Below are 109,148 nucleotides of genomic sequence, written 5' to 3'. Positions count from 1 at the left end.
CGAGCAACTCGGCATCCACGGCACCCACGTCGCGGTCGACTTCGACCTCTGTATCGCCGACGGCGCGTGTCTGGAGGACTGCCCGGTCGACGTGTTCGAGTGGGTCGACACGCCCGACCACCCCGAGAGCGAGAAGAAGGCCGACCCCGCCAACGAGGCCCAGTGTATCGACTGCATGCTTTGCGTGGACGTGTGTCCAGTCGACGCCATCGACGTCGACGCTGGTCGGGCCTGAGACGAGACTGGCGGCGCTGAGACGCCCAGAACCGATCGTTTTTCGACGCGCTACTCCGGGCGATCGACGTCGAGCTCCTGGCGGAGCGACGCCAGCGCGTCGGTGTCCGCGAGATACTCGAACTGCTCGCGGAAGTGCTCCTCGCAGAGGCCGACCCGGACGCCGCCCTTCTCGGGCGCGAACGACGCTTCCCGGTCGCAGTAGTGACACCGCATGACCCACTGTAGGGGCCCCACCCGGTTTAACTCTACGCCTGCGGGTCCACCGCCGACCGGAAGTGTCGGTACTCGGGCTTCGAGAGCCCCGCCAGCCCGAGACGCCGCTCGTGGGCGTCGCTCCCGCCGGTCGGGACGAGGTCGTGCTCGGCGATCGCGCGCTCGACCGGTCGGGGGTCGACCTCTCGGCCGTAGGGGTAGTAGCGCTCGACCGCGTCGAGGTGGCGTGTCAGCCCGAGCGCCGCCTCGGGATCGTCGTACCGGTACGGGTGGGCGAGTCCGACGAGCCCGCAGGCCGCCTCCAGCAGTTCGACGCCGCGCTCGAAGTCGGTCACCTCGCGGGGGACGAAACAAGGGCCGTCGTCGCCGATGAGCTCGTCGAACGCCCCCTCGTAGCCGTACCCGGTGTTGGGGTGGTCGTCGATCGCGCGAGCGACGTGCGGGCGGCCGAGCCCCGCCCGCGGTTCGAGGTCGAGTTCGATCCCGAGCCGGTCCTCGACGCGCTCGATGAGCTCGCGGCCGCGCTCGATCCGGTCGGCCTGTATCCGATCGAGCTCCTCGCCGAGCGCGTCGGTCGGGCTGACGCCGTAGCCGAGCAGGTCGACCCGCTCGCCGTGGGGCGCCTCGACCCTGAGTTCGATGCCGTGGACGACGGTCACGCCGTCGATCGTGCCGACCGGCGCCGCGAGGTCCGGGTTGAGTCGGTCGTGGTCGGTCACGGCGACGACCGAGACGTCGGCCTCGCGGGCGGCCGCCGAAATCTGATCGAGCTGTAACTCGCCGTCCGAGTTGGTCGTGTGGACGTGGAGGTCCGCGAAGACGCTCATACCCTCCGAACGAAGCCCACCGACGAAAGGGCTTCGCAACCGACAACACGCCATTAAACTCCTTAAGGACGATCATACTGTCCGACGACAAGCTTTATCATTAACATCCATGTAGATTCTGTCGATGTCACTGAAACAGGCGACGACCGCGCTGGACCGCCACGACTACCCCGCGACCTCCGACCAGCTCGCCGACTCGTACGACGACTACGAACTCGACCTCCCCAACGGCACCGAGTCCCTCGGTGAAGTGTTCGCGCGCGGCGCCTCGGAGACGTTCGCCGACGCCCGCGAGGCACAGGCCACCATGTACTCGGCGGTCAGTAGCAAGGCAATCGGCCGCGAGGGGTACAGCGACCGGGACCCGACGGTGCTCGGCACCGACGGGCCGGGTCAGGTTTCCTTCTAACCGACCTTTTCCTGCGGGCGGCGCACAAACGCGCCGCCCTTGCAAAAGCTCGATCAAAACCACTGCGGGCCTCCCGATGGTCGGCCCTTGGGCCGCTCGCTCGGGCTTCGCCCTCGCTCGCGGTAGAATTACTGGGACGCCACAGCACCGCGACCGCACCGCATCTGCACCGCCCCGCGTCCGCACAGCACCGCGACCGCCCCGCATCTGCACCGCCCCGCGTCCGCACCGCACCGCGACCGCCCCGCGTCCGCACGGCACCGCCTCGCGACCGCTTTCTACTGCGTCGGGACTGTTACACCCACTCGACGGCGCCGTCGAGGTCCAGCGGGACAGATCCCTTGCTGTACGCTTCGATCCGGCCGGAGGGCCGCGGTCGGAACACGACCGCGGGTCGGTGGCGCACGCCGGGCTGTTCGCCCCTGACGGCGGCCCACTCGTCGTCGCGGAACCCCGAGCAGTCGACGAACAGGACCGCGCCGCCGCCGTGTTTCTGGAGCTGGCCGGAGGTCTTGGTCTCGGCGGTCTCGCGGACCGCGGCGACCGGAGTCGACGCCCGCCGGCGGGTCGGCGGTCGCGGTCGGGTGACCTCGACCAGCGGCGACTCGCCGTCGGGCGTCTCGGCCCGGAAGTCGAGCGAGTGGCCGGTCGTGACCTCGATCTCGGGCGTGAGGCCGTAGTCGGCGTCGGTCAACAGCTTGGCGACGCTGAACTCGCTCATCGCCGACGCCATCCTGACGGGGTCGACCTGCGGGCTCGTTCCGAGCTTGCTCGCCATCGTATACCGGTAGTCGTCGAGCACGCCCGTCGAGAGGAACTCCTCGTAAAACGACAGCACCGCCTCGCGGGTCGTGTCGGGAAAGCCCGCGGCGTGTTCCCGGAAGAACTCCCGGGTGGAGTGGCGACCGTCCTTCGAGAACAGCACGGGCAGGAAGAACCACGAGAGGTGGTCGTACTCGGCCAGCCACGGCGCCTCGACCTGCAGGTCGCCGAGCAGTTCGCGCTGGGCCCACCGCGCGACGGGGTAGGGAACCTCCTCGAAAGTATGTTTGTCGGTGCGCCAGAGCGCCGAGGGGGTCTCGGTGTTGCCGAGCCAGAACGCCTCCTCGTCGTCGAACGCGAAGAGCGCGAGGTCGCCGTTGTCCATCTCGATCCGGAGCGCCTCGTAGCCGTTCGGTCCGGCGTAGTGGGGCGTCCGGCGGGTCGCGCCGAATTTCCGGTCGAGGGGTTCGCGCAGGTCGCGTTCGACCCTGTCGTCTGTCCACCGCTCCAGAGAGCGGCGAAAGCGGAGCGGGCTTGCCACGGGCGACAGTTGTCCCGCGGGGAATTTACGTGTTGTGACGCTCGCGGCCCGTCGTTCGCCGAGCGATCCCGCGTCCGCCCGCGATTCCGACCTGCTTTCGAGGCGATAAATCGGTGTTATTATCCGTTACATTCATTACGGCGGCTTTCCAATCATGAGTGTGGTTGTCATGTCAATGGGTGCCTATGACGAAGACGAACACGAGCGCCGGGAGCGCAAGAACAACACGGTCGACGTGAGCGAGGACGACGACCGGACGACCTACCACGGGACCGTGGAGTACGACTCCGGCGACTCGACCGAGGATCTCCTCGATCAGTTCGAAGCCATCAAGGCCGAGCAGTAGCCCGTCGTCTGTTCTGCGCTCGCGTCTACTCGGTCCAGCCGGGGGTCTGGGGTGCGCCCCGTTCGCCCTCCACGCGATCGGCGACGCCCGGGTCGGGCGCCGGCGCGCCGGCGTCGTCGGCCCGGTCCTCCCAGTCCGGGACGGCCCGTCCGACCCACGAGTCGGCCTCGCGGGCCCGATCGAGCGCGCGCTCGAACCGCTCGCGGTTCACCGTCGCGGTGCCGGGTGCGGCCGCGACCGCCGCCGCGACGAACAGCGTCCGGTCGTCGGCGGTCAGTTCGCCGCGTTCGGCGCGTCCGACCACGCCCGAGAGGCGGTCGGAATCGGGGAACGCGAACACCTTCTGGCCGAGCGCCTGCGGGCCGAGCAACAGCGCCGAGAGGTCCGCGGGCGGGTCGTCGTCGAGCAGTCGGTCACCGCCGAACGCCGCCTCGACGCGCTCGCATTCGGTCTCGCTCCCCAGTTCGAGGTTGTGGCCGGGGTACTCGGCGCACTCCTCGGGGTAGACGTCGGCGTCGTGGATCCGACACTGGAGGGTCGTCGGATCGAGGAACGCACAGGTGGGGAGCCACGTCGGATCGGCGCCGAACGGCGCGACCGGCTTGGGCGCCTTCCGGAGCCCGAGGAAAAACACCGGTCGGTCGTCGACCGCCGCGACCGGGACGCCGTCGATCTCGACGCCGTCCCCGTCGCGCCAGAGCCGCGGGGTCAGCGCGTCGGCCAGCCCCGCGTCGAGGAACGCCCGCGCGTCGTCGCGGGTCAGCGGCACGAGGTTGTACGCGTCGTCCAGCGGCGTCCGGGGCCCCCGGCGCTCGTGGTCGCTCGGCTCGGGGGAGAGCGCCCGCCAGTCGATGCAACAGCCGGCGCAGTCCTCGCAGTTCACCTCCATGACTACTCCGTGGGTTCGTCTCGGAGTCGCATAAGGCTCCGGGCGAGCGTCTAACTGTCGCGGGTCCCAAACGTCCGACATGAACCGAGAGCACGCCGACGGCGACTCGACCGACGCGAGCCGGTCGGCGGCAGGGCTATGGCGCTGGGACCGCTCTCCAGACACATGGCAAGCGAGACCTGCGAGGGGTGTGGCGACCGAGTCACGATCGCGGGCGGCATCGCCAACATCTGGACGCTCGAACACGACGCGACCGGCGGGATGACCCTCGAACTCGACAGCGACGGGAGCGAGCACTTTCTCTGTTTCGACTGCATCGACCGTCTGCCCGACGACCCCTCGGGGGCGGACGTGGCCGCGCTCGATCGGGAGTGACGGCCGGCCCGGGGCGAGCCGGGGCGGCCGACCGGCGGTTCCGGTGGCTTTAGGCTCCCGGCTCCCGTCCCCTCCGACAGTGAACCCCGAGCGGATTTTCGAAGCCTTTCCGGCGCCTTCCTATCGCGGCACGCAGCGCGCCGCGCTCGAAGACATCCGGGACGCGTTCGCCGACGGCAACGACGTGGTGCTGGTCCGGGCGCCGACCGGCAGCGGCAAATCCCTGCTCGCCCGGGCAATCGCGGGCTGTGCCCGCCGGCCCGACGACGCCGCGCCGAGCGACGCGACCGGCGCGTACTACACCACCCCGCAGGTGTCCCAGCTCGACGACGTCGCCGAAGACGACCTCCTGACCGACCTCAAGATCATCCGGGGCAAGCGCAACTACTCCTGTATCCTGCCCGACGAGACCGACACACCCGTCGATCGGGCCCCCTGCGCCCGCGAGACGGGGTACGATTGCTCGGTCAAACACCGGTGTCCGTACTTCTCGGACCGGGCCATCGCCAGCAACCGGGACATCGCGGCGATGACCCTCGCGTACTTCATGCGGACCGCGGGCTCGGAGGTGTTTCGCAAACGCGACGTGGTCGTCGTCGACGAGGCCCACGGGCTCGCCGAGTGGGCCGAGATGTACGCGACCATCGACCTGAACCCCCGGACCGTGCCGATCTGGGAGGACCTGAAGGTGCCCGAGATCACCGGGCTCGACCGCGCGGTAGCGTACGCCGACCGGCTCGCCAACGTCTGTCGGCGGCGCAAGGACGAACTCCTCGCCCAGCAGGCGCTCGAGCCGAGCGAGGCCGCCGAGCGCGACCGCTTGCAAGAGCTGATCGGCGAACTCGACTGGTTCGTCGAGGACTACCGCGACGCCGAGAGCGCGACGACGTGGGTCGTCGACCAGCCCGACGGCGCGGGCACGGCAATCACGATCAAGCCGATGAACCCCGAGCGATACCTCACCCACACCGTCTGGGAGCGCGGGAACAAGTTCGCCCTCCTGTCGGCCACGATGCTCAACAAAGACGCCTTCTGCCGGCAGGTGGGGCTGGCCCCCGACGACGTCGCGCTGGTCGACGTGGACCACACTTTCCCGGTCGAGAACCGCCCGCTGTACGACGTGACCCAGGGGAAGATGACCTACGACCACCGCGACGACACGTTACCGGATATCGCCCGCGCGCTCGTCCGAATCATGCAGGCCCACCGCGGCGAGAAGGGGATCGTCCACGCCCACTCGTACGCGATTCAGGAGCGACTCGCCGACCTGCTCGGGGAGTTCGGCGTCGACGACCGGCTACGGCTCCACGACAAGGACGACCGCGACGCCCAACTGGAGGCGTGGAAGGCGACCGACGGCGAGGAGGTGTTCCTCTCGGTCAAGATGGAGGAGGCCCTCGACCTGAAAGGCGACCTCGCGCGGTGGCAGGTCATCTGCAAGGCGCCGTTTCTCAACACCAGCGACTCCCGGGTCGCCCACCGGCTCGAAGCCGGCCAGTGGGCGTGGTACTACCGCGCCGCGCTCCGGACGGTGATCCAGGCCTGCGGGCGGGTGGTCCGGTCGCCCGACGACTACGGCGCGACCTACCTCGCGGATTCGAGTCTCCTGCAGGTGTTCGATCGGGCCGAGAGCGACACGCCGCCGTGGTTCGCCGACCAGATCGACCGGATGACGGCGCCCGACCTGCCCGCCTTCGATCCGGCGAGCGCGAGCCGGTCGGTCGCGGGGTCGGGACGCCGGTCGGGCGGCCGGTCGTCGTCGGCCGGCACGTCGTCGCGGGACGCCGGGTCCTCACGGAACGCCGGGGCGGCCGACGAGTCCGAATCCGGCGGCCGGTCCCGGTCGCGCTCGGCGGGCGGCTCGGACCGAAAGAGCCCGATGGCCGACGTGTGGGACGACAGCGTGTAGCCGCCGGAGGAAGCGCCGACGAGGCGACGACCGCCGCGAGCGCGTCGCGGTCTCAGAAGAACGACGCCGCGTAGGCCACGCCCGAGGTGATCATCAGCAACACGAGGAACAGCGAGATGAGCTTCTGACGCGTGTCATCGTCCATGTCGGGCCGAAGCGGGCCGAGCGAAATAACGGTTTGGGTCGCGTCCGCGGGCCCCCTCCGCGGTCGGGCCGACCGCGGTGTCCGGACGACGGAGGGCGCGGCGAGACTACTCGTAGGCGGCGATGCCGGTGAGGTCCTCGCCGAGGATCAGGGTGTGGATGTCGTGGGTGCCCTCGTAGGTGTACACCGTCTCCAAGTTCGCCATGTGGCGCATCGGCGAGTAGTCGCCGGTGATGCCGTTGCCCCCGAGCATCTCGCGGGCGACCCGCGACTGGTCGCGGGCCATCCGGACGTTGTTGCGCTTGGCCATCGAGACGTGCTGGGGGCGCAGATCGCCCCGCTCTTTGAGGTCGGCCAGCCGGTGGGCGAGCAGTTGGCTCGTCGTGATCTGGGTCGCCATCTCGGCGAGCTTCTGTTGTTGCATCTGGAAACGGGCGATCGGACCGCCGAACTGGTCGCGCTCGGTGGCGTACTCGCGGGCGGTCTCGAAGCTATCGCGGGCCGCGCCGACCGCGCCCCAGGCGATGCCGTACCGCGCCTGGGTCAGACACGACAGCGGGCCCTTCATCCCCTCGACGCCGGGCAGGACGGCGTCCTCGGGGACGTAGACGTTGCTGAGTCCGATCTCGCCGGTGACGGAGGCCCGCATCGAGAGCTTGTCGTCGATCTTGTTGGTCGAGACGCCGTCGCGGTCGGTCTCCACGAGGAAGCCCCGGACCGGGTCGTCGTCGGCCGACCGGTCGCGGGCCCACACGATCGCCACGTCGGCGATCGGGGAGTTGGTGATCCACGTCTTCGAGCCGTTGAGGACGTACTCGTCGCCTTCCTTCTCGGCGTAGGTCTCCATCCCGGAGGGGTTCGAGCCGTGCTCGGGCTCGGTCAGCCCGAAACAGCCCACGAGCTCGCCCTCCCCGAGGCCGGGGAGCCACCGCTCTTTCTGTTCTTCGCTCCCGAAGGCGTGGATCGGGTACATCACGAGCGCGCCCTGCACGCTCGCCATCGACCGGATGCCGGAGTCGCCGGCCTCGAGCTCTTGCATCAGCAGGCCGTAGGCCTTCTCGCTGACGTTCGGCGAGCCGTACCCCTCCAGATTGGGCGCGTAGAACCCGAGCTCGCCCATCTCGGGGATGAGATCGGTCGGGAAGGTGCCGTTCTCGAAGTGGTCGGCGATGTCGGGCTTGACCTGTTCGTCGACGAAGCGTCGGGCGGTGTCCCGGATCATTCGCTCTTCTTCGCCGAGGTCCTCCTCCAGCGAGACGTAATCGAGCATACAAGAGGGTGTGGCCCCGACCGTGAAAAACGCTCCTACTCCACGGGCGGGTTGCCGGTAGGTCGCTTACAGATCGACGTTGCCGTCGCGCTCGATCGCGACGTCGAGGTACGCGTCGGCCTGCTCGGCGTGTGGCCCCCGCCGAACCACGCCCTCGCGCTCGTCGTACTCCACCATCCCCATCATCGACAGCTTCGGCAGTTGGGTGTGTGTCAGCGAGGTGGCGACGCGCTCGCGGTGCTCCTCGGAGACCAGATCGATCGGCTTGCCGGTCTCCCAGGTCGCGACGCACTCGACGACGTCTTCGATGTCGACGGCCGCCTCGGCCTCGCGCACGCAGGCGAGTACGTACCTCCCCCGGCGAGACGCGAGCGCGTCGAAGACGTTGTCCTGTGACACCGGGGGCGTGTCGGCGTCCGGCCGTCGGGTCGTCGCCGTCGGGTCGCCGTCCGCGATCGGGCTACCGCCGGCTAATTTGTCTCTCATTCCCCACTGATACGATCTCGACGGGCGTGTGTCTGGTGGTTCACTGATAACGGTGTTTAAAAGCGTCTCGTCGAGAATCGCCCGACTGCGATCCTCGACGACGTCGGCTCGCGGCGGGCGCGGAGTCGCCGTCGGTCCCGCGCCGGACGAGCCGGCGTCAGGCCGCGGCCGCGTCGGTCTCGGCGTCCGCGTCCCGGACCTCGCGGGCGTACTCGCAGAAGTTCTCGAAGACGATCTTCGCCTCGCAGGCGGCGTCGTAGTTCTCCTCGTGGATGCCGTCGAGGACCCGCTGGAGCCGCTCGTCCGGGAGGTCCTTGCCCTTGGTGACCTCCTCGGCGGTCGCCATGTCGTACTCCGGGTGGAACTGGACGCCGAAGGCGTGGCCCTTCCGGAAGCCGTGGTTCGAGTAGTCGTTGACCGCGAGCTCCTCGGCGCCGGGCGGGAGCTCGGCGACCGCGTCCGAGTGGGTGGTAAAGGCGGTAAAGCGGTCGTCGACGCCCTCGAACAGGACCGACTCGCCCGTCCGCTCGACCTCCCGATAGCCGATCTCGTACTCGCCCATGTCCCGGACCTCGCCGCCGAGCACGTCGGCCAGAAGCTGGTGGCCCCAACAGACGCCCAGACACGGCAGACCCGCCTCGATCGCCTCGCCGACCCACTCGCGGGTCGGCTCGATCCACTCCTCGTCCCAGTAGACCGACGAGCGAGACCCCGAGATGACGACCCCGTCGAAGTCGAGGCTCTCGGGTAGCTCGCCGCCCGTCGCGTCGAACTCCACGAGGTCGGCGTCGAGTTCCCGCCGGAAGTTCCGCCGGGTCGCGTCGCCCTCGTGGGCGGCGTTTACGAATGCGATGCGAAGTCGACTCATCGTGTTGTTCCAAACACCTCTCGGACAAAAGAGGTTCCCCTACGGGCAGTTCTGCCGGTATTCCGGATCGGGACCGCTACTCGGTGTCGAAACGCTCCTCGCCGCCGAGTTCGCGCCGGAGCTTCGCGCGGTCGGGCTCGCCGGTCGATCGGCGCGCGAGCGACTCGACGACGGTGACCTCGCGGGGCACCGCCGCGTCGGGGAGCCGGTCGGCGACGAACGCCCGGAGCTCGCCGGGCTCGGCGTCGCCGACCACCGCCGCCAGCGACTCGCCGCCCCCGACGACCGCGCCGGCCTCTCGGACCTCCTCGTGAGCCTCCAGCTCGCGCTCGACCTCCCGGGGGTGGACCCGGCGCTCGTCGCCGACCGCGGCCTCGGCGGCCCGCCCGAGCACGAAGTAGTCGCCGCCCTCTCGGTAGGCGTGGTCGCCGCTCGGGACCCACTCGGGGAACGTCTCGGCGTCGCCGACGTACCCTCGGGCGGTGACGGGGCCCCGGATCTGTAGCTCGCCGACCTCGCTCTCGGCGACCGGCTCGCCCTCCCAGACGATCCGGGCCTCGCAATCGGGGAACGGCCGACCCACGCAGTCGGGGTCGGGCGGGTCGGCGTCCTCGCGGTCGACCGGCCGGTAGAGGTCGTTGGGCCCGGTCTCGGCCCGGCCGTAGGCTCGCACGACGGGGGCCCGCTCGGCCAGCGCCGCGCGAGCGTCGGTCGGGAGCGCCGACCGCGCGCCGATCCACTCGACGCTCCCGAAGTCGGTCGATTCGAACGCGTCGTCGGCGATCAGTTCGCGGTACTCGGTCGCGCCCGCGAACAGCGCGGTCGCGCCCCGCTCGATCGCCGCCAGCGCGCGCTCGGGAGCGAACGCCCGGAGGAGGTCGACCCGGCCGCCGACGTACAACAGCGGCAACACCAGCCGGTGGAGGCCGTCGGTGTCCGACACCGGCAACAGGGTCGGCGCGCGGTCGCTCCGACCGAGCCCCCACGCCGCCGCGGCGGTGATGCAGTTCCACTCGACGGCGCGCGCGGGCAGGTCGACGACGCGCCCGGCGGCCGGCGGGTCGGCGTTCAGCGACTCGCCCGGCCGATCCGGTTCGGAATCGGTCTCGCCGACCGCCGGCCGGTCGGCCTCCTCGCGGGTGTGGAGGTAGAGCAACGACCGGTCCGGGTCGGGGTCGGCGGCCTCGTAGTCGGCCCCCTCGCCGTCGCGCAGGTCGTCGAACGACCGGCTCCGATCGTCGGCCACCTCCCGGACGAGGTCGCGCTGGGCCGGTTCGTGGACCACGACCGCCGGGTCGATCGCGTCGAGGGGCGCCCGGACCGTCGCGGGCGTGAGCCGGTGGGAGATCGGCGCGAGCACCGCGCCGAGCCGCCGGGCCGCGAACACTAACGCGATCGTCTCGATCCGGTTGCGCGAGACGACCGCGACCGCGTCGCCGGCGCCGATCCCGCGGGCGGCGAGCCCCCTCGCGAACGCGTCGGCCCGCGAGTCGAGGTCGGCGTAGCTCGCGTCCCGGCCGTCGGTCGCGTCGGCGACGGCGGTTCGGTCCCCCCACAGCGCCGCCCGGCGTTCGAGCGAGAGCGTCATGCACGCGGGTTCGACGCCGGCCACCGTAGGCGTTGTTGCGGAACGGGCGCGATTCGGGCGGCGCCCGGTCGCTCTACCGCCCGAGCTACTCGTCTTCGCGACGCTCGTCCAGAAAGCCGACCAGCGCGTCGTTGACCGCCTTCGAGCGCTCGACGAAGAAGAATCGCTCGCCGGGGAACCCCCGGAACTCCCCGTTCGGCAGGCCGTCGGCCAGCCGCCGGCCGTCCTCGATCGGGACCACCCGGTCGCCCTCGCCGTGCAGGACGAGCGCCGGCAGGGTGATCTCGTAGAGCCGGTCGCTCGCGTCGAACGCCGCCATCGCGTCGAGGTGGCCCCGCGCGGCGTCGCGGTCGGCGTCCTCCTCGCGGCGCCACGCCACGACGTCTTCGACCAGTTCGTCGGTGTCCAGCAGTTCCTCGCCGGCCACCGGGTCGAGCGACCGTCGGAGCGCCGCGGGGTCGTCGGCGTCCGCGAGCAGTCGGTCGCGCACGCCGTCCGGGAACATTTCTGTGCGCGGGCCGCCGGCCGAGGTCCCGAGCAGGCTCAGGCTCCGGCCCCGCGAGTACTCGAGGGCGTACTGGAGCGCGACCATCCCGCCCAGTCCCGCGCCGACGAGGTGGGCCTTGCGCGCGCCGTGGTCGGCGAGCACGGCGTCGAGGTCCGCCGCCATCGCCGCGACCGAGTACTCGCCCGGATCGTCCGAGCGCCCCGTCCCGCGCGCGTTCGGGACCACGATCTCGCGACCGCCGGCGAGCCCGGGGTACTGCCAGCTCCACTGCCAGGCGCCGTACCCCGCGTCGGCGAGCAGTACGACGGTCTGGTCGCCGTCGCCGTCGGCCTCGTAGTAGAGCGAGACGCCGCCGTTGTCCGCGTATGGCATGGCCGGCGGTTCGGCGCGCCGGCGCTTGAGTGGTTCGCTCTCCGGCCGCTTTCGGCTCCCCGCCGGGAGACGGACGCTTTTTGTCCCGCGTGGGGCAACTCCCGGACCATGGAAGCGATCAAGGACAGCGTCCACGACCACATCCCCGTCTGCGACCTCGCGGCCGACCTGCTCGACACCCCCGAGCTCCAGCGGCTCCGCCACATCAAGCAGCTCAGCACGGTCCGGCTGGTCTACCCCTCCGCGAACCACACCCGGTTCGAGCACAGCCTCGGGGTCTATCACCTCGCCAGCGAGGCGCTCGACCTGCTCGGGGTCGAGGACCGATCCGCGCTGGCGGTCCGGGCCGCCGCGCTCCTCCACGACGTCGGCCACGGTCCGTACGGCCACCAGACCGAGGGGATACTCGAACGCCGGCTCGGGCGCCACCACGACGAGGTCGCCGACCTGCTCGCGGACGGCGACCTCGCGGCGGTGCTCGAAGCCCACGGGCTCGACCCCGGCGAGGTCGCCGCGCTCGTCGCCGGCGAGGGGGCGCTCGGCCAGCTGGTCGCCGGGGAGCTCGACGTCGACCGGATGGACTACCTCGTCCGGGACGCCCACCACACCGGCGTCCCCTACGGCACCATCGACCACTCGCGGCTACTGGCGGCGTTGCGGTTGCGCGGCGAGGACCTCGTCCTCGCCGAGGGCAACGTCCACGCCGCCGAGAGCACGCTTGTCGCCCGCACGCTGATGAACGCGACGGTGTATCGCCACCACGTCTCGCGCATCGCGGGCGCGATGCTCGAACGCGCGGGCGAGCGCCTGCTCGACTCGACCGACCTCCGGACCGAGGCGTTCGCCCGGATGACCGACGACCGACTGCTGGGGGCGCTCCGGGACTGTCCGGCGACCGAAGACGCCGCCCGCCGGCTCGAAGAGCGGGACCTCTACAAGCGGGCGGTGTGGGCAGAACTCGACGACGTTCCCGAGTCGGTTGTCACCGCCGACCACGAGACCGTCCGGGCGTTCGAGCGCGAGATCGCCTCGACCGCCGGAGTCGATCCCGAGTCGGTGCTGGTCGACACCCCCGGCGAGCCCGGGGTGCCCGAGTCGTCCACCCGGGTGGTCGTCGACGGCGAGATCCGTCGGCTGAGCGAGGAGTCGCCGCTGGTCGAGGGACTGCGGGCCGCGGGCCGGGCCCAGTGGCGGTTCGGCGTCTACGCGCCCGCCGAGTCGGTCCCCGAGGTCGGCGCGGCGGCCGAGCGCGCGCTCGGGATCGAGACCTGAATCCGGCGGCCGGCCGCCACGGGCAGAGGCGTTTTGGTCCGCGCGCCCGTGTGTGTGTCCGTGGGGGTTCCGGAGGAGGTGGGCCGCGTCGCCGTCGAGACGTGGCGCGAGGCTCGCGACCGGCACGTCACGTTCATGGCGGGGAGCATCGCGTACCACGCGTTCGTCTCGTTGCTCCCGCTGTTGCTGTTCTTGCTGTTCGCGCTCTCGACGGTCGGTAACGCGGCGCTCACGCGCCGGCTCACGTCGATCGCGGGGACGTTTCTCACGCCGTACGCCCGGCGACTGCTGTTCGACTCGCTCGACGCCGGGTCGGCGCTGGCCGGCATCTCGGTTCTCGGTGCGCTCACCCTCCTGTGGGGGATGTCGAAGATCTTCCGCGGGCTCGACGTGGCGTTCTCTCAGATCTACGGGATCCGCGAGCGCAAGTCGCTACTCGAGCAGTTCGAGAACGCCGCCGTCGTCTTCCTCGCGCTCGGGTTCGCGGTCGGGCTCCTGGCTCTCGCCGGCGCGATCGGCTCGCTGACGCCCGATCTGCCCTACCGGACGGTTCTCAATCCGCTACTGCTGGTGGTCGGGCTCTCGGTCGCGTTCTTCCCGATCTACTACGTGTTCCCGGACGTGCCCGTCACCGCCCGCGAAGTCCTCCCGGGCGTGGTGCTGGCGGCGATCGGATGGGCGACCCTGGAGGGGATCTTTCACGCGTACGTGACGGTCGCCGGCCGGTACGAGGCGGCCTACGGGACCCTCGGGAGCGTCTTTCTGGTGCTCGTCTGGCTCTACTTCGGCGGGGTGATCCTCCTGTTCGGCGCGGTGCTCAACGCGGTGTTGGCGGGCCGGACGCGCGACGAGCACGCGCTCGGGATCACCGACGAAGCGAGCGCCGCGGGACCGATCGAAGAGCGCGGCCCCGACGCCGGCGTCCGGTCGACCGACGGCACCGACGACCGGCCGCGCGTCGTCGCCCGCGACGGCCGGGGAGCCGACCTCGAACCGACCGTCGAAGCCGAGGACGCCGACCTCGGCGCGGAGGTCGCGCGACTCGCGGCCGAAAACGAGCGCCTCAAGCGGCGCAACGAGGCACTCACTCGGCATCTGGAGCGCCAGCGCGACTCGGAGTCGGTGTGGGAACGGGCCAGACGACGACTGTTCGGCGAGTAGCGCGGCCCCACAACATATACGGCTATGTCTCGACTATCGCACATATGCCGACGTGGGAGTACCGGACGCTCCGACCGCCTCGCTCGAAGACGATGGACGAGGCGGTCGATCCGGAAGCCGAACTGAACGAACTGGGCGCCGAGGGATGGGAACTCGTCGAGACGGTCGACTACATCGGGGGCGGAACCAAGTACCTGATCCTCAAACGGCCGGCGTCGGGAAGCGAGGACGCGCATGCGTGAGGGCGACGGCGACGACCACCCCCTGACCGGAGACGACGTCGAGACGGGCGACACCGTCCGCGCCCGCGCCGACGAGAGCAGTCTCAAACTCCGACTGTTGCTCCAGACGAACCGCCTCGTGGTGACCGCGGGGCTGGCCGGCGTCGTCTTCGTCGCGTTCGCCGGCGCGGGCGCGGTCCTCACCGCCTCGTTTCGAACCGTCGCCGCGAACACCAGCGTCCTCGATTACCTGTTCTCGTCGATGCTCGGGGCGCTCATCACCGGCGTGACGCTCGTCGTGACGATCAATCAACTGGTGCTCTCTCAGGAGACCGGCCCGCTCGGCGACCAGCACCAGCGGATGAGCAACGCGATGGACGTCCGCAAGTACGTCGCGGACCTGATCGGCGGGACGCCGCCGGCGGACCCGTCGTCGTTTCTCGCCGCGCTGGTCCGCCAGAGTCGGGACCGCGCCGAGGCGTTCCGGGACGCGGTCGCCGACGCCACCTCCGAGGACCTCCGCGAGGAGACCGCGGTGCTCACCGGCGACGTCATCGAGAACGCCGCGGTCGTCGACGCCCGCCTCGACGGCGCGCAGTTCGGCACGTTCGACGTACTGTCGGCGGCGCTCAGCTTCAACTACTCGTGGAAGGTGTTTCACGCCGAGCGGATCGACGAGGAGTACGATCTCACCGACGACCAGCGGGCGGTGCTGGACGAGCTTCGGACCGCGCTGGTGATGTTCGCGCCGGCCCGCGAGCACGTCAAGACGCTGTACTTCCAGTGGGCGCTCGTGGACCTCTCGCGGCTGATCATGTACACCGCCATCCCCGCCATCGTCGTCGCGGGGGTCGGGATCACGTTCGTCGGCCCCGACTCGTTCCCCGGCGCGACGCTCGGGGTCAGCAACCTCCTCTGGGCCGTTTCGGTGGGGTTCACCGCGACGGTCGTCCCGTTCTTGTTACTCGTCTCGTACATCCTGCGCATCGCCACGGTGGCAAAGCGCACCCTCGCTATCGGCCCGCTGATCCTCCGAGAATCCGAGCGCTGACCGTCGATCGCGGGCTCTCGCCCGACGGGCCTCCTCGCGAGGGACCAACTCGCTACGCGTTCCGGACCGTCTTGAGCACGTCCGGCGCGTCTTCGAGCGCCTCGTCGAGCTTCTCGGCGTCGGGGCCCCCGCCCTGCGCGAAGTCCGCGGGACCGCCGCCGCCCCCGCCGACCTTGGCGGCGAGTTCGCCGACGACCTCGCCGGCGTTGACGCCGACGCCGTCGGGGACCGCGACCACGAACGTCGCGCCGTCGGCGCCGCTGGCGATGACCGCGATCTTCCCCTCGTCTGCGAGCGCGTTCGCGGTCGCCCGGAGCTCGTCCATGTCGGCGTCGATGCGCTGGACCACCGCGGTCGCGTCGCCGACGTCGACCTCCTCGCCGCCGCCCGAACCGCTCGCGCGGGCGGCCGCGAGCTCCTCTTTGAGGTCCTCGATCTGCTTGCCCCGCGCCTTCCACTCCTCGAAGAACCGCTCGGCGGTCTCGGGGACCTCCTCGGGGGTCACGTCGAGGATCTCGGCGGCGTCGGCGAGCGCGGCGTCGGTGCGCTGGGTCGCCTCGACGGCGGCCTCGCCGGCCGCGAACGTGAGGCGCTCGACGCCGTCCTGAACGCGCTCGGTGTTCAGGATCTTGATCGTCCCCACGTCGCCGGTGCGCTGGACGTGGGTCCCGCCACAGGCCTGAACGTCCTCGGCGACGTGGATGAGCCGGATGTTCATCCCCGCCGGGATGCCGCCCTGATAGAGGTCGAAGCCGTACTCCTCTTCGGCCTCGTGGCGGTTTGGCCACTCCTGCTGGACCGAGGTGTTCTCCATCACCAGCTCGTTGGCGACCCGTTCGATCTCCTCGCGGGTCTCGCGGTCGATGCGCTCGTAGTGGCGCACGTCGATGCGCGAGCTGTCGACGCCCTTCTGGGCGCCGGCCTGCCGGACGTGCTCGCCAAGCACCTCGCGGGCGGCGTGGACCACGATGTGGGTCGCGGTGTGGTGGCGCATCAGCCGGCGGCGGCGCTCGGCGTCGATCTGCCCGCGGACGATGTCGCCCTTCGAGACCGCCTCGTCGGTCCGGTGGAGGACGACCCCGTCCTCGATCTGGACGTCGGTGACCTGCACGCTGGCGTCGTCGGTCGAGAGGGTCCCGCGGTCGGCGGGCTGGCCGCCGCCCTCGGGGTAGAACATCGTCTGGTCGAGCACCACGTCGAAGCCGTCCTCGCGATCGAACACGTCGAGGACGACCGCCTCGAAGTTGGTGCCGTACTGGTCCTCGTAGTACTGGCGTTCGGTCTTGGGGAGTTCGGCCAGCGTGTCGTCGTCTCCCTCCTCCTCGTCGAACGCCTGCTCGCCGTCGTGGCGCGAGGCGACGAGGCTGTAGAAGTCGTCGGGCACCGAGACCTCGGTGCCGAACTCGGCCGCGATCTCCTCGACCATGTCGGGCTGGATGCCGTGCGAATCGTACAGCTCGACCAGCTCGTCGGTCGGGATCGGCTCGCCCTCCTCGGCGTAGCGCTTGGCGAGGCGCTCGACCCGGCGCCCGCCCTGTTCGAGGGTCTCGCGGTACTTCTCGACCTCGGTCCGGACGATGTCCCGGACCGTGTCGCGGTTCTGGTAGCCCAGCCGGTCGGCCTGCATGTCGACGAGCTCGTCGAGGGGCGCGTCGACGCCGACGTTGTCACAGAGCCGCTTGGTCCGCCGGAGCACCATCCGGACGAGATACCCCGTCCCGACGTTGCTCGGGACGATGCCGTCCCCGAGCATGTACGCTAGCGTCCGGCAGTGGTCGGCGACGGCGTAGATGTCTTCGAGGGGTTCGAGTAGCGCCTCGAGTTCGCTCGTGGCGACGCCGAGCTGGTCGGCGATGTTGTCCCGGGCGGCCTCCATGTCCTCGGCCTCGTCGATGTCCATGTGGCCCGCGAGCTTCGAGGCGCGGTGGACCAGCTCGGCCTCCGCCTCGGAGTGGTCGATGCCCGCGTTCTCCTTGAGGAACGAGATCATCTCGGGGTAGACCGCCTCGTACACCGTCGGCGTGCCCTGCGAGACCCACGTCCACCGCTCCAGCCCGTAGCCGGTGTCGACGATGTACGTGTCCATCTTCGAGTAGCGGTTGCCGTCTTTCATCTCGTAGTCGCCGTCGGCGTCCTGCTCCATCGACATGAAGACGAGGGTGGCGAGTTCGGCGCCCCGGTAGATGACCTCGATCGCGGGGCCGGCGTTGCCCCCGCCGACCCACGGGTCCTCGATGTAGGTGATCTCGTCGAGGTTCGCGCCCATCGACTCGAAGAACTCGTCGCAGTACTCGACGGTCTCGTCCTTCCAGTACACCTCGCCCTGATAGGCGTACTTGTCGGGGTCTTCGAGGTCCTCGCGGGCGTTGAACGCGTGGTGGGCCATCATCTCGAACGCCATCGTGTGGCGACCGGTCTTGCCCACGTTGTCGATGTCCTGCATCCGGATGCAGGGCTGGCTGATCGTCAGCGGGTTGGCCGGCGGCGGCGTCTCGCCCGACGTGACCAGCGGCTGGAAGTCGTAGATCGACGCTTGGGTGAGCAACACGTCGTCGCGCCATCGGTTGGCCGCGACCGGGTAGGGGTCGATGCGCTCGTGGTCGTGGTCCTCGAAGAACGAGAGGAACGCCTCGCGCATCTCCTCGAGGCTGTGCTCGTCGTCGAATCCCGGGTTGTCGATGAAGCCGTACTCCTCGCACGGGGGCTCCCCGCAGGTGGTGCGGTCGGCGTCGCGCGTCCAGAAGTGGGCGCCACACTCCGAACACTCCTTTCGAACGAAGCCCTCGTCCTCGAAATACTCGAGGCGATACTCCGCTTCGAGTTCGCTCATTATTGTGCGTATTTCGCCAACGAACGGGTAAAACAGTTCCGCAAGCCCACCGGCGCGCGTCGGCGAGCGGACGCCTCGCCGACGCGTCCTCACACGGTCGCGCACCCGGCCCGCACCCAGTCGGCCGGAGAGCCGACCGATCAGTCGTCGGCGGCCGGGCGCGGTCCCGCCTCGCCGGTCCGCGTTCGAACCGGCTCGGCCCCGCAGTCGACGCAGGCGTAGTTGCCCTCGACCGTCTCGACGACGGGCGCGTTACACTCGATACACTTCAGGCGCGCGTCCCGTACTTGTCTCGGATAGCGTCCCATGATGTCCGCTCCCCGATACGCCGGACCCCGGCATAAGCGGGCCGGCCGTTCGGGATCGTTCGGCTCCGAAACGCGCGATTTCCGCGTCGGGCGCGACCCCCCGTCGCGATCTCGCGCCGAAAACGCGCGATTGGGCGTCGGTCAGTCCCGGGCTACTCGTCTTCGAGCGACAGCGACGCCAACAGCGCCTCCAACTGGACGCGCTCGTTGGCGCCCTCGGTGATGCGGTAGTCGACCTCGCCCACCCGGTCCATGAGTCGGACGGCGGCCTCGTCGTCGAGGTCGAACTCCCACACCGATCGGTGGAGCTGGTCGATGATGTCCCCGCCCGCCATCCCCTTGTTCGACAGCAGGTCGTCGAGGATCGAGCGGGCCTTCGCGAAGTCGCCGTCGAGCGCTCGCCGGACCATCTCCTCGATCTCCTCGGGGCGGGCGGTGCTGGTGATCGAAAACACCGCGTCCTCGTCGACGGTCTCGCCCATCACGGCGGCGGCCTGCAACGCGTTGATCGCCTTGCGCATGTCGCCGTCGGCGGCGTAGACCAGCGCGTCGACGCCCTCCTCGGTCGTCTCGATCCCCTCGGCCTCGGCCACGATCCGGACCTGCTCGGCGATCGCCGCCTCGTCCAGCGGCCCGAACCGGAACGTCGCACACCGCGACTGGATCGGGTCGATGATCTTACTGGAGTAGTTACACGACAGGATGAATCGGGTGTTCGAGGAGAACTGCTCCATCGTCCGCCGGAGCGCCGACTGGGCGTCGGACGTGAGGGAGTCGGCCTCGTCGAGGAAGATGATGCGGTAGTCGTAGCCGCCGAACGACGACCGCGCGAAGTTCTTGATCCGGTCTCGGACCACGTCGATGCCCCGCTGGTCGGAGGCGTTGAGTTCGAGGAAGTTCTGCTCCCAGTCGTCGCCGTACAGCTCCTTGGCGATCGCGGTCGCCGACGTGGTCTTCCCGACGCCGGCCGGCCCGGAGAACAGGAGGTTCGGCAGGTCGTTGCGCTCGATGTAGCTCCGGAGGCGCGCGGTGATGTCCTCGTGGCCCGCCACCTCGTCGAGCGTCTGGGGTCGGTACTTCTCGATCCAGATCTCCTGGCGACCCGGCCTCTGCTCGCCGTCGCCCTCGCTCTCGGCCTCGCTCATGTGTGTCCCGAGGGGCTTGCCGGTCTTAAAGCCCGCGAGGTGCCCCGCACGCGGCCCCGACGGCGGCTCGGGGCCGTCGGGCGCCGAAACGACCGTTACGCCCCGGGGCGGGACGGGCCGGCGCGGCGTAAGTCGTGCTTAACCGTGTGGCTCGTTCACAACGGGGAAATTACTATTTACCTGACGGGTGAGTGCTCCGACATGGAACGACGGTTCGCGCTCGCGATCGCGCTCGCGGTGGTGGTGACGCTGGCGGCCGTGCCCGCGCCGGTCGCGGCCGAGGAGACGCGGTCGGGGGGCACCGTCGTCGTCGACGCCGACGAGACGGTCGACGAGGATCTGACGGCGTTCGCCGGCACGGTCGTGGTCCGGGGGACGGTCGACGGCGACCTCACGGCGTTCGCGGGCAACGTGTTCGTCGACGGCACCGTGACCGGCGATCTGGAGGCGTTCGCCGGCAACGTCCGGATCAACGGCACCGTCGAGGGCGACGCCAGCGCGGCCGGCGGCAACGTCTTTCTCGCCCAGAGCGGCCGGGTCGGGGGCCAGCTCGACGCCGGGGCGGGCAACGTCGTGCTCGAAGGCGAGGTCGGCTCGGACGCCCGACTCGGCGGCGGGACCGTGACCGTCCGGCCGAGCGCGGCGATCGGCGGCGACCTAGAGTACAGCGGCCAGCTCGATCTCGCCGACGGCGCGACCGTCGACGGGCAGGTCCGCCAGACCGACGACCTCGACGTCGGCATCACCGGTCCGAGCTTCCCCGGCTGGCTCGGCTGGGCGTACGGCCTGCTGGTCAACCTCCTGCTCGGGGCGGTGTTGCTGTTGGTGTTCCCGCGGTTCTCGGGCGCGGTCGCCGGCCGGGCGATCGAGCGCCCGCTCCGGTCGGCCGGGGTCGGGCTCGCGCTGTTCGTCGGGGTGCCGGTCTTGCTGGTGGTGTTCGCGATCACGCTGGTCGGGATCCCGCTGTCGCTGTTCGGCGCGGTCGTCTACGGCCTCGCGATCTGGACCGGGCTGGTGTACGGCTCGTTCTCGATCGGGACGTGGCTACTCGCGATCGCCGACGTCGACAACCGATGGCTCGCGCTCGCGGTCGGGGTGCTCGTCGTCTCGATCGCGGACTTCGTGCCGGTCGTCAGCGGGCTGGTGCAGTTCGTCGTCGTCCTGCTCGGACTCGGGGCGCTCGCGCTCGCGATCTGGGACCGGTACCAGAACCGGAACCGGCCGGCCGGTCGCGGCTCGGCCGTCGGGACGGGCGCCTCGTAGTCCGACGCCCTCCCGCGAGCGCGTAGCCCGACACGCTTACCACCCGCCGCGAGCAATCCTGTGGCATGCACGTCACCGTCGAGGTCGTCGGCGAGGACAGCCACGACCTCGAAGTTCAGGACGCGACCTACGCCGACCTGCTCGACGCGGTGGGCCTGAGCCCCCACGAGGTGTCGGTGATGGTCGACGGCCGCCCGGTGCCCGAAGACCAGCCGGTCGAGACCGACCACGTCAGAGTCCTGCGACTCATCAAGGGCGGGAGCGCCGGCGCCGACGCCGACGGAGTCGGGACCGTCGACGCCGAGGCTGACGGCTCGGCCCCCGACGGCGCCCCGAACCGGACCGACCTCGACGCGCGCGAAGGCCCGGACGGACTCTCGGCGTTCGGGGTCTCGGCCCTCGACTTCGAACTCCCGAACGCCGGGGTCGGCCCCGACCCGCTCGCGCTCTCGACGCTGGCGGCCGACCCGACCAACGGCGTCGGCCGGCCGATCCCCCGGCGCCCGACGACGCCGCACAACGACGCCGTCGTCCTGTTCTTCCAGCGGGACTACCACAGCCGAACGTGTCGCGAACAGCTCCGGGCGGTCGCGGACCGCTACGGCGAGTTCCGGGCTCGTCGGGCCGCGGCGGTGGCGGTGGTCCCCGAGCCGAAAGCCCGCGCCGAGGCGTGGCAACGCCGGCTCCACCTCCCGTTCGCGCTCGTCGCCGACGCCGACAAGCGGGTGGCCGAGCAGTACGGCCAGCCGACCCGGTTCGGCCGGCTCGGCGGGCTCCACGATCTCCTCGGTCGGCTCCCGCAGGTCGTGATTCTGGACACGCGCGCCGACCCGGAGCTGTACGCGATCCACCGGGGTGACGGGCCGAGCGACCGTCCCGCCGTCGAGGACGTGCTGGCGATGGTCGACCGCCTGCTCGCCGACGCCGAATGAGCGTCGCGGTCCGGGCGGCGACGCCCGACGACGGACTCGGGGTGCGTCGGGTCCTCGACGCCGCGATGCTCGACGTTCGGGCGGATCTCCCCGAGCGGATCGAGGCGGGCGACGTACTGGTCGCGGTCGGGTCGGGCCCCGACCCCGGCGACTCGTCGGCCGACTCGCGAGACGCCGACGGCCCCGTGGTCGGGGCGCTGGTCGCGGTTCCGATCGAGTGGGGCGCGCGCATCGACGCGGTCGCGGTCCGGCGTGCTCGTCGGGCGCGGGGCGTCGGCACCGCGCTCGTTCGGGCGGCGGCCGCGGACCGCTCGCGGCTCGTCGCGGCGTTCGATCCCGACGTGCGCCCCTTCTACGAGTCGCTCGGATTCGACATCTTGCCCGCCGGAGACGGGCGGCTCCGGGGAGTGTGGCCGCCCGACTGCGGGAGCCATCCCAAACGTTAACGTTCGGCGAGGAGAGTTCGACCCATGAGCGGTCCGACCGTCTGTCTCGGGTTCGACTTCGACGCGGTCTCGATCTGGATCCACGCCTACGACGCGGCCGACAGCCCGACCACGCTCTCGCGGGGCGAGTACGGCGCGGAGGTCGCGGTCCCTCGACTCCTCGACTGTCTCGACCGGCTCGGGGTCCCGGCGACGTTCTTTACCCCCGGCCACACGGTCGACAGCTTCCCCGAGCGCGTCAAAGAGGTCCACGAGCGCGGCCACGACGTCCAGCACCACGGCTGGAGCCACAGGCACCCCGGCTCGTTCGAGAGCCGGGCGGCCGAGCGCGCCGACGTCGTCCGGGGCATCGAGAGCATCGAGGACGCGATCGGCGAGACCCCGACCGGCTACCGCTCGCCCGCGTGGGACTTCTCGGCCCACACTCTCGACGTGCTCCGGGAACTGGGCTTCGAGTGGGATTCGAGCCAGATGGGCCACGACTTCCGGCCGTACTACCTCCGGACGGGCCGGGAGGCCCCGACCGACGGCGCGTACGATCCCGGCATCGAGACCGAGATCCTCGAACTCCCGGTGTCGTGGCACCGCGACGACTGGCCCGCCCTCCAGTACGTCCCCGACGCCTCCGGGCGGACGGCGCCCGACGAGCCCGGCGTGTTCGATGCGTGGCGCGAGCAGTTCGAGTGGATGTGCGAGCGCGTCGACGACGGGGTGTTCTCGCTCACGTTCCACCCGCAGGTCGTCGGCCAGCCTCCGCGGCTCCGATACCTCGAATCGCTGGTCGCCGAACTACGAGCGACGCCGAGCGTCGAGTTCGAGACGTTCGATCGAGTCGCGGCGCGGTTCTGAGGGCGTCGACTGTCCGCGAACGCGCGGGCCGACCGTGAGGACGGGGGCGACCACACCGCAGTCTGGCGATTCGGCGCCGCCACCCGAACGCTTTTGGCTCTCTCTGGCGTCCACCGACCATGAGTTCTGCCGACCCCGGCGGCCTGCAGGTACTGCCCGAGGAGCTCGAATCACGCGAGGCGTGGCTCGAGCCGTTCGACTGGTACCGAACGATGCGCGAGGACGCGCCGGTCCGGTACGACTCCGACCGTCGCACTTGGGACGTCTTTCGGTACGAGGACGTCAAGCGGATCCTCGACGACGACGAGACGTTCTCGGTCAACCCGAGGATGGCCGACGGGTTCCGAGAGCCCGACCGCCCCGAGGAGGGGCTGATATTCGAGACGATGCTGTTTCAGGACCCGCCGCGCCACGACGAACTCCGGGGCATCGTCGACGACGCGTTCGAACCGCGAGCCCTCACGGACCTCGAACCGAAGATCCGCGAGTTCGCGATCGACCTCCTCGGGGAGGCGTTCGCGGGCGAGGACGGGACGACGGAGCTGGTCGACGCGTTCGCGTACCCGCTCCCGGTCACCGTCATCGCCGAACTCCTCGGGGTGCCGGCCGAGGACCGCGATCGGTTCAAGCGTTGGTCGGACACCCTCGTCGAGGCCACGAGCGCCGACGAGGACACCGAGGAGTACAACGAGCGCCAGCGGGCCGCCCAGATGGAGATGGCGAGCTACTTCTTCGAGATGATCGAGGACCGCCGCGAGTCGCCGCGCGACGACCTCATGACACAAATCGTCACCCGAGAGCTCGACGACGGCTCCCGGCTCTCCGAGCAGGAGGCGCTCGGGACGTGTATCCTGTTGCTCGTCGCCGGCAACATCACCACGACGAACCTCATCACGAACGCTGTCCGGTGTTTCAGCGATCACGACCTGTTCGAGGAACTCCGCGGCGAGGCGAGCGTCCAGACCGCGATCGAGGAGGTGTTGCGGTACCGATCGCCGGTGCAGGCGATGAGCCGGGTCGCGACCGAGGACGCGACGATCCAGGGCTCGACCATCGAGGCGGGCGATCGCCTCATCGTGTGGCTCGGGTCGGCGAACCGCGACGAACGCCAGTTCGACGACGCCGACGCGTTCGTCCCGGACCGGACGCCGAACCAGCACCTCGGCTTCGGCCACGGGACCCACTACTGTCTGGGCGCGCCGCTCGCCCGCCTCGAGGCGAAGGTCGCGATCGAAGAACTCCTCGACCGCACGTCGACCGTCGGGGTCGCCGACACCGAACTCCAGCCGACCCGGAGCTCGCTGGTCTACGGCGTCGAGTCGCTCCCGGTCACGTACGAGACCTCCGAGTGAGTCCGTGATCGGCACCTTTCGAGATCCCGGCCGGGCCGGGTCGCCCTACACCAGCGGTTCGACCAGTTCCCGGCCGGCCTCCAGCAGGGCGTCGACCCGGGCCTCGCTTGTGGCCTCGGCGTACACCCGCATCTTGGGCTCGGTGCCGCTCGGCCGGACGAGTAGCCACGAGCCGTCTTCGAGCAGGATCTTGAAGCCGTCGGTGGCGTTGACGTCGTCGACGCGCTCGCCCGCGACCTCCTCGGGGAGGGCGGCTTCGAGATCGACGAGCACGTCGGCCTTCCGGTCGTCCGGGCAGTCGACGCTCACCTTGTGCTGGTGGACCTCGCCGAACTGATCGAGCAGGGCGTCGACCCGGTCGTCGTACGAGCGCTCGGACTCGACCTGCGCGGCGAGCACCGCCATCAACACGCCGTCTTTCTCGCGGTTGTGGCCCCGGATCGAGAACCCGCCCGACTCCTCGCCGCCGATCAGCGCGTCGTGGTCGCCCATCGCCTCGGCGACCCACTTGTAGCCGACCGCGGTCTCGATCACGTCCTCGCCGTGGGCCTCGGCGATCCGGTCGATCAGGAAGGTGGTCGATACCGTCCGGACGGCCGGCCCCGAGTCACCGTCGGACTCGCTTCGCTCGCCCGACGAGCTTTCGCTCGCGGAAGCGTCTTCGAGCAGGTAGTCGTACGTCGCCGCGAAAAAGAGGTTCTCGTCCAGAAACCCCCGCTCGGGGGTCACGAGCGCGATGCGGTCGGCGTCGCCGTCGTTGGCGATGCCCAGATCGGCGTCGCCTTCCTCGACGGCCTCGACGAGCCCCCGGAGGTTCTCCGCGCTTGGCTCGGGGTTGGTGCCGCCGAACTCGGGGTCCCGGTCGCACCGCAGGCGCTCGACGTCGGCGCCGGCGCGTTCGAGGAGTTCGTCGGTGTAGCCTCGCCCCGAGCCGTGCATCGCGTCGTAGACTACGGTGAGCCCGTCGAGGTCGGGGTCGACGAGGTCGAAGACGTGTTCGGCGTACGGTTCGAGGAAGTCGACCTCCTCGACCGAGCCGTGGTCGGCCTCCTCGAGCGCGCGGGGCTCGCCGATCCGGGCCATGATCTCGTCGGTGACCTCGGGGAGGGCGGGCGCCGCGTCGTGGGGGAAGAACTTCACGCCGTTGTAGTTCGGGGGGTTGTGGCTCGCCGAGACCACCAGCGCGCCCGCCAGATCCCGGTCGGCGATCGCCCAGACCGCAAGCGGCGTCGGGCAGTCGCGCTCGGGCACCAGCGCGTCGAAGCCGTTGGCCGCCAGCACCCGACACAGCTCCTCGGCGAACCCTCGGGAGGTCTCGCGGGCGTCGTAGCCGACCGCGACCGTCCCGCCCTCCCGGTCCTCGACCTCCCGGAGGTAGTCGGCGACCGCCTGCCCGACCATCCGGACGCGGGGCGCGGTGAACTCGTCCAGCGTGGCTCGCCAGCCGTCGGTTCCGAACGAAATCGGCGTCTCCATACCCCGACTCTCTGTGCGCGCGCCGAAAAAACCACCGCGAGGGTCGATCGCACACCGTCCGGCCGGGGGTCCCCGCCCCGCCGAAACGTCTCACGGACCGTACAAAAACCGAGTTCCGGAAAGCGCTTTACCGATCGCTCCCGTAATTCCGACCAGTATGACCGCCACGCCGACCGTCGTCGCGCTCGCCGGAAGCATGCGCGACGGCAGTTACACCCGCGTCGCCCTCCGTCACGCGCTCGCGGTCGCCGCCGACCGAGGGGCCGAGACCGAACTCCTCGACGTCCGGGAGTACGACCTGCCGGTGTTCGATCCCGACGCCGACGAACCGTCCGCGGCGACCGACCTCAAGCGCGCCATCCGAGGCGCCGACACGGTCCTGTGGGGGAGCCCGGTGTACCACGGCTCGTACTCGGCGGCGTTCAGGAACGTCCACGACTACTGCGGGTGGGACGAGTACGAGGACACCACCGTCGGCCTGCTGGTGGCGGCCGGCGGGGGCTCGTTCGGGAGCACGCTCGATCACATGCGGGTGACCGCCCGCGGCGTCCACGCGTGGGTCTTGCCCCATCAGGTCGGGATCCGGAACGCCGGCGACAAGATTCGGGACGGCGAGATCGTCGACGAGGACATCGCCGACCGGGTCCGGACGCTCGGCGAGCAGGCGGTCGAGTACGCCTTCATCGACCCCGTCGTGACCGCCGAACAGGCCGACGCCGAGGGCGCGGCCGGCGACGACTGACGGGCCCCGCTCACTCGCTCGGCCCCTCGATCAGCCGTTCTTTTCGGGGTCGCGAGAGCTGTTTGATCTCGTACTCGCGGGACATCGCCGCCGACTTCGTCTCGAACGCCTCGGTGTGGACGAGTTCGACGGGCGTGCGCCCGCGGGTGTACTTCGCGCCCTCGCCCCGGTCGTGTTCGCGGACCCGACGCTCGACGTCGGTGGTGTAGCCAGTATAGAAACTTCCGTCGTCGCACTCGATAACGTAGACCCAGTGGACCGTCACGCCCGACAGGCTTCGCGTGGTGGTTCTTTTGCCCTTCGGTTCCCGCCCGATTTGATGGGCTATACTCGAGCCTCTCTGGCGCGTTCGCGCGCGACCTCCGCGATTCCGGCGTTCGCCGAGCAGTCGGGGCAGGCTCTGACCTGACCGTCGGCGTCGGCGAACACACGAACGAATCGTTCGGAGACGTGCGCACTGCAGTGGTCACACTTAGGCATGTTCACAGCTGACAGGGTAACTGCCAGCGTTCGATCGTTTGTCCCCCATCGTAAAAAGTGCTTCCCAATATCTGTCCCAAATTTCTTGAACCACAAGAATATTTTCCGTATACTCGGAGTCGCCCTACCTGTCGACGGCGCGAGCGATCAGACCGGCCTGCGCGCCGGCGACGAACCCCGCGTCGACGTTCACGGTCGACAGGACGGTGCAGGACTGCAACATCCCCGAGAGCGCGGCCTCCCCCTCGCCGCCGTGGCCGTAGCCCGTCGAGACCGGCAGGCCGATCACCGGGGTGTCGACCAGCCCGGCGACCACGGTCGGGAGCGCGCCCTCGCGGCCCGCCGCGACCACGAGCGCGTCGGTCGCCCGGAGGGCTTCGAGCTGGTCGACGATCCGAGTGAGCGCCGCCACGCCCACGTCGTCGATCCGATCGACGGTCGCGCCCATCTCGGCGGCGATCGCCGCCGCCTCGCCCGCCGGTACCGCGTCGCTCGTCCCCGCGGTGACGACCCCAACCGTCGCGTCCAGCGACGGCGGCTCGAAGGTCGGGCCGTGGGCGACCACCACGCCCGATCGGTCGCGGACCGTCACGTCGGCGTCGGGGTGGGCCTCGCCGAGTCGGTCGCGGATCGCCCGTCGCTGGTCGGGGTCGGTCCGAGTCACGATCGCTCGCCCGGCGGTTTCGACCGCCGTCGCGGCCAGTGACGCCGCCTCGGCGGGGGTCTTGCCGTCGCCCAAGATGGCCTCGGGCACGCCGCGGCGGCGCTCGCGGGCCGCGTCGAAGCGCCCGGCTTCGTCGGTCGCGTAGCCGGCGAGTCGGGCCTCGGCGTCCGCCGGGCTGACCTCGCCGGCCGCCACCGCCTCCAGGAGTTCGCGCATACCCCACGCTGGGGGCTCCACGTACTCTTACCCTGCGACTTCGCGGTCGGCGCAAAACAACCGTATACTATTTATAAGTTTTGGCTATCGCCGGAGATATCCGCGAACCGAGCCACTTGGCGGCGTTCATGCGAATATTTGGGAAGCTTTATTACTGGCGGGCGGAAAACCAAGGTCGTATGGCAGACCTCATCGTCAAAGCCGCTGTCAAGGACGCACTGGACGACAAGAACGTGGCGTCGGACTTCTACGACGCGCTCGACGAGCGCGTCGAGGAACTCCTCGACGAGTCGGCCCGTCGCGCCGAGGCGAACGACCGAAAGACCGTCCAGCCGCGCGACCTGTAACTCGGGCGATTCCGTTCCCTTTTATCGAACGCCCGACTTCTGAGCCGCCGGCTTCTCGTCTCGAACGCGACTGCCGACCGAAACCACGGCTCAGAAGCGTCTGACGTCGACGCCGTCCTCGCGACCGACGTGGACCTCGTCGGCCATCCCCACGAACAGGCCGTGTTCGACCGCGCCGGGGATCGCCGCGAGGTCGGCCGCGAGCTCCGCCGGCCGCGCCACGCCGCCGAACTCGCAGTCGAGCACGAGGTTGCCGTTGTCGGTCACGACCGGCCCGTCCTTGCGCTCGGCGCGCCGGAGCGCGGGCGCACCCCCGAGCGCCCGCACCGCCGCGGTCGCGGTCGTGCGAGCGTCCGGGAGCACTTCGAGCGGGATCGGGTGATCGAGTCGATCGGCGGCCTTGCTCGGGTCCGCGACCACCACCAGACGGTCGGCCGCCGCGTCGACGATCTTCTCGCGAGCGTGGGCGGCGCCCCCGCCCTTCACGAGGTGGGGCCCCGAGAACTGGTCGGCGCCGTCGATCGCGAGGTCCACGCCGTCGACCGCGTCGAGCGACGCCAGCGGGATCCCGACCTCCCGGGCCAGTTCGCGCGACTGGAACGACGTCGGGACTCCCCGCACGTCGAGTCCGCTGTCGACCGCTCGCCCGATCGCCCGGATCGCGTGGGCCGCGGTCGAGCCGGTTCCGAGCCCGACCACCATCCCGTCTTCGACCGCCTCGGCGGCGCTCTCGCCCGCCGCGCGCTTCTCCTCGTCGCTACCGCCGGTCGCCTTCATGGCGCCACCTCCGGTTTCCGCCCCCAAAAGTGTGGCCGACCTCGCAACGATCCGTTTGGGCGTCCAACGGGCGCCACCGTTTTGCCAGTCGGCCCCGTACCTCGTGTGAAATGGCCGCCAGTCACTCGGACTCCGCGCCCGACGCGGGGCCCGACCGCGAGGACGCGGTGTCGCTTCGCGACGTGCGAAAGACCTACTACCTCGGCGAACCGGTCCACGCGCTCGACGGGGTGACTCTCTCGATACCCCGCGGTTCGTACACCGCGGTCATGGGACCGAGCGGATCGGGCAAGAGCACGCTCCTCAACCTTATCGGCTGTCTCGACACCGCGAGCGAGGGCGAGGTGTTCGTCAACGGCACCGAGGTCTCGGAGCTCTCCAATCGGGACCGCACGCGGGTCCGGGGCGACGAGATCGGGTTCGTGTTCCAGACGTTCAACCTCATGCCGAAGCTCACCGCGGCCGAGAACGTCGCGCTCCCGCTTGTGTTTCAGGGCGTCTCGCGGAGCGATCGGCGCGACCGCGCCGAGGCGGTGCTTGCGGAGGTCGGGCTCGGCGACCGAACCGACCACCGGCCCAACGAGCTGTCGGGCGGTCAGCGCCAGCGGGTCGCGATCGCGCGGGCGCTCGTGACCGACCCCGCCATCATCCTCGCCGACGAGCCGACCGGCAACCTCGATCAGGAGACCGGCGAGCAGATCATGGGCCTGTTCCAGCGGCTCCACGACGAGGGCCACACCGTCCTGATGGTGACCCACGAGCGGCCCATCGCCGAGCACGCCGAGCGCGTGATCCACGTCCTCGACGGCACGATCGAGCGCGTCGAGGAGATCGAATCGCCCCGCCGCGTCGAGACCGACGTCTGATGGACGCCGCCGAGAGCTTCCGGCTCAGCTGGCGGGCGATCCGGAGCCACAAGCTCCGGTCGGCGCTGACCGTCCTCGGGGTCGTGATCGGCGTGGGCGCGGTCATCACCTTCGTCACCCTCGGGGCGAGCCTGCAGGCCGACATCCTCGGGCAGGTCGGCGGCGAGCGCACCCCGAACGTCTACGTCTGGGCCGGCCCGGAGGGTCAGAACGGCGGGCCGGGCGCGGGCGCCCAGCCCGTGTTCACCGAGCGCGACCTCGACGAACTCCGGGCGCTCTCGGGCGTCTCGGCGGTCGTTCCGCGCGGGATCGTCCCGACGGCGGCGGTCTCGTCGGGCGGGGACACGGTCGCCCAGCGGCAGGTGATCGCCACCTCGCCGGCGTCGTTCGACTCGGCGTCGTTTGCCGCCGGCCGGCCCTTCCGGCAGGGCGAGCGCGAGGTCGTGTTGAACGAGCGGGCCGCCCGGCTGTTCGAGACGCAGGCGGTCGTCGGCGACGAGGTGACCCTGCGGCTCGCGTCGGGCGAGTCGGTCGGCGCCGAGGTGGTCGGACTGCTCAACGCCTCGGCGGGCGGCGGCCCCTTCGCGGGGCTGGACTCCCAGCCGCTGGTGTTCGTGCCGACCGACCCCTTCTACGGGACGACCATCGAGAGCCCCGAGACCGGCGAGACCCAGCGCGTCTATCCGACGGTGACGGTGATCGCCGAGGACTTCGGCGCGGTCGCCGGCGCCAAGACCGACGTCCGGGCGTACCTCGACGACCGCTCGGACGCCGCGGCGCTCGTGCCCGACGACTACGCCTTCTCGGTCCGGACCGATCAGGACCTCGTCGACCAGATCGAGGAGCTGTTGAGCACGCTCACCGACTTCGTGACCGGGATCGCGGTCATCTCGCTGATCGTCGGCTCGATCGGGATCGCCAACATGATGCTCGTGAGCGTGACCGAACGGACCCGCGAGATCGGGATCATGAAGGCGGTCGGCGCCCAGAAGCGCGACGTGCTCCAGCTGTTCTTGCTGGAGGCGGTGATGCTCGGCGTGTTCGGCGCGGTCGCGGGCGTTCCGGTCGGAATCCTGGGCGCGTACGCCGCCGCCGAGTACGTCGGGCTGTCGCTGGTGTTTCCCCTCGAGTGGTTCGCCATCGCGGTCGGGGTCGGCCTGCTCGTCGGCGTCGTCGCGGGGCTGTATCCGGCGTGGAACGCCGCCCGGACCGACCCCATCGACGCGCTCCGTTACGAGTGACCGGTCGACGGACCGCTACTCTTCCAATCGGTTCAACACCGCCTCGGGGTCGTAGCGAAGCGAGAGCTGTCGGGACCGGCCCCGGCCCTCGACGTTGGTGTAGGTCGCGTCGATGATGTCGAGTTGATCGAGCTTGTTGATGATCTCGGAGTAGCGGGTGTAGCCCAGATCGGTCCGGTCGTGGAAGGCGTCGTACACGTCACCGGCCTGCTCGCCGTCGTGCTCGGCGATGACCTCTAGCAGTTCGAGCTCGCTCTCGTTGAGCGCCCGGAGGCTGTGACTGAGATGGACGTACTTGGACTTCTCGTAGGCCTCCTCGACGTCGTCGACGCTGACGGTCTTGCTCGCGCGCATCTCGGCGTTCAGCCCCGCCCGCCGCAGGAGGTCGATCCCGACCCGGAGGTCGCCGCTCTCGGCGGTGAGTTTGGCCACCTCGTCGAGGACCGCCGGCGGGACGACGTCGTCGTGGAACCCCCGGTCGATGCGCGCGCCGAGGATGTCGACGATCTCCTCGGGGTCGTACACCGGAAAGTACACCTCCTCGGGCCGGAAGACGCTCTGGACCCGGCCGTCGAGCTCCTCGATCACGTCGAGGTTGAGGTCCGACGAGACCACCACGACCCCGATCTTCGCGCCCGAGTGTGCCTCGTGGGCTCGCAACAGCGAGTAGAGCGTATCCGAGGCCTCGCCCTCGTAGAAGAGATAGTTCACGTCGTCGAGCGCGACCACCAGTACCTCGTCGTCCTCGACCAGCTTCTCGGTGATCTGGCGGAACAGCTTCTTGAACGAGATGCCCGACGACGGGGGCTCGTACTCGAAGATCCCCTCGAAGATGCGGGAGAACACCGAGTAGCGCGTCGAGTCGACCTGACAGTTCACCCGCACCGTGCGGACGTCGGTCTGGGACGACAGCTCGCCGAACAGCTTCTGGACCGCCGTGGTCTTGCCCGTGCCCGGCGGCCCGCGGGAGATGACGTTCAGCGGCCGCGACCCGCGTGCGGCGGGACGGAGCGCGTACTTGAGACTCTCCATCTGGCTCTCCCGGTGAGCGAAGGTCTCGGGCACGTAGTCGATCTCGAAGACGTGTTCGTCCCGGAACACGGTCTCGTCCCACGAGAGCATTCCCTCGTCGGGGTCCTCTGCCATCACTTTCACCACGCTCTTCCAACTACTTAATCTTTCGGCGCCCGGAAATTCCGGCGCGTAGAGGCGTCCTCCCGACCGATTCGGGGGTCGGGATCGAGACTGGTGGCCGTTGCGCTCGAACGATGTAGGATGTATTATCTGTCACTAGATCTACCTTCCGGGCCGACTCGGATCTCCGCACGAGTCGGGCCCCACCCGCGGCGCCGACCCGGCCGTCGCCGTCCCGTCGGTCCAACGAACCCACGCTCGGCGCCCAGACGCGACCGGAAACGGCTCTCAGAACTTCTCCAGCAGTCGGTCGTAGAACCCGCCGTCGTCGCCGTCCGAGAGCTTCTCGACGATGAGTTCGGGCGTCGAGCGCGCGAGGTGATTTTTCACCGGCGAGCGGTTCACCACCAGTTCGCCGTCTTCGAGCCCCTCGGCCTCGATGCCGTCGACCGGCACGTCGTAGTCGGCCATCTCGCGGATCTCGGCCGCGAGGTGCGAGACGAACACGCCGGTCACGTCCTCGCCGCGGAGCGCTTCGAGGATGCCCGCGATGATCTTGGCGGACGCGCCCGGCTCGGTGATGCTCTCTAACTCGTCGACCAGCACCAGCCGGTCGGCGCTCCCGTCGGTCAGCCCCGCGAACTCCCGGAGCGTCGACTCGAACGCGCCCGCGTCGAGCGTCCCCTGGGTCTTGGCGTGGTAGTGGAGCTCCGAGACGCGCTCGATCCGGACCGACTCGGCGGGCACCGGGAGCCCCATGTGGGCCAGAATCGCCACGAGCGCGACCAGATCGAGCGTCGAGGTCTTCCCGCCGCTGTTGACCCCCGAGAGCAACGCCACGTCCGAGACCGCGTAGTCGACCGGCTCGACGGCATCGAACCCGACGTCCAAAAGCGGCGAGCGCCCGGCCTCGATGTCGAAGCCGGACTCGCCGTCGCGCTCGCCGACGAACTCCGGCATCGCACAGTCGAAGTCGGCGGCGAACCGCGCGACCGCGAGCTCGACGTCGAGTTCGAGCGCGGTCCGGACGAGCGCCGCGGCGTCCTCGCGGCGGTCGGCGAGGTCGGCCGCGAGCTCGCGCTTGCGGCGGGCCGCCCGGCGGTCTCTGGCGGCGACGAGGTCCTCGCGGAGCCGCGAGACCGTCTCCTCGTCGTGCTCGACCGGGAAGGCGGGTTCTTCGGGGAACGCCCGGCGGGCGAGTTCGGCTTCCCCGCTGTCGAGGTCAAGCGCCTCCGCGAGGTGGTCGCGGGCCGCCGCGACCGCGGCGGCGTACTCGTCGCTGAGCTCCCGGGACAGAAGCGAGTCGACGCCCGCGCCCTGTTCGACCAGCGAGAGCAGGTCCGACCCCTCGACGGTCACGTCCCGCTCCTCGATCGCGTCCCGGAGGTGGTCGTTGGCGACGCTCTCGGCGGTCGCGACCGCGGCGTCCAGATCGTCGATCGCCCGACTCAGCCGGTCGAGTTCGTCGTCGCCGACGACGGTGCCGTCGGCGTCGACCCGGTCGAGGGCGTCCTCCAGCGCGTCGAGGTCCAGCGGCGGGTCGATGCCGGCCGCCCGGTGGACCGCGGCGGCGGCCCGGAGGCTGTCGCGGTTCGCCGCGAAGAACGCGAGCGAGCGCTCGGGCACCACGTCGGCCGGCCGCTCCAGGGCGTCGGGCTCGACTCGCACGTCGCCGTCGACGCTCACGCCCGCGAACGCCTCGTCGAGCGCGACGACCGTCGAGTACCCGCGCGCGAGGTCCGCGAGGTCCCGGGCGTCTTCGACCACCTCGACGCTGAGCTCGGGGATCGCCTGCTGGGCCTCGCTGTAGCGCTCGGCGTCGGCGGTCGCCAGACACCGGTCTCGAACCACCACGTCGCGGGGCTCGGCGAGCGGTTCGACGTCGGCGAGCGCCCCCAGTACGTCCTCGTCGGGGTCGCGGTCGAGCGCCCGCTCGGCGAACGCCCTGACCTCCTCGATCCGCGAGCGCACGCCGCTCGGGTAGAGCGTTTCGAGGCGCTTCTCGCCGTAGCTCGTGACGGTGCGCTCCCGAAGCAGGCCGAGCACCGCCCGGTAGAGCTCGGTCGCTCGATCGGTCGCCAGGAAGCCGCCGGGGTCGTCGTGGCGCTCTCGGATCGCCGCCCGCGCGATACTGGCGGCCCGGCCCTCCGAGATGCCCGGCGCGCTCGCGAGCGCGGCCACGTCGCCCGATTCGAGCGCGCCCTCGGGGTCGTCGAGCTCCGCGAGCGCCGCGGCGGTCTTCGAGCCGACGCCGGATATGGCCTCCAGCTCCATCGGGGCGTAGTTCTGACCGCTGGTTTAAAAACGTTCGCGGGTCGGCGGGGCGTCGACGCCCGGGACGGGCCGCGTTCGCCGACCCCGCCGACGTGGCGTCCAACGCGCTTTTCTCTCGTCCGTCCCAAAGCTCGGAACATGGCTTCAGTCGAGGCGAAAGCGCAGGCGATCAGAGACGACCTCGCCGACCGGGAGGGCGTCGTGGTCGCGTTCTCGGGCGGCGTCGATTCGAGCGTGGTCGCGGCGCTGGCCCGCGACGCGCTGGGCGAGGACGCCGTGGCGTGTACCGCCAAGAGCGAGACCCTGCCGGCCGCCGAACTGGACGACGCCACCCGGGTCGCCGACGAGATCGGCATCCGCCACGAGATCGTCTCCTTCTCGGAGCTCGAGGACCCCGACTTCGTCGAGAACGACGGCGACCGGTGTTACCACTGCCGGACGATGCGGCTCGGCAAGATGTTCGAGACCGCCGAGCGACTCGACATCCCGGTGGTCTGTGACGGCACCAACGCCAGCGACGCCGACGGCGGCCACCGCCCGGGACTCCAGGCGGTCGAGGAGCTCGACGCCTACTCGCCGTTGCTCGCCCACGGAGTCACCAAAGACGAGGTCCGCGAGCTCGCCGACAAGTACGATCTCTCGGTCGCGGACAAGCCCTCGATGGCGTGTCTCTCCTCGCGGATCCCCACCGGCCTCGAGGTCACCGAGGAGAAACTCACCCGGGTCGAGCGCGCCGAGGCGGTGCTCCGGGACTGGGGGTTCGACCAGTTTCGAGTGCGCGACCACGACGGACTCGCCCGCATCGAGGTCGGTCGCGACGAACTCGACGTCGCGCTCGACCCCGACTTCGCGGCGGCGGTCCGCGACCGGCTGACCGAGATCGGCTTCGAACACGTCACCCTCGACCTCCACGGCTACCAGACGGGGAGCGTCAGCCCCGAACGCGAGGCCGACCCCGACGCCGACGGGGCGGACGAGCCGGTGGTCGAGGACGTGTTCGCGGCGGAGTACCCGACCGGCGAGTAGCGCCCGGCGCGGTCGCTGTCGGCTCGGGACCCGAGAAAGTTGTATGGGCGTTCGCACCCAGGGTGGCAGTTTGCTGGCACGCGAACTGCGTATTGTAGCTGCTGGCACGCGAGCTAAGTGGCAGGCACGAACGCTACGAACACCTACGGATTCGCCCGCCTTAGTTATATGCCGATTACGCTCGTGAAATTTGTCGTTGACCGGACGGGACTCCTCACCGACCGGTCCACTTCAGGAGCAACAGCGTGCCCTCGAACAGCAGGATCATCGTCGCGGTGGTGAGGATCGGCGCCATTCCGGTCGGGTCGGGGGTGAACAGGAACGAGACGCCGAGGAACGCGCCCCAAAACAGCAACCGCCGGTCGGCGAGCCACCGTCGGGTGGTCAGCCCCATCATGATGGCGAGCATGATAAACAGCGGGATCTGGAACACCACCGCCAGATACCCCATCAGCATCAGGATGAGGTTGAACGTCTTGGTCAGCCCGAACGCGAGCAGGTCGGTCGGGCCCTCGGTGTAGTAGATGAAGTAGGTAAAGATCGCGGGCAACACGGCAAAGTGGGCGAAGCTGACGCCGACGAACGCCAACACGAGGCTCGTCGGCACCGCCGCGAGGTAGTAGCGCCGCTCGTGGGGGTAGAGGCCGGGTCGCATGAAAAGGTACGTCTGGTAGACGAAGATCGGGAGCGCCACGATGATGCCCGCGAGGCTGGCGACCTTGAGTTCGGTCAACACCAGCGCGAGCGGGTGGTAGATCCGGGGGCGGCCCTGATCGCCGACCTCCGCGATCGAGATGATGTCGTTCCAGAGGAAGTTGATGACCTCCTCGGCGAACGGAAGCGCGATGGCGGTGATCCCGCCGGCGACGACGACGACGACCGCGAGCCGCTTGACCATCTCCTCGATGTGGTCGGCGAGCGGCATCTCCTCGTCTTCGAGGGGCTCTTCGGGCGCTGTCGGGCCGGTAGGGTCGCGGTCCCCCAGCGACTCCGAGCCGTCCTCGGGCGTCGCTGGGGAAATGTTGCTCGCGGTCGCCTCCGGTTCGTCAGCCATTCAGTCGGTCTAAGCGCGGGCTCTATTATAGGCCTTTTGCGAGCGCCCCGAAAACCGGGCGCCACGAGGGGTCCAAGCGCCGGCCGCGCGCGACTCGACCGGGATTGATACCGGCTTCGCGACGAGATCGAACCGACCTCGTCGCCGGGCGAGCGCGGGCGCGTGACGGTCGATTCTCCGGTTTAACAAGAAGATTGATAACCGAGACACGGCTACCACGTCCAAGGAATGTCTGGAACTGGAAGTAGCATCGTCGACGAGGACACCGCCCGCGCGGTCAACAGCGGGCGCGAGACCGTCGGCGCGATGCTCTCGACCGCCCAGGACCACCTCCGGAAGGTGTTCGTGGTGTTCCTGCTGGGCTTTCTGGCGAGCTTCTACGCGATCCGGGGCGCCGGCTGGCCATATCTCAAGGAGGTCACGACCGCCCAGATGTCGCCGGACCTCGCCGAGAGCATCAACGTCGTCGCGGTGACGCCGTTCGACGTCATCCTCCTGCAGGCGAAGATCGGCCTCGTCGTCGGGATCCTGTTTTCGGTGCCGATGTTGCTGTACTACGCCCGCGACGAGTTCCGGGGCAAGTCGTGGTACCCCCAGTCCCCGATCGCCCGGTGGAAGATCGCGACGCTCGCGGTCCTCGCGTTCGCGCTCTTTTTCGGCGGCATCCTCTACGGCTATCTGGTCTTCTTCCCGCTGATGTTCCAGTTTCTCGCGGACAACGCCACGTCCGCGGGGTTCCAGACCAACTACTCGATCGTGAAGTGGACCGAGTTCATCCTCTTTCTCTCGCTGTCGTTCGGCCTCGCGGCCGAGCTCCCGCTCGCGATGAGCGGGCTCGGCTACACGGGGATCGTCCCCTACGAGACGTTCCGGGACAAGTGGCGCTACGCGATCCTCGGCATCTTCCTGTTCGGCGCCCTCGCCTCGCCTCCGGACCCGTTCACCCAGCTGATGTGGGCGACGCCGCTCATCCTGCTGTACGTCTTTAGCCTCTATCTCACCAAGGCCGTGGTGACGCTCAAACGCGGGAGCGAACAGCTCAGCCTCGCCGGCGTGATCCGCGACGACTGGATCCGGATCCTCGGCGCGCCCGTCCTCGTCTTCCTCGGCGTCCGGATGGCGCTGACCGGCGGCGGCCGCGAGACGGTCAACGACTCGCTCCCGGCCGACTACCAGCTCCCGCCGGTCGAGTCGGTCGTCGGGCTCCCGCGGACCCAGTCGGTGCTGGCGGTCGCCGGCGCGCTCGCGGTCGTGACGCTCGCGCTCGCGGTGCTCTACTACTTCTTCCGGGCGCTCGACGAAGTCGACACGGGTCCGAGGCCCGCTCGCGGCGGCTCGCCCGCCGACATCGACCTCGGCCCGCTCGACGCGGGCGCGGTCCGGGCCGCTCCGCCGGAGGTGTTCGAGGAGATGAGCGAGGAGGACGCGGTCGGCTACGCACGGCAGGCGATGGACGAAGACGAGGCCGAGAAGGCCCAGGCGATCCTCGACCGCTACGACGAACTCAACCCCGACGACGAGGAGGCCGACGACGAAGCCGCGGCGGCCGCGACCGGGGACGCCGAGGTCGCCGACGGCGACGCCGGGGAGTCGTCCCCGGACGACCCCGAGGACTCGGCCAATCCGGTCCAGAGCACCGCCGCGGGGATGGCCGACGCGTTCACCGAAGACGAGACCACCGAGGAGGACATCGGCGGATGGTACTACGACATCCGGTTCATCCTCGACAGCCTCACCTCGAAGGTGTTCTGGCTCGTCGGCATCTTCATGGCCGTGCTCGCCGCGGTGTTCACGGCCCTCTACATGGGCGGGATCGGTATCATCCGCCAGGACTTCCTCCAACGGGTCCCGGCGGACGTCCGCCCCGAGCCCGGGTCGAGCGGCGAAATCCTCGACATCGTGGTGCTCCACCCGGTCGAGGCGCTCATCTTCGAGGTGAAGATATCGACGCTGTTGGCGGGGGTCGCGGTCGTGCCCGTCCTGCTGTACTGGGCGTGGCCCGCGATGAAAGAGCGCGGGCTGGCGTCGGGCGACCGCCGGGTGTTCGGCGTCTGGGCGGCCACTATCGGGGTCGGACTGCTCGCGGGGAGCGCGCTTGGCTACCTGTTCGTCGCGCCGAGCGTCATCTCGTGGCTGGTCGCCGACGCGGTTCGGGCCGAGATGGTGATCTCTTACCGGGTCAGCAACTTCTTCTGGCTCGTGTTCTTCACCACCGCCGGCATCGGACTGCTCGCCGACGTGCCCCTGACGATGTGGCTGTTCCACTGGGGGGACATCGTCCCGTTCGACGCGATGCTCGATCGGTGGCGCGAGGTCACCATCGCGGTGTTCGCGGTCGCCGGCCTCGTGACTCCAGACAGCCTCTACACGATGTTCCTGCTCGCGATCCCGATCTCGCTGGCGTACGGCGTCGGACTCGGCGTGCTCTGGCTGGTGACCGTGGGCGGGCGTCGGTAGCCGCTCCGCTTTTCGATCCGCCCGTCGGTCCGTGACTCGTCGGCGCCGGCCCTACCTCTCCGGCGTCGAACAGTTTATACGACCGAGCGATAATACTCGGATATGACCAAGATAAGCGTGGAAGTGCCCGACGAGCTACTCGACGACCTCGACGACCACGTCGGGGAGGAGGGGAAGTTCGTCAATCGGAGCGAGGCGGTGCGGGCGTCGGTCCGCAAGATGCTCGACGTGCTCGACGAGATCGACGAGCGCCACGGGAGGCTGGAGGATGAGTAGCGGGTCGAACCCGTACCGCGGCGAGGTCGACGCGCTCGCGACGGGCCGGATCGCCCTCGTGGCGCTGTTCGTCACCGCGCTGGTGACCGCCCAGCTCACCGCCTCGAAACTGCTCGCGTTCTCGGTGCCGGTCGCGCTCCCGCTCGCCGGCGAGTCGCTCGTGATGCCCGGCGCGGCGCTGGCGTACGCGCTGACGTTTTTCGCCTCGGACTGCTACTCCGAGCTCTACGGCCCAACCGAGGCCCGGAAGGTCGTGCTCGTGGGCTTCGCGATGAACTTCGTGTTGCTCGGACTGGTGTGGTCGACCATCGCCGCGCCCGCCGCGCCGTTCAGCGACGTCGATCCCGCGACCTTCGAGCGGGTGCTCGGCGCGAGCACGAACATCGTGGTCGCGAGCCTGCTCGCGTACGTCGTGAGCCAGAACTGGGACGTAGCGGTCTTCCACCGCGTCCGCGAACTCACCGGCGGAGCCCACCTCTGGGCGCGCAACCTCGTCTCGACCGCGTCGAGCCAGCTTCTCGACACCGTCATCTTCGTCGGCGTCGGGTTCGCGGTTATGCCCGCGCTCCGCGGGGCCGACCCGCAGGGGCTCGGCGCGCTCGTCTCGCTGGCGGTCGGCCAGTACGTCCTGAAGCTGTTGATCGCGCTCGCGGACACGCCGTTCGTCTACGCGGTCGTGGGCTACCTCCGTTCGCGGGGCCACGTCCCGACTCCAGCGAGCGCCGCCGACTGAGCCTCGGCGTCCGCCGTCGGTCGCGCTCCGCACTCGCCCTCGATGGGCCGGGACCGTGCGGACACCGACACCTCTTTTTGGCTCCCGCGACTTCGGGCGGTACATGCGACGCAATGCCCTCCTCCTGTTAGCGGTCGGCTGTCTCGTCGTCCTGGCGGGCTGTTCGGGCGCGCTTCCGGGCGGAGCCGACGAACCGACGACCGCCGACGCGGCGGCCGAGATGAACTACCCCGACGCGGTCTCCGAGAACGGGACCAACGTCTCCGCGCTGGCCGCCGGCCACGCCGAGGCGCTCAACGGCACCGGCTTCTCGCTGTCGCTCGCCACGGCCCAGAACGGCTCGTCGGGCGAGCAGTCGGCCGAACTCGACGCCGCGGTCGGCCCCGACCGCGAGCGGGTCCGCGCGAACGTCTCGGGCGCGGGCCAGCGCACCGAAATCTACGCGACCGCCGAGAAGCGCTACCAGCGGCTCTCGGCCGGCAACGAGACCGCCTACCGCGTCACCAACCGCACGTCTCAGGCCTCACAGGTGGTCCCGTCGTCGCTCTCGGGCGCGGTGTACCTCGAACAGTACGCCGCGGCGACGAACGCGAACCTCACGCCCGACGGCGTCCGGGAGATCGACGGCACGACGGTCGTCGTGCTCCGAGCCGACGGCGCCAACGTCTCGGTCCCCGGCGGGACGAACGTCACCGCCTACGACGCGACCGCGCTGGTCGACGAGCGCGGCATCGTCCACAGCTTCGAGGTCTCGGTCGACACCGCGCAGGCCGACTCCGCGGCCACCCTCTCGGTCTCGATGAACGTCTCGGACGTTGGCGAGACGACCGTCGCCGAGCCGTCGTGGCTCGACGAGGCCAAGAACAGTTCGACCGCGTAGCGGCGTTTCGCCGTCCGACTTTTCAGGACCCGCGGCGTGGCTTGGGCATGGGTAGCGACGGCCTGATCGAACTCGACCAGTCGTGTTGGTCGGCGCTGGCGAAGTACAACCTCGTGCTGGCGACCCTGTTCGGCGTCGTGCTGTTGGTTGTCCGCCAGGCCGATCCCCAGCAGGCCCAGCTGTTCTTACTCGTGGAGAACGGCGTGCTGGCGCTGGTGTTCGGCGCGATCCAGACGTACTGTTGGATCTCCCGTTAGGCGAGCTCGGCGAACCCGAACCGGGGTTTGATCTCGGTGATCCGCACCTCGACGGTCTCGCCCTCGTCGGCGCCCGAGACGAAGAGTGTGAACCCTTCGACCTTCGCGATACCGTCGCCCTCCGAGCCGGTGTCGACGATCTCGACTTCGATCTCCTCGCCCTCGCTCACGGGCGCGGTCGTCCGGCCCTTCGCGACGAGATACACCTCCGAGGAGGAGTCTCTGGAGGCGTCGGGGCTCATCGTCCGGACGTACTGGAACTCCTCGTCGATCTCCGCGCGGAGGTCGTCGAGGTCCGGCCCTTCGAACACCTTCACCGCGAAGTCCCCGCCCGAATCGAGCACGTCGAGGGCGGTCTCGAACGCCTGACGGGCGAGGTGGACCGACCGGGCGTGGTCGACCGAGTACTCGCCGGTCATGTTCGGCGCCATGTCCGAGAGGACGACGTCGACCGACTCGCCGGCGACCGCCCGGACTCGCTCTTTGGTCTCCTCGTCGGTCATGTCCCCCCGGACGGTCTCGACCCCGTCGATCGGGTCGATGCGCTGGAGGTCGACGCCGACGACCGTGCCGCCCTCCCCGACCGTCTCGGCCGCGATCTGGAGCCAGCCGCCCGGGGCGGCTCCGAGGTCGACGACCGTCCGATCGGACCCGAGGAGGTTCTCCTCGCGGTCGAGTTGCTCGAGCTTGTAGGCCGCCCGCGATCGGTAGCCCTCCTGTTTCGACTTGTTGTAGTAGTGGTCCTTGTGACTCATTTACCGCTTGTAGCCGGCCGCGCTCCTTACGCGCTTCGCTTGTCGGACCGCATCGACCGGCGCTCGTCCGGCCCCCGATCTCGACGGATTCGTAACCGGAATGGGTAACTCGACCGATCCCGCCGCGTCTCTGTCGGTGACACGCTCTCGAGCGGGCAACCGCTATCGGTTTCGATTCGAAAGTAAGGTTTAATATCTGCCTTCCCGACCGTTATTCACATGCCGATACAACGGCGGCGGTTCCTGCAGACCGCGGGCGTCGCGGCGACGCTCGGGCTCGCAGGCTGTACCGGGGGCGATTCGACGGCACAGGAGACGACGACCACAGGGCAGTCCGCCGACACCGGCGGCGGGGACATCGGCGACGGCGAACTGGTCCTCGCGACGACCACGAGCACGTACGACACGGGACTGCTCGACGCGCTCCACCCGCCCTTCGAGGAGGCGTTCGGCGTCACGATCAAGACGCTCTCGAAGGGGACCGGCGCGTCGATCCGGACCGCCCGGGACGGCGACGCCGACGTGATCCTCGTCCACGCCCGCGGCGCCGAAGACAAGTTCCTTCAGGACGGCCACGGCGTCAACCGCCGCGACGTGATGTTCAACGACTTCGTCGTCGTCGGGCCGAGCGACGACCCCGCGGGCATCGAGGGGATGGACAGCGCCACCGAGGCGTTCGCGACCATCGCCGACTCCGGGGAGACGTTCGTCTCCCGGGGCGACGACTCGGGCACGAACAAGAAGGAACTCAACATCTGGGGGCAGTCGGACGCCGAGCCGAGCGGCCAGTGGTACCAGCAGGTCGGCAAGGGGATGGGCGACACGCTGGTCCAGACCAACCAGATCGGCGGCTACACGCTCGCCGACCGCGGGACGTACCTCTCGATGCGCGACGAGATCGACCTCACCATCCTCGTCCAGGGGCCGCTTCAGGGCGGGCCGACCATCCTCAAGAACCCCTACGGCGTCATCCCGGTCAACCCCGCGAAACACGACAACGTCAACTACGAGGCCGCGATGGCCTACGCCGGCTACCTGACGAGTCCGCGAGGCCAGTCTATCATCGACAACTACACCGCGAACGGCTCGCAGTTGTTCTTCCCGAACGCGCTGTCGGAGGAGCCCAACTTCGGCCAGTACGTCCCGCAGGGCTACTCCGCCGAGCAGGCCGAGTCCCTCTCGAAGCGCGACCGCCAGTTCCTCTACTGGGTGGACACACAGGTGCCAAACGACTACTGAATGCTCCTCCAGTCCGCCGTGCTTCCGGACGCCGGGTGGAACTACTTTCTCAGCATCGTCGCGGTCTCGCTGTACGTCAGCGGGACCGCGGTGGCGCTGAGCACGCTCGCGAGCCTGCCGGTCGCGCTCGCGGTCGGGTTCGGGGACTTCCCCGGCAAGCGCGCGGTGGCGGCGGTCATCAACACCGGCATGGGGTTCCCGAGCGTGGTGGTGGGACTGCTCGTCCTGTTGCTCGTCTCGAATCAGGGACCGCTCGGGGAGCTCGGGTTGGTGTTCACGCCGAAGGCGATGATCCTCTCGCAGTTCGTGCTCGCGACGCCGGTCATCACCTCGATCAGCCTCTCGGCGGTCGAGAGCGTCGGCGAGGACGTTCGAGACGCCGCGTTCGCGCTCGGGGGCACCGACGCCGACGTGGCGCTCGCGGTGATCAAGGAGGCCCGCTACGGCATCGTCACCGCGGTGCTGGCGGGGTTCGGCCGGGCGATCAGCGAGGTGGGCTCGATCCTCATCGTCGGGGGCAACATCGTCTACAGCGACGGCACCTCCTACACCCGGACGCTGACGACCGCCATCACGGTCGAGGCCCGTCAGGGGCGTTACGAGGCTGGGCTCGTGCTCGGGGCGGCGTTGCTCGCGCTCGTGCTCGGCGTGAACTGGCTCGGCTCGTGGGTCCGGAGTCGCGGCCGCGGGAGGGGGTCTCAGTGAGCCCGCCCGACCGGGACGACGGCGTCGAGCAAGCCGCCCGTCGCCGCGAAGATTCCGCCGACTCGAGACGCGTCGCGCCGGCGCGCTCGACTGACGAGCGGGCCCCGACCCTGACCGCCGACGACATCCGCTACGCCTACGGCGACGAACCCCTGTTCTCGGCGGCGTCGCTGTCGGTCGCGCCCGGCGAGGTGCTCACGGTGGTCGGCCCCTCCGGCGCGGGCAAGACCACGCTTTTGGGCCTGCTCGGGCTGTTTCGGCCGCCCGACGCCGGCACCGTCCGGTGGGAGGGTCGGGACGTCTGGGGCCGGTCCGACGAAGAGCGCCTCGCGATCCGGCGCCGGATCGGGACGGTGTTTCAGGAGCCGGCGCTGTTCAACGAGAGCGTCGCGCGCAACGTCGGCTACGGGCTCCGGGTCAGATCGTCGTGGCGCGACCGACTCCGAGACGCCGCGGCCCGCGCGATCGGACGGACCGACCCGTCCGACCGCGTCCGGGAGGCCCTAGAAACCGTCGGGCTCGCCGAGAAGGCCGACCGGAACGCGCTGTCGCTGTCGGGCGGGGAGGCCCAGCGGGTCGCGTTCGCGCGCGCGCTAGCGGTCGAGCCCGACGTGCTCTTGCTCGACGAGCCCACTTCGAACCTCGACCCGCGAAACACCGCGGTGCTGGAAGCGGTCGTCACCGAGGCCCGCGAGGCGGGGCTGGGCGTCGTCGTGGCCACCCACGACATGCATCAGGCCGAGCGGATCTCCGACCGGGTGGCGGTCCTGCTCGACGGCACCGTCATCGAGACCGGCCCGCCCGAACAGGTGTTCGACGACCCCGACGACCCCAGAACGCGAAAGTTCGTAACCGGGGAGCTGCTGTACTGAGTATGAGCGATTCGCCCACCCGCGAGTTCGAGGCCCGCCTCGCCGCCGACGGCGTGGTGTTCGACGAGCGCGACGCCGACCTCCTCCGGGCGATCCGGGCCGCCGGCTCGCTGAACGCCGCCGCCGGGGAGCTGGGCCGGTCGTACGCCCACGCCCACCGACGGCTCGGCGAGCTCGAGGCGGCGTTCGGATCGCTCGTCGAGCGCACCCGCGGGGGCTCGGACGGCGGCGGAAGCGCGCTCACGGCCGACGCCCGCGCGTTGCTCGCCCGCTTCGACCGGCTCTGTGCGGAGTTCACCGGCCTGACCACCGCCGACGAGAACGTCCTCCGTGGCGAGGTCCGCGACCGCGACGGCGAACTCGCCGCGGTCGAGACCGACGCCGGGCGGGTCCACGCGCTCGCGCCCCCCGACGCCTCGACGGTGCAGGTGACCGTCCGGGCCGACGCGGTGACGCTTCACGAACCGGTCGATGCGCCGGGCGAGACCGCCACCAGCGCCCGGAACCGGCTCTCCGGGGCGGTCGCGGGCGTCTCCGGCGGGGAGACCGTGGGCCGGGTCGCGGTCGACGTGGGCCTCGACGAGCCGCTGGTCGCGGTCGTCACCCTCGACAGCGTCGACCGGCTCGGGCTCGAACCCGGGGTCGCGGTCGTCGCGTCGTTCAAAGCGACCGCCACCCGGGCGACGCCGGCCGCCCGAGACGCCGACCCCTGACCGGCTCCGGTCCCGCGAGCGCTCGACACTCGTCGCTTTCGGCGCCCCGACGGGCCGGGACTGCCCGACGCCGAGACCGTCGGGGCCTCGCGCGTGCGCGCCCGAACGGGTGTTTTTTATGGCGGGGGTTCGTAGCCCTCGGCAAGATGTTTAAGGCTATCGTGAGCGCTGACACGCTCCGGGATGCTATCGATTCCGTGAGCGTGCTGGTGGACGAGTGCAAGATCCACCTCGAAGAGGACGGACTCTCCATCCGGGCCGTCGACCCCGCGAACGTCGGGATGGTGGACCTCGAACTCTCGGCGACCGCGTTCGAATCCTACGAGGCCGACGGCGGTATCATCGGCGTGAACCTCGACCGACTCGACGACATCGCGGGGATGGCGAGCGGCGACCAGCCCATCCACCTCGAACTCGACGAGGAGACCCGTAAGCTCCACATCCAGATCGACGGCCTCGAGTACACCCTCGCGCTCATCGATCCCGACTCTATCCGACAGGAGCCCGACATCCCCGACCTCGACCTCTCCTCGGAGATCGTCGTCGAGGGCGCCGACATCGACCGGTCGGTCACCGCCGCCGACATGGTGAGCGACCACATCGCGCTGGCGGTCGACCCCGACGCCGAGACCTTCGTCGTGGAGGCCGAGGGCGACACCGACGACGTGCGCCTCGAACTCGACCGCGAGGACCTCATCGACCTCGACGCGGGGCCGGCCCGGTCGCTGTTCAGTCTCGACTACCTCAAGGACATGAACAAGGCCGTCCCGGGCGACGCCGAGGTCACCGTCGAACTCGGCGAGGAGTTCCCCGTCAAGCTCCACTTCGCGATCGCAGAAGGGCAGGGCAACGTCACCTTCATGCTCGCGCCCCGGATCCAGAGCGACTGAGCGCTCGCTCGACGCTCCCGGCGATTACAGGCTTCGGTCGATGACAGCCTTCGCGGCCTCGGCCTTCTCCTTCCAGCCGTACCCCGACTCGTAGACGTGGCGTTTGCGGGCCACCAGCTCCTCGGGCGAGGACTCCTCGAACCCGCCCCGGGACCACGTCCCGGTCTCGCGGAGCCAGTCGACGACCCGCTCGCGGGTCTCGTCCCACGAGAGGCCGACCATCTCGTACCACGCGATCATCGCGAACACGGCGTTGTCGTGGGCGCCCGGCACCGACCCCTTCTGGGCGACGGTCTTGATCGGCTCGATGGTCGGGTCGGTGACGTGCTCTTTGTACTCCTCGGCGGTCAGCAACTGGAGGTCGCCGCTCTCGGTCTCCAGCACGCGCTGTTCGTGCTGGAGTCGCTCTACGGCGGCCTGGTGGAGCTTGTCCCACGCCCCGTGGACAGCCTCCCGGAGGTCGTCGGCTCCTCGCGGCCCGCCCGAGAGGACCGCCACGACGTCCGTGTAGGCCTTCTCGATGTCGGCCCACTCCTCGCCCTCGAACCGGCAGTCGGGGCCGTGGAGGTTGGTGGTGGTCCGGCAGTCGGGACACGGGTAGTCGAACCGCGGCACAGATGGGCTGTCTGTTTCGGGGTACAAAACTGGTCTGATTCTCGGCTCGACGGCGGCCGCGCTCGGGGCGTATCGCCCTCCGAGCGACTTTTGACTCGGACGCGCCTACCTCCCGCCAGTGAACCTCCACGTCCGGTACGAGGGCGACGACGACCCAGACAAGTGCACGGCGCGCAAGCTCGCGCGCTTCGACCTCGCCGAGCTCCACCGGAGCGACCGCGAGACGCCCTACGGCATCGTCCTGAACCCCCACGCCGAGCGCGCGCTCTCGCCGGCCGACCGCGCCGAGACCGACCGGCTGGTCGCGCTCGACTGCTCGTGGGAGACCGCCGAGCGGGCGCTGTTCGAGATGCCCGGGGTCCACCGCGCGCTCCCGTTTCTGGTCGCGGCCAACCCCGTCAACTACGGGACGCCCTTCGAACTCAACACCGTCGAGGCGTTCGCCGGCGCCCTGACGATCCTCGGCGAGCGCGAGCACGCCGAGGCGATCCTCTCGAAGTTTACGTGGGGCGAGACGTTTCTGGACCTCAACGCCGAGCCCCTCCGGAGGTACGCCGACTGCGAAGACTCCGCGGACATCGTGGCGGTCCAGCAGGAGTACCTCGACGCCGGCGAGGACTCGCCGTAGTCGCCGAGACGGCGCCCCGCCGAGCCCACTCGGTAAGGTTTAAACGCGGCGGCGGCCAACGCACCCCTATGGCTAGCTTCGAGAAGGCGGAGTCGCGAATCCTCGACAAGATGATCTGCATGCGGTGTAACGCCCGGAACCCCAAAGAGGCCGACAACTGCCGGAAGTGCGGCTACGGCAACCTCCGGCCCAAGAGCAAAGAGCCGCGCAACGCCTGATCGCGGACTGTCGCTTCTCGACCGTCTCTCGCGTCCGAACAGCGCCGACGCCGGGCTACTCGTCGGGGTACTTTGGCTCGCGGCGCTCGGCCCGCTCCAGCGCGCGCTCGATGACCGCGGTCACGTCGCCGTGGAACGACTCGCCGTGCCCGGCGTACATGCGCTCGACGCTGGCGGGGAGTCGCGTCAGGATCTCTCTAATGCTCTTGATCTCCCGCTCGCGCGACTGGCCGGGGGCGTCGGTCCGACCGAAGCTCCCGTCGTCGAACGCGCCGTCGCTGTAGGTCACCACGTCGCCGGTGAAGATCGTCCGCTCGGAGACGAACGCGAGGTGGTCGTCGGCGTGACCCGGCGAGTACACCGCCTCGAACGTCTCGTCGCCGATCTCGACGATGTCGCCGTCGTGAAGCTCGCGGGTCCGGCGCGGATGATCGTCGTAACACAGCAGTTCGGGCTCGAACGCGTCGAGCACCGCGTCGAGTTCCCCGACGTGGTCGCCGTGCTGATGGGTGAGCACTACCGCGTCGACGTCGTCGACGCGCTCGCGGACGACGTCGACGACGCCCGGCATGCTCCCGACGTCGACCAGCACCGTTCGGTCGCCGACCGCCAGAAACGCGTTCGACGTGAACGTCTCGGCGTCGTCGGTGACGTTGTAGACCTCCATAGCGGACTGTTTACGCCCTCCTCTCAAAAGCCTGACGGGCGGGCGGGAGACTTTAGTGACCCAAGCGTGTAGTATCAATCAGCCATGGGATTTGGGAGCTACGACGAGTCCGAACAGGACAATCAGGAGTACGACTCTGATTTCGACGACGACAGCGGCGTCAACACCGAAGAAAACTCCCACGAAGGCAGCGTGGACTTCGAAATTGGCGCGTCGAACGACGAACTCATCGACCGTCTCAAAGACATCAAAGACGAGGAAAACGAGGCCTGACCGGTGAAACCCGGCGTTCGAGCGCTGGGCGTCGCGGAATCCTATCGGGCGGAACAGACCACACTCGCGGGCGCGGTCGTCCGCGCCGACCGCGTCGCGGACGGGTTCGCCTACGCCACCGCCACCGTGGGCGGTCTCGACGCCACCGACGCAGTTATCGACCTTTTCGACCGACTCGACCGCGAGGACGCGAGATACGTCTTCGTCGCGGGGATCGCGCTGGCGTGGTACAACGTCGTCGACCTCCGGCGGCTCGCCGACGCCGTCGACCGCCCGGTCGTCTCGGTCACCTTCGAGGCGAGTCCGGGGCTCCGCGAGGCGCTGGCCGCCGAGTTCGACGGCGAGGCGCTCGACCGCCGACTCGAAACCTTAGAGGCTCAGCCGCCCCGTGAGCGCCTCGCGGTCAACGACCAGACCGTGTTCGTCCGGTCGGTCGGTCTCGACGCCGGGGCCGCCCGCGACCTCGTCCGGGCGTTCACGCCCGAGGGCGGCCGACCCGAACCGCTCCGGGTGGCCCGGCTCGCGGCCCGGGCCGGCGACGACCTCCGCCGGGCGGAGTGACGGCCGACCGCAGGCCACCGACACTTACTATCCCCGGCCCGTGTCCCCGCTCATGGGAGACATGGACGGACTCGACGTGACCGCGTGTACGAACTGTCCGGCGCTGGTCGAGTCCCGGAGTCGCATCGTCAACGGGACCGGCCCCGCGGACGCCGACGTGCTGTTCGTCGGCGAGGGGCCGGGCGAGCAGGAAGACAGAGATGGCGAGCCGTTCGTCGGCCGGAGCGGGACGATCCTCGACGACACGCTCCGCGAGAAGGGGCTGGCGCGGGCCGACGTCCGGATCACCAACTGCGTGCGGTGTCGCCCGCCCGAGAACCGCGACCCCACCGGCGAGGAACTCGAAAACTGTCGGGGGTACCTCGAAGCCGAGATCGAACTGATCGACCCCGACGTGGTGGTCGCGCTCGGGAAGGTGCCCAGCGAGCACCTGCTCGAACGGGACGTGGCGGTCACCAGCGAGGCCGGCACGATCGAGCGGGCGACGCTCGGGGGCGCCGATCGGGACGTGCTGATCTGCGTCCACCCCGCCGCGACGCTGTACGACCGGAGTCAGGAGGAGACCCTCGACGCCGCACTCGAGAAGGCCGCCGCGATGGCGGGCGACGGGGGAGCCGGCGGCCAGTCGCAACTCGGCGACTTCTGAGAGCCCGAAAACGAGGGCCGACCCCGCGCCGCCGACGGGGCGAGTTGCCGACTCTACCGCCACATCGACTCGGCCATCCGCTGGGGGAACTCCGTCAGTAGCTGGAGCAGTCCCTTGGTCTCGGCGTCGTCGTCGGCCCGGATGTACGACCGGGTGCGCTGGCTGATCATCTCGACGCTGATGACCAACACGAGGATGACGAGGATGGTCGCCATCATGTTGGTGTAGTGGAACAGCCCGCGTTCGGTCGAGAGGACGTACCCCAGACCGCCGCCGCCGATCAGCCCCATCGTGACCGCGATCCGGACGTTGATCTCGAGGATGTACATCGTCCACGCGATGAACGGCGTCACGACCTGACTCAGCATGCCGAAGACGATCGTCTGTCGGCGGTCGGCGCCGGTGGACTCGATCGCCTCGATCGGCCCGGTCTCGACCTCTTCGAGCGCGTCGGTGAACAGGCGCCCGAGGTTGCCCATCGTGTCGGTGCCGATCGCGAGGGTCGCGGTGAACGGGGTGACGCCCCCGAGCGGGATGTAGATGAGCGCCCACACCAGCGCCGGGATCGCGCGGATGGTGCTCATCATCCCGCGGAAGATGAAGTTGAACGGGAACGGCGTCACGCGCTCGCTACCGAGCACGCCCAGGAGCAACGCCCCGGGGAGCCCGAGTAGCGTGCCCGCAAAGCCCATCGAGAGGGTGATGATCGCCTTGCCGAACAGCCCCCGCTCGACGATGAACGCCCAGTAGGCGTCGAAATCGAGGAAGACGAGCCCGCCGACGTACGTCGTCGTCGGGAAGAACTGCCCGAGCGCCTCCCGGAACGAGGGCCAGTAGTAGATGATCTCGCCGATAGAGAACCCGACCTGATCGAGCGCCAGATTGAACAGCACGCCGACCAGCGCCACGACGAGGAGCATCCCGAACCGCCGGATGCGCTTCATCCGCTTGAGGTCGCCGAGCCGCTCGGTGACCCGGTCGCTGACGTCGTCGGTGTCGACGCTCATGCGTTCGCCTCCCGCTCGTTTCGGATCGAACTGGTCTCGATGTTGCCGTAGATGCGGTCGATGACGTCGACGGTGAGGTCCTCGCGGTAGCCGTCGAAGACGAGTTCGCCGTCCTTCAGGCCGACGAACCGCTCGCCGAACTCCCGGGCGAGGTTCACCTGATGGAGGCTGGCGATGGTCGTCAGGTTGCGGCTCTTGGCCGCGTCCCGGATGTACCCCATCACCGTCTCGGCGCTCGCGGGGTCGAGGCTCGCGACGGGCTCGTCGGCCAGCAGGAGGCTGGGCTGTTGGACGAGCGCCCGCGCGATGCCGACCCGCTGTTGCTGGCCGCCGCTCATCCGCTCGGCGCGCTGGCCGGCCTCGTCGAGGAGGCCGACGGTGTCGAGCGCGTTCAGCGCCTCGATCTTGTCCGCGCGGTCGTTGCGCTGGAGCAGGCTCCGGAGGAACGGCGTCCGGTTGAGCGACCCGGTGAGCGCGTTGCCGTACGCGCTCATCTGGCCGATGATGTAGTGTTGCTGGAAGATCATCGCCACGTCGTCTCGCGGCCCGGTTATCTCTTCGTCGCCGATGCTGATCGTCCCCTCGGTCGGCGAGGTCAGGCCGTTCAGACAGCGAAGCAGCGTCGACTTACCGGCTCCCGACTCCCCGAGCAGGACGACGAACTCGCCGTCCGGGATCTCGAAGGAGATGTCGACGAGCGCTTCCACGTCGCCGTAGGTCTTGGTGAGATTCTCGACTGTGATCGTGCTCATGCTTAGGTCTCTGTTCGGTACGGGCCGGTCCCGTCCGAGTCCGCCTATCTCTAATGGGAGAGTACTGGGTCTAAAACAATGCGATCGAGTGTGAGTTTAGACCTGACCGAGTTCGAGGCCCAGTTCGTCGATGACTTTCTGAACGGGCTCGTAGTCGCTCACGGAGCCTTCGTTGACGCCGGTGAACCAGAGTTCCTCCTCGGCGTTCTCGTCGACGAGGTCGCTCTCTTCGGCGTTCAACAGCGCCTCCCGAACGCCGTCGCGGGCGTCTGCCTCCCAGTCGCGTCGGACCAGAATCGGCGCGCGCGGGATCGGATCGGACGCCTGCAGCAGGTCCAGCTGGGGGTCCTCGCTGCCGGCGTCCTCGACGCTGGGGTTGTACTTTTTCACGCGGTCGGGGAGCTGGCTCTTGGGGACGTGGGTGATCGTCGAGAACGCGCCGGTGCCGGCGGCCATCACGGGATCGCGGTTGACGAGCGTCTCCCGTGCGGTCGAGTGGTCGGACCACTGGCCTTTGAAGTCGGCGGGGTCGCCCTGCGGGGCGTCGCCCACGTCGAGGCCCGCCTGACTGAGCATGTACAGCGGGAACAGCGAACCGCTCGTCGACAGCGAGTCCGCGAACGCGATGGTCTCGCCTTCGAGGTCTTCGAGCGACTCGATGTCGTTGTCCGCGAGCGTGGTGATGAACGAGAAGTACTTGGCGGCGCCGTACGCGACTCGGATGCCCATCACGTCGGTCGAGCCCTGATTGTCGCCCTCGATCGCGACCGCGGGCGCGGCGTCGGCGATATCGGCCTGTCCGCTGTCGAGCGCCTGAAGCACCGCGGCGTAGTCTTTCGCTACGTTGGACTCGATCGTCACGCCCGCCTCCTCTTCGAGGTGGGTGAAAAGCGGCTCGTACTGCTGTTGGACGTCGACGTCGGACTCGGCTGGCGACAGGATGAAGTTGACCGTCTCGCTGTTGCCACCGCCCGAGAGGTTTCCGATACAACCGGCCGTGAGGCCGAGCGTTCCGACCGCAGCCGTCGACGTGAGGAATGTACGCCGTTCCATGGGTGAGTCGTCTGAATCCTCAGACAGATGTCGGTTAAATCTTCCTATTTTTTCTATATATCTATCGTCGAATTCCGGGCTCGATCGCGAGGAGGCCGGGGCTCCGCGCGCCGACCGGCACGGCGACGGCCGGCCAAGGGAAAGGAACTTGGCCGCGCCGCGCCCACGTTCGACCATGAGTACGCAGCGCGCCCGCGACCGAGAGCGCGGCGACCTCGCGTCGGTCGTCGTCGTCGACTACGGACTGGGGAACCTCCGGAGCGTCACCCGCGGCCTCGAGCGGGCCGGCGCGAGCGTCGAGATCAGCGACGATCCCGCGGCGTTCGAGTCGGCCGACGGCGTCGTCTTACCGGGAGTCGGCGCGTTCCGGGAGGGCGTCGAGAACGCCGGCCCGTACCGCGAGCCGCTCCGCGAGGTCGCCGAGACCGGCACGCCCGTGTTCGGCATCTGTCTCGGGATGCAGATGCTACTCACGACCAGCGAGGAGGCCGAGCGCGCCGGCGAGGGCGACGTCCGAGGGCTCGATTTCGTCCCCGGAACCAACGTCCGGTTCGCCGAGGGCCAGAAGGTCCCCCACATGGGGTGGAATCAGCTCTCGGTCCGGCGCGACCACCCGCTGGTCGACGGCGTCGACGGCGAGTACGCCTACTTCGTCCACTCGTACTACGCCGAGCCCGACGACGAGAACGCGGTGGTCGCGACCACCGACTACGAGATCCAGTTCCCAGCGATCGTCGCCGACGAGTCGGGCACCGTCTTCGGGACGCAGTTCCACCCCGAGAAGAGCGGCGAGACCGGGCTGACGATCCTCCGGAACTTCGTCGACATCTGCGCCGACGACTAGAGGAAATCTCGCACGTCGGAGTACCACATGTCGTGGGCGTCGACCTCGCCGACCCGCTCGGCGATGGCGACCGCGATGACGTGCCAGCAGAGTTCGGTCGGGTCCCCTGGGTCGAGGTTGTACTCGCTGTCCCGACAGCCACACCCCTGTCCCTCGACGACGTACTCGTCGTCGTGGCCGACCACGACGGTGAAGTCCCGGTACTCTTTGACCCGGCCCTCCGAGACGGCCTCGATGGCCCGGGCGCCGCGGTCGCCGTGGACCGAGAGGATGCGGTCGGTGACGCCGGGTTCGAGCGTCCCGGCCTCGGCGAGGTCGGTCTGCCACCGCTCGACCGCGTTCACGGCGACCACCGCCCGAGCGGGGGCGAGCGGTCGCGCTCGACGCTGGGAGCCGGGAGCACGCCTGCAGGGTTCGAACGGCGGGCCTAAACAGATTCCGGTGTCGCGACGCCCGGGGTCACTTCCGGTCGCGGGTGTCGCGGCGGGCGACCCGCTCTGCGTCCTCGCGGTCCATGCGTTCGCGCTCGCCGCGCTCGGCCCGAACCAGCGCGTAGAGCGCGAGCGGGGCGCCGACCGCGAGCGCGACGACGACGAGCAACGACGCTCCGACGGCCGTCATCCGAGGAACACGTCGACGATGTCGCTCGACCCGGACGTCGTGTCCCGGTAGAGCTCCGAGTAGCCGCAGTTCGTACACGACACCACTTTGAAGCTGTTCGTCTGGATGTCGAACATCTTCGAGAGGCCGCCGCCGGTCGTCGAGATGGTGCCGACTTCCGTCTCGGTGTGGTCGCACTTCGGACAGCCGCGGTCGTCTGATTCGGGGACCATACGCGGACGTGCGTCCGCGACTCGTATCAATCTTCTGTCGCCTGCGGAACCCGCACCGTTTTTCGCCCGGGAGCCCCGAGTCCGCATCATGAACGTGACCGAGGGCGGGGTCGAGGTCGAGGTCCCCGAACAGGGCGAGGAGGGGATCGGCGACGAGGTGTTTTTCAACCCCGTCCAGGAGCTGAACCGCGATCTGACCGTGGCGACCCTGCGGGCCTACCGCGACCGGGAACCGCGCGCCGAGTCGTACCTCGACGCGATGGCGGCCAGCGGGGTCCGGGGCGTCCGGGCGGCCGCCGAGGGCTGGACCGCCACGCTCGCCGACATCGACGCCGACGCGGTCGACCTCTGTCGGCGGAATCTCGAGCGCAACGGACTCGACGCCGAGGTGGTCCACGGCGACGCCAACGTCGTGCTCCACGACTCGGTGTTCGACGTGGTCGACATCGACCCGTTCGGGACGCCGATGCCGTTCGCCGACGCCGCGTTCGCCAACACCCGCGATCTGGTCTGCGTGACCGCGACCGACACCGCGCCGCTCTGTGGCGCCCACTTCGAGAGCGGGGTCCGCAAGTACAGTGCGGTCCCCCGGAACACCGACTACCACGCCGAGATGGGCGTCCGGATCCTGCTGTCGGCGCTCGCCCGCACCGCCGCCCGGTACGACGCGGGCGTGACGCCCATCCTCACCCACGCCACCAACCACTACGTTCGGACGTACCTCGAACTCGACCACAGCGCGACCGACGCCAACGCGGCGATCGACCAACTGGGTCACGTCTACCACTGCGAGGACTGCCTCTACCGCGAGCACGAGACGGGCCTCGTCGCCGACCCGCTCGACGTCTGTCCGGCGTGTGGCGGCGAGCGACTCCTGACCGCCGGGCCGGTGTGGCTCGGCCCCACCCACGACGCCGACTTCGTGGCCGCGGTCCGCGAGGCGGTGACCGACGACATGGGGACCGCGACCCGGGCGCGGCGACTGCTCGACGACCTCGAAGCCGAACTCCACGAGCCGACCCACTACGACCAACACCGGCTCTGCAAGGAGTGGACTCGGTCGGCCGCGAAGATGGAGACGTTCCTCGACCGGCTCCGGGCGGCGGGCTTTGTGGCCTCGGGCGCCCACTACGGCGGGACGACGTTCAAGACGCCCGCGACGGTCACCGAGATCCGCGAGGCGACCCGCCCGGAGTGATCCGACGGTCGGCCTCCGACTCGCGGGAAGTGCCAATGAATATTTGTATCCGGTGAGCGAAATAAGTCGCGTGCCCAGTCTCGGAACTGTCGTGTCAGTCGGTCGCTCGGTCGTCGAGGAGGCCCGAGAGCAGGAGATCACGTTTCTGGCGGCGAGCCTCGCCTACTACGCGTTCGTCTCGCTCATCCCCGCGCTGTTGCTCGCGTTCGTCGTCACGTCGTTCGTGGCGGGCGAGGCGTTCGCCGAGCGCGTCGTCACGCAGGCCTCCGGGCTGTTGACCGCGACCGGTCAGGCCCAGCTCCGGGAGTTCGTCCTCAACCCCGCCGGCGGGAGCGGGACGACGCTCATCGGACTGCTCGTGCTGGGATGGAGTACTCTCAAGGTGTTTCGCGGGCTCGATACGGCGTTCTCGAACATCTACGCGACGGTCTCTTCGTCCGGTCTCCTCGACCAACTCAAAGACGCCGTGATCGTGCTGGTCGCCATCGGCCTCGCGGTCGTCGTCGTCGTGTTGACCGGCGCCGCGACCGCGCTGTTCCCGGCGTTTCCGTTCGTCGACCTCCTGTCGACGCTGATCCAACTGGTCGCGCTGGTCCCAGTCTTCCTTCCGCTGTACGTCGTCTTCCCGGACGACGGCGTGTCGGTCCGGGAGGCGCTTCCCGGCGCGGTGGTCGCGACCGTCGGCTGGACGGTCCTGCAGGTGCTGTTTCGGGTCTACGCGGGGGTCAGCTCGACCAGCCCGTCGCAGTTTCTCGGCACCGCCATCCTGCTGGTGACGTGGCTGTACTTCGGGAGCATCGTCTTGCTCCTCGGGGCGGTGGTCAACACCGTGCTCGCCGAGCGGGGCAGCTACGCCGAGCGCATCGAAGACGAGGAGGACAGCCGGCTCGAACGCAAACAGGAGTTACTCGCCCAATACATGACAGACGACGAGTCCGCTCCCGACATCGTCGAGCTCCGCGAGGAGCTCCGGGAGCTGCGCGCCGACGTCGAATCGTTCGAAGAGGACATCGAGGCCCGGACGGTCGAGAAGCCGGAGGTCGAGTCCGAGCTCAAACAGTACGTCCGGTCCCAGCTCCGCCGGGGCCGCGCTCGGGGCTGGGGGCCGTACCTCGTGTTGCTGTACGGGACCGCGATGACCGTCGCCGCGTTCCTCGAACTGACCGGCGGGTGGGCCATCGCCGCGATGCTGGTGGTGTGGCTCTCGACGCTCGGACTGTACGTCCTGATGGTGCTGTTCGGGTTCGGGATCGGCGCGCTCGGGCTCCCCAAGCGCATCGCCGACCGAATCGGGGACATCCGGTCGTAGGGTATAACTCTCCGGGGCGTCGAACTTCGTCCGAATGAACGGACGCGGACTCGGGGTCGTCGACGCGCTCGCGGAGGCGCTCCCGCAGGTGATCCGGGAGGCGTTCGTCGTCCTGACCCAGCTCGGCGACGCGTGGTTCATCTTCGTCGCGACCGCGCTCGTCTACTGGTACGAGGACCGCGACCGCGGAGCGTTCGTGCTCGCGGCGGTGCTTGGCGCGCTCGCGCTGACGGTCGCGCTCAAGGGGCTGTTCGGCCTGCCCCGCCCGCCGGCCGAACTCCACGTCGGCCACGCCGACAGCTACGGCTTCCCGAGCGGCCACGCCGTCGGCTCGTCGGTGCTGTGGGTGGTACTCGCGCTCGTGCTCGACCGCGGGACCCGGGCCCAGCGGCTCCTCGTCGCCGGGGCCGCGGTCGCCGTGGTCGCGACCTCTCGGGTGGTCATCGGCGTCCACTACACGGTCGATGTCGTCGTCGGCGTCGCGGTCGGACTGGCGTACCTCGGCCTGCTCGTCCGGGCGACCGACTGGGAGCCCGGACGGGGGTTCGCGGTCGCGTCGGCGGTCGCCGCGGGGGCGCTGGCGACCAACGGGCTCACCCCCGACGCCGTCGCCATCGTCGCGGGCGTCCTCGGCGCGACCGCGGCGTGGTCGGCGTTCGGCGTGGCCTCGCGCGGCCGGGTCGGCCCCGGCGTCGCGCTCGCGACGCTCGCGGGGCTGGGCGCGCTCGGCTACGCCGGCAACTCCCTGTCGGCGTCGCTGGCGGCGGTGTTCGTGTTGAATCTGGTGGTGCCGCCGGTGATTCTGTTGCTCCCGGTGGCGGTCGAGCGCGTGAAAAGAGCGAGCGGCGAGACGCCGACCTAGAACTTCTCGAGGTACTTCTCTTTCTCCCACGAGGAGACGTGGGCCTTGTAGTCGGCGAAGTCCGTCCGCTTGGCCTGGAGGAACTTCTCGGTGACGTGGTCGCCCAGCGCCGCCTCGATGACCGGATCGTCTTCGAGTTCGTCGAGCGCCTGCCCGAGACTCCCCGGCAGGGTGGTGATGCCGTACTCGTCGCGTTTTGCCTCGTCGAACTCGTAGATGTCTTCCCGAACCGGCTCGCCGGGGTCGGCGTCGTTCTCGATGCCGGCGAGTCCGGCCTTGATGACCGCCGCCAGCGCGAGGTAGGGGTTACACGACGGGTCGGGGCTCCGGATCTCGAACCGCGAACTGGCGCCCGCGGCGTCGGGAACCCGGATGAGCGCCGAGCGGTTCACGTCGCTCCACGCGACGTACACCGGCGCCTCGTAGCCGGGGACGAGGCGCTTGTAGGAGTTGACCGTCGGGTTGGTGACCGCGGTGAACGCCTGGGCGTGGTTCAGCACGCCGCCCATGAACTTGTAGGCGGTCTCGCTGAGGTTGAACTCGTCGTCCTCGTCGGCGAAGGCGTTGCCGTCCTCGTCGAAGAGGCTGATGTGGCTGTGCATGCCCGAGCCGTTGATCTCGCCGATTGGCTTGGGCATGAACGTCGCGTGGAGGTCGTTCTGCTCGGCGACCGCCCGGACGACCGCGCGGAACGTCGCGATGTTGTCGGCCGTGCCGAGCGCGTCGTCGTACTTGAAGTTGATCTCGTGTTGACCCTCTGCGACCTCGTGGTGGCTGGCCTCGATCTCGAAACCCATCTGTTCGAGGGTGAAGATGATCTCGCGGCGGACGTCGCTCGCGAGGTCCTTGGGCGCGAGGTCGAAGTACCCGCCGGCGTCGTGGGGCTCGGTCGTCGCGTTCCCGTCCTCGTCCTTCTCGAACAGGAAGAACTCGGGCTCGGGGCCGATAGAGACGCTGTAGCCCATCTCCTCGGCCTCCGCGAGGACGCTCTTTAGCACCTGGCGCGGGCCGCCCTCGAACGGCGTCCCGTCGGTGTTGACCACGTCGCAGATCAGCCGAGCGCTCGCGGTCTCGCCGTTCGAGCGCCACGGCAGGATCTGGAACGTCTCGGGGTCGGGTTCGAGACGCATGTCGCTCTCTTGGATCCGGACGAACCCCTCGATCGAGGAACCGTCGAACCAGATGCCCTCGTCGAAGGCCTTCTCGACCTGCGAGGCGGGCACGCTCACGTTCTTGACCGTCCCGGTGATGTCCGTGAACTGCAGGCGCACGAAGTCCACGTTCTCCGCTTCGATCTTGTCGAGTACGTCCCGTTCGGCCTCTGTCAGCCCCGATTCGTCGCCGGCTTCCATTTGTCCATCCGTCATCTTTGTCGTCGGTATACACCACTATCTCTACTATTAAAACGTTACTGGTCCGCGCAATTCTGTTACTCGCGGCCAGAATTGGATGTTCGTAAAATTCTAAAGGGTGGCGTCCGTCTGTGAACGTAATGACGTACGAAAACCTCGATGCGAAGTTAGTGAACGCGCTATTGGGCGACGGTCGAGCCAGCCTCCGGAGCCTCGCGGAGGATCTGGACGTGTCGGTGACGACGGTGTCGAACCATCTCCAGGATCTCGAATCCGAGGGCGTCATCGACGGCTACACCCCGAGAGTCGACTACGACGCGCTCGGCTACGACGTGACCGCGATCGTCCAGCTCAAGGTCGAGGGCGACGCGCTCCCGGACGTGACCGGCCGACTCCGGGAACACGACCAGATGATCAGCGTCTACGAGGTCACCGGCGACTACGACATCATCGCGGTCGGGAAGTTCACCGACACCGACGGCATGAACGCCCAGATCAAGACGCTCCTCAACGACCCCGACATCAAAGAGAGCAACACCAGCGTCGTGTTGAACGCCGCCAGCGAGCACGAGCAGTTCGAGCTCGACATCAAAGACTGACGATATCTCGAAATCGTCACGAAGTTGTCCACTGACCGGTAAATTTTCAACAAAGCGAGAGAAGTGTGATGCAAATGAGTCTCATCGCGGAGTTCTCGCTCCGATCCCCGGACCTCCTGCTGTCGACCGCGCTCGGGGCCGCCCGAGAGATGACCGTCGAACTCGAACACCAGATGGCGAGTCGGTCGAGCACCCCGGTGTTCGTCTTCTGGGCGTCGGGGGGCAACTTCGACGCCCTCGAGGCGGGCCTCGACCGCGACGACACCATCCGGACCAGCACCGTCATCGAGGAACTCGGGGGCAAGCGGCTCTATCGGACCCGACTCGCCGTCGAGAACCTCGTCTCGATCTACCCGGAGTACCAGCGGCTCGGCGCCGCGCCGTTGGCCGCCACCGGCACCCACGAGCGGTGGCAACGCCGGGTTCGGTTCCCCGATCGGGAGTCGGTCGTCCGAATGCGGGAGTTTTGCGCCGACCGCGACGTCTCTTTCAGCCTCGATCGGCTCTACACGCCCGGTGAGTCGGAGCTCGAAGACGAGTTCGGCCTCAGCGCCGAACAGCGCGAGGCGCTGGTGACCGCCGAGCGTGCGGGCTACTTCGGCGTGCCCCGAGAGGTGTCGCTCGACGAACTGGGCGACCGGCTCGGCGTCAGCGGTCAGTCGGCCTCCGAGCGCGTCCGACGCGGGGTCTCGAAGCTGGTCTCGAACACCCTGTTGAGCGACTTCTCCTGAACCGCCGGCCGCGTCTCTCCCGACGGCTCGAGCCGCGACTGGGGACGTGAGCGTCGAAAAAACGACTGATTCCGAGTGCAGTCAGTCGACAGCGAACGGTTCGGCCCGAACGTCGGGCGAGGCGGTGCGGTCGGCGGGTGCGGTGGGGGTTATGTGAGTTGGCTGTGGGCCTGTTTCACATTGCGCCGCCCATGCCGCCCATACCGCCCATGCCGCCCATGCCGCCGCCCATGCCGCCGGGGCCGCCGGCGCCGGGGCCGCCCGCGTCGTCGCCGCCGTCGTCGGGGTCGACCTGACCGCCCGAGAGGTCGCCCGCCGCGATGACGTCGTCGATGCGCAGCAGCATCACGGCCGCCTCGGTGGCGGACTCGATTGCCTGGGTCTTCACGCGGAGGGGCTCGACGACGCCGTCGGACTCCATGTCGACGATGTCGCCGGTGTAGGCGTCCAGCCCCGCCGTGAACTCGCCGCCGTCGTGCTGGCTACGGAGGTCCACGAGCGAGTCGATCGGGTCGAGACCGGCGTTCTCTGCGAGGGTGCGCGGGATGACTTCGAGGGTGTCGGCGAACGCCTCGACCGCGAGCTGCTCGCGCCCGCCGACCGAGTCGGCGTAGTCGCGAAGCTGGAGGGCGAGCTCGGTCTCGGGCGCGCCGCCGCCGGGGACGACCTTGCCGTCCTCCAGGGTCACGCGCACGACGCCGAGACTGTCCTCGATGGCGCGCTCGACCTCGTCGACGACGTGCTCGGTGCCGCCCCGAAGGATGAGGCTGACCGACTTGGCCTCCTCGACGTCCTCGACGAAGATGCGCTGGTCGCCGCCGACGTCCTTCTGGGCGACGCTCCCGGCGAAGCCGAGGTCGTCGTCCTCGATGTCGTCGACGTTGCTCACGAGGTTCGCGCCGGTCGAGCGAGCGAGCTTGTCGAGGTCGTCAGACTTCGCACGCCGGACGGCGATGATGCCCTCCTCGGCGAGGAAGTGCTGGGCCATGTCGTCGATGCCGCCGTCGACGAAGACGACGTCGGCGCCGACGTCGGCGAGCTGGTCGACCATCTCGCGGAGCTGTTCTTCTTCCTGGTCGAGGAACTGCTGGAGCTGGTCGGGGTCGGTGACGTTGACCTCGGTGTCGATCTCGGTTTCTTTGATCTCGAGGGCGCTGTCGACCAGCGCGATGTTCGCGTCCTCGACGAAGTAGGGCATGTTCTCGTGGACGCGCTCTTTGTCCACGATGACGCCCTCGACCAGTTCGGACTGGTCGATCGAGCCGCCGACGACCGTTTCGACTTTGACGTTGTCGGTGTCGATGCCGTCGTCGTCGGCCACGCTCTGGACCGCGCGGACGACGAGCTCGGCGAGGTAGTCTTTGGAGTTCTCGGCGCCCTTGCCGGTCATCGCCGTCGAGGCGATCTTCTCGAGGGTCTCGGTGTCGTCGGCGTCGACGTCGATGGCCTTCTCCTCGAGGATGTCTTTGGCTTCCTCGGCGGCCTGACGGTACCCCTGTGCGAGCGTGGTCGCGTGGATGTCCTGATCGAGGAGCTCCTCGGCCTTCTCGAGGAGTTCGCCCGCGACGACGACCGCGGAGGTCGTGCCGTCGCCGACCTCGTTCTCCTGGGTCTCGGAGACCTCGACGACCATGTTGGCCGCGGGGTGCTCGATGTCCATCTCCTTCAGGATGGTGACGCCGTCGTTCGTGACGACCACGTCGCCCGTCGAGTCGACGAGCATCTTGTCCATCCCTTTGGGACCGAGTGTGGTCCGGACGGCTTCCGCGACCGCGGTCCCGGCGGTGATGTTCATCGACTGTGCGTCCTTTCCTTGGGTACGCTGGCTGTCCTCGGAAAGTACGATCATCGGCTGGTTGCCCATTCGCTGTGCCATGTTCGGTTCAACGATTGATTGCCATTCTACATAAATCTTTTCCTAAGGGTCGTGAGAATCGACCGCACAGATACGGAAACGCATTGTGGGAACAGTTATCACGGTATGTTTATATACTAATCCGAGACCGCCCGCTCGGCGGCGAACGCTCCGGGTTTCTCGGCACGGCGAAAATATCCGACGCGGCTCAGACGGGACGAGCGGCCCGCCGATCGACTACCCGGTGAACTGGTGGAACTCCATCCCCTGGCGTTTCATCTCGTTGCGCTTGCGTTCGAGGAACGAGTACACCGAGCCGTGGGGCGCGCCGTCCAGGATCATCTCGGCGGCGCTCCGGACCACGTCGACCTGCGTGGGGTTGCCGATGATTCCCATCGTGGTGCCGTAGATCACGACGCTCGCGCCGGTCAGCTCCTCCATGAGCTCGCGCGTCCGGCCGTTCTCGCCGATGAGACGTCCCTTCTGGCGTTCGAGGTCGTTCTTGTTCCGGGCGGCGGCGTCGACGTCGATGAGGTCGAACATCATCATGTCGTCGTCGAGCAGCGACAGCGCCTCCTCGGGCGCGAACCCGCGGCCGATGGCCTTCACGATCTCGGGGCCTTTGAGCCCTCGGATGGGGTCGCCGGTCTTCTCGACCTCGACTTTCCCGTTCTCGGAGTCGATGTCGAGTCGCACCTCCGCGCGGCTCTCGATCTCGCGCATCGTCTCGCCTCCCTCCCCGATGAGAACGCCGATTCGGTCCTGCGGAATCTTCACATGTTGCATGCGTAGCTTTAGTCGCTCGGAGCGTTTTAAGCCTTTGTCCGCGCCGCTGGGCCGGGGCGGCTCCCGGCCGCGCGACCCGCCCGGTCCGCCCCGTCGGCCGACTCACCCGAACAGGTCCGTCCCGGCCGGTCGCGCTCGCGCGCGCTCGTCGGCGGTGAGCCGATACGGCTCCAGTTCGGCTTCGAGGTCGCCGAGCGCCGCCCGCCGCGCGCGGTGGGCTTCGAGGAAGTCAGCGATGCGCTCGGACGCGTGGGCCTTGAGCTCCCCGCTCAGCAACTCGCCGGCCCGGTACGCCTCGGCGAGCCGTTCCAGCCGTTCGTCGTCGTCCTCGAAGAAGAACGCGAGATACTGGTAGGCCACGTCCGCGTCGGGGTCGCCGCCGTGTTCGCGGTGGGCCGCGAGGCTCGATCGGCCGCCCGAGTGGGCGTGGTCTCGCACCTTCCGCTCGACGGTCTCGCGGTCGTCGGTCAGGTGGATCGCGGGCGCGTCGTCGGAACTGCTCATCTTGCCCGGCCCGTCGAGGGTCGGCAGGAACTTGCTCAGCAGGGCCGCGGGCTTGTCGGCGTCGACGGCCTCCTTTGCGGCGAGATCGCGGGCGAGTCGGACGTGGGGGTCCTGATCGGCCGCGATGGGGACGAGGGTGTCGTGTCGCCCGCGGAGTAACTGGGGCACGAGAAGGTGGGCGATCTGGACCGCCGGGTAGAACGACTGGCCGACGTTGTCCGGACTGCCGTAGGTCGCCTCGACCGTCGACTGGGTGAGCCGCTCGGCGAACCGCACCGCAAGCGGGTAGATCACGTCGGCGTCTGCGGTGTCGATCACGATCCGGGTCCGCTCGGGGTCGAAGCCGACCGCGAGGAGGTCCCGGAGGTTCTGGCGGGCGTACTCGCCGATCTCCCCGAGCGAGAGGTCCTTCGTGAAGTATTTCTCGTCGTCCGAGAGCGGCACGTAGACCGACGCGCCGATCTGCTCTTGGAGGTGCTTTGCGTGGTAGAACTGCATGGCGTGACCCAGATGCATCGGTCCGGAGGGGCCGACGCCGGTCACGACCGAGACGCGGTCGCCCCGCTCGACCGCGTCGAGAAACCGGTCTACGTCCCGCCCCGCGAAGAACACTCCTCGGCGGACCATCGGGTGCGGATCGGGAAAGCGCGATCGCTGTTCGTCGGTCACCTGCTCGGCGCCGAAGCGCTCGCAGAGTTCTCGGTAGTCGACGTCGCCTTCGACCGTCTCGGGCGTGACTGTACTCTCGTCGGTGTCGTGTGCTGGCATGGTGTCGTGACTGGTCGCTGTCGGTCGGCGGTCGGTGCGCGAGAAAGCGAGTGAGCGCCGCCGCCGTCGGCGCCCGGTGAGGCCGGTGCGCCGTCGGTCACGACACTGTCCGCTCTCCGGGCGAGCGCCAGCGCCAAGCGCGGAGAGCGAGACTCATCGGAGACAGCTACTCGCGTCGGCAATTTGAACCTTTCGTCTACCGGTCGGGGTCGGCGTTCTCGCGGATCCACGCCTCCAGATCGTCGCCGTGTACGTCCATCCCCTGTCGCTGGAAGAACGACGCGACGTTCGCACAGTCGCGGGTCAGAAAGTCGTCGCTGTTCGGGTGGTGGACCGTCACTGCCTGTCCGAGGTCGATGAAACAGAGTTCGCCGTCGTGGACGACGATGTTGTACTCGCTGAGGTCGCCGTGGACCAGCCCGACGTCGTAGAGCCGGCGCATGTACTCTCGGACCACCTCGAATGCGGTCTCGGGGTTTTCGAGGTGGGCGTCGTCGAGCGTGGGGGCGTGGTCGCCGTCGTCGCCCAGAAACTCCATCACGAGGACGTTTCGCTCGACCGCGATCGGGGTCGGGACCCGGACGCCCGCCTTTGCGGCGCGCTTGAGGTTAGCGAACTCCTTGCGGGTCCACGCCAGTACGACCCGCTTTTTGTTCCCGCCCAACTCCTCGAACCGGGGGTCGCCGACGAGGTACTCGCGCATGTCCCGAAAGTCCGAGGCGTTGATCCGGTAGATCTTGACCGCGACCTCGCCGTACGCCTCCCCGCCGAGAGCGAGGTAGACGGTCGCTTCTTTCCCCGAGGAGATGGGCCCGCCGAACGCGTCGACGTAGCCGTCCTGAACGAGCTTGTAGAGGGCCCCGAGCGTCGCGTCGTCGAACACCGACTGCTCAACTTTGAACTGCTCGGTGTTCTTGAGCCGCTCGCGGAACTGATTGAACTCCCGGTCGCGCTGGCGCTGGACCTTGTCGGCCTCGGTGTCGGATACGTCGATCTCCTCCCACTCGTCGCCGACGCCGTCGGCGTTCTCGGGTTCGAGTAGCCCGTACTCCTCGGTCATCTACCCCGACCTAGCGCGCCCAGCGATAAAAGGGTGGGCTTCGGTACCGAACGGCGAATACCCAGATTCGCGCCGCCGAGCCGTCCGCCGAATCGCTCGTCCCGACAGTCCACAGCGAGCACCAGCGCTCGCCCCGCGAGCGAGGGCAGGCCCGGGCGAGCGAATCGAGGAACCCTCGGGCGAGCGCCCGAGCGAAGCGAGGGCGCGAGGGGGGTGACCCCGTGGTTTTCATGAACGTTTTGCAAGGGCGCGCCGCTTGTGGCGCGCCCCCAGCAAACGGTTCTACTGGATGTGGCCTTCTTCCCGAAGCTGGTCGGCTTCCTGCTTCTCGTAGCGCCAGGTGATGTCGGCTTTCTCGTCTTGCCAGTCCCACGGCTCGACCAGTACCACGTCGTCTTCCCGGATCCAGATGCGCTTTTGCATCTTGCCCGGGATCCGAGCGGTTCGTTCCTGTCCGTCGGCGCATCGCACCTTCACGCGGTTCGCGCCCAGCATGTTAGTGACGGTGGCGAACACCTCGTCGTCTTCGGGCATGCGGAGGTTCTTCCGCCGTCCGCCGTCGTTGTCACTCATGTGCCCGCATTCGTCGCGGGGACGTTTAAATCCGCCGCAGCGCGGCTACGACCATCGTCCCGGAGCAACGGCTTTTAAGTCGCCGCCCGGCGCAGGCCACGGTATGTTGGACAAACTCGGCGCGAAAGGCATCGTCGGGGTGCTCCTGTTGGTCGCTGGGGTCGGCGTCATCGCCCTTCAGAACCTGATCATCGCGGCCGGCATCGGGCTGGTCGTGCTCGGCTTCGTGTTGACCGCGTGGGGGCTCGTTTCGGGACTGCTGGCGAGTTTCGGGATGGGTGGGATGATGGGCGGGGGCTTCGAGTAGTCGGCTACTCGACGGTCGTCGTCCCCTCGGCGGTGACCTCGGCCGCGAACGACGCGACGTCGGTCACGACCGCTTTGGCGACGTGGTTCTCCCGGAAGTACTCTCCCCGTCCGGGCTTTCCCTCGCCCGGCATGAACAGGTGGTTGAGCCGGGGGTACGTCCGGAAGCTGACGCCCGGGTCCTCGCCGAGCGCCTCGCGCAACTCCGCGAGGTCCTCCTCGACGGTGACCTGATAGTCGCGCTCGCCCTGCAACACCAGCCGGGGGGCGTCTATCTCCGCGGCGGCCGCCACGGCGTCGTACTCCCGAAGGCTCCGCCAGTACTCGTCGCCGCCGAGGTAGACGACCTCCTCGTCCGTGATGTTCCCCGACCGAATCTGCTCGACGATGCGTTCGGCTTGGTCGAGTTGGTCGCGCTCGGCGTCGGTCACCGTGCCGTCGCGCTCGGCGAGGTACTCGCTCTGGTCGGTGATCGCCTCGGTCACGGTCCGGGCCAGCGGCGCGAGCATGACGACGCCGGCGAGGTCGCCGTCCCGGGCCGCGATCCGGGGCGCGAGCGTCGCGCCGATGCTGTGGCCCGCGACGACGACGTCGTCGGCGGCGACCGCGTCGGTCTCGCGGAGCCGTTCGATCGCGGTCAGCGCGTCGTCGGTCACCGCCTCGTCGATAGTCACGTCCGCGAAATCGACGTCGCAGGCCTGCGTGCGCTTGTCGTATCGGAGGACCGCCACCCCTCGGGAGGCCAGCCCCCACGCGAGGTCCTTGTAGGGCTTGTTCGGCCCGACGGTGCCGTCGCGGTCGCTCGGGCCCTGCCCGTGGACGAGCACGACCCCCGGCGCCTCCTCGACGCCCTCGGGCACCGTCAGGGTCCCGCCCAGCGTGCAGTCGTCGGTCGCTTCCAGCGAGACCGCACGCTCGGTGAACGCCGACTCGTCGGCGTACGACGGCGCCGACCACTCGCCCGTGACTCGCCGGATCCAGAACCCCGCGATCCCCTCCGGGCCGAACGAGATTTCGACCTCGCGGCGACCGTTCTCGAACGTCGCGATCCCGGTCACCACGTCGACGCCGTCCTGCTCGACGGTCTCGAGCTCCGACAGCGACAGAAAGTCGCCGAGTTGGTCTTCGAGCCCGGTCCAGAGCTGTGCTAACTGGTCGGGGCTGATCTGCTCGGCGGCAGTCTGGTTGAATCGGTCGTGGGCGCGCTCGTAGGCCCCCTCGTCGATCAGGCCGACGAACTCCCGGGCGCGGCGCTTCGGGTCGGCCGCGTCCGCGGTGGTCGTCGCGTCCGCGTCTCCGGCGGTCTCGGTCGGCGTCTCCGCGGTCGTCGCGGTCGTCGACCGGTCGGCGCCCCCGCCCTGACAGCCGGCGAGCACGGCGGCCAGCGTCGATCCGGCGGCGGCCAGAACCTCTCGGCGGTCGATGCGACTCATCCCCCGTCGACGGGAGCTAACTGGCGTCGAGCGCCAGCTCCCGCGCGCGTCTCGGCGTGCATGGCTATCGGACCGAACGACTGACGGAAACTTGAGTGCTTGGTGAAGCGAGCTTCTATACGCGAGCTGTTAGGACCGGGACGCGGCGGCTACTCTTCGAGCTCCCGGAGTTTCTCGCGGCCGGGCGCGACGAGTTCGTTCAGGTACTCGGCCAGCGCGCCTTTCGCGTCCGCGGGGTGGAGCTCGCCGCCCTCGAGGTCCGCCGCCAGCGACTCGTAGTCGTCGTACTCCAGATCCCCGCCGTACTCGTCGGGGCGCTCGACGACGACCGTCTCGAACCGCGGGAAGACGTGGTACCGGAAGATCTCCAGCACGGGGTTTTCGAGGTCGCCCTCGGGGTCGCGGGTCGGCGGACAGAACGCCGAGTTGACCTTCTCCGCTATGTCCTCGGGGCTGTCTTCCATCGAGATGGTGACGCCCGAACTGCTCGACATCTTCCCCTCGCCGGTCCCGAGGTCCGCGAGGATCGGCGTGTGGAGACACGGCCGGGCGTCGTAGCCGATCTCGGGCAACTCCTCGCGCATCAGCATGTGGACCTTCCGCTGGTCGAGGCCGCCGACCGCGAGGTCGAGATCGAGGTACTCGATGTCGAGCGCCTGCATCAGGGGGTAGACGACGTGGCTGACCTTCGCGGTCTCGTCGCCCTGAATCTCGGCCATCGCGCGCTGGGCGCGGTTGAGCGTGGTGTCGAGTTCGAGCTTGTGGAGGTCGAGGGCGTACTCCTCGTCGAGTTGGTACTCCGAGCCGTAGACGAACTCGGTCCGCTCGGCGTCGAGGCCGTACGCGAGGAACTGCTGGCGCATCTTCTCTGCGGTCTCCTCTATCTCCTCGAAACTCCCCTTCCCGTTGAGGTAGGCGTGGACGTCGGCCAGCAGGACCACGACCTCCATGCCGGCCTCCTGGAGGTCGATGAGCTTGTTCGCGGTGAGCATGTGGCCGATGTGGAGCACGCCCGACGGCTCGTAGCCGACGTACACCCGCTTGCCCTCGGGGGCCTCGGCGAGCTCGCGCACCTCCTCGTCGGTGACGACCTCGTCGGTGTTGCGCGCGATGAGTTCGTAGGTATCCATACGCGAGGAGTGTCCCGCCCGCGGCTTTAGCGTTCCGGGACCGTGCCGCGGGCTCTCGTGGCCGGCGGTCTCGTCCGCCGGGCTACTCCGCACGCGCGCCCGACGAATCGTACTCGCGGTCGGCGCGGTGCTCGCTGATGAGCTGATCGAGCTGATCGGCCTTTCGTTCTTTCCGGCGCTGTTCGGCGCGGTCCTCCCAGTCGTCGATCACCGCCTCGATCTCGCTCTCGCGGGCGACCGCGAGCTCGTCGACCTCCTGTATCGTCACGTCGTCTGCGGGCCCGACCGGGATCTCGCGGTCGAACAGGATCTCGTCGGCGACGTCCGAGAGCCCGCCCCGTCCGATCAACACGACCTCCGGGTCGACCTCCGCGAGCCGCTCGGCGGTCGATCGCCCCGCCCCGGAGGCATCACGGAGGTAGATCACGTCGTCGGTCGCCAGCCCGAAGCTCTCGTGGGCCGACTCGATGGCGCCTTTCGTGAACTTCGCGATCGGCTTGACCGGCGCGAGCCCGGCTTTCTTCTCGGAGACGTCGCTGAAGTTCGAGTGGTCGAGCTTCCAGAGCTGTTTGAGCCGGTCGAGCTTCCCCTCCAGTTGCTCGATCTCGGTCTCGCGCTCGTCGAGTTCGCGCTCCAGTCGCTCGTTCTCGCGTTCGAGTCTGGTGACGGTCCGGCGCTCGCGGGCCTCCCGGCGCTCCTCGCGTCTGGCCTCCGAGAGCTCTTGTTCTAACTCCTCGATCCGGTCGTCTTTCTCCGCGACGGTGTCGTCGAGCTCCTCGACGTGGGCTTCGAGGCGCTCGACCTGCGACTCCAGTTGCTTGATGCGCTTTTCCTCGGCGGTGAGCTCGCGGGGCGTGTGCTCGGTCGTCTCTTCCTCGGAGTCGTCGTCCTCGAGCAGGTCGGCCAGCGCGGTCTCGACGGTGTCCTCGCCCGCGACCACGCGTGCGGTCACCTCCCCGCGGTCGACGTTCGGCGGGATCTTCTCGACGATGCGGTCGAACTGGTCCTCGTGGTCGTCGAACGCGTACAGCGCCGCCGCCATCGCGTCGCGCTCGTGGTCGTTGTCGTAGTCGTGCTCGCGGGTCCGGTGTTGCTTCTCGTCGATCGGGAGGTCCGAGGTCGGCTCCCACCCGGCGGCGTCGAAGCTCCGGCGGATCTTCTCGACGGTCTCGGGCATCGGCTCGACGTCGGCGGCCACCACGATCGGCCGGCCGCGCTCGATGATCCACTCGATGACCGCGGCGGTGTCGGCGGTGCGGGTGCTGAGCACGTCCAGCACGTTCCCGTCGAGGTCGGTGATCGCGACCGCCGTGGTCGTGCCCGGGTCGATCCCGACGAGGACGTGGTCCCGGCGCTTCGCGAGGGGTTCGAACTCGATGCCGTCGCGCCGGACGCGCTCGACTTCGACCCGGACGTCGCCCGACCGGCGGTTCGAGACCGGGATGTCCTCCGGGCGGGCCTCGACGGTGAAGACCGCGTTCGAGAGCCCGCCGTACTTCTCGGTCGCGTCCCGCTCGTAGTCGAGGCCCGCGCCGTCGAGTTCGCTCTCGATCTCCCTCGCTCGTTTCCGGACCGCGCCGTGGATCCGGCGAGTGTAGCGGTCCTCGGACCACCCGCCCTTTCCGGTCGAACGCCCGCGCGAGACCTTGATCTCGGTCGTGTCGGCGAACGCCGACACCTCGTGGCCGACGTTGCCCGCCGCGAGTCGGGCGGCCGCCTCGGCCTCGGCCATCGGTTTCTTGTCGTAGGGGACCCCGTGGCGGGAGGCGACCCGCGAGAGGGGTTCGGGTCGCTCGGCGCCGGTGACCTGTACGAGCCGCGTCCCGTCGGGGAGCTCGCTCAGGAAGTGGACGAGCGCGTCCTTGTCGGGCGCGAGCTCGTACATGTTGTCGGTCGCCACGAGCGCGGGCTCCTCGCGCTCGATGAGCCGCCGGAGCTTCCGGTGGCTGACCACGTCGCGGTCGACGTTCTCGCCGTCGAACGCGACGACGGCGTACGACGGGGCGTCACCCCTCACGTCCCCGCTCTGAACGTCGACGCCGAAAACGAGCGTGTCGAGCGCACTCGTACGCGTGTTCACGCCGACGGGTAGGGTCCCGCCGAATATAAATCCGGCGCGGGGCCGGGGTTTCGACGGCGCGAACGCGGACCGTCACTCCGTGCGGTCCGCGAGTATCTCGGCGGCCGCGTCGCCGAGCCGCCGCATGTCGTCCTCGGTCAGGTGAAACTTCGGCTCCCACTCGGCGGTGCCGAGGTAGTCGCTCACGACGAACATCGCCGCGGCGTCGACCCCGCGGTGGGCGGCCACGGTGAACACCGCCGACGCCTCCATCTCCACGGTGAGGACGCCCTCGCTCGCGTACGATTCGACCTCCCGGACGGTCTCGCGGTAGATCGCGTCGGTGGTCCACGACGGGCCGACGCGGTACGGCTCGTCTCGGTCGGCCAGCGTTCGGGTGATCCGATCGAACAGCGGTTCGGTCGGGCGGGCGAACTTCGCGGACTCCGCGTAGTGATGCGAGGTACCCTCGTCGCGGATCGCGCGATCGCAGACGATGAACTCGCCCATCTCGACGTCGTCCTGCAGACACCCCGCGAACCCGACTGAGAGGAACGCCTCGACGCCGTCGGCGGCGAGCTCCTCCACCATCATCGCCGCGGTGGGCGCGCCGATGCCGAAGTTCCCCATCACTCCGACGCGCCCGTCGAACTCGTCGAAGACGTAGAGATCGCCGTAGTAGGAGTCGACCTCGCGCCCGTCACGCGCGTCGGTCAGGTACTCCATCAACCCCCTGCTGTAGCAGAGGACGACCGCCTCGGGCACCGCCGGTGGGCCGGCGTCGGACTGGTCATCTCTGTACTCCACGCTCTTTTCGGGGGTGATGACGGCGTCCCCGCGGTGCTTGTCGGCGACGTTCGGGAAGGGCATTCTGTCAACCGACCGATTGTGCGGGCGCGATAAGTCCTTTACTCCGGTGTGAGGTGAGCTAACGTCCCGAACCGAGGGCCCACGCTACGCCGCCAGAGAAACGACGCGGGGAGCTACGTCGCGGTCTGCCTCTCCGAGAGTCGTTCGGCGACGGCCGCCCCGACTGCGCCGCCGAGGCCGCCGAGAAGCCCGAGGACGGCGGGTGCGACCGCGCCCGCGATGGCGACGACGCCGCCGAGCGCGGGCCGAATCGTGAACGACTCGTAGATCGCGACGTAGAGCACGAGGAGCCCGCCGACGCCGCCGCCGTACGTCCCATGCCAGAGCCCGCTCGCCGGCGACGCCGTCGTCGCGCCGACGACCGCCCCGACGAGCGCGCCGATACCGAGATACCCCGCGAGCGGGACGCGACCGGCAAGCGGCGGGGACGACGCGAGGACGAACAGGCCGGCGAACGCGCAGGCCACGGCGGCGACCGGTCGGAACGCGGTGCGGTCGGGCTTCCCGACGACCGCGTCGATCGCCGAGAGGAGCGCGAGCACGACCGCCCCGCCGAGGCCGAACGACAGCGCCGCGATGGCGCCGCCGTCGGGACCGGCGGTCGCGTACCCCAGTCCGCCGGCGGCGAGCGCTCCGATCAGTCCGGCGCGGGCGACGGTGTCGGGGTTCACGGTCAGGTCGCTCACACCGAGGCGAAATAAAACCAGCTACGCGTCGGGGAACGGAACCTCCCGGACTTCGCCGTCCTCGGGGACGAACGCCTCGCCGTCGAACGCCTCGCGGGCCTCTCGGAGGTGGTCGGAGACGTCCCCGCCGTACCGCGAGGAGATGTGGGTGAGCGCGAGCCGGACGACGCCGGCCTCGGCGGCGAGTTCGGCGGCCTGGCGCGCGGTCGAGTGGCCGGTCTTTCGCGCGCGCTCGATCCGATCGTCGGCGAAGGTGGCCTCGTGGACCAGCATGTCGGCGCCCTCGGCGACCGCCGCGACGTCGTCGCTCGGTCGAGTGTCGCCGGTGTAGACGAACCGGCGGCCGGGCCGGGGGTCGCCGACGACCTGCTCGGGCCGAACGACGGTGCCGTCCTCGAGCTCGACCGGCTCGCCGTCGTGGAGCCGAGAGAACGCCGGGCCGACGGGGACCCCGAGCTCCTCGGCGCGCTCGCGATCGAACCGCCCCTTGCGGTCGTCCTCGACGAGCGCGTAGCCGATCGAGTTGGCGTCGTGGTCGGTGCGGAACGCCCGGACCTCGTAGTCGTCGCGTCGGACCGCGACCTCCCCGGGTTCGACGCCGTAGACGTGGACCGGATACGACGGCTGGTTGCCCGCGGCGTGGACGAGCGACTCGATCTCGGCCTCGGTCCCCGCGGGCGCGTAGACGGTGAGCGGGGCCTCCCGGTCGTTGAAGTCCCACGTCTGGACGAGCCCCGGGAGCCCGAGTACGTGGTCGCCGTGGAGGTGGGTGACGAACACGTCCGAGACCGTGAACCCGGTCCCGAACCGCATCATCTGTCGCTGGGTCCCCTCGCCGGCGTCGAACAGCAACCGGTCGCCCTCCCGGTTTACCATGACGGCGCTCAGATTCCGCTCTGTCGTCGGCACTGCCCCGCCGGTTCCGAGAAAGGTCACTCGCATCGACATCCTCGGCGGAGGTACGGCGACGACGCGGAAAGCGCCTTCGAAACGGCCCCCGCATCGGACAGATTGAATCGGTGGAAACAACGCGTTACGACCGCGCGCACGCTCGCGGAACTCTCGAATACTCCCTGCCTACCCGGTCGTATCTCGCTGTTACGCGTGTGAACAGTCGTTTCCGTTTATTCGCGGTCTCGTCGTTCGCTTTCGTGCGGACTGGGGGTTACAATGACACGCGACACAAAGACTATTAGCGCTGTGTTCATGGCCGTCCTTCTCGTCCTCGCGAGCGGGACAGCGGTATCACTCGCGGCGACGGATACCGGAAGTACGGCTGTGGGGGCAACAGACGCGTTACAGGAGACGACAGAGGAACCGACGACCGAAGCAGTCGACGAAGAGACGACTGAGTCGGCCGGCGAAGAGACCACCGCGGCGGCGGAAGCCGCGGCGAGCGTCACGATCAACGATCAGGAGTCCGACGGCGAGCAGATCGTCATCGACTCCGTGACGATGGACGAGGGCGGCTTCGTCGCGATTCACGACGAGACGCTCCTCGAGGGCGACGCTCTCGGTAGCGTCGTCGGCAACTCCGTCTACCTCGAACCGGGAACCCACGAGAACGTGACCGTCACGCTCGCCCGGCCCATCGAGGAGACTCAGACGCTCATCGCCATGCCGCACTACGACACGAACGAGAACGAGGTCTACGACTTCGTGATCGCCAGCGGTGGGGCCGACGGCCCGTACGTCGCTGACGACGAGCCCGTGGTCGCGCAGGCGACCGTGAGCGTCGGTGCGGAAGAGCCCGCCGAGACCGAGACTGAGACAGAGGAGCCGGTGGAGACTGAGACAGAGGAGCCGGTGGAGACTGAGACAGAGGAGCCGGTGGAGACTGAGACCGAGGAACCGGCCGAAACAGAGACTGAAGAGCCGGCCGAAACAGAGACTGAAGAGCCGGCCGAAACAGAGACTGAAGAGCCGGCCGAAACAGAGACTGAAGAGCCCGCCGAGGAGCCGAGCGAACAGCAGCAGCTCGTGTTCAAAATCGAGCAGATGAACATCGACCGCTGGTCGTTCGTCGCCGGCGACGAGGAGACTCCCGACCGGACCGAGACCGTCAGCGACATCACGATCGTCGACCGCCGCGTCGAGATCAACCTCTCCGAGCTGATGCAACAGCAGGCTCAGATGACCGACCAGCAGCAACTCACGACTCAGGACCCCGAGGAGGTCCAAGAGCAACTGCAGGAGAACCTCTCGCAGGATCTCGAAACGGTCCGGTTCGTCATCGAGGACGTGACCGTCGAGAACGTCACGTTCGTGATCACGGCGCCCGAGGACATGGAGATGCCCGCGCCGCCCGCCGAGATGGAGACCGAGACCACGACGGAAGAGGAAGCCGAGGAGACGACCGAGGCAGAGGAGACGACTGAGGAAGAAGTCGAAGAGACGACCGAGGCAGAAGAGACGACTGAAGAGGAAGCTGAGGAGACAACCGAAGAGGAAGCCGAGGAGACGACTGAAGAGGAAGCAGAAGAGACAACTGAAGAGGAAGCAGAAGAGACAACTGAAGAGGAAGCCGAGGAGACAACCGAAGAGGAAGCAGAAGAGACAACTGAAGAGGAAGCCGAGGAGACGACCGAGGCAGAAGAGACGACTGAGGAAGAAGTCGAAGAGACGACCGAGGCCGATCTCGAATCGTTCGACGTCTCGGAACTCGACGCCCCCGAGAGCGCTGAGGTCGGCGACACCATCACCGTGAGCGCCGTCGTGACCAACCCGAACGACGTCGAAGCCAGTCAGGACGTGGCCTTCCGCCTCGAAGGCGACGTCGTCGAGAGTAAGGCCGTCACGATCGCGGCCGACGACGAGACGACCGTGACCTTCGAGATCGACACGTCCGAACTTGCGGCCGGCGAGTACATCCACGGCGTCTACACCGACGAGTTCGGTGAACTGGGGATCATCGCGCTGAACGAACCGACCGCCGAGGAGACGACCGAGGTCGCAGAGACCGAGACGCCGACCGAACACGAGGAGACGACCGAAGTCGTCGAGACCGAGACGCCGACTGAAACCGAGGAGACCTCTACCATCGTCGTCGAGACGATGACTGAGACGACCGAATCCGAGGCCTGACGACCGGCGCCTCTCTTTTCGCCGCCGCGAGCAACCGACCGATTCTTACCTGCTGGCTCCCTACTCGCGGGTAATGGACGCGCCGCTGTGGACCGAGACGTACGCGCCCGACCTCGCCGACCTGCCGCAGGCCGAGGTCAGGGAGTACCTCCAGAAGGCCGTCGAGGAGCCGATCAACCTCGTGCTGTACGGGCCCTCCGGCGCGGGCAAGACCGCCGCGGTCCGGGCGCTGGCCCGCGAGGCCCACGAGGACCCCGACAACGACCTCGTCGAGATCAACGTCGCGGACTTTTTCGGGATGACGAAAAAGGAGATCGCGTCGGACCCGCGGTTCGCGTCGTTCATCGACAGCAAGCGCCGGCGAAACTCCTCGAAAGCCGACCTCATCAACCACGTTCTCAAGGAGTCGGCGAGTTACTCGCCGGTCTCGGGGGCGTACAAGACCGTCGTGCTCGACAACGCCGAGGCCATCCGCGAGGACTTCCAGCAGGCGCTCCGGCGGGTGATGGAGCGCCACCACGAGGCGACCCAGTTCGTCATCACCACTCGCCAGCCCACGAAGCTCATCCCGCCGATCAAGTCCCGGTGTTTCCCGGTCGCGGTTCGGGCCCCGACTCCCGACGAGATCGTGGCGGTCCTCGAACGCATCGTCGAGGCCGAGGGCGTCGAGTACGACCGCAAGGGCCTGGAGTTCGTCGCCGGCTACGCCGAGGGCGACCTCCGGGAGGCCATCCTCGGCGCCCAGACCACCGTCGAGACAGAGGGCGAACTCACCCGGACGGCCGCCTTCGAGGTCCTCCGGGACGTCGGCGTCGAGAGCGACGTCGAGGAGATGCTCGACGCCGCGGAGGCCGGGGAGTTTCAGGACGCCCGCAAGACGCTCGACGACCTGCTGGTCGACGAGGGGTACAGCGGCGAGGAGGTGCTCCACGAGATCCTCGATCTGGCTCACTCGGGGCGATACGCCGGCGACGACCTCGCGGAGTTGACGGTGCTCGCCGGCGAGATCGACGCCGATCTCGCCGACGGGACCAGCGACCGGGTCCACGTCGGCCACCTGCTCGCGGAACTCGGGGCGGCCACCGAGGCGTGAGCGCGGCGGCGCCCGCGTTCCCTAAGTGAACGCCGGTCGTCCTACGGCTACTCTTCGGCCAACCGGCGGTTGAATCTTACTTCTGATAATTGGGAACGAAGAATTATACTAGCGGAGTCGAAGGCCTCGTTAAATGGTAGACCAGACCGTTCTCTGCATCGGCGCGGACGACGATGTCGAGGATATGGCGGCGGCGCTCGACGAAGAGGCCGATCTCGCTCCGATCGCCCGGACCTCGGTGGCCGAGGCCACCGCGTTTCTCGACACCGAGTCGGTCGCGGCGGTCGTGACCGAGTACGAACTGTCGGACGGCACGGGTCTCGACGTCGTCGACGCGATCCGCGATCACGCACCGCAGACGCCCTGCGTCCTCTACACAGACGTCTCTCCGAGCGACATCGACACCGCGTCGTTCGAGGACGCCATCGTCGAGTACCTCAACCGGGACCTCCCCGACGCGGCCGACCGACTCGGGTTCGTGGTGGACGACGTCATCGCTCACAGCGCACAGGTCGGGTTCCTCGTCCCCGACGACGAGGACTCCCGGCTCGCGGCGCTCGACTCCTACGATGTCGACGACCTCCCGATCGAGGAGAGCTTCGACCGCCTGACGGACCTCATTTCGAGCCACTTCGACACCGCGGTCGCGTTCATCGGTCTCATCGACGAGCAGGAAGAAGACATCCTCGCCTGTACGGGCGGCGACTGGGATTCGATCACCCGCGAGGAGACGATCTGCACCCACAGCATGCTCCAGGAGGACGTGATGGTCGTCGAGGACATCAGCGAGGACAAGCGCTTCGCCCAGAACCAACAGCTCCACGACCTCGGAATCGTCTCTTACGCCGGCGCGAACATGACGACCCCGGAGGGCCAGACCATCGGGCAGGTGTGTCTCATCGACCACGAGCGCCGGTCGTACTCCCCCGAACAGCGGGCGCAACTCCAGCAGTTCGCCGAGACCGCGATGGAGATCCTCGAACTCCGTCAGTCGCTTCTGGAGGCCTCCGACGCGGAGGTGGCGCCATGAGCCTCACCGAGACGGCCCAGTTCGAGATCCCGAATCTCCCGCTGGCCGCGTTCGAGGACGGGACGAGCGTCCTGTTGACCGGCGACGACACTGACCTCCTCGAATCGGTCTTCTACCGGCTCGTCGCCGCCCGGGAGGACGAGCGCTCGCTCGTGCTGGCGACCGAGGCCTCCGGTCGAGCGGTCAACCGCGGTCTCGACGGCGCGGCCGACGGCGCCAGCGATCGGTCGGCGGTCCTCACCTGCGCCGGCCCCGACGCGGCCGAGAACGTCACCGGCGTCGACGATATCGCCGACCTGACGGGGCTCGGGATGCAGTTCTCGACGCTGGTGGCCGACTCTCAGGCGACGACCGGTCGGCTCCGCGCGGGTATCCTGCTGTGTTCGAGCATCTGCGCCGCGGTCGACGACACGCGGTCGGTCTACCGGTTTCTCAACTCGAATCTGCTCAGCCAACTCCGGCGCAACGAGGCGGTCGGCGTCTGCGCGCTCGACACCAGCGCCGACATCGGGACCAACGTCGACAGCTTCCTCGCCGGCATGAAAGCCTCGTTCACGGGCCGCATCGACGTCGAGGCGGACGGCCCCGGGCGGGCGATCCTCCACGTCTCGGGCCTCGGAGACGACCGGTCGGTCGAGGTCTCGCTGTAACCGTCGATCACGGGGGCCCCGACTCGCCGTCGAGCACGACGACGTGTCGGTCCAGCGATCGGTGGACTCGGCGCTCGAATTCGGCTTCGACGGTCCAGCCGACGTCGCGGGCCTCGCTCGCCCACGACCGGTCGCCGACCACGACCGCGCGGTCGGCCACCCGGCGAGCCTCCGCGAGCGCGCCCGCAACGAGGTCGTCGAGATCGAGGTTAGCGATCTTCGACTGGCGGCCGTACGGGGCGTCGAACACGACGGCGTCGATCGCGCCGTCGGGGAACGGGAGGTGGGTCGCGTCGCCCTGCACGGTCGCCCACTCGCCCGTCGCCCGGTCGTCGGCGCCGAGATACCGATCGAGGTTCCGGGCCGCGCCCCGGGCCATCTTGCGCTGGGCGTCGGCGCCGTAGGCGCTCGCGCCCGCGAGCCCGGCCTCGATGAGCACGCCGCCGGTGCCACACATCGGATCGAGCACCGTCGCGCCGGGCCGCGCGCCGGCGACGTTGACCAGTGCGCGCGCCAACAGCGGGTCCATCCCGCCGGGCTGGAAGAAGGGCCGGTCGGTCGGTTTGCGGGTCCCGTAGTCGCGCACGCTCTCGGCTTCGAGCCACCCCACAACGCACGTCTCCCCGGCGAACACCGCCCGGAGCTCGTGGTCCGGGTCGTCGAGGTCGACCGCGTAGCCCCGATCGACGAGCGCCTGTCCGAGCGCGCGCTCGGCGCGCTGGGTGTCGACTTCGGCGGTGTCGCGGACGGTCCGGGCTCGGACCGCGACGGTGCCCTCGCGGTCGAGGCCGGCGGCGTCCACGAGCGTCCGGGCCGACGCCACACTGGCGTCGGTCCGCCCGACCACCTCGATCGCGCGGCGGGTGTAGGCGAGGTTCCGAACCCGGTCGGTGACCGTCGTCGCGGTCGCCACCCCCGGCGCGATCACCTCGACGCCGGTCGCTGCGCTGGCGGCCTCGGCGGCGGCGAACCGATCGTCCTCTCCGGCGAACTCCAGGGCGTACACGGGCTATCGGAGTCGGTCTCCCGACTTGGGGGTTTCGGCTTTCGTCCTCCGCGGGAGCATAAAAACCGGCAATCGACGTGTCAGTGGGGAGTACCAACCTTTATAAGCCTTAAATACGACATTTAAGTCGCATATGACCGACCCAAAGGAGACCATCAACATTGAAAACGTGGTCGCCTCCACCGGAATCGGGCAGGAACTCGACCTCCAGAGCGTGGCCATGGACCTGGAAGGCGCCGACTACGACCCGGAGCAGTTCCCCGGTCTCGTCTATCGGACCCAGAACCCCAAGTCCGCGGCGCTCATCTTCCGGTCGGGCAAGATCGTCTGTACCGGCGCCAAGAGCACCGCCGACGTCCACGAGAGCCTCGAGATCGTCTTCGACAAGCTCCGAGAGCTCCAGATCGACGTGAACGAGGACCCCGAGATCGTCGTCCAGAACATCGTGACCTCCGCGGACCTCGGTCGCAACCTCAACCTCAACGCCATCGCGATCGGCCTCGGCCTGGAGAACATCGAGTACGAGCCCGAGCAGTTCCCCGGTCTCGTCTACCGGCTCGACGAACCGGAAGTCGTCGCGCTCCTGTTCGGGTCGGGCAAGCTCGTGATCACCGGCGGCAAGAAGCCCGAAGACGCCGAGCAGGCGGTCGACAAGATCGTCTCGCGACTCGAAGACCTCGGCCTGCTCGAATAGCGCGCCCGACCGAACGGTTCACGACTCCTTTCTGTGGCGTCGCGCTCCCCCGACGGTCGGCCGGCGCGACCGCGCCGAACCGGCAGTCACAAACCGTCCGCGTCCAAGGTCCGAACATGGCAGTCCCGGTCGTCGCACTGGTCGGTACGTTCCTGTTGACCGTGCTGTTTTACGCCGTAACCGCCCACCTCGCCGCCCGATACGTGCTCGGGGGCGTCCCGTTCGTCCGGGCGCTCGCGGTCGGAGTCGTCCCGGCGGTGATCTCGTTCGCCCTCCAGGCCTACCAGAACCCGGGCGTCATCATCGTCCTCGCGCTCGCCGCGGACTTTTTCGCCATCCGGGCGATCTACCGGCTCCGGTACCGGACTGCGGGGCTGGTCGCGGTCGCCCACTACACCCTGAGCGCGATCCTCGGCATCACGATCTTCAATCTCGTGCGACTGCTCTCGACCGCCCCGACGTGACCTCCCGACTCGGCGTCACTCCACCAGTCGCTCGATCTCGGTGACGAGGATCCCGCTCGCGCCGACCGACTTGAGATCGTTGATGGTCTCGAACACGTCGCGCTCGTCGACGACCGCGTGGACCGCGACCGTCTCGTCGCCGTCGGTCTCGCCCTCGACGTTCATCACGGTCGGGCCGCCCAGTCCCGGGATCACGTCCCGGACCTCGTCGAGGCGGTCTTCGGGCGCGTTCATCATCAGATAGCGCTTGCCGTCGGCCGACAGCACCGACCGGAGCGCCATCACGACCTGTTCGACCTTCGGGTCGTCGACCGCGTCCTCGCGGGCGAACAGGTAGACCGAACTCGACAGCACCTCGTCGACGACCGCGAGCCGATTGACCTTGAGGGTGGTGCCCGTGGAGGTGATGTCGATGATGGCGTCGGCCATCTCGACGTGGGGCGTGAGTTCGGTCGCGCCGCTGACCTCCACGATGTCGGGGTCGACCCCCTGCTCGTCGAAGTACCGCCGGGCGACGTTGGGGAACTCGGTGGCGACGGTCTTGCCCGCCAGATCGACGACGGCCTCGATGTCGCCGTCCTCCGGGGCGGCGAGCACGAGCCGACACCGGCCGAACTCCAGGTCGAGTAGCTCCTCGACGTTGCCGGGGTCGGCCTCCCGGACCTGATCGAGCCCCGTGATCCCGGCGTCGGCCGCGCCGTCGCTGACGTACTCGGGAATGTCGGCCGCCCGGGCGAACAGCAGGCTCACCTCGGGGTCGACCGTGTCTGCGTAGAGCTTGCGGTCCGCGCCGTCGACGGCGTGGAGCCCGGCGCGTTCGAGCAGTTCCATCGACGGCTCGTGGAGTCGGCCCTTGTTCGGGACGGCGATTCGCATACGAGCACTGTCGGACTCCGGGGGCAACTACCTTTTCATCCGCGCCGTTCGGGACCGCGAGACGGGCCGAACGCGAGCGATGGAAACGAATTTGGCGGCGGGCTGACGAGACCGGCGTATGGCTTCGCTCCTCCCGTCCGTCGGTCCGCTGGCGGCGGTCGCGGCCGTCTCTGTCGCCTCGTTCGCGGCGCTCCGACTCGTCGCGTGGTGGGCGACGAAGGCCCCGCCCAAGCGCGCGATGGCCCGCATCCGCCGGGCGCTGGCCGTCGGACTCCCGGCGACCGGACTCGCCGCGCTGTTCGCGGCGCTCGCGACCGACGCGCTCGAACTGACCGATACCGCGATCCGCGCCGCGAGCCCGTTTCTCGCGGCGTCGCCGATCGGAGCCGTGCTGACGTGGGCTCCGACGCTCGCCGGCGTCGTCGTCGCCGTGGTCGCGGGCTACCTCGGCGCGTTCCCGTCCGTCCGAGCGCTCAGGGACGCAGAGCTGTCGGCGGCCGCCGCCGCGCTCGGGCTCGGGCGGTGGCTCGCGGTCTTTCTGGGTCTCGTGGTGGCGGCCGTCGGCTCGCTGAGCCTCCTCCCGTCGGGGCTCCTGCGCGCGACCGGTCCCCTGTTGGGCGTTCTCGTCGCGGCGATCGCGGTTCTGCTCGCGGCCCAGCCGCGGCTCGTCGGCCTGTTTCGCTCGACCCGGGCCCCGACCGACGCCGAGCGCGACCGGCTCGACCGGCTCGCAGATCGCGCCGGCCTCTCGCCGCGGTCGGTCGCGATCATGGAACTCGACGGCGATCCGACCGCGACGGCGATGCTCGCGGGACTGCCCGGCCGCCGCCACCTGTTGGTCACCGACTACCTGCTCGACCGGTTCGACGACGACGTCGTCGCGGCCGTGCTCGCGAGCCGAGCCGGCCGCGCCCGGCGGTACTACCGCGAGTACAAACTCCTCGTGGTCCTGATCGGTGCCGGGGTGGCGATCGGCGCCCTCTCGGGCGACGTGAGCGCGCTGGCCGACCTCGGAACGCTCCCGTTCGTCGGGCTGTACGGCGGCCTGCTGGTCGCGCTCGCGGCCGTCGGCAAGCGACTCGTCTTCGCGGCCGACGACGACGCGGTCGACCGCGTCGGCGCCGAGACCTACGCCGAGGCGCTCGAAGCGATCGCGGACGAACACCGGCTGAGCTACGAGTCGGGCCGGCTCGCCGCGCTCGTCGCGATGCGGCCCCCGCTTGGCGACCGGCTCGATCGGCTCTGGGGACGATTCGAGGACTGACCGCCCCGCGCGACCGAACCCGATGGATTGACACGCCGCCCGCGTGAACCCCGAGCCATGACGACGCTCCGAATCGCGGGCGGACGGGTCCTCCGACCCGATCTGACCGTCGAGCGAGCCGACGTGGTGGTCGATCAGGACGACGGGACGATCGCGGCGGTCGGCGATCCCGAGTCGGTGCCGGCGGGCGACGAGCGCCTCGACGCCGGCGACTCGCTGGTGATTCCCGGCCTCGTGAACGCCCACACGCACGTCGCGATGACGCTCCTGCGGGGGTACGCAGACGACAAGGAACTCGACGCGTGGCTCCGGGAGGACATCTGGCCCGTCGAGGCCGCGCTCACCGGAGACGACGTCCGGGCCGGCACCGAACTCGGGCTCGTCGAGATGATCCGGTCGGGCACGACCGCGTTCGCGGACATGTACTTCCACGTCCCCGAGATCGCCGCGGCCGTCGAGGAGGCTGGACTGCGCGCCCGCCTCGGCCACGGCGTGGTCACGGTCGGCAAAGACGAGGCCGACGCCCGCGAGGACCTCGAAACGAGCCTCGACGTCGCGCGGGAGTTCGACGGGGCGGCCGACGGTCGGGTTCGGACCGCGTTCATGCCACACAGCCTCACCACCGTCGGCGAGGCGTTCCTCCGTGAGTACACCGCCGAGGCTCGGGCGGCCGACGTGCCGGTCCACTACCACGCCAACGAGACCGCCGACGAGGTCGAGCCGATCGTCGACGAGCGCGGCGAGCGCCCGCTCGAATACGCCCGCGACTGTGAGATGACCGGCGACTCGGCGTTCGTGGCCCACGGCGTCCACGTCGACGAGGCGGAGATCGAACTGCTCGCCGAAACCGGGACGGGCGTCGTCCACTGTCCGGCCTCGAACATGAAGCTCGCGAGCGGGATGGCGCCGGTCCAGCGGTTGCTCGACGCGGGCGTGGGCGTCGGGCTCGGGACGGACGGGGCGGCCTCGAACAACGACCTCGACCTGTTCGACGAGATGCGCGACGCCGCGATGGTCGGCAAGCTCGCCGCGAACGACGCCAGCGCGGTGCCGGCCGAGCGCGTCGTGGAGATGGCGACGCTCGGCGGCGCCGACCTGCTCGGGTTCGACGGCGGTCGGATCGAGGCGGGCGCGAACGCCGACCTCGCGGTCGTGGATCTGGCGGCCGCCCACCTCACGCCCCGCCACGACCTCGTGAGCCACCTCGTCTACGCGGCCCGCGGGTCGGACGTGCGCCACACCGTCTGTGACGGCGAGGTGCTGATGCGCGACCGGGAAGTCCTGCCCCTCGACGCCGACGCGGTTCGGGCCCGGGCCGAGGAGCGAGCGGCCGCGGCGGTCGAGCGCGCCGAGTGATCTCGCGGCACTGTCAGGTCGACGGAAACGCGCCGTTGAACGATCAAAGATAAACGATCAGAACTATTTTTAAACCGTCTCAGCGGATTTGTGGCTCTCTCGTCGTCGCGGTGAACGGTCCGAACCAATTGTACGGCAATCGGGGTTTAATCGGACGTTTCCCGTAGCACCGAGCGCATGAGATCGAAGAAACGACTGCTTTCGGTCGCGATGGCCGGCGTACTGATCCTGTCGGCGTTCGCCGCCGCGGGCGTCGTCAACGCCGCGGCCGCGAACGACGCGACGGCGAACGAGTCGCTCGTCGTCGGGATCGAGCAGGACGACGACGGCGAGGCGACCGTGAGCGTGACGCAGAACGATTCGACTGTCGAGAACGCGAGCGTGACCGTCGACGCGACGACGGCGAACGTCACGTACGACGGCGCGGGGAACTACACCACCGACGACGACGGCGAAGTCGAACTCCCCGCGCCCGGACAGAACGTGACCGTGGCGATCACCGCCACCGCCGACGGCGCGACCGGTTCGGCGACGGCCGACCTGACCGTCGGAGAGTCCGACGACGAGGCGGGGAGCTTCGGACAGCTCGTCTCCTCGTTCGTGACCGAGATGCTCGACGCCGGGAGCAACGACGGCGGCCTCGGACAGGCGGTCTCGGAGTTCGTCACGAACAACAACCCGGGCAACGCCGGGAACGCGCCCGACGACGCGGGCCGACCCGACGACTCCGGGAAGCCCGACGATGTCGGGAACGCGTCCGAGGACGCCGGGAAGCCCGACGACGTCGGCCCCGACGGTGACGACGAGGACGACGAGCGCGGACCGCCCGAGCACGCCGGTCCCGACAGCGACGACGAGAGCAACGAGACCGCGGACGGGGACGCCGACGAAGAACGGCCTGAGGCCGCGGACGCCGACGACGAAGAAGAGACTGACGCCGACGAAGAAGAGACTGACGCCGAGACCGCGGACGCCGACGACGAAGAAGAGACTGACGCCGACGAAGAAGAGACCGACGACGAGGACGAAGACGGCGACGACAATCCCGGTAACGGAAACGCGGCCGGGAACAACGGAAACGGCAACGGTAACTGATCCGACCGCCGACGCCCAGAGACCGACGATCGGTCGCGTCCGGCTTCGGTAGCGTTTTGGGCGCGGTAGCCCTCTGTTCGCGCATGGTAGACTACCCGGCGATCAGCGAGCAGTTAGACGACATCGAGTCTGCTCGCGAAGATGGCCACCGGAAGATAGACTGGGCGCGCGAACACATGCCGATCCTGACCGCGCTCCAGGCTGAGTTCGACGCCGAGAAGCCCTTCGAGGGCCAGCGCATCGGGATGGCGATGCACGTCGAGGCCAAGACCGCGGTGCTGGTCGAGACCCTCGCGGAGGCGGGTGCGGACGTCGCGGTCACGGGGTGCAACCCCCTCTCGACCCACGGCGACGTGAGCGCCGCGCTCGACGAGCATCCCAAGATCACCTCCTACGCCAAGCGCGGGGTCGACGACGAGGAGTACTACGAGGCCATCGAGGCGGTCATCGCCCACGAGCCGACCGTCACGGTCGACGACGGGATGGACCTCGTCGCGGCCATCCACGAGGACTACCCCGAGCTGATCGACTCCATCATCGGCGGCTGTGAAGAGACCACCACGGGCGTCCACCGCCTGCGCGCGATGGACGACGACGGCGCGCTCGAGTACCCCGTGTTCGCGGTGAACGACACCCCGATGAAGCGACTGTTCGACAACGTTCACGGGACGGGCGAGTCCTCGCTGGCGAACATCGCGATGACCACGAACCTCTCGTGGGCGGGCAAAGACGTCGTGGTCGCGGGCTACGGCTACTGCGGGAAGGGCGTCGCGAAGAAGGCCGCGGGCCAGAACGCCAACGTCATCGTGACCGAGGTCGAGCCCCGCCGCGCGCTCGAAGCCCACATGGAGGGCTACGACGTGATGCCGATGGACGAGGCCGCCGCGGTCGGCGACGTGTTCCTGACGACCACCGGCAACCGCGACGTGATCACCGCCGACCACTTCGAGCGGATGAACGACGGCGTCCTGCTCGCGAACGCGGGCCACTTCGACATCGAGATCAACCTCGACGAGCTCGCCGAGATGGCGGTCGACGAGCGCGAGGCCCGCGAGGGCGTCCGAGAGTACGAGCTACAGGACGGCCGCCGGCTCAACGTCCTCGCGGAGGGGCGGCTGGTGAACCTCGCCAGCCCGATCGCGCTCGGCCACCCGGTCGAGGTGATGGACCAGAGCTTCGGCGTACAGGCCGTCTGCGTCCGGGAACTGGTCGAGAACGGCGCCTCGGACAGTTCGAGCGAGGAGGGCGACCAGTACGAGGCCGGCGTCCACGAGGTTCCCGACGACCTCGATCGGGAGATCGCCGAGATCAAGCTCGACGCCGAGGGCGTCGCGTACGACGATCTGTCCGACGAGCAAGAAGAGTACATGGGGAGCTGGCAGCACGGGACGTAAGGCCGCCCGATCGTCCGCCCCGGTCCCGGCGGACTTAACACCCCGAAGGAACGACGATTCGATATGACCGACGCGACCGAGCTCTCGGGGGGTGTCTGATGTCGAACGCCAAGGGGGATCGCCGCGAGCGCGAACTCGTCAACCGGCTCGACGAGGCGGGGTTCGCGGTGATGCGCGCGCCCGCGTCCGGGTCGGCGACCGAGCGCGAGCTCCCGGACGTGCTGGCCGGCGACAGCGAGGTGTTCTACGCCATCGAGGCCAAATCGAGCGCGGGCGATCCCATCTACCTCACAGGCGAGGAGGTCGAGGCGCTTGTGTACTTCAGCCGGAACTTCGGCGCCAAGCCCCGGATCGGCGTGCGGTTCGACCGGGAGGACTGGTACTTTTTCCACCCCGGCGAGCTCTACACCACCGACGGCGGCAACTACCGGGTCAAGCTCGAAACCGCGCTCGCCGACGGCACCGACTTCCCGGAGCTCGTGGGCCACTCCGAGCAGGCGACGCTCGGCGAGGCGGGCGAGGACGACCACGACGCCGCGGTGCTCGATCTCCTGTCGGCGGTGAAACGCGGCGACATCTCCGTCGAGGAGGCGGCCGCGGCGCTCGACGGGTAGCGAGAAAATCCGACCCGCACAGGTCGCCGTGCTACGCGGCCGGCTCGAAGTCCCCGAGCGCAGACTGGTCTTCGGCGTCCGAGCCGCCCCCTTCGGTGGACTCGCCCCGACGGGCGAGCCGCCCGCGCGGGAACGAGTAGTGACGGAGGTGGTGGGGCCGGAAGTCGTCGGCGTCGAGCCCGGCCGGCACCGGGTACATCGCCTCGACGACCACGTCGTCGGCCCGGTAGCCCTCGTTTGTCGAGTAGTCGGCGACGGTCACGTCCCGGCCGGTCACGTCCACCTCGTCGGCCCGGCGGTCGGTCGTCTCGACGACGACGAGCAGGTCGTCGGTCTCCCGGTCGACGACGAGTTCGCCCGGGCCGAGCCGACACTCCTCACAGAGGTAGGGCCCGCGCTCGCCCTCGGGGACGAACAGCTCGTCGCCGCAGTGCTCGCAGGCGACCGCCCGCTCGCCGGGCGGCGGGACCAGCCCCTCGGTGACCTCCATCGCGACCCGCCGGAGGTGCTTGCACCGGACCTGCCGGAAGGTGTGATCGGGGCAGGTACACCGGCCGCCCCGGAGGTCGACCGAGTAGGTGTTTCCCGTCTGGCTCTCGACTTCGTAGACGCCGCCGCCGAGCGGCGTGACGTTCATTCGCTCCGTGCGGGCCCGCTGGGACCTGACGTCGGTCACCTCGGGCGCAGGAGCGAGCGGTGCGCGCGTTCGTTCGGAAGCTGTTGTGTTTTCCATGGGCTTCCCACCTTGTGTGCGGCGACCGCGATCGACAGAATCGGCGTTTCGACCCCCACTCGTCGCGTCTGCGGTCGATTCCGCGTACGAATACGTAGGGTCCGAGCGCCCCTAAGTCTTACACCTATCGGAAACACTAGATTGGACTTAGAGGGCTCTTTGACGCCATAGAACGCGGGGTGAGATGCACCACGTTCCGCAAGCGAGGGGCAAGCGAGCGAAGCGAGCGAACCGGCGATTCCCCCGCGAACGAGGAGCGTAGTCGTTCGAAAGGCACTGCCTTTCGTGATGACGAGAGAGCGTCGCTCTCTCGGATCACGACGAGCGAGCGCCCCGAGGAACCCCCGAAGGAGGTGATGGCGGGTTTGAGTCGAGGTTTTCCCAGCCGAGAGGCGGCCGTAGCCCGCCTCGGAGCGCAGTAAAAGGTCGTTTCGAAGCGCTTTTGCGGGTGCCCCCGGAAGCCCCCGCCATGAACATCGAGCAGGAGACGCTCCGGGACATCGCCGTCTCCGTCGGGGCGGTCGGGCTGTTCGTCGCGCTGTTGGCGTTCGTCGGGACGACCTTCGGCGAGAACGGACTCACAGAGACCGGCGCGCTCGCGGTCATCGGCGTCATCGTCTTCTTCGTCCTTCTCATGACCGGGATCGGCGTCTGGATGGCGTATCAGGAGTAGCGACCCCGTCTCTTCTGTATCAGCGCTCGCGCCAGTCTTCGACGTCGTCGACCGCCTCTAGGGCCTGTTCGTAGTACGCCAGCGGGTGGCGGATCGTCTCACACCGGGCGTCCGCGGTCGGGTCGCTCTCGTCGGCCACCGGGCAGTCGCCGTAGGCGGCCATCGTCTCGCACGACGGCGGGGCGTACTGCGCGCCGGCGTCGTCCCCGACGCGGGCCGCCCGGTAGCGGAGTCGGGTCGCGACCGTCGGGTCGTCGACCTCCCAGAGCGCCAGCATCTCGTCGGGGTCGGCCCCCGCGCTGGCGAGAAACGCGACGAGCGCGAACCGCGAATGTGCCGAGAGCTCCTCGTCGGCCCGCGCCCGATCGAGGAGACTCCGCATGCACGGCGGGAACTGGCCGGGTGCGAGCACGTCGATGTCGCGGGCCACGTCCACCTCCGAGAAGGCGTCTTCGAGTTCGGCCACCTCCTCGGTCAGTCCCTCCCGGATCTCGTCGGGGACCTCGGTCGGGAGCCCGTCGGCGACTCGCGCGCGGACCGCCTCCCGGAGCAGGTCGTGGAGCTCCGACTCGTCGATCGTGACCGCGCCGTCGGCCACCTCGCGGGTGGCGAGCCGCCACGAGTCGCCGTCGAACCCGCCCGCGAGCCGGAGGTAGGCGGGGACCGCGACCGCGAACCCGGGGTCGGCGACCTCGACGTCGCGAGCGAGATCGAACTCCCGCAGGAGGTACGCCCGGGGGACCTTCCCGTCGGTCGGGGTCCGCTGGCCCTCTCCGAGCGCCGCGAAGTCGTCGGTGAACCGCTCGTAAGCGGTCCGGGCCTCGGCGTCGGCGTACTTCTCGACCGCGCCGGGGGCGTCCAGAAGCGAGACTAACACTCGGGCGACCGGGTACGAGAGGAGTTCGGCCTGCACGCCGGGGTGGCGCTCGCCGTCGGGCACGTCGACAGTCCCGTCGAGCAGGGCGCGTTCGACCCGCTGGACCCCGCGGTCGACCGCGGGGTGGCGCCCGTCGGCGCTCGCCGAGACGATCATCTCGGCGAGGCCGACGTCCGCCTCTCGGACCGCCTCGCGCGAGGCGTCGAGAAACGGGTAGTCGGCGTGGAACGGGTCCATACTCCCCTCATTTGGACCGACCCCGATAAACGCGACGAAGACCGCCGGGATTGATGGGCGCGGGGCCCGTCGGACCGATCATGAGCGAAGCGACCGCGCTGGCCTACTACGACGCCGTCGACGCGGGCGACTACGCGGCGCTGGCGGACCTGCTCGCGCCCGAGGCGGTCCACGAGCGGCCCGACCGACGGATCGAGGGCCGCGAGGCGCTGGTGACGTTCATGCGCGACGGCCGACCGAATCGGGACACGTCCCACGAGGTGGCGACGGTGCTGACCGCGTCCGGCGACGGCGGCGATCGCGGTCGCGACTCCGGGAGCGTCGCGGTCGAGGGTCGGCTGTTCGACGCCGAGGGCGATCCGATGTTCGGGTTCGTCGACGTGTTCTCGTTCGAGGCGGGACGCATCGCGGAGATCAGAACGTACACGCGCTGACACACGGATCGCGGTTCCGGCAGTCGCCGACCGCTTTCCAAACCCATAGGTGCGCGACGGCCGAACCGACGGCATGAACTACCTCGCGTGGGCAGTCCTCGCGCTCGTCGGCTACTCCGTGTTCACGCCGCTGGCGAGCCTCGCGACCAACGAGATTCCGAGCACAGTCGTCGCGCTCGTGGCCAACAGCATGCTCGCGCTGTCGGCGGCGGCGGTCATCGCCGTCCGCGACGAGTCGGTGACCCCGTACCTGACCGGCGGGAACGCGGTGTACATGTACGCCGCCGGAGTGTTCCTCAGCGTCGGCATCCTCGCGTACTATCAGGCGCTCGGGAAGGGCCCGGTCAGCGTCGTGGTGCCGGTGTTCGGGATGTTTCTGGTCGGGAGCGCGCTGCTCGGCGTCGTCTTCCTCGGCGACCCCCTGACCGTCCGGAAAGCGGCGGGCATCGCGCTCGCGGCGACCGGCGTCTACCTCACGACGACCTGATCGGCGCGCCGGGCCGACGGTCGGACGGACCGACCGGCTACTCCTTCTCGCCCGCGCCGACCGCGCTCTCGCCGATCGGCTCGTGGCCCTCGATGACCTCGGTGGCGCCCATGTACGGCCGGAGGGGCTCGGGCACGGTGACGGTGCCGTCGTCGTTCTGGTAGTACTCGAGGATCGCGACCATCACGCGGGGCAGGGCCAGCCCCGAACCGTTGAGCGTGTGGAGGTACTCGGTCGACTCGTGGCGCTCGGGCCGGTACCGAAGGCCCGCCCGCCGGGCCTGAAAGTCCTCGAAGTTCGACACCGACGACACTTCGAGCCACCGGCCGCCCTCCTCGGGGCCGTCGTCCATGTCGTCGCCGGGCGCCCACACCTCGATGTCGTACTTCTTGGCCTGCGTGAACCCGAGGTCGGCGGTACACATCTCCAGGATCCGGTAGGGGAGATCGAGCCGCCGGAGGACTTCTTCGGCCTCGTCGACCAGCCGGTCGAACGCCTCGTAGCTGGTCTCGGGCTCGACGAAGTTGACCATCTCGACCTTGTTGAACTGGTGGACCCGGACGATCCCTCGCGTCTCGGTGCCGTGCTCGCCCGCCTCGCGCCGGAAGTTGGGGGTGTAGGCCTGATGTTTGACCGGCAGGTCGTCCTTCAAGAGGATGTCGTCGCGGTACATGTTGGTGACCGGCACCTCCGCGGTCGGGCAGAGCCAGAGGTCCTCGCCCTCCAGCTTGTAGGCGTCCTCGGCGAACTTCGGGAGCTGGCCGGTGCCGGTCATCGACTCGCTGTTGACCGGGATCGGCGGGAACAGGTCGACGTACCCCTGCTCGCGGTGGAGATCGAGCATGAACTGGAGCAGTGCGTACTCCAACTGGGCGCCCTCGCCCTTCAGGAAGTAGAAGCCGCTCCCGGTCGTCTTGGCCGCCCGGGCCTCGTCGATGATGTCGAGGTCCTCGCCGAGTTCGTAGTGGGGCGTTATCGTCTCGGGGAGGTCGCGCAGGTCCTCGAACCCCTCACGGCGGCGCTCGACGTTGTCGTCCTCGCTGTCGCCGACCGGCACCTCCTCGTGGGGAATCTGTGGGAGTCGGAGCAGTTCGTCTTCTAGGGTCTCGGCGAGGTCGGCCGCCCGCTCCTCGACGGTTTCGATCTCGCCTTTGAGTTCCTGGGAGCGCTCGATGGCCGCCTCGGCCTGCTCGTGGTCGCCGGCCTGCTTGAGCTCGCCGATCTCGGTGCTGACCTCGTTGCGCTCGTGGCGCAGATCGTCGCCGCGGGCCTTGAGTTCGCGCCACTCCTCGTCGAGTTCGAGAATCCGGTCGAAGTCCACGTCGGCCACGCCCTTCTGTTCGAGCGCGGTCCGGACCTCGTCGGGGTTCTCGCGGATGTAGTTCCGGTCGAGCATTCCTACTCGTTTCATCCCCCTCCCGGCAAAAAACCGTATCGTTCGTGAGACACCGAGTGACGAGGCGGGCCGGGAACTCCACTGACTGTCGGCGGGCGAACCGCTTTTGTCCCGTCCGGACCCACTCACGGCCATGGCACGAGGCGACCTCCGCGAGGTGACGACGGGTAGCTGTTCGGATCTCTACTACCTCGACACCGGCATGTACGACACCGACGAGTACGGCGCGGTCTACATCTACGACGCCGCCCGGCCCGCGATCGTGGAGACGGGGATCGGCACGCACCACGAGGTGATCCTCGACGCGCTCGACGAGCTGTCGATCGCCCGCGAAGAGGTGGCGGTCATCGCCCCGACTCACGTCCACCTCGACCACGCCGGCGGGGCGGGGTTTCTCGCGGAGGCGTGTCCGAACGCCGAGGTGTACGTCCACGAGATCGGCGCGTCCCACCTCGCCGACCCCGGGCGACTCGTCGAGGGGACCAAGGCCGCGGTCGGCGACCAGTGGGAGTTTTACGTCGAACCCGACCCCGTGCCCGAGGACCGCCTCGTGGCGCTTCAGGCGGGCGACGAGATCCACCTCGGCGACCACCGCCTCGACGTCTATCACGCGCCGGGCCACGCGCCCCATCAGGTGATCTTCCACGATCCGGGCGACGACGCCGTCTTCACCGCCGACGCCGCCGGCATCTGGGTGCCCGAACTGGGCGAGATCCGCGAGACGTCGCCGCCGCCGAACTTCGATCTCGACGCCTGCCTCGCGGACCTCGAAACCGTCCGGGACCTCGACCCCGAGACCCTGCTGTACACTCACTTCGGTCCCCGCGAGTACCGCGAGGGCGCGATGGACGAGTACGAGGCGGTGCTGACCGAGTGGGTCGAGTCGGTCGAGCAGAAATACGACGAACTCGGCGACGGCGAGGCGACCGAGGCGTTTTTCGCCGACCGCACCGAGATGGACGCGGTGTGGGGCGAGCGCAAGGCCCGGGGCGAGACCGCGATGAACGTCCGAGGCGTGCTGACGTACCTCCGCGGTCGCGAGGACTGAGTCGGCGACGCGTCGGGGCTCGCGACGCCGGGGGTCGCCGTCGCGTCGACTCTCACGGGCGGCGAATAAACCCGAATGAACGTTCGGGACGTTCGGAGGTAGCTTAATGTCCCGGGCGTCTGAGAGGACGGTATGGAGTGGCGTGACGCGGAACGGGCGTACGAGGACGAGGTGGTCGGTCGGTCGACGCTCCCCCGGATGTTCGAGGAGAGCGCCGCCAGAAATTCGAACCGGCCGGCCCAGCAGTACAAGGGCGGCGTCTACGACCGATCGCTGGTCGGGACGGCGCTCCCCGCGGCGCCCGACGGCGAGTTCCGGGCGATCTCCTACGCGGAGATGCGGGAGATCGTCCGGTCGCTCGCGGCGGGCTTTCGCGACCTCGGCGTCGGCGCCGACGACCGGGTCGGCATCTTCTCGGCGACCCGGATGGAGTGGGCCCAGTGTGACTTCGGACTGCTCGCCGCCGGCGCGGTCGTGACCACGGTGTACCGGGGGTCGTCGCCGAGGCAGGTCGCACACCTCCTCGGGGACCCCGACGCGTCGGGCGTCGTCGTCGAGAACCCGGACCTGCTCGATCGCGTCGTCTCGGTCCAGGACGACCTCGATCTGGAGTTCGCGGTCCTGCTCGACGGCGCGGCCGGCGACGCCCCCGACGACGCGGCGTTCGACGTGCTGACGCTCGGCGACGTGTACGAGCGCGGCGAGGCGGCGTTCGACGAGGCCGACTACGAGTCGTGGCTCGACGCCCGCGACCCGGCGGACCTCGCGACGCTCATCTACACCTCCGGGACCACCGGCACCCCGAAGGGAGTCCGGCTCACTCACTGGAACTTCCGGTCGAACGTCAATCAGTGCTACAAGCGGTTCGGTCCCCGCCCCGACAAGGACGACGACGTGCCGGTCCTCGACGAGACGGCGAGCACCGTCTCGTTTCTCCCGCTGGCCCACGTCCTCGAACGGCTCGCGGGCCATTTCATGATGTTCGCGGCGGGCGCGACGGTCGCCTACGCCGAGAGCCCCGACACCCTCCGGGAGGACTTTCAGGCGGTCGGACCGACCACCGGCACCAGCGTCCCGCGGGTGTACGAGCGCATCTACGACGCCATCCGCGAGCAGGCCGAGTCCTCGCCGATCAGCGAGCGACTCTTCGAGTGGGCGACCGACGTCGGCCGAGAGTACTTCGAGACCGAGTCGCCGGGGCCGGTGTTGCGCGCGAAGCGGGCGGTCGCCGACCGGCTCGTCTTCCGGAAAGTCCGTGCGGGGCTCGGCGGGAACGTCGACTTTCTCATCAGCGGCGGGGGGAGCCTCTCGCCCGAGCTGTGTGCGCTGTATCACGGGATGGGGCTTCCGATCCTCGAAGGGTACGGGCTGACCGAGACCTCCCCGGTCATCGCGGTCAACCCGCCCGAGGAGCCGAAGGTCGGCACCATCGGCCCGCCGGTCGTCGACGCCGAGGTCCGAGTCGACGAGTCGGTGGTCTCTGGCGAGACCTTCGAGGACGCCGAGGGCGAGGTCGGCGAACTCCTCGTGCGGGGACCGAACGTCACCGACGGCTACTGGCAACTCCCCGAGGAAACCGAACGGGCGTTCACGGACGGCCCGTCCGCGGGCGACGAGAGCGGCGAGTCGTCCGACCAACAGTGGTTGCGCACCGGCGACGTGGTGGAACTGCGCCCCGACGACTACATCGCGTTCCGTGAGCGCGCCAAGGAGCTGTTGGTGCTTTCGACCGGCAAGAACGTCGCGCCGGGGCCCATCGAGGACGCGTTCGCCGCGAGCGACGTCGTCGAGCAGTGCATGGTGGTCGGCGACGGCCAGAAGTTCGTCTCGGCCATCCTGGTGCCGAACGTCGAGACCCTGCGGGCCCGCGCCGACGAGGAGGGGATCGAACTCCCCGAGGAGCGCCGGGCGTTCTGTCGGGACGACCGCGTCCGGGCGTGGATCGACGAGGCGGTCGAGGAGGTCAACGAGCGGTTCGAGCCCTACGAGCAGATCAAGCAGTACCGGATCGTCCCCGAGGAGTTCACCGAGGACAACGACCTGCTCACCCCGACGATGAAGAAAAAGCGTCGGAACATCTTGGAGCGCTTCGCCGACGAGATCGACGAAATCTACGCCAGAGACTACGAGGACGCATCGTGACCCGCCCCGACCGCCAGCGGAGACGCGAGTACTCACAATCTCTGCCGGATCCATCGCAACCGACCGTTTTTAAGCCCCTCAGGACATTGGACACGGACACGGAGGTTATACAAGGTGTCAGCTGGCGGTAGCGGCGTCGGGCTCGTCCCCCTCGTGGCCGGTATTCTCGGCCTCGGAGTGGCGGCACAGGTACTGTCCGACCGATTTCAGGTGCCGAGCGTGCTGTTTCTCATCCTCGCGGGCATCTCGGTCGGTCCGACCGGATTCGGCATCGTCACCGCCGAGACGTTCGGCGAGAGCCTCTCGGCCATCGTCGGTCTGAGCGTGGCGATCATCGTCTTCGAGGGCGCGTTCCACCTCAAGCTCGACCGGCTTCGAGAGGCCCCGTCGGCGACCATCAGGCTGGTCACGCTCGGGGCTATGATCTCGCTGGTCGGGACCGCCGCCGTCATTCGGTTCGCGCTCGGCGAGACGTGGGAGCTGTCGCTGCTCATCGGCTCGCTGCTGGTCGCGACCGGCCCGACGGTCATCACGCCGATTCTGGAGGTCGTTCCGGTCCGAGACCGCGTGGCGACGGCCCTCGAAACCGAGGGCGTCGTCAACGACGTGACCGCCGCGATCCTCGCCATCGTCATCTTCCAGTTGGTCGTTCAGGAGGACCCGACCGCGACCGCGGTGCTCGCGGACTTCGCGCGACGGCTCGGCATCGGGATCGTGGTCGGCATGGTCGTCGCCGGGGTCATCTGGTACCTGCTTCGGTACGTCGACCTCTCGCCGGACAACGCCCCGCAGAACGCCCGGCTGGTCACGCTCGCCGGCGCGCTGGTCGCCTACGGTGGTGCCAACACGCTGGCGACCGAGGCGGGCATCGCGGCGGTCGCGACCGCCGGCATACTGCTCGGCAACGCCGATCTCCCCTACGAGGAGAACATCGAGTCGTTCAAGGGCGACGTGACCCTGCTGGTCCTGTCGTTCGTCTTCATCGCGCTGGCGGCGCTCCTCCAGCTCGGCGACCTCGTGTCGCTCGGGCTGGGCGGGATCGTCGTGGTGTTGGTGGTCGCGCTCGTCGTGCGGCCGCTACTCGTGTTCCTCTCGACGACGGGCGATCGGTACACGACCGCCGAGAAGCTGTTCATGAGCGTGGTCGGCCCTCGGGGTATCATCCCGGCGTCGGTCGCGACGCTGTTCGCCGTCGAGCTGAGCAACCCCGCGAACGCCTACTACGATCCGCAGGCAGCGAGCGTCCTCGTCGGGACCGTCTTTCTGGTGATCCTGACGACGGTCGTCTTCGAGGGCGGCTTCGCCCGCCACATCGCCGAATATCTGGACGTGATACCAATGCGTGTACTCATCATCGGAGGAGGCAAGGTGGGCCGTGCGCTCGCCGAACGCCTCGAAGAGCGCGGAGAGAACGTCGTCATCATCGAGCGCGAGCAAGAGATGGTGGAGATGACCCGCGAAGCGGGCTTTACCGCCCACCACGGCGACGGCACCGACACCGAGATACTCAGGAAGGCGGGCGCCGGCAACGCCAAGATCGTCGTGGCCGCGACCGGCGACGACGACGCCAACCTCCTGGTCGCACAGCTCGCCGACTCGAAGTTCGACGTCGAGACCGTCATCGCGCGGGCCAACAACCCCGACAACGTCGACGCCTTCGAGGACCTCGGCGTCCGGACGATCGACGCCTCGTCGGCGACAGCGTGGGCCATCGACAACGTGATCGAACGGCCCGCGCTGTCGAACTGGATGACCGAGATCGGTCGGTCCGGCGACGTTCAGGAGATCGAGGTCACCGCCGAGGACCTCGTTGGCAAGACCATCTCGGAGCTCGACGATCAGCTCCCCAACGGCGTCCTCATCGCCATGGTCGGCCGGGGCGGCGACAGCGAGGTCCCCACCGAGGACTTCACCCTCCAGCAGGGCGACCACATCACCTTCCTCGGCCGGAAGGAGTCGGTCCACGAGGCGATCGATCGCTGTCATCCCCACGAGTAGCGCGGCGCAGACTCGCGGGTCTCCGGTCGCGGGCGACGACGACTTCAGACCCGGCGTCCCCGCGCCGGCGTCGGCTGGCCGCCGACTACCGAACTGATTCGCCGAGGGCGCTCGAACTGACGCCGAGTCTGGCGTGTGGCCATCTTTATCACCTCCGAAGCGATACACGATACCTGAGACCATGATACACAGCAAGGGCCCGCTGCTCACGGTCGATCTGGGCGAGCGCGAAACCCGCACGGAGGACATCGACGACGTGCTCGAATCGTTCATCGGCGGTCGGGGCGTCGGGACCAAACTCGGCCACGATCGGATCCCGTTCGACGCCGACCCGCTCGGCCCCGACAACCGGCTGGTCTTTACCACCGGCCCCATGCAGATGTCGACGATGAGCTTCACGGGCCGGATGAACGCCACCGCGGTGTCGCCGCTCACCGACGGCCTGCTGTCGTCGAACGCCGGCGGGTTCATGTCGCGGAACTTCGCCGACACCGGCTACAGCGCGGTCGAGATCGTCGGCGAGAGCGACGAGACGCTCGCGATCCACGTCACCGACGAGGGCGTCGAGTTCGAACCGGTGGCCGATCTGGCGGGCGCCACGGTCCCCGAGACCTGCGAGTACATCGAGGAGACCCACGGACTCAGCAGCGAACACGTCGCCTGCATCGGGCCGGCGGGCGAGAACGAGGTCCGGTTCGCCTCCATCATGACGACCGAAGAGCGGGCGTTCGGTCGGGGCGGACTCGGCGCGGTGCTCGGCGCGAAAGGTGTCAAGGCGATCACGTTCGAGGGCGACGCCGCTCCCGAGATCGAGATCCCGGCGACCCAGATGGAGATCCACCGCGAGGCCGCGACCGAAGACCACATCATGAAACGACAGGGCACGGTCTCGGTGATGGACCTCGCCAACGAGATCGACGGCCTGCCCTCCTACTACTTCTCCGAGCAGTCGTTCGAGGGCGCCGAGGGGATCAACGGCGACGCGGTCGAGCAGAAAAAGTACAAGAAAGGGACCTGCTCGGCGTGTGCGTTCGCGTGCAAACTCCCGACCAGAGACGAGGCGGCCGGCGTCGAGACCGAGGGCCCGGAGTTCGAGACGGCGATGGCGTTCGGGTCGAACGCCGGCATCGACGACATCGTCGACGTGATGAAGTCCAACGAGCTCTGTGACCGCTACGGTCTCGACACCATCTCGACGGGCAACACCGTCTCGGCGTACCTCGCGAGCGAGGACGAGTTCGGCGACGAGGAGCTCATCCTCGACCTCGTCGAGAAGATCGCCAACCGCGAGGGCGTCGGCGACACGCTCGCGGAGGGGATCGACCGGATCCACGACGACCTCGGGGTCGGCAACTGGACCGTGAAGGGCATGGACTTTGCGGCCCACGAGGGCCGAGTCCTCCACGGGCAGGGGCTCTCGTACGCGGTCGCCAACCGCGGCGGCGATCACATGTACGCGACCTTCTACTCGGTCGAGTACCCCCTCGTGCCCAAAGAGGAGGGCATGGCGCCGAGAGGTCTGGAGGGCAAGCCCGAGCGCCTCGTGAAACGCGAGAACCTGATGGCGCTCAACGACGCCGGCGTGGTCTGTAAGTTCTCGCGGGACTTCATGAGCCCCGAGCGCTACGAGTCGCTGTTCGGCGCGGACTTCGAGGACCTGCTCGCGGTCGGCGATCGGATCGTCGAACTCGAACGCCACTTCAACAACAAGCGGGGGATCGACCGCGAGGCCGACCGACTGCCCTACGATCTGCCGGGCTTCGAGGACGCCCTCGACGAGTACTACGCGGTCCGGGGCTGGAACGACGACGGCACCGTCCCCGACGGCCACGTCTCGCCCGGCGCGGCGAGCGCCGACGACTGAGCCGGCCGGCTCTTCGAGCTCCCTTTCGTCGACGGCCGATCGCGGTTTTCTGCTCTCGGATCGCTCGATCACCCCTAGATTTATTGCCGAGTGTAAAAGAGACTTTACTGTAAAGCGAGCTTTACGACAAGCGCGCTTGACACCACCCATGACACGAACCGAAACCTTCGGAGCGACCTCGTATCGCCGGGCCTACGTCGGCCTGTGGACGCTCGCCGGCCTGCTGTTCGCCGCCCTCATCGGGTTCGGCTACCGGCTGTGGGCGGTCGGGGCGTTCGCCCTGCTCGCGGGCGCGACCGTCGCCATCGAGTGGCGCGCCGACGCGACGCTGTTCGACGAGCGCGACGAGTCGATCCACCGCGTCGCGAGCGCGAAGACGGTGGGGTTCTACGGCGTGCTCTCGGCGATCGTCTTCCCCGCGCTGGTCGCGCTCGGCGCGCTGGGCCGCTTCGAGTGGGGGCCGATGGCCGCCGGCGTCGCGTGGACGGTCGCGGCCCTGTACGTCACGTACGGAGCGATGGCGCTCGCGGTCGGCGCCCGCCGATGAAAAACTCGTTGCCGGACCTCCGCGAGCGATGCGGCCTGAGTCAGGCCGACCTCGCCGACGACGTCGGGGTCACGCGCCAGACCATCAACTCGATCGAGCGGGGCCGCTACGACCCGTCGCTCGAACTCGCGTTCGCGCTCGCCGATCGGTTCGAGTGCCGGATCGAGGACATCTTCGACCCCGACGGGTGAGCGGTCGCCGAGATCGCCTCCGTACTACTTGCGCTCGAAGGTGATCGCCGCGCCCTGCCCGAAGCCGACACAGAGCGTCGCGAGCCCCTTGTCGGCGTCGCGCTTCTCCATCTCGTGGACGAGGGTCACGGGCAGTCGCGCGCCCGAGGCGCCGAGCGGGTGACCGAGGGCGATCGCGCCGCCGTTGACGTTGAACTTCTCGGGGTCGATGCCGAGCTCGTCGCGCGAGTAGACACACTGGCTCGCGAACGCCTCGTTGAGCTCCACGAGGTCGAACTCTTCGATGTCCTCGCCGGTGCGTTCGAGCAGGCCGCGAGTCGCGGGCACCGGACCGATCCCCATCACGGTGGGGTCGACGCCCGCGACGTTGTTGTCGCCGACGTGGGCCAGCACGTCGAGGCCGTGTTCGTCGGCGAACGCTTTGCTGGTGACCAGCGTCGCGGCCGCGCCGTCGCTGATCTGGGAGGCGTTGCCCGGCGTGACCGTGCCGTCGCCCTTGAACACCGTCGGAAGCTGGCCGAGCGCCTCCATGCTGGTGTCCCGGCGGATGCCCTCGTCTTCCTCGACGACCCCGTCGTCAGTTTCGATCGGGACGATCTCGTCGTCGAACCGCCCGGAGTCGGTAGCGTCGGCGGCGCGCTGTTGGCTCTGGAGGGCGTACTCGTCTTGGGTCTCTCGGGAGATGTCGTACTCCTCGGCGACCTTCTCGGCGGTCATCCCCATCTGGAGCTCGCCGACGTTGTAGTGCTCGGCGAGCGCCGGGTGGACGCTGCTGTACCCGTTGCTCATCGGGACGCGGCTCATGTTCTCGACCCCGCCGGCGATGATGGCGGTCCGCTGGCCCGCCCGGATCGCGTCGCTCGCGCTGATGATCGCCTGCATCGAGGAGGCACACCACCGGTTGATGGTGGTGGCCGGTACCCCCTCGCCGAGCTCCGACAGCAGGGCGATCACGCGGGCGACGTTGTTGTCCTGCTCGTCGCGCTGCTGTGCGACGCCCCACATCAGGTCGTCGATCTCCTCGCCGGTGAGGCCGGTCTCCGAGAGGATCGTGTCCACGAGCGGGACCGAGAGGTCCTCGCTTCGGGTGTCTGCGTACACGCCGTCCTCTTTGCCCTGGGGCGTTCGAACCGCCTTCGCGATGACTGGAGTGGTGTCGTCTCCCATACTACTCGTTGCGTCCCGGACGTTCATAAATGACCGTAGAACTCCGCCCGCGTCGAGAGGAGTTGGTCCAGAAACTATTTGTCCGAACCCCCGGCATTAGCGTGTAATGAGACTCCCCGCTCGCGGCGCGCGTCGACCGATCTCTCTGTCTCGCTCGCTGATCCATGGCTTCAGAGACTGAATCGCGCCCGTCGACCGCGACCGCCCGCGAGACGCTGACCGGCTACGCCTCCCGGACCGAACTCGCTGTCGTCGCGGTCGCCCTGTTCGCGGTGGCGATCCGACTCGTTGGTCTGGGCACCCGGGTCGCCCACCAGGACGAGGCCCGGGTCGCCTACTGGGCGTACCGCTACATGGAGACGGGCGTCTACTGGTATCGGCCCATCGTCCACGGGCCGTTCCTGACCATCGTCGACGCGCAGGTGTTCGAACTCCTCGGCGCCTCGGACTTCACGATGCGGCTCCCGGTCGCGCTCATCAGCGGGCTCCTGCCCCTGACCGCCCTCCTGTTTCGGGACCGACTCCGGAGCGCCGAGATGATCGCGTACGCGCTGGTGCTTGCGGCCAACCCGCTCGTGCTCTACTACTCGCGGTTCTACCGCAACGACGTGCTGCTCGCGGGGTTCATGCTCGCGGCGTTCGCCTTCTACGTCCGGGCCTACGACACCCGGAAGGCCCGCCACCTCTATCTGGGGACCGCGGCGTTCGCGCTGGCGGTCACCACCAAGGAGAACGCGCTGGTCTACCCCGTCTGCTGGCTCGGCGCGACCGCCCTGCTGTGGGACCACCGGCTGTTCACCCGGCGGGCCGGCGAGGCCGGCCTCCTCGGGACCGTCTGGGCGCAGGTCCGGACGACCGCGCGGAGTCTCGCCGACTGGTGGCACCACTTCGCGCTCGCGGCCGTGGAGTTTCTGGCCGTCGTCGTGTTCTTCTACGCGCCCCGCGGCGAAGCGGCGGTCCCGAGCCCGACGCTGGGCGAGACGCTCCGGGATCCGACGCTGGTGCCCGCGCTGGTCGAGGAGGCCACCCTCGGGTCGTGGGACGCGTTTACCGGCCAGTGGGGAAGCGGGAACACCGACTCGTACCTCGCGGCGATCCGTGACTTCATCCCGGTGCTCGAAACGGGCGCGCTCGTGCTCGTGGGGTTCGCGGTGGTCGGCTTCCTCGTCGACCGCTACTCGGGCGAGCGCCCCCGCGACGCGGTCGCGTTCGCGTCCTACTGGGGGATATTCAGCTTCCTCGGCTACCCCGTCATCGTCTCGAACCACTTCCCGTGGGAGATGGTCCACGTCGTCGTCCCGCTGGTGATTCCGGCCGCGGTCGGGCTCGCGCTGGTCGCCCGCGTCGGGTTCGAGAGCGTGACCGACGGGGACGCCGTCTCGGCCACCGCCGCCGGGCTGGTGGTGTTGCTGGTCGTCGCGCAGGTCGGCGCGACCGCCTACGGCACCTCGTTCGCCGACGCCCAGAGCGGGGACAACGAGCTGGTCCAGTACGCCCAGTCGTCGAGCGAGATGAAGCCGTTGCTCGGCGAGCTACGCCGGGTGGTCGAGGCCAACGACGGTATCGACGCGCTGTACTACGGCGACGACACCGACTTCGACGGCGACGAGTTTTACGCCCCCGATCCCGAGTCCCACGAGACGCCGCCGGCGGGCGACGGCTGGTTCGAGCGACTGCCGTTCGCGTGGTACATGGAGACGTACGGCGCCGAGACCGACAGCACCGACCGCGCCGAACTGATCGCGGGGATGGACGACAAGCCCCCGATCGTCTTCGCGTTCGGCGAGTCGGCCACCTGTACCGACGAGTACGACAACGCGGGCGACATCGACCAGTACATGGACGGCTACGAGCGCCACGAGGTCCAGCGGTTCGCCCACGACAGCGGCTGTATCGTCAGTAGCGTGGTGGTGTACGTCGACGAGGACGCGCCGCGGGCCTGACGCGCCCGCGGCCCGTCTCCCCCGCGTTCGGGCGGCTTCGACGCGCTTAAGCACCCGTGGCATCAAAACTCCGGGGAATGAGCGACGCGGCTCTGGACGTCGTCGAGTTCCTGCTTACCACGCGCGTCTACAACGACGACCGGGAGTTGGACGAAAACGACCTTCCCCCACGCTACCGACAGGTGTTCTGGCCAGACGGCGAGACCGACCGGGACCGACCCGGAACCGACGGCGACTCGCCGTTGGGCATCGAGCGCCCGCTCCGGGCGACCATCGACACGGCCCGCCGGGCGACGGGCGTCGACAACCCCTGGAGCGCGATCTCCGAGCTGATGTTCACCGACCGCGACGAGTTCTCGGGATCGCTCGAACTCACCCAGCCCGAGATGGCCGAGGAGTGGTTCCTCGGGCGGGCCGACGAGCGCGTGCTCCACAACCCCGCGTTGGCGGCCGCCTTCGAGGACGAAGTCGACGGCGCCGATTACGAGGCCGCCCGCGACGCCAACCGCCCGGTCCAGGCCGACCGGGCGTGGATCGACGGCCTGCTCGCGGAGTACTTCGCCGACGAGGAAGAAGAGGAGATGCTCGATCTCGTGGACATCCGGGCACCCGAGGAGATCGAGACCACCCTCGACGACCTCGTGCTCACCACCGATCAGGAGGCCGAGATCCACAAGATCGTCAAGGCCATCGAGCACCGCGAGTACCTCGCCCACATCGGGCTCCGGGAGATCGGCAAGCTCCTGTTCGTCGGCCCGCCGGGCACCGGCAAGACCTCGACCGCCCGCGCGCTGGCCTACGACCTCGATCTCCCCTTCGTGGAGGTCAAGCTCTCGATGATCACGAGCCAGTACCTCGGCGAGACCGCAAAGAACGTCGAGAAGGTGTTCGAGGTCGCAAAGCGGCTCTCGCCCTGTATCCTGTTCATGGACGAGTTCGACTTCGTCGCCAAGACCCGGTCGTCCGACGAGCACGCCGCGATCAAGCGCGCGGTCAACACCCTGCTCAAGTCCATCGACGACATCAGCCTGATCCAGGACGACGTGTTGCTGATCGGCGCGACCAACCACCCCGACCAGCTCGACGCCGCGGCGTGGCGGCGCTTCGACGAGATCGTCAACTTCCCCAAGCCCGACGTGGAGATGCGCGCCGACATCCTCCGGCTCATCACCCGCCCGATGGAGATCGCGGACTTCGACCCCGCGGCGCTGGCCGAGGAGACCGAGGGGCTGACCGGTAGCGACCTCCGGATGGTGCTCCGGGAGGCCGTCCTCGACGCGCTGACCGAGGAGCGGACCGAGCTCACCCAAGAGGACTTTCTCGACGCCGTCATCGACTTCGAGGAGCGAGACAACCTCAAGGACCTCGACATGATCGAGGGCGACCACGACGCACTGGTCGCTGGCGGGGACATCTCCGGCGGCGCGAGCGCCGACGGCGGGCACAGCCACGACCACTGAACGGCCCGCCGCCGACGGACCGGACCGACGCGGCCCCGTCCCGGGAAGCTTTGTATTCGACGCTCATACCCCCGGGCAGATGGAAGTCACGCTACTCGGCACCGGCGACACGACCGGCACCCCAACGCCGGGGTGTGACTGCGACACCTGCGAGGCGGCCCGCGATCCGGGCGACGACACGCGTCGCCGACTTCGCGAGCGCGGAATCGACGCCAGCGGCGGCGTCGAGCGCTCGCGCTTCTCGGTCCACGTCCGCAACGAGCGCACCGGCGAGTGCCTACTGATCGATCTGAGTCCCGACTTTCGCCACCAGTTTCTCCACCGCGACGTCGCGCTCCCCGACGAGGCGCTGATCACCCACATCCACTTCGACCACCTCGACGGGCTGGGCAACGCCTACCGGCTGTTCGAGGACCTGCCGGTCCACGCCGCCAGCGAGGTCGACCCCGTCACCGGCGAGAGCGTCGCCGACACGATCCGAGACAAGTACGACTACCTCGACCGGGTGACGGTGTCGGATCACGCGCCCCACGAGGTCTTCGCGGCCTGCGGCTTCGAGGTCCGACTGGTGCCGGTCGACCACCCGCCGCTGGTCTGCTACGGCGTCGTCGTCGAGGACCCCGAAACGGGTGCGACGCTCTCGCTGACCGGCGACACGAGCTACGGGATCCCCGAACGGTCCCGGGAGGCGCTGGCGGGCGCCGACCTCCTGCTCGCCGACGCCATCGTGCCCGCCGACCTCTGCGAGCACCACCCCGCCGGCGGCGACCACCACGGCCCCGACGGCGTCCCCCGAACGTTCGGCACCAAGCACATGACCCGCGAGGGAGCGCTCGCGCTGGCCGACGAACTCGACGCCGCGGAGACGCGGCTGGTTCACCTCGCCCACTACTACCCGGTCGAGGAGGCGTTCGAGGAGCCCCTGGCGGTCGACGGCGAGCGCTATCGGCTCTGAGGGCTCGGGCCTGCGAGCGCTACCGGCCTCGACGCCGCCCGACGGCGAGCGCGAGCGCGGTCGCGACGCCCGAAAGCGCGGCGACCGGACCGAACCCGGGGACCGAGCTCGTCGCGCCCTCGGTCTCGCTCTCGGCGGTCCGGGCGTCGGCGTCGGCCTCGTCGAGCGCGCTCTCGGTGGTCCGAGCGTCGGTTTCGGTCGGCGTCTGGTCCTCGGCCCACCCGGTCACGTTTTCGAGCCGCCGGTGGCAGGCTTCGAGCGCGCTGGCGTTCTCGTGGCGCCCCTCGCCGCCGTCGATCTCGCGGGCGCCCGTCGCGTTCAGGTCGGCCATCGTCGGGCCGCCGCTCTCGTTGGTCTGGCTCAGGCGCGCGGCGTCGTAGATCAGCCACGGCGCGTAGAACTCCCAGACGACCTCGCCCTCGGGGGTCACCTCCGCGACCCGGTGGCTCGCCGAGTCGGTCACGAGCGTGTCGCCGTCGGCGAGCCGGTCGGCGTCCCGCGGCCAGTTCAGGTCGCCGGTCAGGCTCCACGTCCGGGTCCAGCCGTCGCCGTCGGTCGGGTCCCGACCGCGGTTGGCGTACTCGACGATCCGGTCGTTCTCGCTGTCGCCGACCAGTAGCGTGGGCGTCCCGTTCTCGCTTTCGAGGTAGTCGGGGTTGTGCTGTTCGTCGAGCACGTCGTGGTTCTGGTCGGCGCCCAGCTTCAGCTCGATCTCGCCGGTCGAGCGGTTCACGACGATCGCCTGATCGAAGTTCCGCGGCGAGGCCAGATACAGCCCCTCGCCGACCTCGTCGACGTCGTTTACGTGGGTCCAGTCGTCGGTGTAGTTCTCCGCGACGTCGTCCCGATCGTAGTGGTCGTCGAAGTGCCACTCCCACTCGATCTCCTCGGTCGTGCGGTTGTAGACGAAGATGCGGTCCTCGTTCTCGTCGGTCGTCTCGTTGTAATTGCGCATGTTGGCGACCAGAATCTCCTCGCCGCCCTCGATCAGGTCGGCGTCGTGGGTGTCGGCGAGGTCGAATCGCTCGGTCCAGACTCGCTGTTGGGCGGCGGGGTCGAACTCGTAGACGACGGTCTCGTGGCCCCGGACGGTGGCGGTCACGAAGACGTGTCCGTTCGCCATCGGGTCGACGTCGTAGCCCCACACCGCGTCGAGCTCCTCGGCGCTCTGGTGGACCCACCGGATCTCGCCCCGCGGTCCGACGCCGACGAGCTTGGCGGGCCGCTTGCCGCCCTCGGAGCCAAAGCGCATCCCCTGGACGCTGACGACGGTCGTACCGTTCGCGGGCTCGGTCACGGTGCCGACGCAGGGGTCGTCGGGCGCGGGCTGGCCGGCCGGCCCGACGCCGGCCGCCTCGCCGCCCCGGGTTCCGATCTCGGCCCCGCTCCCCCCGGCGACCGCGGGCGGAATCGCGGTCGAGAGACAACACAGCACCGTGACGGTGAGGGCCCACCGCCGCGAGAACGTGTGCATGGGTTCCCGTATCGACGGTGTCGCTTTTGAAGCTTCGCCCTCCGGCTCGGTCGATCACTCGACCCGTTCGGCGGCGTCGGCGAGCGCTTCTCGTGTGTTGACGTTCTCGAAGGAGTCGCCGGCGAACCGCGCGAGCTCCTCGCCCTCGACCGCGGCGATCTCGAGGTCCTCGAACGGCGCGACGATCCGGCGGTCCCCGCGTTCGAGCGCCCGATCGCAGGCGGCCGCCATCGCGTCGGCCCGGTAGACCGCGTGGATCGGCTCGAAGTAGCCGTCGAGACGCGGTACCGCCCCGTCGCGGCCCGCCGCCCGCTCGAAGAGGTGGGCGACGAGCGCGGGGTCGACGAACGGCATGTCGCAGGCGACCACCGCGGCGTACTCCGACTCGGCGGTCCGGAGCCCCGTCCGAATCCCCGCCATCGGCCCCCGATCGGGCTCCGGGTCGACCGCGAACGACACCGGGTGGTCGTAGCCCGCCAGCGCGTCGGCCAGCCCCTCGCGCTGGTCGGCCCGGCAGTTGAGCACGAGCGCGTCGACCGCGGGCGCGATGCGGTCGGCGACTCGGCGCACCATCGGGACGCCCGCGAGGTTGGCAAGCGCCTTGTCGGGCTCGCCGAATCGGGTCGAGCGCCCCCCGGCGACGACGACTCCGGCGGCCATGGTCGGCCGTTTTCGGGCCAGCGTCAAGTAGTTCGTGCTCTCTCGGTCGCGACGGTCAGTCCCGCCCGATGCTGGCGACGCGCGCCTCGCCCGAGGCGGCGTCGATGTGGACGTTGAACGTCTCGCCGTCTTCGGTTCGGGCCCGCACGATCCAGGTGTTGCTCTCCCGGTAGGGATCCTCGGGGATCTCGGCGACCTCGTGGCCCTCGTCGGCGAGCACGTCGCCGGCGCGCTCGACGGCGGCATCGGCGTCCCCGATCGCCCGGCCCTGACGCGCGAGATTGACCGTCAGCACCGGCACCTCGCTGGCCCGGACGACCTCCTCGGTCACGCTCCCGAGGACGTACCGGTCGACGCCCGACCGCCCGCGGGTCCCCATCACGATCATGTCGGCGTCGCGGTCCTCGGCGTACGCGCCGATGACGGTCTTCGGATTCCCCTCCTCGATCGCTGTGACGACGTCGACGCCGCGCTCCTCGGCCTCCTCGGCGATGCGCGCGGTCGCCTCCTCGCCCTCCTCGCGTCGGGCCTCGCGGGTCTCGGCCCGGCCCGCCTCGGAGGGCTGGTAGTTCAGCGCCTTCTCGTCGACAACGTAGAGGGCGTGGACCTCGGCGTCCGCGAGCTCGGCGACGTTGAGCGCGTGGGTCGTCACCGGGCGCTGTTCGGTACCGTCGGTCGGAACGAGGATCCGGTCGTACATGTCCGAGCGTTCGGCCCGGCGGTTGAAGTATTTCGGGTCTCCGGTCAGCAGAACCGGTCGAGTCCCGACTGTCGGCGCGCCCGCCCTTCGGGATCGGCGACCCACGGCGTCCGACCGTCGCGGGCGGCGTCGAGGTCCACGTCCGGCGGGTCGGCGTCCTCGTGGCCGGGACACGACGGTCCGCACTCGGCGGGGTTGACCACGCCGCCTTTCCACTCGCAGAACGGCAGGCCGTCGGCGCCCTCGCGGGCCGCGACCTCGGCCCGCGCGCAGGCGGGAAACTCGTAGGTCCGCCACCCCTTCCCGTAGGCCCGCTCGGCCATCCGCCGGCGCCGACGGGCCTTCTCGTCGGCCGAGACGGGCGCGACGTCGGTCCGGAGCGGGTGTTCGTCGAGCACCTCGACGCCGCCCTCCGAGGCGGGTAGGGGCTCGGGCTCGCGGACGACCTCCCGGTCGCCGGTCACGGGGTCGAACCGCCAGACGCCGACCGGGTCGGGGAGCCGGTTGAGGTGGGCGCCGGTGACGTAGCTCTCGGTCGCGAGCACCGCTTTGTCGACCACCGCGAGGCTCGCGTCCTTCCGGAGCTGTGTCAGCAGGTCGCCGGGCGCGTCGAGGTCGGGCTTGTTCTCGACGCCGACGAGCCGCCCGAACCAGTCGTCGGGGTAGCGCGCGACCTGCCGGACGCCGCCGCCGAGCGCGCGCTCGAAGAACCCGA

At 69.1% G+C, this 109,148-nt stretch carries 115 protein-coding genes and 1 pseudogene (2 of these 116 cut by a window edge); 65 read left to right on the top strand and 51 right to left on the bottom strand.

From position 1 onward, the window contains the following. On the top strand, nucleotides 1-235 hold the 3' portion of the coding sequence (locus EPL04_RS09625; RefSeq protein ID WP_134671126.1) for a 4Fe-4S dicluster domain-containing protein. The gene continues 86 nt to the left of window position 1, outside the view; only the last 235 of its 321 coding nucleotides appear in the window; its start codon lies off the left edge, out of view; it ends in the stop codon at nucleotides 233-235. 50 nt (nucleotides 236-285) lie between these two features. On the opposite strand, the gene EPL04_RS18750 is transcribed toward EPL04_RS09625, so the two are convergent. Both EPL04_RS18750 and EPL04_RS09620 read right to left on the bottom strand, forming a co-directional pair. Beyond that, nucleotides 286-450, bottom strand: coding sequence for a DUF6757 family protein (locus tag EPL04_RS18750; RefSeq protein WP_167599451.1), 165 nt, complete (start codon nucleotides 448-450; stop codon nucleotides 286-288). Nucleotides 451-482: 32 nt separating this feature from the next. Next, nucleotides 483-1,277 carry a PHP domain-containing protein gene (locus EPL04_RS09620; RefSeq protein ID WP_134671125.1) on the bottom strand — a complete coding sequence of 265 codons (795 nt, stop codon included), beginning with the start codon at nucleotides 1,275-1,277 and terminating at the stop codon, nucleotides 483-485. Between the two features lie 124 nt (nucleotides 1,278-1,401). Between EPL04_RS09620 and EPL04_RS09615 the strand changes: the two genes are divergently transcribed. After that, nucleotides 1,402-1,686 carry a DUF5789 family protein gene (locus EPL04_RS09615; RefSeq protein WP_134671124.1) on the top strand — a complete coding sequence of 95 codons (285 nt, stop codon included), beginning with the start codon at nucleotides 1,402-1,404 and terminating at the stop codon, nucleotides 1,684-1,686. Nucleotides 1,687-1,981: 295 nt separating this feature from the next. Here the strand turns inward: EPL04_RS09615 and EPL04_RS09610 are convergent, their stop codons facing one another. Then, nucleotides 1,982-2,989 carry a DUF5784 family protein gene (locus tag EPL04_RS09610; protein ID WP_134671123.1) on the bottom strand — a complete coding sequence of 336 codons (1,008 nt, stop codon included), beginning with the start codon at nucleotides 2,987-2,989 and terminating at the stop codon, nucleotides 1,982-1,984. A gap of 169 nt (nucleotides 2,990-3,158) precedes the next feature. Here EPL04_RS09610 and EPL04_RS09605 point away from each other — a divergent pair, with 169 nt between their 5' ends. Next, nucleotides 3,159-3,335, top strand: a complete 177-nt coding sequence (locus tag EPL04_RS09605; RefSeq protein WP_244605532.1) for a DUF5786 family protein — start codon at nucleotides 3,159-3,161, stop codon at nucleotides 3,333-3,335. A gap of 25 nt (nucleotides 3,336-3,360) precedes the next feature. Here EPL04_RS09605 and EPL04_RS09600 read toward each other — a convergent pair whose 3' ends face one another. Further along, the gene (locus EPL04_RS09600) at nucleotides 3,361-4,224 is read right to left on the bottom strand and encodes a YkgJ family cysteine cluster protein (RefSeq protein ID WP_134671121.1); all 864 of its coding nucleotides are present in this window, start codon (nucleotides 4,222-4,224) and stop codon (nucleotides 3,361-3,363) included. Between the two features lie 165 nt (nucleotides 4,225-4,389). Between EPL04_RS09600 and EPL04_RS09595 the strand changes: the two genes are divergently transcribed. Both EPL04_RS09595 and EPL04_RS09590 read left to right on the top strand, forming a co-directional pair. After that, nucleotides 4,390-4,599 (top strand): DUF7561 family protein, encoded by a 210-nt coding sequence (locus EPL04_RS09595; protein WP_134671120.1) that lies wholly within the window; start codon nucleotides 4,390-4,392, stop codon nucleotides 4,597-4,599. Between the two features lie 79 nt (nucleotides 4,600-4,678). Further along, nucleotides 4,679-6,508 carry a helicase C-terminal domain-containing protein gene (locus EPL04_RS09590; protein ID WP_134671119.1) on the top strand — a complete coding sequence of 610 codons (1,830 nt, stop codon included), beginning with the start codon at nucleotides 4,679-4,681 and terminating at the stop codon, nucleotides 6,506-6,508. 251 nt (nucleotides 6,509-6,759) lie between these two features. Here the strand turns inward: EPL04_RS09590 and EPL04_RS09585 are convergent, their stop codons facing one another. The 5 genes from EPL04_RS09585 to EPL04_RS09565 form a co-directional block, all read right to left on the bottom strand. After that, a complete protein-coding gene (locus tag EPL04_RS09585) occupies nucleotides 6,760-7,923 on the bottom strand; it encodes an acyl-CoA dehydrogenase family protein (RefSeq protein ID WP_134671118.1) in 1,164 nt (387 codons plus the stop codon). Between the two features lie 66 nt (nucleotides 7,924-7,989). Continuing rightward, nucleotides 7,990-8,409: a DUF7344 domain-containing protein gene (locus tag EPL04_RS09580; RefSeq protein WP_134671117.1), complete on the bottom strand. Its 420-nt coding sequence runs from the start codon at nucleotides 8,407-8,409 to the stop codon at nucleotides 7,990-7,992. Nucleotides 8,410-8,566: 157 nt separating this feature from the next. Next, nucleotides 8,567-9,277, bottom strand: coding sequence for a type 1 glutamine amidotransferase (locus tag EPL04_RS09575; protein ID WP_134671116.1), 711 nt, complete (start codon nucleotides 9,275-9,277; stop codon nucleotides 8,567-8,569). Between the two features lie 76 nt (nucleotides 9,278-9,353). Continuing rightward, nucleotides 9,354-10,865, bottom strand: a complete 1,512-nt coding sequence (locus tag EPL04_RS09570; RefSeq protein ID WP_134671115.1) for a class I adenylate-forming enzyme family protein — start codon at nucleotides 10,863-10,865, stop codon at nucleotides 9,354-9,356. Between the two features lie 85 nt (nucleotides 10,866-10,950). Further along, nucleotides 10,951-11,745 (bottom strand): alpha/beta fold hydrolase, encoded by a 795-nt coding sequence (locus EPL04_RS09565; protein WP_134671114.1) that lies wholly within the window; start codon nucleotides 11,743-11,745, stop codon nucleotides 10,951-10,953. Between the two features lie 108 nt (nucleotides 11,746-11,853). On the opposite strand from EPL04_RS09565, the gene EPL04_RS09560 reads away from it, so the two are divergent. Genes EPL04_RS09560 through EPL04_RS18745 form a run of 4 tightly spaced genes read left to right on the top strand, consistent with a single transcriptional unit; the run spans nucleotide 11,854 to nucleotide 15,450 of the window. Beyond that, entirely contained in the window at nucleotides 11,854-13,017 is a 1,164-nt protein-coding gene (locus EPL04_RS09560; protein WP_134671113.1) for an HD domain-containing protein, read from the top strand. A 60-nt stretch (nucleotides 13,018-13,077) separates the two neighbouring features. Further along, entirely contained in the window at nucleotides 13,078-14,178 is a 1,101-nt protein-coding gene (locus tag EPL04_RS09555) for a YhjD/YihY/BrkB family envelope integrity protein (protein ID WP_245154549.1), read from the top strand. A gap of 44 nt (nucleotides 14,179-14,222) precedes the next feature. Further along, nucleotides 14,223-14,420 carry a DUF4177 domain-containing protein gene (locus EPL04_RS09550; RefSeq protein ID WP_134671112.1) on the top strand — a complete coding sequence of 66 codons (198 nt, stop codon included), beginning with the start codon at nucleotides 14,223-14,225 and terminating at the stop codon, nucleotides 14,418-14,420. Then, nucleotides 14,413-15,450, top strand: a complete 1,038-nt coding sequence (locus EPL04_RS18745) for a hypothetical protein (RefSeq protein ID WP_167599450.1) — start codon at nucleotides 14,413-14,415, stop codon at nucleotides 15,448-15,450. Before EPL04_RS09550 ends, EPL04_RS18745 begins: the two co-directional genes overlap by 8 nt. A 52-nt stretch (nucleotides 15,451-15,502) precedes the next feature. Here EPL04_RS18745 and alaS read toward each other — a convergent pair whose 3' ends face one another. The 3 genes from alaS to EPL04_RS09540 form a co-directional block, all read right to left on the bottom strand. Further along, entirely contained in the window at nucleotides 15,503-18,280 is a 2,778-nt protein-coding gene (gene alaS / locus EPL04_RS09545; protein WP_134671111.1) for an alanine--tRNA ligase, read from the bottom strand. A gap of 140 nt (nucleotides 18,281-18,420) precedes the next feature. Next, complete coding sequence (locus EPL04_RS18740; RefSeq protein ID WP_167599449.1) at nucleotides 18,421-18,588, bottom strand: hypothetical protein; 168 nt, start codon at nucleotides 18,586-18,588, stop codon at nucleotides 18,421-18,423. A gap of 152 nt (nucleotides 18,589-18,740) precedes the next feature. Then, on the bottom strand, nucleotides 18,741-19,733 hold the full coding sequence (locus EPL04_RS09540) for a replication factor C small subunit (RefSeq protein WP_134671110.1): 993 nt from the start codon (nucleotides 19,731-19,733) through the stop codon (nucleotides 18,741-18,743). Between the two features lie 201 nt (nucleotides 19,734-19,934). Here EPL04_RS09540 and EPL04_RS09535 point away from each other — a divergent pair, with 201 nt between their 5' ends. The 6 genes and pseudogenes from EPL04_RS09535 (at nucleotide 19,935) to EPL04_RS09515 (ending at nucleotide 24,575) form a co-directional block, all read left to right on the top strand. Next, a complete protein-coding gene (locus tag EPL04_RS09535; RefSeq protein WP_134671109.1) occupies nucleotides 19,935-20,996 on the top strand; it encodes a bactofilin family protein in 1,062 nt (353 codons plus the stop codon). A 65-nt stretch (nucleotides 20,997-21,061) separates the two neighbouring features. Further along, nucleotides 21,062-21,256 (top strand): annotated as a pseudogene (samp2, locus tag EPL04_RS19175) (ubiquitin-like small modifier protein SAMP2); the annotation flags it as partial. Beyond that, nucleotides 21,236-21,928 carry a peroxiredoxin family protein gene (locus EPL04_RS09530; RefSeq protein ID WP_245154551.1) on the top strand — a complete coding sequence of 231 codons (693 nt, stop codon included), beginning with the start codon at nucleotides 21,236-21,238 and terminating at the stop codon, nucleotides 21,926-21,928. The pseudogene samp2 and the gene EPL04_RS09530, both read left to right, overlap by 21 nt. Further along, nucleotides 21,925-22,374, top strand: a complete 450-nt coding sequence (locus tag EPL04_RS09525; protein WP_134671108.1) for a GNAT family N-acetyltransferase — start codon at nucleotides 21,925-21,927, stop codon at nucleotides 22,372-22,374. The genes EPL04_RS09530 and EPL04_RS09525 overlap by 4 nt, the downstream gene beginning before the upstream one ends. Nucleotides 22,375-22,398: 24 nt before the next feature. Beyond that, nucleotides 22,399-23,223 (top strand): polysaccharide deacetylase family protein, encoded by an 825-nt coding sequence (locus EPL04_RS09520; RefSeq protein ID WP_134671107.1) that lies wholly within the window; start codon nucleotides 22,399-22,401, stop codon nucleotides 23,221-23,223. Between the two features lie 119 nt (nucleotides 23,224-23,342). Continuing rightward, nucleotides 23,343-24,575: a cytochrome P450 gene (locus tag EPL04_RS09515; protein ID WP_134671106.1), complete on the top strand. Its 1,233-nt coding sequence runs from the start codon at nucleotides 23,343-23,345 to the stop codon at nucleotides 24,573-24,575. A 45-nt stretch (nucleotides 24,576-24,620) separates the two neighbouring features. Here EPL04_RS09515 and EPL04_RS09510 read toward each other — a convergent pair whose 3' ends face one another. Continuing rightward, the gene (locus tag EPL04_RS09510; RefSeq protein WP_134671105.1) at nucleotides 24,621-26,051 is read right to left on the bottom strand and encodes a phosphoglucomutase/phosphomannomutase family protein; all 1,431 of its coding nucleotides are present in this window, start codon (nucleotides 26,049-26,051) and stop codon (nucleotides 24,621-24,623) included. Between the two features lie 157 nt (nucleotides 26,052-26,208). On the opposite strand from EPL04_RS09510, the gene EPL04_RS09505 reads away from it, so the two are divergent. Further along, nucleotides 26,209-26,793 carry an NADPH-dependent FMN reductase gene (locus tag EPL04_RS09505; RefSeq protein ID WP_134671104.1) on the top strand — a complete coding sequence of 195 codons (585 nt, stop codon included), beginning with the start codon at nucleotides 26,209-26,211 and terminating at the stop codon, nucleotides 26,791-26,793. 10 nt (nucleotides 26,794-26,803) lie between these two features. Here EPL04_RS09505 and EPL04_RS09500 read toward each other — a convergent pair whose 3' ends face one another. The 3 genes from EPL04_RS09500 to larB all read right to left on the bottom strand — a co-directional run bounded on the left by EPL04_RS09500 (nucleotide 26,804) and on the right by larB (nucleotide 28,153). Next, on the bottom strand, nucleotides 26,804-27,058 hold the full coding sequence (locus EPL04_RS09500) for a GIY-YIG nuclease family protein (protein ID WP_134671103.1): 255 nt from the start codon (nucleotides 27,056-27,058) through the stop codon (nucleotides 26,804-26,806). Nucleotides 27,059-27,117: 59 nt separating this feature from the next. Continuing rightward, entirely contained in the window at nucleotides 27,118-27,273 is a 156-nt protein-coding gene (locus EPL04_RS19515) for a DUF7563 family protein (RefSeq protein ID WP_449272292.1), read from the bottom strand. 124 nt (nucleotides 27,274-27,397) lie between these two features. Then, complete coding sequence (gene larB, locus EPL04_RS09495) at nucleotides 27,398-28,153, bottom strand: nickel pincer cofactor biosynthesis protein LarB (protein ID WP_134671102.1); 756 nt, start codon at nucleotides 28,151-28,153, stop codon at nucleotides 27,398-27,400. A 179-nt stretch (nucleotides 28,154-28,332) separates the two neighbouring features. On the opposite strand from larB, the gene EPL04_RS09490 reads away from it, so the two are divergent. Continuing rightward, the gene (locus EPL04_RS09490) at nucleotides 28,333-28,500 is read left to right on the top strand and encodes a DUF1931 domain-containing protein (protein WP_134671101.1); all 168 of its coding nucleotides are present in this window, start codon (nucleotides 28,333-28,335) and stop codon (nucleotides 28,498-28,500) included. A 90-nt stretch (nucleotides 28,501-28,590) separates the two neighbouring features. On the opposite strand, the gene rpiA is transcribed toward EPL04_RS09490, so the two are convergent. Further along, a complete protein-coding gene (gene rpiA, locus EPL04_RS09485; RefSeq protein ID WP_134671100.1) occupies nucleotides 28,591-29,277 on the bottom strand; it encodes a ribose-5-phosphate isomerase RpiA in 687 nt (228 codons plus the stop codon). Nucleotides 29,278-29,387: 110 nt separating this feature from the next. Here rpiA and EPL04_RS09480 point away from each other — a divergent pair, with 110 nt between their 5' ends. After that, nucleotides 29,388-30,143, top strand: coding sequence for an ABC transporter ATP-binding protein (locus EPL04_RS09480; RefSeq protein WP_134671099.1), 756 nt, complete (start codon nucleotides 29,388-29,390; stop codon nucleotides 30,141-30,143). Next, nucleotides 30,143-31,384, top strand: a complete 1,242-nt coding sequence (locus EPL04_RS09475; RefSeq protein WP_134671098.1) for an ABC transporter permease — start codon at nucleotides 30,143-30,145, stop codon at nucleotides 31,382-31,384. The genes EPL04_RS09480 and EPL04_RS09475 overlap by 1 nt, the downstream gene beginning before the upstream one ends. Nucleotides 31,385-31,399: 15 nt before the next feature. Here the strand turns inward: EPL04_RS09475 and EPL04_RS09470 are convergent, their stop codons facing one another. After that, nucleotides 31,400-32,530: an ORC1-type DNA replication protein gene (locus EPL04_RS09470; protein WP_134671097.1), complete on the bottom strand. Its 1,131-nt coding sequence runs from the start codon at nucleotides 32,528-32,530 to the stop codon at nucleotides 31,400-31,402. Nucleotides 32,531-32,806: 276 nt separating this feature from the next. Continuing rightward, nucleotides 32,807-34,792, bottom strand: a complete 1,986-nt coding sequence (locus EPL04_RS09465; protein ID WP_134671096.1) for a MutS-related protein — start codon at nucleotides 34,790-34,792, stop codon at nucleotides 32,807-32,809. Between the two features lie 138 nt (nucleotides 34,793-34,930). On the opposite strand from EPL04_RS09465, the gene larE reads away from it, so the two are divergent. Then, nucleotides 34,931-35,818: an ATP-dependent sacrificial sulfur transferase LarE gene (gene larE / locus EPL04_RS09460; protein WP_134671095.1), complete on the top strand. Its 888-nt coding sequence runs from the start codon at nucleotides 34,931-34,933 to the stop codon at nucleotides 35,816-35,818. A 214-nt stretch (nucleotides 35,819-36,032) separates the two neighbouring features. Here the strand turns inward: larE and tatC are convergent, their stop codons facing one another. Further along, nucleotides 36,033-36,872 (bottom strand): twin-arginine translocase subunit TatC, encoded by an 840-nt coding sequence (tatC, locus tag EPL04_RS09455; RefSeq protein ID WP_134671094.1) that lies wholly within the window; start codon nucleotides 36,870-36,872, stop codon nucleotides 36,033-36,035. Nucleotides 36,873-37,100: 228 nt separating this feature from the next. Here tatC and EPL04_RS09450 point away from each other — a divergent pair, with 228 nt between their 5' ends. From EPL04_RS09450 to EPL04_RS09430, 5 genes are all read left to right on the top strand, one after another. Next, nucleotides 37,101-39,329: a twin-arginine translocase subunit TatC gene (locus EPL04_RS09450; protein WP_134671093.1), complete on the top strand. Its 2,229-nt coding sequence runs from the start codon at nucleotides 37,101-37,103 to the stop codon at nucleotides 39,327-39,329. Between the two features lie 102 nt (nucleotides 39,330-39,431). After that, on the top strand, nucleotides 39,432-39,605 hold the full coding sequence (locus EPL04_RS09445) for a ribbon-helix-helix protein, CopG family (RefSeq protein WP_134671092.1): 174 nt from the start codon (nucleotides 39,432-39,434) through the stop codon (nucleotides 39,603-39,605). Then, nucleotides 39,598-40,338, top strand: coding sequence for a queuosine precursor transporter (locus EPL04_RS09440; RefSeq protein ID WP_134671091.1), 741 nt, complete (start codon nucleotides 39,598-39,600; stop codon nucleotides 40,336-40,338). Before EPL04_RS09445 ends, EPL04_RS09440 begins: the two co-directional genes overlap by 8 nt. Nucleotides 40,339-40,441: 103 nt before the next feature. Beyond that, a complete protein-coding gene (locus EPL04_RS09435; protein ID WP_134671090.1) occupies nucleotides 40,442-41,218 on the top strand; it encodes a DUF7537 family lipoprotein in 777 nt (258 codons plus the stop codon). A 47-nt stretch (nucleotides 41,219-41,265) separates the two neighbouring features. Further along, nucleotides 41,266-41,475, top strand: coding sequence for a hypothetical protein (locus tag EPL04_RS09430; protein WP_134671089.1), 210 nt, complete (start codon nucleotides 41,266-41,268; stop codon nucleotides 41,473-41,475). Here EPL04_RS09430 and EPL04_RS09425 read toward each other — a convergent pair. Continuing rightward, complete coding sequence (locus EPL04_RS09425; RefSeq protein WP_134671088.1) at nucleotides 41,472-42,230, bottom strand: SAM-dependent methyltransferase; 759 nt, start codon at nucleotides 42,228-42,230, stop codon at nucleotides 41,472-41,474. The genes EPL04_RS09430 and EPL04_RS09425 overlap by 4 nt on opposite strands. A gap of 219 nt (nucleotides 42,231-42,449) precedes the next feature. Between EPL04_RS09425 and EPL04_RS09420 the strand changes: the two genes are divergently transcribed. From EPL04_RS09420 to EPL04_RS09400, 5 genes are all read left to right on the top strand, one after another. Further along, a complete protein-coding gene (locus EPL04_RS09420; RefSeq protein ID WP_134671087.1) occupies nucleotides 42,450-43,469 on the top strand; it encodes a substrate-binding domain-containing protein in 1,020 nt (339 codons plus the stop codon). Beyond that, nucleotides 43,470-44,174 carry an ABC transporter permease gene (locus EPL04_RS09415; RefSeq protein WP_134671086.1) on the top strand — a complete coding sequence of 235 codons (705 nt, stop codon included), beginning with the start codon at nucleotides 43,470-43,472 and terminating at the stop codon, nucleotides 44,172-44,174. 110 nt (nucleotides 44,175-44,284) lie between these two features. Next, nucleotides 44,285-45,046, top strand: a complete 762-nt coding sequence (locus tag EPL04_RS09410; protein ID WP_134671222.1) for an ABC transporter ATP-binding protein — start codon at nucleotides 44,285-44,287, stop codon at nucleotides 45,044-45,046. A 2-nt stretch (nucleotides 45,047-45,048) separates the two neighbouring features. Next, nucleotides 45,049-45,759 (top strand): TOBE domain-containing protein, encoded by a 711-nt coding sequence (locus EPL04_RS09405; protein ID WP_134671085.1) that lies wholly within the window; start codon nucleotides 45,049-45,051, stop codon nucleotides 45,757-45,759. Nucleotides 45,760-45,905: 146 nt separating this feature from the next. After that, the gene (locus EPL04_RS09400) at nucleotides 45,906-46,649 is read left to right on the top strand and encodes a DNA polymerase sliding clamp (RefSeq protein ID WP_134671084.1); all 744 of its coding nucleotides are present in this window, start codon (nucleotides 45,906-45,908) and stop codon (nucleotides 46,647-46,649) included. A 24-nt stretch (nucleotides 46,650-46,673) separates the two neighbouring features. On the opposite strand, the gene EPL04_RS09395 is transcribed toward EPL04_RS09400, so the two are convergent. Beyond that, complete coding sequence (locus tag EPL04_RS09395; protein WP_134671083.1) at nucleotides 46,674-47,264, bottom strand: DUF7474 family protein; 591 nt, start codon at nucleotides 47,262-47,264, stop codon at nucleotides 46,674-46,676. Nucleotides 47,265-47,382: 118 nt separating this feature from the next. On the opposite strand from EPL04_RS09395, the gene EPL04_RS09390 reads away from it, so the two are divergent. Continuing rightward, complete coding sequence (locus EPL04_RS09390) at nucleotides 47,383-47,892, top strand: DUF367 family protein (protein ID WP_134671082.1); 510 nt, start codon at nucleotides 47,383-47,385, stop codon at nucleotides 47,890-47,892. Between the two features lie 68 nt (nucleotides 47,893-47,960). Further along, nucleotides 47,961-48,110 (top strand): 50S ribosomal protein L40e, encoded by a 150-nt coding sequence (locus tag EPL04_RS09385; protein WP_134671081.1) that lies wholly within the window; start codon nucleotides 47,961-47,963, stop codon nucleotides 48,108-48,110. 55 nt (nucleotides 48,111-48,165) lie between these two features. Here EPL04_RS09385 and EPL04_RS09380 read toward each other — a convergent pair whose 3' ends face one another. Further along, the gene (locus tag EPL04_RS09380) at nucleotides 48,166-48,777 is read right to left on the bottom strand and encodes an MBL fold metallo-hydrolase (RefSeq protein ID WP_134671080.1); all 612 of its coding nucleotides are present in this window, start codon (nucleotides 48,775-48,777) and stop codon (nucleotides 48,166-48,168) included. An 84-nt stretch (nucleotides 48,778-48,861) separates the two neighbouring features. Here EPL04_RS09380 and EPL04_RS09375 point away from each other — a divergent pair, with 84 nt between their 5' ends. Genes EPL04_RS09375 through EPL04_RS09365 form a run of 3 tightly spaced genes read left to right on the top strand, consistent with a single transcriptional unit; the run spans nucleotide 48,862 to nucleotide 50,257 of the window. After that, a complete protein-coding gene (locus EPL04_RS09375) occupies nucleotides 48,862-49,050 on the top strand; it encodes a DUF5786 family protein (protein ID WP_134671079.1) in 189 nt (62 codons plus the stop codon). Nucleotides 49,051-49,053: 3 nt separating this feature from the next. Beyond that, complete coding sequence (locus EPL04_RS09370; RefSeq protein WP_134671078.1) at nucleotides 49,054-49,611, top strand: endonuclease dU; 558 nt, start codon at nucleotides 49,054-49,056, stop codon at nucleotides 49,609-49,611. A 52-nt stretch (nucleotides 49,612-49,663) separates the two neighbouring features. Continuing rightward, nucleotides 49,664-50,257, top strand: a complete 594-nt coding sequence (locus tag EPL04_RS09365; RefSeq protein WP_134671077.1) for a uracil-DNA glycosylase — start codon at nucleotides 49,664-49,666, stop codon at nucleotides 50,255-50,257. Between the two features lie 53 nt (nucleotides 50,258-50,310). Here the strand turns inward: EPL04_RS09365 and phnE are convergent, their stop codons facing one another. The 3 genes from phnE to EPL04_RS09350 form a co-directional block, all read right to left on the bottom strand. Continuing rightward, nucleotides 50,311-51,264, bottom strand: coding sequence for a phosphonate ABC transporter, permease protein PhnE (gene phnE / locus EPL04_RS09360; protein WP_134671076.1), 954 nt, complete (start codon nucleotides 51,262-51,264; stop codon nucleotides 50,311-50,313). Continuing rightward, on the bottom strand, nucleotides 51,261-52,016 hold the full coding sequence (gene phnC, locus EPL04_RS09355) for a phosphonate ABC transporter ATP-binding protein (RefSeq protein WP_134671075.1): 756 nt from the start codon (nucleotides 52,014-52,016) through the stop codon (nucleotides 51,261-51,263). The genes phnE and phnC overlap by 4 nt, the downstream gene beginning before the upstream one ends. Nucleotides 52,017-52,112: 96 nt before the next feature. Further along, nucleotides 52,113-53,069, bottom strand: coding sequence for a phosphate/phosphite/phosphonate ABC transporter substrate-binding protein (locus tag EPL04_RS09350; RefSeq protein ID WP_134671074.1), 957 nt, complete (start codon nucleotides 53,067-53,069; stop codon nucleotides 52,113-52,115). 175 nt (nucleotides 53,070-53,244) lie between these two features. Between EPL04_RS09350 and hisH the strand changes: the two genes are divergently transcribed. Further along, nucleotides 53,245-53,913 carry an imidazole glycerol phosphate synthase subunit HisH gene (gene hisH, locus EPL04_RS09345; RefSeq protein ID WP_134671073.1) on the top strand — a complete coding sequence of 223 codons (669 nt, stop codon included), beginning with the start codon at nucleotides 53,245-53,247 and terminating at the stop codon, nucleotides 53,911-53,913. Here hisH and EPL04_RS09340 read toward each other — a convergent pair. The 3 genes from EPL04_RS09340 to EPL04_RS09335 all read right to left on the bottom strand — a co-directional run bounded on the left by EPL04_RS09340 (nucleotide 53,910) and on the right by EPL04_RS09335 (nucleotide 54,746). Then, complete coding sequence (locus tag EPL04_RS09340; RefSeq protein WP_209019607.1) at nucleotides 53,910-54,257, bottom strand: hypothetical protein; 348 nt, start codon at nucleotides 54,255-54,257, stop codon at nucleotides 53,910-53,912. The genes hisH and EPL04_RS09340 overlap by 4 nt on opposite strands. A gap of 115 nt (nucleotides 54,258-54,372) precedes the next feature. Beyond that, a complete protein-coding gene (locus EPL04_RS18735; RefSeq protein WP_167599448.1) occupies nucleotides 54,373-54,534 on the bottom strand; it encodes a hypothetical protein in 162 nt (53 codons plus the stop codon). Further along, the gene (locus EPL04_RS09335) at nucleotides 54,531-54,746 is read right to left on the bottom strand and encodes a zinc ribbon domain-containing protein (RefSeq protein WP_134671071.1); all 216 of its coding nucleotides are present in this window, start codon (nucleotides 54,744-54,746) and stop codon (nucleotides 54,531-54,533) included. Before EPL04_RS09335 ends, EPL04_RS18735 begins: the two co-directional genes overlap by 4 nt. An 88-nt stretch (nucleotides 54,747-54,834) precedes the next feature. Here EPL04_RS09335 and EPL04_RS09330 point away from each other — a divergent pair, with 88 nt between their 5' ends. The 3 genes from EPL04_RS09330 (at nucleotide 54,835) to EPL04_RS09320 (ending at nucleotide 58,115) form a co-directional block, all read left to right on the top strand. Then, entirely contained in the window at nucleotides 54,835-55,944 is a 1,110-nt protein-coding gene (locus EPL04_RS09330) for a tRNA (guanine(26)-N(2))-dimethyltransferase (RefSeq protein ID WP_134671070.1), read from the top strand. 91 nt (nucleotides 55,945-56,035) lie between these two features. After that, on the top strand, nucleotides 56,036-57,253 hold the full coding sequence (locus tag EPL04_RS09325) for a YihY/virulence factor BrkB family protein (protein ID WP_244605529.1): 1,218 nt from the start codon (nucleotides 56,036-56,038) through the stop codon (nucleotides 57,251-57,253). Between the two features lie 34 nt (nucleotides 57,254-57,287). Next, nucleotides 57,288-58,115 carry a phosphatase PAP2 family protein gene (locus tag EPL04_RS09320; protein ID WP_134671068.1) on the top strand — a complete coding sequence of 276 codons (828 nt, stop codon included), beginning with the start codon at nucleotides 57,288-57,290 and terminating at the stop codon, nucleotides 58,113-58,115. Here EPL04_RS09320 and glnA read toward each other — a convergent pair. Continuing rightward, a complete protein-coding gene (gene glnA / locus EPL04_RS09315; protein ID WP_134671067.1) occupies nucleotides 58,112-59,482 on the bottom strand; it encodes a type I glutamate--ammonia ligase in 1,371 nt (456 codons plus the stop codon). The genes EPL04_RS09320 and glnA overlap by 4 nt on opposite strands. A 125-nt stretch (nucleotides 59,483-59,607) precedes the next feature. Here glnA and lrp point away from each other — a divergent pair, with 125 nt between their 5' ends. Then, a complete protein-coding gene (lrp, locus tag EPL04_RS09310) occupies nucleotides 59,608-60,066 on the top strand; it encodes an HTH-type transcriptional regulator Lrp (RefSeq protein ID WP_134671066.1) in 459 nt (152 codons plus the stop codon). A 74-nt stretch (nucleotides 60,067-60,140) separates the two neighbouring features. Beyond that, nucleotides 60,141-60,797 carry a helix-turn-helix domain-containing protein gene (locus tag EPL04_RS09305; protein ID WP_134671065.1) on the top strand — a complete coding sequence of 219 codons (657 nt, stop codon included), beginning with the start codon at nucleotides 60,141-60,143 and terminating at the stop codon, nucleotides 60,795-60,797. Nucleotides 60,798-60,972: 175 nt separating this feature from the next. Here the strand turns inward: EPL04_RS09305 and thsA are convergent, their stop codons facing one another. The 5 genes from thsA to eif1A form a co-directional block, all read right to left on the bottom strand. Beyond that, nucleotides 60,973-62,673: a thermosome subunit alpha gene (gene thsA / locus EPL04_RS09300; RefSeq protein WP_368276175.1), complete on the bottom strand. Its 1,701-nt coding sequence runs from the start codon at nucleotides 62,671-62,673 to the stop codon at nucleotides 60,973-60,975. Nucleotides 62,674-62,889: 216 nt separating this feature from the next. Then, a complete protein-coding gene (locus EPL04_RS09295) occupies nucleotides 62,890-63,438 on the bottom strand; it encodes a KH domain-containing protein (RefSeq protein WP_134671064.1) in 549 nt (182 codons plus the stop codon). Nucleotides 63,439-63,540: 102 nt separating this feature from the next. Then, nucleotides 63,541-64,710 carry a tryptophan--tRNA ligase gene (locus EPL04_RS09290; protein WP_134671063.1) on the bottom strand — a complete coding sequence of 390 codons (1,170 nt, stop codon included), beginning with the start codon at nucleotides 64,708-64,710 and terminating at the stop codon, nucleotides 63,541-63,543. A 196-nt stretch (nucleotides 64,711-64,906) separates the two neighbouring features. Then, a complete protein-coding gene (gene rio1 / locus EPL04_RS09285; RefSeq protein WP_134671062.1) occupies nucleotides 64,907-65,770 on the bottom strand; it encodes a serine/threonine-protein kinase Rio1 in 864 nt (287 codons plus the stop codon). Between the two features lie 282 nt (nucleotides 65,771-66,052). Further along, nucleotides 66,053-66,343 carry a translation initiation factor eIF-1A gene (gene eif1A, locus EPL04_RS09280; protein WP_134671061.1) on the bottom strand — a complete coding sequence of 97 codons (291 nt, stop codon included), beginning with the start codon at nucleotides 66,341-66,343 and terminating at the stop codon, nucleotides 66,053-66,055. Nucleotides 66,344-66,446: 103 nt separating this feature from the next. Between eif1A and EPL04_RS09275 the strand changes: the two genes are divergently transcribed. After that, nucleotides 66,447-66,650 (top strand): DUF7470 family protein, encoded by a 204-nt coding sequence (locus EPL04_RS09275; protein ID WP_134671060.1) that lies wholly within the window; start codon nucleotides 66,447-66,449, stop codon nucleotides 66,648-66,650. Nucleotides 66,651-66,654: 4 nt separating this feature from the next. Here the strand turns inward: EPL04_RS09275 and EPL04_RS09270 are convergent, their stop codons facing one another. The 6 genes from EPL04_RS09270 to rnz all read right to left on the bottom strand — a co-directional run bounded on the left by EPL04_RS09270 (nucleotide 66,655) and on the right by rnz (nucleotide 73,775). Then, complete coding sequence (locus EPL04_RS09270) at nucleotides 66,655-68,082, bottom strand: alpha/beta hydrolase (RefSeq protein WP_134671059.1); 1,428 nt, start codon at nucleotides 68,080-68,082, stop codon at nucleotides 66,655-66,657. Between the two features lie 149 nt (nucleotides 68,083-68,231). Further along, on the bottom strand, nucleotides 68,232-69,212 hold the full coding sequence (locus EPL04_RS09265) for a tyrosine--tRNA ligase (protein WP_134671058.1): 981 nt from the start codon (nucleotides 69,210-69,212) through the stop codon (nucleotides 68,232-68,234). A gap of 82 nt (nucleotides 69,213-69,294) precedes the next feature. Beyond that, nucleotides 69,295-71,292 (bottom strand): DUF460 domain-containing protein, encoded by a 1,998-nt coding sequence (locus EPL04_RS09260; protein ID WP_134671057.1) that lies wholly within the window; start codon nucleotides 71,290-71,292, stop codon nucleotides 69,295-69,297. 72 nt (nucleotides 71,293-71,364) lie between these two features. Next, nucleotides 71,365-72,141 carry a nucleoside phosphorylase gene (locus EPL04_RS09255; RefSeq protein WP_134671056.1) on the bottom strand — a complete coding sequence of 259 codons (777 nt, stop codon included), beginning with the start codon at nucleotides 72,139-72,141 and terminating at the stop codon, nucleotides 71,365-71,367. Nucleotides 72,142-72,254: 113 nt separating this feature from the next. Continuing rightward, entirely contained in the window at nucleotides 72,255-72,827 is a 573-nt protein-coding gene (locus EPL04_RS09250) for a hypothetical protein (protein WP_134671055.1), read from the bottom strand. 21 nt (nucleotides 72,828-72,848) lie between these two features. Continuing rightward, entirely contained in the window at nucleotides 72,849-73,775 is a 927-nt protein-coding gene (gene rnz, locus EPL04_RS09245; RefSeq protein ID WP_134671054.1) for a ribonuclease Z, read from the bottom strand. Nucleotides 73,776-74,105: 330 nt separating this feature from the next. On the opposite strand from rnz, the gene EPL04_RS09240 reads away from it, so the two are divergent. From EPL04_RS09240 to EPL04_RS09225, 4 genes are all read left to right on the top strand, one after another. Then, nucleotides 74,106-75,911 carry a DUF7282 domain-containing protein gene (locus EPL04_RS09240; RefSeq protein WP_134671053.1) on the top strand — a complete coding sequence of 602 codons (1,806 nt, stop codon included), beginning with the start codon at nucleotides 74,106-74,108 and terminating at the stop codon, nucleotides 75,909-75,911. A 73-nt stretch (nucleotides 75,912-75,984) separates the two neighbouring features. Next, the gene (locus EPL04_RS09235) at nucleotides 75,985-77,004 is read left to right on the top strand and encodes an AAA family ATPase (protein ID WP_134671052.1); all 1,020 of its coding nucleotides are present in this window, start codon (nucleotides 75,985-75,987) and stop codon (nucleotides 77,002-77,004) included. Between the two features lie 133 nt (nucleotides 77,005-77,137). Next, nucleotides 77,138-78,034 (top strand): GAF domain-containing protein, encoded by an 897-nt coding sequence (locus EPL04_RS09230; protein ID WP_134671051.1) that lies wholly within the window; start codon nucleotides 77,138-77,140, stop codon nucleotides 78,032-78,034. Further along, complete coding sequence (locus EPL04_RS09225; protein ID WP_134671050.1) at nucleotides 78,031-78,684, top strand: DUF7504 family protein; 654 nt, start codon at nucleotides 78,031-78,033, stop codon at nucleotides 78,682-78,684. The genes EPL04_RS09230 and EPL04_RS09225 overlap by 4 nt, the downstream gene beginning before the upstream one ends. Nucleotides 78,685-78,691: 7 nt before the next feature. Here EPL04_RS09225 and EPL04_RS09220 read toward each other — a convergent pair whose 3' ends face one another. Then, nucleotides 78,692-79,690, bottom strand: a complete 999-nt coding sequence (locus EPL04_RS09220) for a methyltransferase domain-containing protein (RefSeq protein WP_134671049.1) — start codon at nucleotides 79,688-79,690, stop codon at nucleotides 78,692-78,694. Between the two features lie 133 nt (nucleotides 79,691-79,823). Between EPL04_RS09220 and EPL04_RS09215 the strand changes: the two genes are divergently transcribed. Beyond that, complete coding sequence (locus EPL04_RS09215) at nucleotides 79,824-80,384, top strand: TATA-box-binding protein (RefSeq protein ID WP_134671048.1); 561 nt, start codon at nucleotides 79,824-79,826, stop codon at nucleotides 80,382-80,384. Between the two features lie 116 nt (nucleotides 80,385-80,500). Continuing rightward, entirely contained in the window at nucleotides 80,501-80,848 is a 348-nt protein-coding gene (locus tag EPL04_RS09210; protein ID WP_134671047.1) for a DUF7473 family protein, read from the top strand. A 15-nt stretch (nucleotides 80,849-80,863) separates the two neighbouring features. Here the strand turns inward: EPL04_RS09210 and hisG are convergent, their stop codons facing one another. Then, nucleotides 80,864-81,724, bottom strand: coding sequence for an ATP phosphoribosyltransferase (gene hisG / locus EPL04_RS09205; RefSeq protein WP_134671046.1), 861 nt, complete (start codon nucleotides 81,722-81,724; stop codon nucleotides 80,864-80,866). Nucleotides 81,725-81,842: 118 nt separating this feature from the next. Here hisG and EPL04_RS09200 point away from each other — a divergent pair, with 118 nt between their 5' ends. The 5 genes from EPL04_RS09200 (at nucleotide 81,843) to hjc (ending at nucleotide 87,447) form a co-directional block, all read left to right on the top strand. Next, a complete protein-coding gene (locus EPL04_RS09200) occupies nucleotides 81,843-82,988 on the top strand; it encodes a peptidase (protein WP_134671045.1) in 1,146 nt (381 codons plus the stop codon). Between the two features lie 57 nt (nucleotides 82,989-83,045). Further along, on the top strand, nucleotides 83,046-84,344 hold the full coding sequence (locus tag EPL04_RS09195) for an amidohydrolase (protein ID WP_134671044.1): 1,299 nt from the start codon (nucleotides 83,046-83,048) through the stop codon (nucleotides 84,342-84,344). Between the two features lie 177 nt (nucleotides 84,345-84,521). Further along, nucleotides 84,522-85,439 (top strand): hypothetical protein, encoded by a 918-nt coding sequence (locus tag EPL04_RS09190; RefSeq protein ID WP_134671043.1) that lies wholly within the window; start codon nucleotides 84,522-84,524, stop codon nucleotides 85,437-85,439. An 83-nt stretch (nucleotides 85,440-85,522) separates the two neighbouring features. Beyond that, entirely contained in the window at nucleotides 85,523-86,833 is a 1,311-nt protein-coding gene (locus EPL04_RS09185) for an adenosylhomocysteinase (protein WP_134671042.1), read from the top strand. A gap of 98 nt (nucleotides 86,834-86,931) precedes the next feature. Beyond that, nucleotides 86,932-87,447, top strand: coding sequence for a Holliday junction resolvase Hjc (hjc, locus tag EPL04_RS09180; protein WP_134671041.1), 516 nt, complete (start codon nucleotides 86,932-86,934; stop codon nucleotides 87,445-87,447). A 31-nt stretch (nucleotides 87,448-87,478) separates the two neighbouring features. On the opposite strand, the gene EPL04_RS09175 is transcribed toward hjc, so the two are convergent. Beyond that, complete coding sequence (locus tag EPL04_RS09175; RefSeq protein WP_209019605.1) at nucleotides 87,479-88,180, bottom strand: SWIM zinc finger family protein; 702 nt, start codon at nucleotides 88,178-88,180, stop codon at nucleotides 87,479-87,481. Between the two features lie 469 nt (nucleotides 88,181-88,649). On the opposite strand from EPL04_RS09175, the gene EPL04_RS09170 reads away from it, so the two are divergent. Then, nucleotides 88,650-88,853 carry a DUF7472 family protein gene (locus tag EPL04_RS09170; RefSeq protein WP_134671040.1) on the top strand — a complete coding sequence of 68 codons (204 nt, stop codon included), beginning with the start codon at nucleotides 88,650-88,652 and terminating at the stop codon, nucleotides 88,851-88,853. A gap of 19 nt (nucleotides 88,854-88,872) precedes the next feature. Here the strand turns inward: EPL04_RS09170 and EPL04_RS09165 are convergent, their stop codons facing one another. Next, entirely contained in the window at nucleotides 88,873-89,967 is a 1,095-nt protein-coding gene (locus tag EPL04_RS09165; protein WP_134671039.1) for a DNA primase large subunit PriL, read from the bottom strand. 80 nt (nucleotides 89,968-90,047) lie between these two features. On the opposite strand from EPL04_RS09165, the gene EPL04_RS09160 reads away from it, so the two are divergent. Both EPL04_RS09160 and EPL04_RS09155 read left to right on the top strand, forming a co-directional pair. Continuing rightward, nucleotides 90,048-90,401 (top strand): nuclear transport factor 2 family protein, encoded by a 354-nt coding sequence (locus EPL04_RS09160; RefSeq protein WP_134671038.1) that lies wholly within the window; start codon nucleotides 90,048-90,050, stop codon nucleotides 90,399-90,401. 73 nt (nucleotides 90,402-90,474) lie between these two features. Next, complete coding sequence (locus EPL04_RS09155; protein ID WP_134671037.1) at nucleotides 90,475-90,888, top strand: EamA family transporter; 414 nt, start codon at nucleotides 90,475-90,477, stop codon at nucleotides 90,886-90,888. A gap of 37 nt (nucleotides 90,889-90,925) precedes the next feature. Here the strand turns inward: EPL04_RS09155 and serS are convergent, their stop codons facing one another. Further along, nucleotides 90,926-92,284: a serine--tRNA ligase gene (gene serS / locus EPL04_RS09150; protein WP_134671220.1), complete on the bottom strand. Its 1,359-nt coding sequence runs from the start codon at nucleotides 92,282-92,284 to the stop codon at nucleotides 90,926-90,928. A 133-nt stretch (nucleotides 92,285-92,417) separates the two neighbouring features. Here serS and EPL04_RS09145 point away from each other — a divergent pair, with 133 nt between their 5' ends. The 6 genes from EPL04_RS09145 (at nucleotide 92,418) to EPL04_RS09120 (ending at nucleotide 100,074) form a co-directional block, all read left to right on the top strand. Next, nucleotides 92,418-93,332: an MBL fold metallo-hydrolase gene (locus EPL04_RS09145; protein WP_134671036.1), complete on the top strand. Its 915-nt coding sequence runs from the start codon at nucleotides 92,418-92,420 to the stop codon at nucleotides 93,330-93,332. A 132-nt stretch (nucleotides 93,333-93,464) separates the two neighbouring features. Continuing rightward, entirely contained in the window at nucleotides 93,465-95,474 is a 2,010-nt protein-coding gene (locus EPL04_RS09140) for an AMP-dependent synthetase/ligase (protein WP_134671035.1), read from the top strand. A 114-nt stretch (nucleotides 95,475-95,588) separates the two neighbouring features. Continuing rightward, on the top strand, nucleotides 95,589-97,472 hold the full coding sequence (locus EPL04_RS09135; protein ID WP_134671034.1) for a cation:proton antiporter domain-containing protein: 1,884 nt from the start codon (nucleotides 95,589-95,591) through the stop codon (nucleotides 97,470-97,472). A gap of 181 nt (nucleotides 97,473-97,653) precedes the next feature. Continuing rightward, a complete protein-coding gene (locus EPL04_RS09130; protein WP_134671033.1) occupies nucleotides 97,654-99,336 on the top strand; it encodes an aldehyde ferredoxin oxidoreductase family protein in 1,683 nt (560 codons plus the stop codon). A gap of 148 nt (nucleotides 99,337-99,484) precedes the next feature. Further along, nucleotides 99,485-99,883, top strand: coding sequence for a hypothetical protein (locus tag EPL04_RS09125; protein WP_134671032.1), 399 nt, complete (start codon nucleotides 99,485-99,487; stop codon nucleotides 99,881-99,883). Then, nucleotides 99,880-100,074: a helix-turn-helix transcriptional regulator gene (locus EPL04_RS09120; RefSeq protein WP_134671031.1), complete on the top strand. Its 195-nt coding sequence runs from the start codon at nucleotides 99,880-99,882 to the stop codon at nucleotides 100,072-100,074. The genes EPL04_RS09125 and EPL04_RS09120 overlap by 4 nt, the downstream gene beginning before the upstream one ends. Nucleotides 100,075-100,098: 24 nt before the next feature. Here the strand turns inward: EPL04_RS09120 and EPL04_RS09115 are convergent, their stop codons facing one another. Further along, the gene (locus EPL04_RS09115) at nucleotides 100,099-101,241 is read right to left on the bottom strand and encodes a thiolase family protein (protein ID WP_134671030.1); all 1,143 of its coding nucleotides are present in this window, start codon (nucleotides 101,239-101,241) and stop codon (nucleotides 100,099-100,101) included. 164 nt (nucleotides 101,242-101,405) lie between these two features. Here EPL04_RS09115 and EPL04_RS09110 point away from each other — a divergent pair, with 164 nt between their 5' ends. The 3 genes from EPL04_RS09110 to EPL04_RS09100 all read left to right on the top strand — a co-directional run bounded on the left by EPL04_RS09110 (nucleotide 101,406) and on the right by EPL04_RS09100 (nucleotide 105,599). Continuing rightward, on the top strand, nucleotides 101,406-103,184 hold the full coding sequence (locus tag EPL04_RS09110; RefSeq protein WP_134671029.1) for a flippase activity-associated protein Agl23: 1,779 nt from the start codon (nucleotides 101,406-101,408) through the stop codon (nucleotides 103,182-103,184). Nucleotides 103,185-103,261: 77 nt separating this feature from the next. Continuing rightward, nucleotides 103,262-104,644, top strand: a complete 1,383-nt coding sequence (locus EPL04_RS09105; RefSeq protein ID WP_134671028.1) for an ATP-binding protein — start codon at nucleotides 103,262-103,264, stop codon at nucleotides 104,642-104,644. A gap of 79 nt (nucleotides 104,645-104,723) precedes the next feature. Next, entirely contained in the window at nucleotides 104,724-105,599 is an 876-nt protein-coding gene (locus tag EPL04_RS09100) for an MBL fold metallo-hydrolase (RefSeq protein WP_134671027.1), read from the top strand. 19 nt (nucleotides 105,600-105,618) lie between these two features. On the opposite strand, the gene EPL04_RS09095 is transcribed toward EPL04_RS09100, so the two are convergent. The 4 genes in view from EPL04_RS09095 to EPL04_RS09080 are tightly spaced (at most 55 nt apart) and all read right to left on the bottom strand, a layout consistent with a single transcriptional unit that may run on beyond the window. Further along, on the bottom strand, nucleotides 105,619-107,073 hold the full coding sequence (locus EPL04_RS09095; protein WP_134671026.1) for a PGF-CTERM sorting domain-containing protein: 1,455 nt from the start codon (nucleotides 107,071-107,073) through the stop codon (nucleotides 105,619-105,621). A 54-nt stretch (nucleotides 107,074-107,127) separates the two neighbouring features. Then, nucleotides 107,128-107,733: a molybdenum cofactor guanylyltransferase gene (gene mobA, locus EPL04_RS09090; protein WP_134671025.1), complete on the bottom strand. Its 606-nt coding sequence runs from the start codon at nucleotides 107,731-107,733 to the stop codon at nucleotides 107,128-107,130. 55 nt (nucleotides 107,734-107,788) lie between these two features. Continuing rightward, entirely contained in the window at nucleotides 107,789-108,433 is a 645-nt protein-coding gene (locus EPL04_RS09085) for a universal stress protein (RefSeq protein ID WP_134671024.1), read from the bottom strand. Between the two features lie 44 nt (nucleotides 108,434-108,477). Continuing rightward, nucleotides 108,478-109,148, bottom strand: partial view of a DUF5787 family protein gene (locus EPL04_RS09080; protein ID WP_134671023.1) — the 3' portion only. It continues 292 nt past the right edge of the window; the window shows 671 of its 963 coding nt (coding positions 293-963); its start codon lies off the right edge, out of view; it ends in the stop codon at nucleotides 108,478-108,480.

The sequence above is a fragment of the Halorussus marinus genome (assembly GCF_004521895.1).
GTDB lineage: Archaea > Halobacteriota > Halobacteria > Halobacteriales > Haladaptataceae > Halorussus > Halorussus marinus.
Note: the sequence above shows the minus strand (reverse complement) of the source record. Positions and strands in the feature narration are given on the sequence as shown.

Excerpts from the sequence above, each read along its gene's own strand:
- EPL04_RS18750 (WP_167599451.1), bottom strand. The coding sequence starts at position 450 with ATGCGGTGTCACTACTGCGACCGGGAAGCGTCGTTCGCGCCCGAGAAG.
- EPL04_RS09620 (WP_134671125.1), bottom strand. The coding sequence starts at position 1,277 with ATGAGCGTCTTCGCGGACCTCCACGTCCACACGACCAACTCGGACGGC.
- EPL04_RS09615 (WP_134671124.1), top strand. The coding sequence starts at position 1,402 with ATGTCACTGAAACAGGCGACGACCGCGCTGGACCGCCACGACTACCCC.
- EPL04_RS09605 (WP_244605532.1), top strand. The coding sequence starts at position 3,159 with ATGTCAATGGGTGCCTATGACGAAGACGAACACGAGCGCCGGGAGCGC.
- EPL04_RS09600 (WP_134671121.1), bottom strand. The coding sequence starts at position 4,224 with ATGGAGGTGAACTGCGAGGACTGCGCCGGCTGTTGCATCGACTGGCGG.
- EPL04_RS09595 (WP_134671120.1), top strand. The coding sequence starts at position 4,390 with ATGGCAAGCGAGACCTGCGAGGGGTGTGGCGACCGAGTCACGATCGCG.
- EPL04_RS09585 (WP_134671118.1), bottom strand. The coding sequence starts at position 7,923 with ATGCTCGATTACGTCTCGCTGGAGGAGGACCTCGGCGAAGAAGAGCGA.
- EPL04_RS09580 (WP_134671117.1), bottom strand. The coding sequence starts at position 8,409 with ATGAGAGACAAATTAGCCGGCGGTAGCCCGATCGCGGACGGCGACCCG.
- EPL04_RS09575 (WP_134671116.1), bottom strand. The coding sequence starts at position 9,277 with ATGAGTCGACTTCGCATCGCATTCGTAAACGCCGCCCACGAGGGCGAC.
- EPL04_RS09570 (WP_134671115.1), bottom strand. The coding sequence starts at position 10,865 with ATGACGCTCTCGCTCGAACGCCGGGCGGCGCTGTGGGGGGACCGAACC.
- EPL04_RS09565 (WP_134671114.1), bottom strand. The coding sequence starts at position 11,745 with ATGCCATACGCGGACAACGGCGGCGTCTCGCTCTACTACGAGGCCGAC.
- EPL04_RS09560 (WP_134671113.1), top strand. The coding sequence starts at position 11,854 with ATGGAAGCGATCAAGGACAGCGTCCACGACCACATCCCCGTCTGCGAC.
- EPL04_RS09550 (WP_134671112.1), top strand. The coding sequence starts at position 14,223 with ATGCCGACGTGGGAGTACCGGACGCTCCGACCGCCTCGCTCGAAGACG.
- EPL04_RS18745 (WP_167599450.1), top strand. The coding sequence starts at position 14,413 with ATGCGTGAGGGCGACGGCGACGACCACCCCCTGACCGGAGACGACGTC.
- alaS (WP_134671111.1), bottom strand. The coding sequence starts at position 18,280 with ATGAGCGAACTCGAAGCGGAGTATCGCCTCGAGTATTTCGAGGACGAG.
- EPL04_RS18740 (WP_167599449.1), bottom strand. The coding sequence starts at position 18,588 with ATGGGACGCTATCCGAGACAAGTACGGGACGCGCGCCTGAAGTGTATC.
- EPL04_RS09540 (WP_134671110.1), bottom strand. The coding sequence starts at position 19,733 with ATGAGCGAGGCCGAGAGCGAGGGCGACGGCGAGCAGAGGCCGGGTCGC.
- EPL04_RS09535 (WP_134671109.1), top strand. The coding sequence starts at position 19,935 with ATGGAACGACGGTTCGCGCTCGCGATCGCGCTCGCGGTGGTGGTGACG.
- EPL04_RS09525 (WP_134671108.1), top strand. The coding sequence starts at position 21,925 with ATGAGCGTCGCGGTCCGGGCGGCGACGCCCGACGACGGACTCGGGGTG.
- EPL04_RS09520 (WP_134671107.1), top strand. The coding sequence starts at position 22,399 with ATGAGCGGTCCGACCGTCTGTCTCGGGTTCGACTTCGACGCGGTCTCG.
- EPL04_RS09515 (WP_134671106.1), top strand. The coding sequence starts at position 23,343 with ATGAGTTCTGCCGACCCCGGCGGCCTGCAGGTACTGCCCGAGGAGCTC.
- EPL04_RS09510 (WP_134671105.1), bottom strand. The coding sequence starts at position 26,051 with ATGGAGACGCCGATTTCGTTCGGAACCGACGGCTGGCGAGCCACGCTG.
- EPL04_RS09505 (WP_134671104.1), top strand. The coding sequence starts at position 26,209 with ATGACCGCCACGCCGACCGTCGTCGCGCTCGCCGGAAGCATGCGCGAC.
- EPL04_RS19515 (WP_449272292.1), bottom strand. The coding sequence starts at position 27,273 with ATGCCTAAGTGTGACCACTGCAGTGCGCACGTCTCCGAACGATTCGTT.
- larB (WP_134671102.1), bottom strand. The coding sequence starts at position 28,153 with ATGCGCGAACTCCTGGAGGCGGTGGCGGCCGGCGAGGTCAGCCCGGCG.
- EPL04_RS09490 (WP_134671101.1), top strand. The coding sequence starts at position 28,333 with ATGGCAGACCTCATCGTCAAAGCCGCTGTCAAGGACGCACTGGACGAC.
- rpiA (WP_134671100.1), bottom strand. The coding sequence starts at position 29,277 with ATGAAGGCGACCGGCGGTAGCGACGAGGAGAAGCGCGCGGCGGGCGAG.
- EPL04_RS09480 (WP_134671099.1), top strand. The coding sequence starts at position 29,388 with ATGGCCGCCAGTCACTCGGACTCCGCGCCCGACGCGGGGCCCGACCGC.
- EPL04_RS09475 (WP_134671098.1), top strand. The coding sequence starts at position 30,143 with ATGGACGCCGCCGAGAGCTTCCGGCTCAGCTGGCGGGCGATCCGGAGC.
- EPL04_RS09470 (WP_134671097.1), bottom strand. The coding sequence starts at position 32,530 with ATGGCAGAGGACCCCGACGAGGGAATGCTCTCGTGGGACGAGACCGTG.
- EPL04_RS09465 (WP_134671096.1), bottom strand. The coding sequence starts at position 34,792 with ATGGAGCTGGAGGCCATATCCGGCGTCGGCTCGAAGACCGCCGCGGCG.
- larE (WP_134671095.1), top strand. The coding sequence starts at position 34,931 with ATGGCTTCAGTCGAGGCGAAAGCGCAGGCGATCAGAGACGACCTCGCC.
- tatC (WP_134671094.1), bottom strand. The coding sequence starts at position 36,872 with ATGGCTGACGAACCGGAGGCGACCGCGAGCAACATTTCCCCAGCGACG.
- EPL04_RS09450 (WP_134671093.1), top strand. The coding sequence starts at position 37,101 with ATGTCTGGAACTGGAAGTAGCATCGTCGACGAGGACACCGCCCGCGCG.
- EPL04_RS09445 (WP_134671092.1), top strand. The coding sequence starts at position 39,432 with ATGACCAAGATAAGCGTGGAAGTGCCCGACGAGCTACTCGACGACCTC.
- EPL04_RS09440 (WP_134671091.1), top strand. The coding sequence starts at position 39,598 with ATGAGTAGCGGGTCGAACCCGTACCGCGGCGAGGTCGACGCGCTCGCG.
- EPL04_RS09435 (WP_134671090.1), top strand. The coding sequence starts at position 40,442 with ATGCGACGCAATGCCCTCCTCCTGTTAGCGGTCGGCTGTCTCGTCGTC.
- EPL04_RS09430 (WP_134671089.1), top strand. The coding sequence starts at position 41,266 with ATGGGTAGCGACGGCCTGATCGAACTCGACCAGTCGTGTTGGTCGGCG.
- EPL04_RS09425 (WP_134671088.1), bottom strand. The coding sequence starts at position 42,230 with ATGAGTCACAAGGACCACTACTACAACAAGTCGAAACAGGAGGGCTAC.
- EPL04_RS09420 (WP_134671087.1), top strand. The coding sequence starts at position 42,450 with ATGCCGATACAACGGCGGCGGTTCCTGCAGACCGCGGGCGTCGCGGCG.
- EPL04_RS09415 (WP_134671086.1), top strand. The coding sequence starts at position 43,470 with ATGCTCCTCCAGTCCGCCGTGCTTCCGGACGCCGGGTGGAACTACTTT.
- EPL04_RS09405 (WP_134671085.1), top strand. The coding sequence starts at position 45,049 with ATGAGCGATTCGCCCACCCGCGAGTTCGAGGCCCGCCTCGCCGCCGAC.
- EPL04_RS09400 (WP_134671084.1), top strand. The coding sequence starts at position 45,906 with ATGTTTAAGGCTATCGTGAGCGCTGACACGCTCCGGGATGCTATCGAT.
- EPL04_RS09385 (WP_134671081.1), top strand. The coding sequence starts at position 47,961 with ATGGCTAGCTTCGAGAAGGCGGAGTCGCGAATCCTCGACAAGATGATC.
- EPL04_RS09380 (WP_134671080.1), bottom strand. The coding sequence starts at position 48,777 with ATGGAGGTCTACAACGTCACCGACGACGCCGAGACGTTCACGTCGAAC.
- EPL04_RS09375 (WP_134671079.1), top strand. The coding sequence starts at position 48,862 with ATGGGATTTGGGAGCTACGACGAGTCCGAACAGGACAATCAGGAGTAC.
- EPL04_RS09365 (WP_134671077.1), top strand. The coding sequence starts at position 49,664 with ATGGGAGACATGGACGGACTCGACGTGACCGCGTGTACGAACTGTCCG.
- phnE (WP_134671076.1), bottom strand. The coding sequence starts at position 51,264 with ATGAGCGTCGACACCGACGACGTCAGCGACCGGGTCACCGAGCGGCTC.
- phnC (WP_134671075.1), bottom strand. The coding sequence starts at position 52,016 with ATGAGCACGATCACAGTCGAGAATCTCACCAAGACCTACGGCGACGTG.
- EPL04_RS09350 (WP_134671074.1), bottom strand. The coding sequence starts at position 53,069 with ATGGAACGGCGTACATTCCTCACGTCGACGGCTGCGGTCGGAACGCTC.
- hisH (WP_134671073.1), top strand. The coding sequence starts at position 53,245 with ATGAGTACGCAGCGCGCCCGCGACCGAGAGCGCGGCGACCTCGCGTCG.
- EPL04_RS18735 (WP_167599448.1), bottom strand. The coding sequence starts at position 54,534 with ATGACGGCCGTCGGAGCGTCGTTGCTCGTCGTCGTCGCGCTCGCGGTC.
- EPL04_RS09335 (WP_134671071.1), bottom strand. The coding sequence starts at position 54,746 with ATGGTCCCCGAATCAGACGACCGCGGCTGTCCGAAGTGCGACCACACC.
- EPL04_RS09330 (WP_134671070.1), top strand. The coding sequence starts at position 54,835 with ATGAACGTGACCGAGGGCGGGGTCGAGGTCGAGGTCCCCGAACAGGGC.
- EPL04_RS09320 (WP_134671068.1), top strand. The coding sequence starts at position 57,288 with ATGAACGGACGCGGACTCGGGGTCGTCGACGCGCTCGCGGAGGCGCTC.
- glnA (WP_134671067.1), bottom strand. The coding sequence starts at position 59,482 with ATGACGGATGGACAAATGGAAGCCGGCGACGAATCGGGGCTGACAGAG.
- lrp (WP_134671066.1), top strand. The coding sequence starts at position 59,608 with ATGACGTACGAAAACCTCGATGCGAAGTTAGTGAACGCGCTATTGGGC.
- EPL04_RS09305 (WP_134671065.1), top strand. The coding sequence starts at position 60,141 with ATGAGTCTCATCGCGGAGTTCTCGCTCCGATCCCCGGACCTCCTGCTG.
- thsA (WP_368276175.1), bottom strand. The coding sequence starts at position 62,673 with ATGGCACAGCGAATGGGCAACCAGCCGATGATCGTACTTTCCGAGGAC.
- EPL04_RS09295 (WP_134671064.1), bottom strand. The coding sequence starts at position 63,438 with ATGCAACATGTGAAGATTCCGCAGGACCGAATCGGCGTTCTCATCGGG.
- EPL04_RS09290 (WP_134671063.1), bottom strand. The coding sequence starts at position 64,710 with ATGCCAGCACACGACACCGACGAGAGTACAGTCACGCCCGAGACGGTC.
- rio1 (WP_134671062.1), bottom strand. The coding sequence starts at position 65,770 with ATGACCGAGGAGTACGGGCTACTCGAACCCGAGAACGCCGACGGCGTC.
- eif1A (WP_134671061.1), bottom strand. The coding sequence starts at position 66,343 with ATGAGTGACAACGACGGCGGACGGCGGAAGAACCTCCGCATGCCCGAA.
- EPL04_RS09275 (WP_134671060.1), top strand. The coding sequence starts at position 66,447 with ATGTTGGACAAACTCGGCGCGAAAGGCATCGTCGGGGTGCTCCTGTTG.
- EPL04_RS09270 (WP_134671059.1), bottom strand. The coding sequence starts at position 68,082 with ATGAGTCGCATCGACCGCCGAGAGGTTCTGGCCGCCGCCGGATCGACG.
- EPL04_RS09265 (WP_134671058.1), bottom strand. The coding sequence starts at position 69,212 with ATGGATACCTACGAACTCATCGCGCGCAACACCGACGAGGTCGTCACC.
- EPL04_RS09255 (WP_134671056.1), bottom strand. The coding sequence starts at position 72,141 with ATGCCCTTCCCGAACGTCGCCGACAAGCACCGCGGGGACGCCGTCATC.
- rnz (WP_134671054.1), bottom strand. The coding sequence starts at position 73,775 with ATGTCGATGCGAGTGACCTTTCTCGGAACCGGCGGGGCAGTGCCGACG.
- EPL04_RS09235 (WP_134671052.1), top strand. The coding sequence starts at position 75,985 with ATGGACGCGCCGCTGTGGACCGAGACGTACGCGCCCGACCTCGCCGAC.
- EPL04_RS09230 (WP_134671051.1), top strand. The coding sequence starts at position 77,138 with ATGGTAGACCAGACCGTTCTCTGCATCGGCGCGGACGACGATGTCGAG.
- EPL04_RS09225 (WP_134671050.1), top strand. The coding sequence starts at position 78,031 with ATGAGCCTCACCGAGACGGCCCAGTTCGAGATCCCGAATCTCCCGCTG.
- EPL04_RS09215 (WP_134671048.1), top strand. The coding sequence starts at position 79,824 with ATGACCGACCCAAAGGAGACCATCAACATTGAAAACGTGGTCGCCTCC.
- EPL04_RS09210 (WP_134671047.1), top strand. The coding sequence starts at position 80,501 with ATGGCAGTCCCGGTCGTCGCACTGGTCGGTACGTTCCTGTTGACCGTG.
- hisG (WP_134671046.1), bottom strand. The coding sequence starts at position 81,724 with ATGCGAATCGCCGTCCCGAACAAGGGCCGACTCCACGAGCCGTCGATG.
- EPL04_RS09200 (WP_134671045.1), top strand. The coding sequence starts at position 81,843 with ATGGCTTCGCTCCTCCCGTCCGTCGGTCCGCTGGCGGCGGTCGCGGCC.
- EPL04_RS09195 (WP_134671044.1), top strand. The coding sequence starts at position 83,046 with ATGACGACGCTCCGAATCGCGGGCGGACGGGTCCTCCGACCCGATCTG.
- EPL04_RS09190 (WP_134671043.1), top strand. The coding sequence starts at position 84,522 with ATGAGATCGAAGAAACGACTGCTTTCGGTCGCGATGGCCGGCGTACTG.
- EPL04_RS09185 (WP_134671042.1), top strand. The coding sequence starts at position 85,523 with ATGGTAGACTACCCGGCGATCAGCGAGCAGTTAGACGACATCGAGTCT.
- hjc (WP_134671041.1), top strand. The coding sequence starts at position 86,932 with ATGTCGAACGCCAAGGGGGATCGCCGCGAGCGCGAACTCGTCAACCGG.
- EPL04_RS09175 (WP_209019605.1), bottom strand. The coding sequence starts at position 88,180 with ATGGAAAACACAACAGCTTCCGAACGAACGCGCGCACCGCTCGCTCCT.
- EPL04_RS09170 (WP_134671040.1), top strand. The coding sequence starts at position 88,650 with ATGAACATCGAGCAGGAGACGCTCCGGGACATCGCCGTCTCCGTCGGG.
- EPL04_RS09165 (WP_134671039.1), bottom strand. The coding sequence starts at position 89,967 with ATGGACCCGTTCCACGCCGACTACCCGTTTCTCGACGCCTCGCGCGAG.
- EPL04_RS09160 (WP_134671038.1), top strand. The coding sequence starts at position 90,048 with ATGAGCGAAGCGACCGCGCTGGCCTACTACGACGCCGTCGACGCGGGC.
- EPL04_RS09155 (WP_134671037.1), top strand. The coding sequence starts at position 90,475 with ATGAACTACCTCGCGTGGGCAGTCCTCGCGCTCGTCGGCTACTCCGTG.
- serS (WP_134671220.1), bottom strand. The coding sequence starts at position 92,284 with ATGCTCGACCGGAACTACATCCGCGAGAACCCCGACGAGGTCCGGACC.
- EPL04_RS09145 (WP_134671036.1), top strand. The coding sequence starts at position 92,418 with ATGGCACGAGGCGACCTCCGCGAGGTGACGACGGGTAGCTGTTCGGAT.
- EPL04_RS09140 (WP_134671035.1), top strand. The coding sequence starts at position 93,465 with ATGGAGTGGCGTGACGCGGAACGGGCGTACGAGGACGAGGTGGTCGGT.
- EPL04_RS09130 (WP_134671033.1), top strand. The coding sequence starts at position 97,654 with ATGATACACAGCAAGGGCCCGCTGCTCACGGTCGATCTGGGCGAGCGC.
- EPL04_RS09125 (WP_134671032.1), top strand. The coding sequence starts at position 99,485 with ATGACACGAACCGAAACCTTCGGAGCGACCTCGTATCGCCGGGCCTAC.
- EPL04_RS09120 (WP_134671031.1), top strand. The coding sequence starts at position 99,880 with ATGAAAAACTCGTTGCCGGACCTCCGCGAGCGATGCGGCCTGAGTCAG.
- EPL04_RS09115 (WP_134671030.1), bottom strand. The coding sequence starts at position 101,241 with ATGGGAGACGACACCACTCCAGTCATCGCGAAGGCGGTTCGAACGCCC.
- EPL04_RS09110 (WP_134671029.1), top strand. The coding sequence starts at position 101,406 with ATGGCTTCAGAGACTGAATCGCGCCCGTCGACCGCGACCGCCCGCGAG.
- EPL04_RS09105 (WP_134671028.1), top strand. The coding sequence starts at position 103,262 with ATGAGCGACGCGGCTCTGGACGTCGTCGAGTTCCTGCTTACCACGCGC.
- EPL04_RS09100 (WP_134671027.1), top strand. The coding sequence starts at position 104,724 with ATGGAAGTCACGCTACTCGGCACCGGCGACACGACCGGCACCCCAACG.
- EPL04_RS09095 (WP_134671026.1), bottom strand. The coding sequence starts at position 107,073 with ATGCACACGTTCTCGCGGCGGTGGGCCCTCACCGTCACGGTGCTGTGT.
- mobA (WP_134671025.1), bottom strand. The coding sequence starts at position 107,733 with ATGGCCGCCGGAGTCGTCGTCGCCGGGGGGCGCTCGACCCGATTCGGC.
- EPL04_RS09085 (WP_134671024.1), bottom strand. The coding sequence starts at position 108,433 with ATGTACGACCGGATCCTCGTTCCGACCGACGGTACCGAACAGCGCCCG.